The organism is Pseudoalteromonas luteoviolacea (assembly GCF_001750165.1).
GTDB classification, from domain to species: Bacteria; Pseudomonadota; Gammaproteobacteria; order Enterobacterales; family Alteromonadaceae; genus Pseudoalteromonas; species Pseudoalteromonas luteoviolacea_G.
Genome location: NZ_CP015412.1, coordinates 980,412 through 1,095,754, shown reverse-complemented (window position 1 = coordinate 1,095,754; position 115,343 = coordinate 980,412). Strand labels below are relative to the sequence as shown.

100 protein-coding genes and 1 pseudogene (2 of these 101 cut by a window edge) are annotated in these 115,343 nt (G+C 41.0%); 45 read left to right on the top strand and 56 right to left on the bottom strand.

Annotated elements, in window-relative coordinates; genetic code table 11:
• The 8 genes from S4054249_RS24925 to S4054249_RS24890 all read left to right on the top strand — a co-directional run.
• On the top strand, window positions 1-14 hold the 3' portion of the coding sequence (locus S4054249_RS24925; protein WP_046358492.1) for a hypothetical protein. Its footprint begins 748 nt before the window's first position; 14 of the gene's 762 nt are visible here — the last part of the coding sequence; its start codon lies beyond the left edge, outside the window; it ends in the stop codon at window positions 12-14.
• A 208-nt stretch (window positions 15-222) separates the two neighbouring features.
• The gene (locus tag S4054249_RS24920) at window positions 223-1,236 is read left to right on the top strand and encodes a sensor histidine kinase (RefSeq protein ID WP_046358493.1); all 1,014 of its coding nucleotides are present in this window, start codon (window positions 223-225) and stop codon (window positions 1,234-1,236) included.
• The gene (locus S4054249_RS24915) at window positions 1,237-1,941 is read left to right on the top strand and encodes a LytR/AlgR family response regulator transcription factor (RefSeq protein ID WP_046358494.1); all 705 of its coding nucleotides are present in this window, start codon (window positions 1,237-1,239) and stop codon (window positions 1,939-1,941) included.
• Window positions 1,942-1,961: 20 nt separating this feature from the next.
• Window positions 1,962-2,807, top strand: a complete 846-nt coding sequence (locus S4054249_RS24910) for an acyl-CoA thioester hydrolase/BAAT C-terminal domain-containing protein (RefSeq protein ID WP_046358495.1) — start codon at window positions 1,962-1,964, stop codon at window positions 2,805-2,807.
• 779 nt (window positions 2,808-3,586) lie between these two features.
• Window positions 3,587-4,630 carry a radical SAM/SPASM domain-containing protein gene (locus S4054249_RS24905; RefSeq protein ID WP_080928479.1) on the top strand — a complete coding sequence of 348 codons (1,044 nt, stop codon included), beginning with the start codon at window positions 3,587-3,589 and terminating at the stop codon, window positions 4,628-4,630.
• Between the two features lie 170 nt (window positions 4,631-4,800).
• Complete coding sequence (locus S4054249_RS24900; protein ID WP_046358497.1) at window positions 4,801-5,151, top strand: hypothetical protein; 351 nt, start codon at window positions 4,801-4,803, stop codon at window positions 5,149-5,151.
• A gap of 383 nt (window positions 5,152-5,534) precedes the next feature.
• Window positions 5,535-5,975 (top strand): nuclear transport factor 2 family protein, encoded by a 441-nt coding sequence (locus S4054249_RS24895; RefSeq protein WP_046358498.1) that lies wholly within the window; start codon window positions 5,535-5,537, stop codon window positions 5,973-5,975.
• A gap of 160 nt (window positions 5,976-6,135) precedes the next feature.
• Entirely contained in the window at window positions 6,136-6,609 is a 474-nt protein-coding gene (locus S4054249_RS24890; RefSeq protein ID WP_046358499.1) for a GNAT family N-acetyltransferase, read from the top strand.
• Between the two features lie 253 nt (window positions 6,610-6,862).
• On the opposite strand, the gene S4054249_RS24885 is transcribed toward S4054249_RS24890, so the two are convergent.
• Window positions 6,863-10,027 carry a hypothetical protein gene (locus tag S4054249_RS24885; protein WP_046358500.1) on the bottom strand — a complete coding sequence of 1,055 codons (3,165 nt, stop codon included), beginning with the start codon at window positions 10,025-10,027 and terminating at the stop codon, window positions 6,863-6,865.
• Window positions 10,028-10,390: 363 nt separating this feature from the next.
• Here S4054249_RS24885 and S4054249_RS24880 point away from each other — a divergent pair, with 363 nt between their 5' ends.
• A complete protein-coding gene (locus tag S4054249_RS24880; RefSeq protein WP_046358501.1) occupies window positions 10,391-12,295 on the top strand; it encodes a BNR-4 repeat-containing protein in 1,905 nt (634 codons plus the stop codon).
• A 53-nt stretch (window positions 12,296-12,348) separates the two neighbouring features.
• Here S4054249_RS24880 and S4054249_RS24875 read toward each other — a convergent pair whose 3' ends face one another.
• Complete coding sequence (locus S4054249_RS24875) at window positions 12,349-15,909, bottom strand: amino acid adenylation domain-containing protein (protein WP_046358502.1); 3,561 nt, start codon at window positions 15,907-15,909, stop codon at window positions 12,349-12,351.
• 290 nt (window positions 15,910-16,199) lie between these two features.
• Between S4054249_RS24875 and S4054249_RS24870 the strand changes: the two genes are divergently transcribed.
• On the top strand, window positions 16,200-17,321 hold the full coding sequence (locus S4054249_RS24870) for an ISAs1 family transposase (protein ID WP_063881431.1): 1,122 nt from the start codon (window positions 16,200-16,202) through the stop codon (window positions 17,319-17,321).
• A gap of 172 nt (window positions 17,322-17,493) precedes the next feature.
• Here S4054249_RS24870 and S4054249_RS24860 read toward each other — a convergent pair whose 3' ends face one another.
• From S4054249_RS24860 to S4054249_RS27080, 3 genes are all read right to left on the bottom strand, one after another.
• Window positions 17,494-18,351, bottom strand: a complete 858-nt coding sequence (locus tag S4054249_RS24860; RefSeq protein WP_069949137.1) for a Fic family protein — start codon at window positions 18,349-18,351, stop codon at window positions 17,494-17,496.
• Between the two features lie 779 nt (window positions 18,352-19,130).
• The gene (locus S4054249_RS24855; protein WP_046357630.1) at window positions 19,131-19,415 is read right to left on the bottom strand and encodes a hypothetical protein; all 285 of its coding nucleotides are present in this window, start codon (window positions 19,413-19,415) and stop codon (window positions 19,131-19,133) included.
• A gap of 4 nt (window positions 19,416-19,419) precedes the next feature.
• A complete protein-coding gene (locus S4054249_RS27080; RefSeq protein WP_046357629.1) occupies window positions 19,420-19,626 on the bottom strand; it encodes a hypothetical protein in 207 nt (68 codons plus the stop codon).
• A 39-nt stretch (window positions 19,627-19,665) separates the two neighbouring features.
• On the opposite strand from S4054249_RS27080, the gene S4054249_RS24845 reads away from it, so the two are divergent.
• On the top strand, window positions 19,666-21,402 hold the full coding sequence (locus S4054249_RS24845; protein WP_052961094.1) for a hypothetical protein: 1,737 nt from the start codon (window positions 19,666-19,668) through the stop codon (window positions 21,400-21,402).
• Window positions 21,403-21,478: 76 nt separating this feature from the next.
• On the opposite strand, the gene S4054249_RS24840 is transcribed toward S4054249_RS24845, so the two are convergent.
• A complete protein-coding gene (locus S4054249_RS24840; protein ID WP_046357628.1) occupies window positions 21,479-22,318 on the bottom strand; it encodes an SPFH domain-containing protein in 840 nt (279 codons plus the stop codon).
• A gap of 193 nt (window positions 22,319-22,511) precedes the next feature.
• Here S4054249_RS24840 and S4054249_RS24835 point away from each other — a divergent pair, with 193 nt between their 5' ends.
• Window positions 22,512-22,988 carry a GNAT family N-acetyltransferase gene (locus tag S4054249_RS24835; protein WP_230851949.1) on the top strand — a complete coding sequence of 159 codons (477 nt, stop codon included), beginning with the start codon at window positions 22,512-22,514 and terminating at the stop codon, window positions 22,986-22,988.
• Between the two features lie 45 nt (window positions 22,989-23,033).
• Here the strand turns inward: S4054249_RS24835 and S4054249_RS24830 are convergent, their stop codons facing one another.
• The 3 genes from S4054249_RS24830 to S4054249_RS24820 are packed head-to-tail and all read right to left on the bottom strand — an operon-like array spanning window position 23,034 to window position 30,319.
• A complete protein-coding gene (locus tag S4054249_RS24830) occupies window positions 23,034-23,954 on the bottom strand; it encodes a hypothetical protein (RefSeq protein ID WP_046357627.1) in 921 nt (306 codons plus the stop codon).
• Window positions 23,955-23,991: 37 nt separating this feature from the next.
• The gene (locus tag S4054249_RS24825; protein WP_046357626.1) at window positions 23,992-28,044 is read right to left on the bottom strand and encodes a DUF637 domain-containing protein; all 4,053 of its coding nucleotides are present in this window, start codon (window positions 28,042-28,044) and stop codon (window positions 23,992-23,994) included.
• A gap of 22 nt (window positions 28,045-28,066) precedes the next feature.
• Window positions 28,067-30,319: a hypothetical protein gene (locus tag S4054249_RS24820; RefSeq protein ID WP_046357625.1), complete on the bottom strand. Its 2,253-nt coding sequence runs from the start codon at window positions 30,317-30,319 to the stop codon at window positions 28,067-28,069.
• Window positions 30,320-30,772: 453 nt separating this feature from the next.
• Here S4054249_RS24820 and bufA2 point away from each other — a divergent pair, with 453 nt between their 5' ends.
• The 4 genes from bufA2 (at window position 30,773) to S4054249_RS24800 (ending at window position 33,358) form a co-directional block, all read left to right on the top strand.
• Entirely contained in the window at window positions 30,773-31,237 is a 465-nt protein-coding gene (gene bufA2 / locus S4054249_RS24815) for a BufA2 family periplasmic bufferin-type metallophore (protein ID WP_046354063.1), read from the top strand.
• Between the two features lie 62 nt (window positions 31,238-31,299).
• Window positions 31,300-32,145 (top strand): MNIO family bufferin maturase, encoded by an 846-nt coding sequence (gene bufB / locus S4054249_RS24810; protein ID WP_046354064.1) that lies wholly within the window; start codon window positions 31,300-31,302, stop codon window positions 32,143-32,145.
• Complete coding sequence (locus S4054249_RS24805) at window positions 32,132-32,917, top strand: DNA-binding domain-containing protein (RefSeq protein ID WP_046354065.1); 786 nt, start codon at window positions 32,132-32,134, stop codon at window positions 32,915-32,917. The genes bufB and S4054249_RS24805 overlap by 14 nt, the downstream gene beginning before the upstream one ends.
• Window positions 32,918-32,932: 15 nt before the next feature.
• Window positions 32,933-33,358 (top strand): hypothetical protein, encoded by a 426-nt coding sequence (locus S4054249_RS24800; RefSeq protein WP_046354066.1) that lies wholly within the window; start codon window positions 32,933-32,935, stop codon window positions 33,356-33,358.
• Window positions 33,359-33,386: 28 nt separating this feature from the next.
• Here S4054249_RS24800 and S4054249_RS24795 read toward each other — a convergent pair whose 3' ends face one another.
• A complete protein-coding gene (locus tag S4054249_RS24795) occupies window positions 33,387-33,755 on the bottom strand; it encodes a hypothetical protein (RefSeq protein WP_052960806.1) in 369 nt (122 codons plus the stop codon).
• Window positions 33,752-36,310, bottom strand: a complete 2,559-nt coding sequence (locus tag S4054249_RS24790) for a reprolysin-like metallopeptidase (protein WP_052960807.1) — start codon at window positions 36,308-36,310, stop codon at window positions 33,752-33,754. The genes S4054249_RS24795 and S4054249_RS24790 overlap by 4 nt, the downstream gene beginning before the upstream one ends.
• Window positions 36,311-36,568: 258 nt before the next feature.
• Between S4054249_RS24790 and S4054249_RS24785 the strand changes: the two genes are divergently transcribed.
• Complete coding sequence (locus S4054249_RS24785) at window positions 36,569-36,796, top strand: hypothetical protein (protein ID WP_046354067.1); 228 nt, start codon at window positions 36,569-36,571, stop codon at window positions 36,794-36,796.
• 31 nt (window positions 36,797-36,827) lie between these two features.
• Here the strand turns inward: S4054249_RS24785 and S4054249_RS24780 are convergent, their stop codons facing one another.
• The 10 genes from S4054249_RS24780 to S4054249_RS24735 all read right to left on the bottom strand — a co-directional run bounded on the left by S4054249_RS24780 (window position 36,828) and on the right by S4054249_RS24735 (window position 44,841).
• Window positions 36,828-37,562 (bottom strand): substrate-binding periplasmic protein, encoded by a 735-nt coding sequence (locus tag S4054249_RS24780; RefSeq protein ID WP_046354068.1) that lies wholly within the window; start codon window positions 37,560-37,562, stop codon window positions 36,828-36,830.
• 164 nt (window positions 37,563-37,726) lie between these two features.
• Entirely contained in the window at window positions 37,727-38,185 is a 459-nt protein-coding gene (locus tag S4054249_RS24775) for a nuclear transport factor 2 family protein (protein ID WP_046354069.1), read from the bottom strand.
• Window positions 38,186-38,257: 72 nt separating this feature from the next.
• Window positions 38,258-38,998: a ferredoxin--NADP reductase gene (locus tag S4054249_RS24770; RefSeq protein ID WP_046354070.1), complete on the bottom strand. Its 741-nt coding sequence runs from the start codon at window positions 38,996-38,998 to the stop codon at window positions 38,258-38,260.
• Window positions 38,999-39,052: 54 nt separating this feature from the next.
• Entirely contained in the window at window positions 39,053-40,072 is a 1,020-nt protein-coding gene (locus S4054249_RS24765; RefSeq protein ID WP_046354071.1) for a hypothetical protein, read from the bottom strand.
• A 95-nt stretch (window positions 40,073-40,167) separates the two neighbouring features.
• On the bottom strand, window positions 40,168-40,848 hold the full coding sequence (locus tag S4054249_RS24760; RefSeq protein ID WP_046354072.1) for a hypothetical protein: 681 nt from the start codon (window positions 40,846-40,848) through the stop codon (window positions 40,168-40,170).
• A 14-nt stretch (window positions 40,849-40,862) separates the two neighbouring features.
• Window positions 40,863-41,186: a hypothetical protein gene (locus S4054249_RS24755; RefSeq protein ID WP_145925120.1), complete on the bottom strand. Its 324-nt coding sequence runs from the start codon at window positions 41,184-41,186 to the stop codon at window positions 40,863-40,865.
• A 91-nt stretch (window positions 41,187-41,277) separates the two neighbouring features.
• Window positions 41,278-42,300 carry a hypothetical protein gene (locus tag S4054249_RS24750; RefSeq protein WP_046354074.1) on the bottom strand — a complete coding sequence of 341 codons (1,023 nt, stop codon included), beginning with the start codon at window positions 42,298-42,300 and terminating at the stop codon, window positions 41,278-41,280.
• Between the two features lie 73 nt (window positions 42,301-42,373).
• Entirely contained in the window at window positions 42,374-42,709 is a 336-nt protein-coding gene (locus tag S4054249_RS24745; RefSeq protein ID WP_046354075.1) for a hypothetical protein, read from the bottom strand.
• A gap of 198 nt (window positions 42,710-42,907) precedes the next feature.
• On the bottom strand, window positions 42,908-43,609 hold the full coding sequence (deoD, locus tag S4054249_RS24740) for a purine-nucleoside phosphorylase (RefSeq protein ID WP_039610704.1): 702 nt from the start codon (window positions 43,607-43,609) through the stop codon (window positions 42,908-42,910).
• A gap of 17 nt (window positions 43,610-43,626) precedes the next feature.
• Window positions 43,627-44,841: a phosphopentomutase gene (locus tag S4054249_RS24735; RefSeq protein WP_046354076.1), complete on the bottom strand. Its 1,215-nt coding sequence runs from the start codon at window positions 44,839-44,841 to the stop codon at window positions 43,627-43,629.
• Between the two features lie 310 nt (window positions 44,842-45,151).
• Between S4054249_RS24735 and udk the strand changes: the two genes are divergently transcribed.
• The 3 genes from udk (at window position 45,152) to S4054249_RS24720 (ending at window position 50,401) form a co-directional block, all read left to right on the top strand.
• Window positions 45,152-45,781 (top strand): uridine kinase, encoded by a 630-nt coding sequence (udk, locus tag S4054249_RS24730; protein WP_039610702.1) that lies wholly within the window; start codon window positions 45,152-45,154, stop codon window positions 45,779-45,781.
• Window positions 45,782-45,798: 17 nt separating this feature from the next.
• Window positions 45,799-47,022, top strand: coding sequence for a NupC/NupG family nucleoside CNT transporter (locus S4054249_RS24725; RefSeq protein WP_046354077.1), 1,224 nt, complete (start codon window positions 45,799-45,801; stop codon window positions 47,020-47,022).
• A gap of 370 nt (window positions 47,023-47,392) precedes the next feature.
• Entirely contained in the window at window positions 47,393-50,401 is a 3,009-nt protein-coding gene (locus S4054249_RS24720; protein ID WP_052960808.1) for a TonB-dependent receptor domain-containing protein, read from the top strand.
• A gap of 54 nt (window positions 50,402-50,455) precedes the next feature.
• Here the strand turns inward: S4054249_RS24720 and S4054249_RS24715 are convergent, their stop codons facing one another.
• Both S4054249_RS24715 and S4054249_RS24710 read right to left on the bottom strand, forming a co-directional pair.
• Window positions 50,456-50,707 carry a DUF2999 family protein gene (locus S4054249_RS24715; RefSeq protein WP_039610700.1) on the bottom strand — a complete coding sequence of 84 codons (252 nt, stop codon included), beginning with the start codon at window positions 50,705-50,707 and terminating at the stop codon, window positions 50,456-50,458.
• Window positions 50,708-50,812: 105 nt separating this feature from the next.
• Complete coding sequence (locus tag S4054249_RS24710; protein WP_046354078.1) at window positions 50,813-52,039, bottom strand: RsmB/NOP family class I SAM-dependent RNA methyltransferase; 1,227 nt, start codon at window positions 52,037-52,039, stop codon at window positions 50,813-50,815.
• 288 nt (window positions 52,040-52,327) lie between these two features.
• On the opposite strand from S4054249_RS24710, the gene S4054249_RS24705 reads away from it, so the two are divergent.
• The 3 genes from S4054249_RS24705 to S4054249_RS24695 all read left to right on the top strand — a co-directional run bounded on the left by S4054249_RS24705 (window position 52,328) and on the right by S4054249_RS24695 (window position 56,809).
• Window positions 52,328-53,710 carry an FG-GAP repeat domain-containing protein gene (locus tag S4054249_RS24705; RefSeq protein ID WP_046354079.1) on the top strand — a complete coding sequence of 461 codons (1,383 nt, stop codon included), beginning with the start codon at window positions 52,328-52,330 and terminating at the stop codon, window positions 53,708-53,710.
• Window positions 53,711-53,868: 158 nt separating this feature from the next.
• Window positions 53,869-55,230, top strand: coding sequence for a hypothetical protein (locus S4054249_RS24700; protein WP_046354080.1), 1,362 nt, complete (start codon window positions 53,869-53,871; stop codon window positions 55,228-55,230).
• A 214-nt stretch (window positions 55,231-55,444) separates the two neighbouring features.
• Complete coding sequence (locus S4054249_RS24695; RefSeq protein ID WP_046354081.1) at window positions 55,445-56,809, top strand: hypothetical protein; 1,365 nt, start codon at window positions 55,445-55,447, stop codon at window positions 56,807-56,809.
• Between the two features lie 35 nt (window positions 56,810-56,844).
• On the opposite strand, the gene S4054249_RS24690 is transcribed toward S4054249_RS24695, so the two are convergent.
• Window positions 56,845-58,314 (bottom strand): chitinase, encoded by a 1,470-nt coding sequence (locus S4054249_RS24690; protein WP_046354099.1) that lies wholly within the window; start codon window positions 58,312-58,314, stop codon window positions 56,845-56,847.
• 249 nt (window positions 58,315-58,563) lie between these two features.
• Here S4054249_RS24690 and S4054249_RS24685 point away from each other — a divergent pair, with 249 nt between their 5' ends.
• From S4054249_RS24685 to S4054249_RS24675, 3 genes are all read left to right on the top strand, one after another.
• On the top strand, window positions 58,564-59,121 hold the full coding sequence (locus S4054249_RS24685) for a GNAT family N-acetyltransferase (RefSeq protein ID WP_046354082.1): 558 nt from the start codon (window positions 58,564-58,566) through the stop codon (window positions 59,119-59,121).
• Complete coding sequence (locus S4054249_RS24680; protein ID WP_046354083.1) at window positions 59,121-60,458, top strand: NAD(P)/FAD-dependent oxidoreductase; 1,338 nt, start codon at window positions 59,121-59,123, stop codon at window positions 60,456-60,458. Before S4054249_RS24685 ends, S4054249_RS24680 begins: the two co-directional genes overlap by 1 nt.
• Window positions 60,459-60,589: 131 nt before the next feature.
• On the top strand, window positions 60,590-60,994 hold the full coding sequence (locus tag S4054249_RS24675) for a hypothetical protein (RefSeq protein ID WP_052960809.1): 405 nt from the start codon (window positions 60,590-60,592) through the stop codon (window positions 60,992-60,994).
• A gap of 108 nt (window positions 60,995-61,102) precedes the next feature.
• Here S4054249_RS24675 and S4054249_RS24670 read toward each other — a convergent pair whose 3' ends face one another.
• The 3 genes from S4054249_RS24670 to S4054249_RS24660 all read right to left on the bottom strand — a co-directional run bounded on the left by S4054249_RS24670 (window position 61,103) and on the right by S4054249_RS24660 (window position 62,666).
• Window positions 61,103-61,354, bottom strand: a complete 252-nt coding sequence (locus S4054249_RS24670) for a YdcH family protein (protein WP_046354084.1) — start codon at window positions 61,352-61,354, stop codon at window positions 61,103-61,105.
• Between the two features lie 145 nt (window positions 61,355-61,499).
• Entirely contained in the window at window positions 61,500-62,198 is a 699-nt protein-coding gene (locus tag S4054249_RS24665) for an SDR family oxidoreductase (RefSeq protein ID WP_046354085.1), read from the bottom strand.
• Window positions 62,199-62,285: 87 nt separating this feature from the next.
• Window positions 62,286-62,666, bottom strand: a complete 381-nt coding sequence (locus S4054249_RS24660) for an STAS/SEC14 domain-containing protein (RefSeq protein ID WP_046354086.1) — start codon at window positions 62,664-62,666, stop codon at window positions 62,286-62,288.
• A gap of 162 nt (window positions 62,667-62,828) precedes the next feature.
• Between S4054249_RS24660 and S4054249_RS24655 the strand changes: the two genes are divergently transcribed.
• Complete coding sequence (locus S4054249_RS24655; protein WP_145925121.1) at window positions 62,829-63,602, top strand: putative porin; 774 nt, start codon at window positions 62,829-62,831, stop codon at window positions 63,600-63,602.
• Window positions 63,603-63,609: 7 nt separating this feature from the next.
• Here S4054249_RS24655 and S4054249_RS24650 read toward each other — a convergent pair whose 3' ends face one another.
• From S4054249_RS24650 to S4054249_RS24610, 9 genes are all read right to left on the bottom strand, one after another.
• Window positions 63,610-64,905: a methyltransferase domain-containing protein gene (locus S4054249_RS24650; RefSeq protein ID WP_052960810.1), complete on the bottom strand. Its 1,296-nt coding sequence runs from the start codon at window positions 64,903-64,905 to the stop codon at window positions 63,610-63,612.
• Window positions 64,906-64,927: 22 nt separating this feature from the next.
• Window positions 64,928-65,533: a LysE family translocator gene (locus S4054249_RS24645; protein WP_046354088.1), complete on the bottom strand. Its 606-nt coding sequence runs from the start codon at window positions 65,531-65,533 to the stop codon at window positions 64,928-64,930.
• A gap of 101 nt (window positions 65,534-65,634) precedes the next feature.
• Entirely contained in the window at window positions 65,635-66,810 is a 1,176-nt protein-coding gene (gene prpF / locus S4054249_RS24640; protein ID WP_046354089.1) for a 2-methylaconitate cis-trans isomerase PrpF, read from the bottom strand.
• Window positions 66,811-66,865: 55 nt separating this feature from the next.
• The gene (gene acnD, locus S4054249_RS24635) at window positions 66,866-69,454 is read right to left on the bottom strand and encodes a Fe/S-dependent 2-methylisocitrate dehydratase AcnD (RefSeq protein ID WP_046354090.1); all 2,589 of its coding nucleotides are present in this window, start codon (window positions 69,452-69,454) and stop codon (window positions 66,866-66,868) included.
• A 103-nt stretch (window positions 69,455-69,557) separates the two neighbouring features.
• On the bottom strand, window positions 69,558-70,679 hold the full coding sequence (gene prpC / locus S4054249_RS24630; protein WP_046354091.1) for a bifunctional 2-methylcitrate synthase/citrate synthase: 1,122 nt from the start codon (window positions 70,677-70,679) through the stop codon (window positions 69,558-69,560).
• 83 nt (window positions 70,680-70,762) lie between these two features.
• Entirely contained in the window at window positions 70,763-71,641 is an 879-nt protein-coding gene (prpB, locus tag S4054249_RS24625; RefSeq protein WP_046354092.1) for a methylisocitrate lyase, read from the bottom strand.
• Between the two features lie 23 nt (window positions 71,642-71,664).
• On the bottom strand, window positions 71,665-72,330 hold the full coding sequence (locus tag S4054249_RS24620; RefSeq protein ID WP_046354093.1) for a GntR family transcriptional regulator: 666 nt from the start codon (window positions 72,328-72,330) through the stop codon (window positions 71,665-71,667).
• Between the two features lie 329 nt (window positions 72,331-72,659).
• On the bottom strand, window positions 72,660-72,869 hold the full coding sequence (locus S4054249_RS24615; RefSeq protein ID WP_023398377.1) for a cold-shock protein: 210 nt from the start codon (window positions 72,867-72,869) through the stop codon (window positions 72,660-72,662).
• 653 nt (window positions 72,870-73,522) lie between these two features.
• Window positions 73,523-75,799 (bottom strand): putative bifunctional diguanylate cyclase/phosphodiesterase, encoded by a 2,277-nt coding sequence (locus S4054249_RS24610; protein WP_063881463.1) that lies wholly within the window; start codon window positions 75,797-75,799, stop codon window positions 73,523-73,525.
• 170 nt (window positions 75,800-75,969) lie between these two features.
• On the opposite strand from S4054249_RS24610, the gene S4054249_RS24605 reads away from it, so the two are divergent.
• Both S4054249_RS24605 and S4054249_RS24600 read left to right on the top strand, forming a co-directional pair.
• Window positions 75,970-76,587 carry a hypothetical protein gene (locus S4054249_RS24605; RefSeq protein ID WP_046354094.1) on the top strand — a complete coding sequence of 206 codons (618 nt, stop codon included), beginning with the start codon at window positions 75,970-75,972 and terminating at the stop codon, window positions 76,585-76,587.
• Window positions 76,584-77,318 (top strand): MBL fold metallo-hydrolase, encoded by a 735-nt coding sequence (locus S4054249_RS24600; RefSeq protein WP_046354095.1) that lies wholly within the window; start codon window positions 76,584-76,586, stop codon window positions 77,316-77,318. Before S4054249_RS24605 ends, S4054249_RS24600 begins: the two co-directional genes overlap by 4 nt.
• Before the next feature lie 60 nt (window positions 77,319-77,378).
• Here S4054249_RS24600 and S4054249_RS24595 read toward each other — a convergent pair.
• Window positions 77,379-78,507 (bottom strand): annotated as a pseudogene (locus S4054249_RS24595) (IS3 family transposase).
• A gap of 22 nt (window positions 78,508-78,529) precedes the next feature.
• Here S4054249_RS24595 and S4054249_RS24585 point away from each other — a divergent pair.
• Complete coding sequence (locus S4054249_RS24585) at window positions 78,530-78,757, top strand: hypothetical protein (protein WP_145925125.1); 228 nt, start codon at window positions 78,530-78,532, stop codon at window positions 78,755-78,757.
• A 61-nt stretch (window positions 78,758-78,818) separates the two neighbouring features.
• Here S4054249_RS24585 and S4054249_RS24580 read toward each other — a convergent pair whose 3' ends face one another.
• The 5 genes from S4054249_RS24580 to S4054249_RS24560 form a co-directional block, all read right to left on the bottom strand.
• The gene (locus S4054249_RS24580; protein WP_046357674.1) at window positions 78,819-81,650 is read right to left on the bottom strand and encodes a TonB-dependent receptor; all 2,832 of its coding nucleotides are present in this window, start codon (window positions 81,648-81,650) and stop codon (window positions 78,819-78,821) included.
• 12 nt (window positions 81,651-81,662) lie between these two features.
• The gene (locus S4054249_RS24575; protein ID WP_046357673.1) at window positions 81,663-82,721 is read right to left on the bottom strand and encodes a FecR family protein; all 1,059 of its coding nucleotides are present in this window, start codon (window positions 82,719-82,721) and stop codon (window positions 81,663-81,665) included.
• Window positions 82,714-83,274 (bottom strand): RNA polymerase sigma factor, encoded by a 561-nt coding sequence (locus S4054249_RS24570; protein ID WP_167354870.1) that lies wholly within the window; start codon window positions 83,272-83,274, stop codon window positions 82,714-82,716. The genes S4054249_RS24575 and S4054249_RS24570 overlap by 8 nt, the downstream gene beginning before the upstream one ends.
• Before the next feature lie 137 nt (window positions 83,275-83,411).
• Window positions 83,412-84,089, bottom strand: coding sequence for a winged helix-turn-helix domain-containing protein (locus S4054249_RS24565; protein ID WP_046357671.1), 678 nt, complete (start codon window positions 84,087-84,089; stop codon window positions 83,412-83,414).
• A gap of 384 nt (window positions 84,090-84,473) precedes the next feature.
• Window positions 84,474-86,093 carry a methyl-accepting chemotaxis protein gene (locus S4054249_RS24560; protein WP_046357670.1) on the bottom strand — a complete coding sequence of 540 codons (1,620 nt, stop codon included), beginning with the start codon at window positions 86,091-86,093 and terminating at the stop codon, window positions 84,474-84,476.
• A 258-nt stretch (window positions 86,094-86,351) separates the two neighbouring features.
• Here S4054249_RS24560 and S4054249_RS24555 point away from each other — a divergent pair, with 258 nt between their 5' ends.
• Both S4054249_RS24555 and S4054249_RS24550 read left to right on the top strand, forming a co-directional pair.
• Window positions 86,352-87,551 (top strand): hypothetical protein, encoded by a 1,200-nt coding sequence (locus S4054249_RS24555; RefSeq protein WP_046357669.1) that lies wholly within the window; start codon window positions 86,352-86,354, stop codon window positions 87,549-87,551.
• 12 nt (window positions 87,552-87,563) lie between these two features.
• On the top strand, window positions 87,564-87,968 hold the full coding sequence (locus S4054249_RS24550) for a phosphate ABC transporter substrate-binding protein (RefSeq protein ID WP_046357668.1): 405 nt from the start codon (window positions 87,564-87,566) through the stop codon (window positions 87,966-87,968).
• Here the strand turns inward: S4054249_RS24550 and S4054249_RS24545 are convergent.
• The gene (locus tag S4054249_RS24545) at window positions 87,965-88,756 is read right to left on the bottom strand and encodes a substrate-binding periplasmic protein (RefSeq protein WP_145925126.1); all 792 of its coding nucleotides are present in this window, start codon (window positions 88,754-88,756) and stop codon (window positions 87,965-87,967) included. The two genes, S4054249_RS24550 and S4054249_RS24545, sit on opposite strands and share 4 nt — an antisense overlap.
• A gap of 216 nt (window positions 88,757-88,972) precedes the next feature.
• On the opposite strand from S4054249_RS24545, the gene S4054249_RS24540 reads away from it, so the two are divergent.
• The 4 genes from S4054249_RS24540 (at window position 88,973) to S4054249_RS24525 (ending at window position 92,954) form a co-directional block, all read left to right on the top strand.
• Complete coding sequence (locus S4054249_RS24540; RefSeq protein WP_046357679.1) at window positions 88,973-90,748, top strand: glycoside hydrolase family 3 protein; 1,776 nt, start codon at window positions 88,973-88,975, stop codon at window positions 90,746-90,748.
• Window positions 90,749-90,819: 71 nt separating this feature from the next.
• A complete protein-coding gene (locus S4054249_RS24535; RefSeq protein ID WP_046357666.1) occupies window positions 90,820-91,617 on the top strand; it encodes a D-glutamate cyclase family protein in 798 nt (265 codons plus the stop codon).
• Between the two features lie 17 nt (window positions 91,618-91,634).
• A complete protein-coding gene (locus S4054249_RS24530) occupies window positions 91,635-92,369 on the top strand; it encodes a 5-oxoprolinase subunit PxpA (protein WP_046357665.1) in 735 nt (244 codons plus the stop codon).
• 27 nt (window positions 92,370-92,396) lie between these two features.
• Complete coding sequence (locus S4054249_RS24525) at window positions 92,397-92,954, top strand: GNAT family N-acetyltransferase (RefSeq protein ID WP_046357664.1); 558 nt, start codon at window positions 92,397-92,399, stop codon at window positions 92,952-92,954.
• 50 nt (window positions 92,955-93,004) lie between these two features.
• Here the strand turns inward: S4054249_RS24525 and S4054249_RS24520 are convergent, their stop codons facing one another.
• Complete coding sequence (locus tag S4054249_RS24520; RefSeq protein WP_046357663.1) at window positions 93,005-95,143, bottom strand: beta-propeller domain-containing protein; 2,139 nt, start codon at window positions 95,141-95,143, stop codon at window positions 93,005-93,007.
• Between the two features lie 155 nt (window positions 95,144-95,298).
• Here S4054249_RS24520 and S4054249_RS24515 point away from each other — a divergent pair, with 155 nt between their 5' ends.
• Genes S4054249_RS24515 through S4054249_RS24500 form a run of 4 tightly spaced genes read left to right on the top strand, consistent with a single transcriptional unit; the run spans window position 95,299 to window position 98,640 of the window.
• Window positions 95,299-96,294: a MipA/OmpV family protein gene (locus tag S4054249_RS24515; protein ID WP_046357662.1), complete on the top strand. Its 996-nt coding sequence runs from the start codon at window positions 95,299-95,301 to the stop codon at window positions 96,292-96,294.
• A complete protein-coding gene (locus S4054249_RS24510) occupies window positions 96,284-96,685 on the top strand; it encodes a DUF3019 domain-containing protein (RefSeq protein ID WP_052961097.1) in 402 nt (133 codons plus the stop codon). The genes S4054249_RS24515 and S4054249_RS24510 overlap by 11 nt, the downstream gene beginning before the upstream one ends.
• Window positions 96,685-97,377: a response regulator transcription factor gene (locus S4054249_RS24505; RefSeq protein WP_046357661.1), complete on the top strand. Its 693-nt coding sequence runs from the start codon at window positions 96,685-96,687 to the stop codon at window positions 97,375-97,377. The genes S4054249_RS24510 and S4054249_RS24505 overlap by 1 nt, the downstream gene beginning before the upstream one ends.
• 6 nt (window positions 97,378-97,383) lie before the next feature.
• A complete protein-coding gene (locus S4054249_RS24500; protein ID WP_046357660.1) occupies window positions 97,384-98,640 on the top strand; it encodes an ATP-binding protein in 1,257 nt (418 codons plus the stop codon).
• Here the strand turns inward: S4054249_RS24500 and arfB are convergent.
• The 6 genes from arfB to S4054249_RS24470 all read right to left on the bottom strand — a co-directional run bounded on the left by arfB (window position 98,626) and on the right by S4054249_RS24470 (window position 104,455).
• A complete protein-coding gene (gene arfB, locus S4054249_RS24495; protein WP_046357659.1) occupies window positions 98,626-99,039 on the bottom strand; it encodes an alternative ribosome rescue aminoacyl-tRNA hydrolase ArfB in 414 nt (137 codons plus the stop codon). The genes S4054249_RS24500 and arfB overlap by 15 nt on opposite strands.
• 206 nt (window positions 99,040-99,245) lie before the next feature.
• A complete protein-coding gene (locus tag S4054249_RS24490) occupies window positions 99,246-100,451 on the bottom strand; it encodes an ABC transporter permease (RefSeq protein ID WP_167354869.1) in 1,206 nt (401 codons plus the stop codon).
• Window positions 100,452-100,465: 14 nt separating this feature from the next.
• Window positions 100,466-101,794: an ABC transporter permease gene (locus S4054249_RS24485; protein WP_046357657.1), complete on the bottom strand. Its 1,329-nt coding sequence runs from the start codon at window positions 101,792-101,794 to the stop codon at window positions 100,466-100,468.
• Window positions 101,795-101,806: 12 nt separating this feature from the next.
• The gene (locus S4054249_RS24480; protein WP_046357656.1) at window positions 101,807-102,496 is read right to left on the bottom strand and encodes an ABC transporter ATP-binding protein; all 690 of its coding nucleotides are present in this window, start codon (window positions 102,494-102,496) and stop codon (window positions 101,807-101,809) included.
• 9 nt (window positions 102,497-102,505) lie between these two features.
• Window positions 102,506-103,774: an efflux RND transporter periplasmic adaptor subunit gene (locus S4054249_RS24475; protein ID WP_046357655.1), complete on the bottom strand. Its 1,269-nt coding sequence runs from the start codon at window positions 103,772-103,774 to the stop codon at window positions 102,506-102,508.
• 387 nt (window positions 103,775-104,161) lie between these two features.
• Window positions 104,162-104,455 (bottom strand): hypothetical protein, encoded by a 294-nt coding sequence (locus tag S4054249_RS24470; protein WP_046357677.1) that lies wholly within the window; start codon window positions 104,453-104,455, stop codon window positions 104,162-104,164.
• A gap of 144 nt (window positions 104,456-104,599) precedes the next feature.
• On the opposite strand from S4054249_RS24470, the gene nhaR reads away from it, so the two are divergent.
• Window positions 104,600-105,493: a transcriptional activator NhaR gene (nhaR, locus tag S4054249_RS24465; RefSeq protein ID WP_046357654.1), complete on the top strand. Its 894-nt coding sequence runs from the start codon at window positions 104,600-104,602 to the stop codon at window positions 105,491-105,493.
• Window positions 105,494-105,544: 51 nt separating this feature from the next.
• Window positions 105,545-105,829 carry a SelT/SelW/SelH family protein gene (locus S4054249_RS24460; RefSeq protein ID WP_046357653.1) on the top strand — a complete coding sequence of 95 codons (285 nt, stop codon included), beginning with the start codon at window positions 105,545-105,547 and terminating at the stop codon, window positions 105,827-105,829.
• Window positions 105,830-105,990: 161 nt separating this feature from the next.
• Here the strand turns inward: S4054249_RS24460 and S4054249_RS26760 are convergent, their stop codons facing one another.
• The 3 genes from S4054249_RS26760 to S4054249_RS24450 form a co-directional block, all read right to left on the bottom strand.
• Complete coding sequence (locus S4054249_RS26760; protein WP_155401409.1) at window positions 105,991-106,152, bottom strand: hypothetical protein; 162 nt, start codon at window positions 106,150-106,152, stop codon at window positions 105,991-105,993.
• A gap of 175 nt (window positions 106,153-106,327) precedes the next feature.
• Window positions 106,328-107,254: a hypothetical protein gene (locus S4054249_RS24455; protein ID WP_046357652.1), complete on the bottom strand. Its 927-nt coding sequence runs from the start codon at window positions 107,252-107,254 to the stop codon at window positions 106,328-106,330.
• A 311-nt stretch (window positions 107,255-107,565) separates the two neighbouring features.
• The gene (locus tag S4054249_RS24450) at window positions 107,566-108,453 is read right to left on the bottom strand and encodes a LysR substrate-binding domain-containing protein (protein WP_046357651.1); all 888 of its coding nucleotides are present in this window, start codon (window positions 108,451-108,453) and stop codon (window positions 107,566-107,568) included.
• Between the two features lie 125 nt (window positions 108,454-108,578).
• Here S4054249_RS24450 and S4054249_RS24445 point away from each other — a divergent pair, with 125 nt between their 5' ends.
• Complete coding sequence (locus tag S4054249_RS24445; protein ID WP_046357650.1) at window positions 108,579-109,040, top strand: OsmC family protein; 462 nt, start codon at window positions 108,579-108,581, stop codon at window positions 109,038-109,040.
• 162 nt (window positions 109,041-109,202) lie between these two features.
• On the opposite strand, the gene S4054249_RS24440 is transcribed toward S4054249_RS24445, so the two are convergent.
• From S4054249_RS24440 to S4054249_RS24430, 3 genes are all read right to left on the bottom strand, one after another.
• Window positions 109,203-109,853: a substrate-binding periplasmic protein gene (locus S4054249_RS24440; protein ID WP_046357649.1), complete on the bottom strand. Its 651-nt coding sequence runs from the start codon at window positions 109,851-109,853 to the stop codon at window positions 109,203-109,205.
• A gap of 249 nt (window positions 109,854-110,102) precedes the next feature.
• The gene (locus tag S4054249_RS24435) at window positions 110,103-111,275 is read right to left on the bottom strand and encodes a sensor histidine kinase (protein ID WP_046357648.1); all 1,173 of its coding nucleotides are present in this window, start codon (window positions 111,273-111,275) and stop codon (window positions 110,103-110,105) included.
• The gene (locus S4054249_RS24430) at window positions 111,268-111,951 is read right to left on the bottom strand and encodes a response regulator transcription factor (RefSeq protein ID WP_046357647.1); all 684 of its coding nucleotides are present in this window, start codon (window positions 111,949-111,951) and stop codon (window positions 111,268-111,270) included. Before S4054249_RS24430 ends, S4054249_RS24435 begins: the two co-directional genes overlap by 8 nt.
• A 71-nt stretch (window positions 111,952-112,022) precedes the next feature.
• Here S4054249_RS24430 and S4054249_RS24425 point away from each other — a divergent pair, with 71 nt between their 5' ends.
• Both S4054249_RS24425 and S4054249_RS24420 read left to right on the top strand, forming a co-directional pair.
• A complete protein-coding gene (locus S4054249_RS24425; protein ID WP_046357646.1) occupies window positions 112,023-113,762 on the top strand; it encodes an amidohydrolase in 1,740 nt (579 codons plus the stop codon).
• 284 nt (window positions 113,763-114,046) lie between these two features.
• Window positions 114,047-115,343 carry the 5' portion of a methyl-accepting chemotaxis protein gene (locus tag S4054249_RS24420; protein WP_080928433.1) on the top strand. The gene runs 716 nt beyond the window's last position, so 1,297 of the gene's 2,013 nt are visible here — the first part of the coding sequence; its start codon is at window positions 114,047-114,049; its stop codon lies off the right edge, out of view.

Sequence of the window (115,343 nt, the reverse complement as noted above, 5' to 3'; positions counted from 1 at the left end):
ACAATCGTAATTAGTCTAAATTTTTAACCCTCAGAATTCACAATGTGGTCAATTAAGAGCGGTAATACTTTGCCGCTTTTTTATTGCCCAATTCAAAAACTTGCACAAATAACCTCTCGCTGACCATTCACAGTCAAAAAACGACTATTGAGCCTAGTTTTTACTGCACTCCCTTTATTTATCAGTAATATAGCTTTGCACTATCTACTTTTTGATCTTGTTATGACTGAAATACACTTAAACAATACAGAAAAACTGCTTGCACTGGTAATCATGGCACTGGTGAGTTTAGCTATCAGCTTTACAGACTGGATTCAGCGAGGTATGGCTTACTCAAGCTTGATTTTATATTCGTCGCTGCTGTGCGTGCTGTTTATGTATTGGCTACCTATGATTATTAGCTACCTTGGTATTAACATATTAAAAATAAAAAATTGGCTAGCACAAATAAGTGCATTTTACTTCGCTGTTGTACTAGGCAGTTACACGTGGGGAAGCTTAAGAGCGATATTACTTAATATTCCAGCACTTACAATCACTGATGCCATATTCGTGGCACTGCCTTGGAGCATAGGCATTTTTGTGCTCTGTAAGTTTTATTTAAATCAGAAGCACCTTAAAGACGAGCAACTTCTGCGAAAGCAAGCCGAAATTAAAGTATTGCATAGCCAGCTCAACCCGCACTTTCTGTTTAACAGTCTAAATACCATTTCAGCGCTTACTGTGGCAAAACCAAAAACGGCACAACAACTGGTACATAGCTTATCCACGGTGTTGCGATACTCCATAAATAATGCCAGCAATAGCAATGCGCAAAATAAAACTGTCTCACTGGCGGATGAACTGGTGGCTATTAATCAATGGTGTGAAATAGAGAAAGCACGTTTCGGTAAGGATGTGACATTCGTATTTGATATTCAGGACAACTTACTCAATGCACAGATCCCAGCCATGATCTTACAACCCCTGCTAGAAAATGCGCTTAAGCACAGTGTATTGAAGCCACTCATCGTAAAAATAAGTGCAACTGATCATGACCATAGCTTTACCATATCTGTAGAAGACAACGGCCAAGGGTTTGCGGATCATACTTTGTCTGACGAGCTAGATAATGGGCTTGGCTTAGCAATTACGCAATCAAGGTTACAACTTGAAATGGGCACACAACTTGAGCTCAGTAATGTGCCAAATGGTGGTGCAAAAGTATGCTTTGCATTGTCAAAAGGAGCGGTATAAATGCTTAAAGTTGCCATAATTGAAGACGAGCAACCGGCGTTAGATAAGCTTACCTCTCAATTAGAAGAACTAAAGCTAAGCACGCTCGTTTATACCAATTCAAGACCTATAGCTAGTTTAACTGAGCTTCAAGATCTAAAACTTGATGTGGTGTTTGTTGATATCAATTTACCCCAAATAAATGGCGTCGATTTTGCCAAGCGATTTATCCAAAGTGGGTACACAGGGCAACTGATTTTTACCACGGCATATAGTGAGTTTGCTGTCGATGCTTTTGATATGGGCGCAACAGACTATTTGCTAAAGCCCTATGATACCGAAAGGTTGGCATTGGCACTCAATCGAGTTAACCATCAGTTAGTTGGCCAACAAAAAACAACTCAGACTTTAACCTGCAAATTTGCAGGCAAAGTATGTATGGTTGAAGTGAATCACATCGAAACCATCAAACTTGAGCATGGCCAAGCCATTGCACATACGCCATCTCGATCATACCCCCTTGATTTTGCTTTAGATGATTTAACTCACATTTTGCCAAATCAATTTTTAAGAGTGCATCGAGATAGCATAGTGAACACGCACCGAATTGACACACTTGAACGTTGGGTGACAGGTGGTTATCTAATCACATTGCAAAACTCACGTATACAAGTCATCAGCAGTAGAAACGGGGCAAAGCTCCTCAAAAACATACTCAATTTATAACCATAAAAACAGGAAAAATTATGAAATCAATGATGCCATTTTGCTTGGTAGGGCTCCTTGCGGCTTGCAGTTCGAGCTCTGATCCAGACGTAAAAAAACACTTTATCAATGATGGAGAAAAACATCCGTTGGTCGTTGTATTTGGCGGCAGTGAGGGAGGCAACACCTTAGCTAAGCCCCTTTGGCAACCATTTTTAAATAGCTTTCATGATATGGGAATCTCAGTGGCCGCACTAGGCTACTACGGCACAGAATCAACGCCATCACAACAAGTGGAGTTATCACTTGAGGATATCGTTGCGCGGATCAATACCTTGGCAAAAGACCCTCTTATTAATGAAAACTGCATCGCTGTCTATGGCTTTTCCAAGGGGGCCGAGTTAGCCCTACTACTAGGCAGTCATTTTGACAATATCAATCATGTTGTTGCTGTAATGCCTACTCATGTCAGTTGGAATGCGGTTAAAACCATTTCTTCGCGATCAGGTTGGAAATTGCGCGAAAAGCCACTTAATTATGTCGATGCCCCCTTACTAACTTGGCAGATGCAAAAAGGTAATTTTACAGGTGAGTTTACACCCGCTTTTAACCAAGCACTCGCCAGCACTCATAAAGATATTATTAGCGCTGCACGCATTCCCATCGAAAAAAACAATGGCCCTATTTTACTCGTTTCGGCTAAACAAGACGAAATCTGGCCATCATATAGCATGTCTAATGAAATCATGGCGCAGTTAAACAAAGTTAACTACCCTCACTCATATAAACATATTGCGCTTAAAGGTGGGCATTACAGCTTTAGTCTAGATACACAAAACCAAATCGGAGAGTTTTTAAAAGACACATTGGTTTCAACTTGTCAGTAATACGCATTACCAGCAAGGCTCATAAGCCTTGCAATGTCGGCTAAGGCACAGACTTGAAATCTGACCCAACCTTTGGTGACAAAATTGAGGCTTCTATCATGAATCACAACATAAAGACCTAGCGAAATAAGTCAAAACCCGCAAATTAATAGAGCAATGTCCGAGTAGATGAACACAAAACCAGAAAAACCCTTAATGCTTAGGACACGGCTCTTTAGATATAAAGTTTTTATTCAGTAGACAACATGAGTAAATAACCATTATCACCCATAATAAAAGTGAAGCTTTCACTTTAAAAGGTTAAAAAAGAAAACAAAACAAAATTAAAATGTAAAAACTAAGTTTATTATTCTCAATTTAGATTTTCACACACAAGATAATCGCCACTTAAAAAGTACTTTTATTAAGCTTAACGCCTTATTTAACAAAAAATGAATGGCCACGTAGGAATTGAGTTTAGCTCATTAAATACGCAATTTTGTCTGCATGGATTTTTTAGAATACTAGCAGATTAAATAAAATCATATAAATGCTTAAAAAGCGAACTCATCAAATTGAAAACTACATATAGGCACATACTAATTACTTCATAAAACTCAATAAAACCACTTAAATCAGTGTACTTTAGGCATGAATAGTGCATAAAATAGAATTCAATTTATCTACAGCCAAAAAATCAACATGCCCAATAGCTGTTGAAAAGAAAATTAATAGATACGATAAAGACAAGAATAACGAAGCGATTTTAAAGATCTCTTTGACCTCCTGACTAGCTGTAAATGGACAGGTTATATATGAATTACTTTGAGCTAATTGGCTTTAATGGAAATGAAAATTTAAAGTTATTAATGGGCGGTGCAGGTAGTGAACGCCTAACTTATACTGAGAAAAAAATACTGTTTAAAAAACACGTCGAAATTATTAACCTTGAGCTTTCTTATCAATGTAATAGAAAGTGTGATTATTGCCCAGTTAGTTTTTCAGATCGACATGGCGCACAGAAATACTTAGACACTTCGGTGCTAGAAAAAGCTTGTCAAGAATTAGCGCAAATTCGCTACGATAATAAAATATCTCTAAACTTGTACAATGAACCACTCATGGATCCCACATTAGAGTCCAAAATACATACTGTTAGGCAGTATTTACCAGCAAGCCACATTGGCTTTAACTCTAATGGTGATTATTTAAAGCTCAGTAGATTAATCACACTCAGTGCAAGTGGCCTTGACCAGATTTGCGTAACTTTGCATCCATTACCCAATGTTACACAGACCCCCGAAACAATTTTGCGACGAGTTACCAAATTACTTAACAAGCTAGAGTACACCGCCTTTGATGATAAAATGTCATTGTCTTATATAGAAAATCATGAGCTCATTGACTTTAGGCAGCTTGGTGTCAGGGTAATTATTCAATGGCCTGATTGGCGTAAACATGGCACGAACCGCGGTGGCACGTTAGAGGATCATAGCTCATCTAACTATAAGCGCATTATGCCCTGTGCAAGGCCTTTTAGAGAGTTCACCATATTCTATGATGGTAATGTACAACCCTGTTGTGAGTCTTTTCATGACAGTGATACCAACCTAGAGCAAGTGGGTAACATTGCTACAACATCCATATTTGATTTATATACGTCAAAAAAACTAAATTTGATGCGGCGCTCCTTATATGACTTTAGTCCCAAGCAAGGTATTTGTGCCTCATGTACGGTTGCTGATTTTAGCAGTATAGAAGATGACCCGATGAGAAAAGCCTTGGTCAAAACAGTAATAAAAGAAGCAAAGAAAGAGAAAATAGACTGCTATGTTAACTATTAATTCTAAATAAATTGATAAAAACCCTATTAACAATATAATAGTCGCATCTTAGTATTAATATATAACAATATTAATACGTTAAAAACTATTGAATTAAGGGCCCTGAAATTACTCATCTCCCTAATATAAAGTAACTAAATTCTTAAGTACATATTTAATAGAAGATAGAAATGAAAAAATTACTCACTGCGTTCTCTTTATCAGTAGGCTTACTTTTAAGCAGCTTTGATGCAACTGCGGCTTTTGAAGCAACAGTACATATCAAGAAAATTGAAGTTTATACAGATAGAATTATCCTTGAATTGAGAGGTCCAACTTTCGGAGCACAGCATTGTATTGACAATAATAAAGACAGACGCTGGGGTTGGCCTACTTCATCTCCAGCATCTGATAACTGGTATGCATTAGCTCTTTCAGCACAAGCGCAAGAACTCCCTGTCAGAGTCCACAAAATAGCACAAAATTGCATTGGACTCTCAGATGGTACATCGTTAGACGGGCTATTTTTAGAAAAAAACTAATTTGTCTAACTGCTTAACATAAAATATAGGGGCAATATAGGCCCCTACATTCTATTCACCGCTGTTGTTCTATATTGTAAAAAAACACACTCACCGAAAAATAGATAAAATAAAGCGCCACCGTTAATAATTTCTTCATTAAATAACTAAATAGTTGTTAGTGATTTAGTTCTATCCAAATGCATAACGGAACCACATAAAAAGCGCAAAATGCATACTGGGAGCAACACCTTCGTTTTATGTGACAATAATTCACTGACGTCATCTCAGCACCCCGGATAACGCGCTCTGATTTTCTACCTCATGATTTTAGTCTATTTGTTGAAACGGCTAAGAAGGGTTAACATTACTTTAGACTCAAATAAAAACAAAAAGGAATGACAATGAATATCCCAACATTGTGCACGGCCAGTCTAATCGTATTGACCTGTGCGCTGTTTAAGGCAAATGCCCAAGATTTTGCTACACCACAAGCAGCCATCAACTCATATATTACCGGTGTTACACAAGGTATCGGTAAAAATGTTGAAATGGCCTTTCAAGAATCTGCAACCATTCAATTTTTTGACCAGCGCGACCATTTCAATAGTTTTAATCGCAACCAATTTATTAAACTGATAGATACAGGTAATAAGTGGCATGCCAAAGTTGAAATAACCAAACTCCTAAAAACCAACAATGTGGCTAATGCGACTGTCGAGTTTACGTGGGGCGAACATAAGCAGCATGGCTATGTAGACTATTTGAATTTGGTCTTTGACGGCAAAAAATGGCAAGTAACCAGTAAAGTCGCTCAATATGTTTCAAGAGCACAAGAGAAGTAAAGCGTGTTTGCATTGTCGCGATTCAAACTAAGTTAGCTACATCACAGTAAAAAGACATATTGATACCACTTACTGCATACTAGCTGTTGTAAATGATGATATAAAACACTCAATTTAACATGCATACGTCCTTACCCCGTAACTAATATAAAGGTGTTATATGGATATAAACTTTAAAGTTGCCACAACCCAAGACAGCGTAGCCATTGCTAAAATGGTTGTGCAACTCACTTCTGAAATTTGTCACAAAACCAACGCCAAGCACTTTAATATTGATGTGAAAAGTACCAGTGAGCGTTGCCAAGATTTGCTAGAAGGTGGGCATTACTTAGCGATCATCGGCACACTCAACCACCAGCCTGTTGCCGTCGCCACCATGACAGAAACTTACGCATTATATGCAGGAGGTAAAATAGGCGTTATTCAAGAGTTTTACGTATCAGAAGAGCTGAGATCAAAGCAGGTGGGTTCATTATTAATAGAGCAAATAAAAGACTTTGGCCGCAAGCGAGAATGGGCATGTATTGAGCTCTGTACGCCGCCACTCCCTGAATTCGAACGCACTTTAAGCTTCTATCAACGCAATGGCCTACTGCCCGTGGGGGGACGAAAGATGCGGCAGACTCTGATTTAATATTAAAGCCCCGCGTAAGAAGAGATTACCCTACTCGATTTCATGTAGGCGTAAACTAGAAAAATAGACTTGTCACAAATACGAAGTAGCTAAAAGGAGCAAAATACTTGCCTCTAAGATGTCAAATCCGTAAAAACTGCCTTTCTAGAAAATAATAAAGCCCTGTCATAAACAGGGCTATATTATCAACACAAGGCATGGATTTTATTGAGTACCATACCTTAATTTTTCAGGCTCAAATTGAGATCCGAGTTTATGCTAAGTGTACTACCAAACGTCTTCTCAGCAATGCAAAGAACACCAGTAAAAAGTTCAAATAAAACAAGTTTCCTCCCCCGCTACTTTGCGATTGAGCGCCACTTTTCGAAGTACCCGATGACCCCTCTGAACTAGACACCTCTGAGCTAGCTTCCACATTAACAATCACTGTTTTTGTCACTGTCTCGTATGAATTGCTCTTTACAACAAATTCTACGATTGCCGTTTGGCTTTTAGCGGTTGTCGTTGCTTTCAAGGTCACAGTGTTTCCTACATTACCTGAAGAAAAGTAGATCCCATTATCAGGACTCGCATATATAAAATCATCAGACCAATATGTATCGCTAACGATTGTTTCTTTATCAGTACTGATCATGGCTTCAATCGTTAATTCTTCACCCGCTTTCACAGTGTAGCTTTCTTGCTTAAATGATACCTCAGGCAAGGGGTTACGAATATTTAGCGTCAGCGGTATGGTGTAGAACTCTGTGTTGTCCCGACCATCCGATGCTTCAATTAGATATTCATGCGTGCCCGGTTTCAATACATTGTCACCTAAACCAACTGCGATATGGTCTGAAGATGCGTCTTTTAATACCCCTGACTGTTCAAGCAGCTCTGCCAACGCCACTTCATTATTTGACTGCTCTTCATCCAGCCAAAAATCATACTCTACTAATTTATCAGCATCATATTGCGGCGCTGTAGTATCAACCAGTGTAATTATTTGCGTAAGTGGAACAACGTGACCGGCATAATCCCTCACTTCCCACTCAACTTTGTATTTACCTAACATGTCATAGAAATTAGAATGTTCAAGCACATCATAAGTAGCGATTGAAATGTAGGGCGGCTTAGCGCCATTATCACTGATATCAAACGTTACCATCTTATCGATTGGTGTAAATTCACCGATTGCTTCATAGGTCACTTCATCTTTAAAGTTACTTACACTTGGCGCTTGATTTTCACCTTTACTGCTATCAAGAGGCGCTGTGTCTTCAACATCCATCACAAGGTCTCCATCCGTATCAGCAAGATGCGCAGCGGTTCCAAATTCAAATTCTTCTAGATTAGTAAAGCCATCATTATCAAAATCTGATTGTCGATTATCTTCACTAAATACAACATCAAAATTCGAATATCCATACTCATTAATTAAAGATAAATATTCCCAGTAATCTGGCAATGTATCACCGTCCATATCCGACGTTTCAAATCCATTTAACGCATTTTCATCAATGTACATTAACCCCAATAGCTTAAACTGCATTGGACTGTCTGTCTCATTTCGACAACTCACGGTATATCGCTCGTAACTGTCAGCTGGTTTAGTCTCAATTATATAACCAAATGGCCTATCAGAGCTTACAGGCGAGCTTCCGCCACTTCCTGACGATAATGCAGACACTGAAGTGCCACATTGTGCGCCTTCCACAGCTTGCAATTGAGCATGAAGATAGGCTGCACTAAACTTGCCCCTGAACTCAATCGCCGCATATTGTGAAGGTTGAATTATTGGGCTCACCAGCTCATAGAAACCGGTTTCATCATTTTTAATAAATTTGAAGTTTGCCCTTTCTGATAGCGCAACAAAATTCGGAAGTTGTGGTGTTTCAAAACGTGTTAGTACTGACTCTGCATTGACAGGTAACGATGCAGGATCTTTTGGATCGGAATTAAACCAAGACTCATCACGGTCACTCACACCATCTTTATCAGTGTCTGCCCTACCATTGTTGTATGATAGAGGATCGAATCCATTATCTAATTCCCATGAATCAATAAAGCCATCTGAGTCGGAATCAGCTAACATGATACTTGTACCAAGCTGATACTCTTCAAGATTAGATAAAAGGTCACCGTCTTGATCAAAATGGGCATCCAAATTATCGAATCTATCTAAGTAGTATTCCAATTCAATATGATCTGGTAATCCATCTTGGTCCGAATCGAGATCATTAGGAACCCAAATAACGTCATCTAAATAAAAGCTCTGAGCGACATCATGCAAAGAAGGGCTGTTGAACCAGATGTAGGCTTCTGATACACCATAGCCTGTTGAGATTTTTTTTCTTTGTCTAAACTCATTGTATTGATACCTTCTTTCTAAATATCCGAAGGGATCGTCTTTTATACTGACAACAAAACCATTCGTTGAACCAAGGTCAGGATCAATATGAGAGTAATCAAAAAATAAACTGCCTGATTTGGCAGAAGCACTGAGAATCGAGATATTTACCCTATCCCCTTTAGAAAGGCTTTTCGCGGATAGTTCAAAGCCCCCCTCAAGGCGCTCTCTAAGTGCCAATTTGCCATCATATGAAATAGAGATATTACTTGGTAAAACCTGATCGTTAAAATCTACATGCCACTCAGCGTCCTTTAAACTAGGTGTAGAGTCAGCACTATTGTGATCAGAGCCAAGTTTGACTTCTTCATAATTTTCAAAACCATCATTATCCGTATCCAGCGTACGGTCATTTTGCTTTGGAGATGTGCCTTTTTCGAGCTCTAACCCGTCTGGCAGCATGTCACTGTCTGTATCGGCTAAATTATACTCGGTTCGTTCTTGGTACTCTTGCAATAATGATAAGCCATCATTGTCTGCATCTAACATAGCATCAGACGCCTCATTTGGGTTGAAGCCATAAGCCAATTCCCAAGCATCTTGAAGACCATCGTCATCGCTGTCTAGGCGCGCACCGTAGAGCTCTAAATTATCAATATACGCAAAATTATTGAACGGAAAAGACTCCGGACTGTGAAAAAATTGCAATAGATTTTCACCAACAGCGACCTTACTCGTTTCAAAGGTCAACCACCCATTAGTTGGAGTAGACTGCGCCAAAATAGTTTCACCGTTTAGCTTAACAACAAAGCTGTTTGTACCCTCTAACTTGTAGTCAAATTTAACGAAACCATTCACCGCGACAAAACGTGTTTCAGCCATGTATGCAATTGATTTTCCAGTGGGAAAAGATTTCAAAACTTGACCACCAGACTCACTATCAGAGCTGAGGATCCATCCCCCCTCTGATTGACTTAAATCGATTTGCTCTGGTATCACATCATTAAAGTTTGTGATCACATTTGTGTGCTCTGCAAAGCTTGCATGACAATACAGTAAGGTGGCAAAAGCAGGAAACAGTCTACCCATAAATTCAGTTTTCTCGGAACAATTATTGAAAAGGCTGCAAATTGTACTGAATTACACAGCAATATCCATATCAATAAGGAAACAATTTGATTAAAAGGTAAACAAAAGTAAAAATCACAATATAGCTGCTGTTGCGCCGATAAGTTGATAGCGCATCTAGTTTAGCGTTTGCTCACAGATCAAAACAGTGCTTTCAAGCCTCACTCGGATCCAACAGAGATACAAAAGCGACTATTTAACTGTTGTCCCGCTCACTAACACCTGTAACTTTTGACACTTTAATTAACCACTTGTCTCGGGTAGCTTTATTCTCAATCGCTTTTATCACCTTCAATACAACATAAGGAAATTAAGGAGAATTAAATGTTAAAAGAAGTCTTAAAGGGATCCCTAGCAGCACTTTTATTTAGCTCAATGAGCTATGCTGATGACCCGAAGGAAATCACACACTCACCTTGGAAAGATAGTTTTAATGTGTATTCATATTTAAAGTCACCAACAGGAGAGTGCCTAACACATTGGGAGAGCTCATCTTGCGGCAGCAATGCTTATTCCGTCACGCAGTTTTCTAAAAGAGACGGATTTAATGGCTTTGGTTTTAGGCTATCTTGGACCGATGTAAAAATCGATATTGACCACAATGGTACAAAAGAAACCGTAAGTAAATATTCTGGGAACTTAGGTACTTACACAGCAAAACACTATCCGACGGCCATCGAACACAACAATAATGTTTACTTTGTCCACTCAGGCCCTGTGATTGTTGAGGGGCTGGGTCAATACGGCTCAACGAGTGGTGGTGGAAAAAGCATATCATCTTTTAAACGCTCTGATGGTAAAACGAATGCATTAGGCATATATGTTTCTAAAATAAACCCAGCCAGTAACAGAGTCACCAAACCGACGCTCGTCCATATGTTATACAAAGATGACCCGCATCAAAATGCTGTGTTAAACGTCGATGCACAGGGCTATATCTATATTGTAATTGCAGGATCAGCTGCAAATTCTGGCTCATTTATTTTTAGAAGTAAGTATCCGAATAATATCGACGACTTTGTTGATGTATCACCCGCGACTTTTGACTACAGCCGCACTTACCCCTTCCAAAGCAATAATGGTAAACCACTCTATAGAGGCATTACCTACCCCAAACTATTTTGGGTACCTGATGGGTATTTTAGAGTGATTTATACCATGCATTGCAAAAATCGAACGTATAATACGGATCCTTGCAAGGGAAAAGCAAGAAATGCACTCGTCACTGCAGAGTTACACCCTAACGGCACACACCCAATACAAGTGAAAAACGTTAAAGTATTAGCCAATTACAGAGGTAACTATGTTGTAGGTAATGCAAAGGGTAATGATATTGTCTTGGCCTTCAATATATATCTCAATGAAGATGTGCATGGCGGAAGTATCGACGACAGAACAAACTTATATTACATGCATTCATCGGATGGTGGTGTGAGCTGGCAAAACGCGAAAAATCAAAATATCACGCTTCCAATTCAATCAGAGGCGGACTATGAGCCAATTGTCGCGAGAAAATATTTTCGTGAAGGAGAGCCTGTCACACGCAAAATATTTATGAAAGACATTAATTTTACTGGCAGTGGTGCAAACAAAAAACCCATGATTTTATATGTCGGAGTGACTCATAATGGCACCAGTATAGATGCAAGCTTAACTGCCCACCATTATTTGGCAAAGTCCTTCTATGATGGCTATAGTTGGTCTCAGGAAAAAATCAGTAATGATGTTGATCACAGCTATTCATCTGGCACATTGATACTCTCAGAACCGAGTAAAAATACTTATGATGTATATTTCCCGCAAACCCCTGATGACGAAGCACATGGCCATTTAAAAAATTTACGTAAGAGCTTTAATAATGCACTTGCTGGTGGAGCCATCGCAGTTATACCGACAAAAGGTAGTGATGTATACCAAGGTGAAGAGCAGGCAAGAAGACTTACTGAAGCATTAATGCATCCTCGACCGCTACTAGAAAGCACTAATCCATATTTTAAAAATTTATGTGAATTTAACTATATTCGTTCAATTCACAATGCGTCTGCTCATTCTAAGTTCGTCGCAATCGCAGCGGGTGGGAATCCATATCAATATTCCGACCACAACCCATTGGTATTAGTAAACAGGAATAAAACAGTAACATCAGCATTACCGCTTAATATCACATCTGTCGACAGTAACAACATGACAAATTTAACCCGATACACGAGCTGTAAAACACTGAAATAAAATATTAAATTAGGCCACTTACACAATAAAACCCTACAAGTGGCCTAATTTGCTTACATATCTACAAGCGCATCCTCTAGATCGTTTTTATGCACTCGACTAACAGTGCGCTCAATCAACCTTGCAACAAACCACACAAACACCTCAGTTTGTCCTTTTAACATGCAACCTGCATGGCAAACAGTTTCGAGCAAAGCCTGAACATTGCCAGATAACAAAGCACTTAACGCTTCACTACTTGTAATATGCAATTCGCAACGAGCTAAGCCGCTCACCTCATCGCACAAACGATATGCTCGGCCATGTTTAAATACCAAAGTCACGGGGGCATTGGTCGGTTTAAGGTAAATAGATATTGCGAGATCTGGCTGTGGCTTTTCTTCACATGGCAAATTACCATTAAGGTAACGGACGAACTCTTCTCGCCAGCTTTTTAAACTTGGCAAGTCGGTTTCTAATTCAGTGCACTGGTTGGCGCATTGTTTTAATACCCCCTCATCAAATTGAGCGTTCACTTCCTTTTCAGATTCAATCAGCGCATTAACCGTATAATCAATATCTTCGTATGTATGGGATGCTGAGCAGATAAAACGTAGTCGTCCACGCCCCTTTTCAACAATTGGGTAAGTCACAGCTAAGGTTTGCACCCCGCGTTGATACAAGCTCCGAACAATCGCATATAACTTATCTTTGTCTCCAAAGTGTGGAGTTATTATTGGCCCGTCACCAGTCCCCAAATCAAAACCGGCCTGCACGAATTTCTGACGCATATAACGTGTTCGATCCCAAAGCTGTGCCCGCATTGAATCATCGTTTTGTAAAATACGTAAAGACGCCAATGCCGCAGCGATATCCGCAGGACTAATTGAAGCTTGGAAAATATAAGCTCTCGATGCGGATCTAAGTAACTTGACGTGCTTTTCACTGGCTGCAATCACCCCACCAATGCTCCCCATCGCTTTACTCAAAGTTGTCATGATAAAATCAACTTGATCACTAACACCTTGCTCTGCACATACACCCGCTCCTTTCTCGCCATAAAAGCCAAAAGAGTGTGCTTCATCTACCAATACCAAGGCACCATATTGCTTCGCGGTTTTCACGATATCAGCAACCGGTGCGGTACCCTCGCCCATACTGTATACACTCTCTAATACCACTAACGTTGTGTGATATGCAGATCGCTCTTGCGCTAACACATTTGCTAAGTCGTCTTTATCATTGTGTTTGAAAGTGCGGATAGTGGCCCCACTGAGCCTTGCACCGTCAACAATTGAGGCGTGACAAAGCTGATCAATAACCACGATGTCATTCGCACTCAATATGCCAGATATGGCACCTAGGTTTGCTGTATACCCGGTAGGGAAGAGACACGCACTGTCTTTACCAACCAACTTTGCGAACTCTTTCTCAAACTCAACATGTTGATCTGTCATACCTGTCGCAGCGGCGGAGATCCCCATCCCTGTGCCATAATTTTCCAGTGCGTCCGTTGCGTGTGCAATGACTTGTGGGTCTCGATTTAGACCAAAGTACAAATTCGTCGACCAAATTATTGATGCTCGCTGTTCATCGTTATAACTATCTCCAATCAGACCTTTTGAAGCGCTGCCCGTGCGCAAAACCTTTCCATATGGGTTTATCCCTAAACGATTGACCATATTCAGTATTGCCTCTACCAATAGACTTTTATCGTCTATGCTCCATGCCTGTGCACTGGCACAGCCAAATGTTGGATGACTGGACTGCAATAACATTTGGAACTGGCTCAGTGTCTCAGCGAGGTACGGTGTTTTGTGTTCTGGGGAATATGCTTGCTCGGCCGATAAATGACTCGCAAGCAAAGCAGGTGTTGGAAACATCAATATATTTGCAGGTGTTAAAGATGTACCAAATACGCTGTTTATCCTGCTCGCGAGCTCCATTAGGCTCAACGAGTCGATACCCAGGCTTTCCAAGCTTGTGTCACGATCAACAAGTGCAGGATTTGTAATCCCCAGAAGCACTGCAACCATTTGCTGAATACGCGCGACCACTTCTCCAGATTGAGGATGCTGAACGTGCCTACGCTCGCCTACCCGTTGAGTTTGGTTTGCTATCCTGACTTGCTCCAAATTAGGCAGTTTGCTGCGGTCTAACTTATCATTGGGTAAAAGTGGTAAATGCTCCAAAGACATAAACAGATTTGGCACCATGTATTTTGGTAATCGAGCTAATAACAATGACTTTAACGCATCATGATTTGGCGCGTCAGGTTGTTCTACAATATAGGCAACGAGCACTTTTTGCCCCGTATCATTCTCAGGCGCACTTACCGCCGCGGCTTTTATGTAGGGTAACGACTCTATGGTTGACTCAATTTCACCCAGCTCAATCCTAAACCCTCTGATCTTAATCTGTTGATCTATTCTCCCTAAAAACTCTATTTCTCCAGCATCTGTCCACCTGCACAAATCACCAGTCCTGTATAATCTTTGTTTAGGCGTCAGGTGGTTCACTTTTATTTCAACAAATCGTTCAAGCGTTTGCTCATGATCATGCAAATACCCTCTGGCTAACTTATCACCGCCTAGAAAAAGCTCCCCTGCAACGCCATTGCTCACAGGCTTTAGGGTTTCATCTAAAATATAAGCACTTGAATTGACAACAGATTGTCCTATCGTAATGGTGCTCTCACCGACTTCAATGTGTTTGAATGTAGAAAATACAGTATCTTCTGTCGGGCCATAAGCATTGATCACTCGAGGCTGGGGAGTCAGACTAAGCACTTTATTAACCAGAGAAAGCTTGAGTGCCTCACCCCCAAAAACAATACATTCAATGTTCTTTGGCAACGGTCCTGAGTTGAGTATTGCATACATCGAAGAGGGCACCATCACACAGGCTTTAACTCGATCTGCATGTGGCAAGGAGGTCAATCCAAGCGCATTTTCTGCCAGTAAAATTGTACCGCCCAATGAGAGTGTACCCAACGTTTCCATCACAGATGTATCAAAACATACTGACGCGGCAGCGAGCACTCCTTGGAGTTCTGTAGGACCAAATACATTGCTCAGAGCCTTGCTCATGGCAACCAAGTTATGCTGCTCAACAGCAACCCCTTTGGGGTTCCCTGTCGATCCTGAGGTATAAATCACATAAGCTAAATCACTCCCTTTAATATCGGCACTAGGCTCAATACGCTGCCAAGAGAAATCTAGTGCATCTAAACTTATGTGTGTTTTTACTTTTGCACACAGCGCAGAAGTGTCATGGCTATCCACTACGACAGCCTGCGCTTTAGAATGAGATAACATGTACTCAACACGACTTTGCGGGTAGTTCGGGTCAATAGGAATATACGCACAGCCAGCCTTATGTATACCAATCATCGTTGCGATCAATTGCCACTTTCTTGCCATACACACCGCAACCAGCGACCCTCTTGAGATATTCTGTGATTCAATTTTTGTCGCGATTGCACTTGCAGCACACATCAGTTTTTCATAACTGATCTCCTCAGTCCCATCTATGATTGCTGTGCGATGAGGCACTTGTTGATATTGCCAATGAATGAGCTCATACATTGTCTTGTGTTCAATCGCATGCACCGAATTATTTTTTACCTTATGCATTTACGTTTCCTTCTATTATTTTTTGTGGGCTTAATTATTCATAAACACGGTATAAAAGGTATCAGAATGCTACGTCAATTACGCAAAAGTTAATTTGGAATTTAATTTATGTAGATATGAAAAATGTAAGGCTGGCAATGCGGGGAAATTAGAACATGAAAATCAGATTAGGTTGGCTTTTTAAAAAATTACACCAGCTATAACTTCTGTTAAAGCAGGGCAAGATCATGAACTTTACCTTGACATAAATTTATGATCTTAAACTACTTTTCAAATTAAGCAGCCCAATTATGTCAGCCAATACATTGTTCGAACATTTCTCTTCCATTGATGACCCACGCCAGCAAGGCAAAGTGCAACATCCATTATCCGATATTCTGTTTCTAACTATCAGTGCCGTAATCGCAGGTTGCCAAGGTTGGGAAGAAATTGAAGATTTTGCCCATGACAAACTATCTTGGTTACGTAAATTTATACCCTTAATTAACGGCGTGCCTCGGCACGACACGATTGCTAGGGTTATAAGCCGCATCGATATGACCCAATTTCAAGCCTGTTTCTCTCAGTGGATGCAAAGCTGTAGCGAGCTTACAGACGGTAGTGTGGTTGCCATTGATGGAAAAAGGCTAAAAGGTTCGTTTAAACAACCTGATAGAAAAGATGCTATCCACATTGTTAGTGCGTTTGCCTGTGAAAATGGCGTGACGTTAGGTCAATGTAAGACCGACTCGAAGTCCAATGAAATCACAGCTATCCCAGAGTTGCTTCAGCTGCTTGAGCTAAAAGGTTGTATAGTGACCATTGATGCAATGGGCTGCCAAAAGGAAATTGCAAAGCAAATTGTAGAAAAAGAAGCAGACTATTTGCTGGCACTAAAAGCCAATCAGGGCAACTTATTTGAACAAGTAAAACAACTTTTACAGCCAGAAATATCACGCCAAATAGCATCAGATAGTCTATTAAATGAAGTCGATTATCAACGAGGTCGAGAAGAGTTTCGAGCGGCTGTTGTCTGTCATGATATGGCCCTAATTCCCGCGAGTGCGAGCTGGGCCAATTTACAAAGCGTAGGCGTGATAGTGTCTTATCGTAAACCGAATAATCAAAAGCAAGGCGAATTAACATATCGATATTACATAAGTTCAGCAAACTTGAGCGCGAAAAAACTAGCTGAGGCCACACGAGCGCATTGGCATATTGAGAACAGGCTTCATTGGTGTTTGGATGTGGCAATGAATGAAGATGGCTGCCGTATACGCCGTGACGGCGCAGCAGAAGTGTTTGCTGGTGTAAGGCATATTGCATTGAATTTATTAAAGAAAGAAACATCCTTTAGCAAAGGTGTGCGCGCTAAACAGCTAAAAGCAGCGAGAAACGAGTGCTATCTAGAAAAGGTATTGAATAGCAAGTAATTTTTCATGCTCTTGCCCTGATTTAACCCCCACCCCCACTCTGTGATTTCGTGCGTTTCTCCGAGCTCCTCGTCAATAAACGTTTCAGTAGTTAAGTTTATATTCGAGACATATAAAGCTGCACAAATCGCAGCCTTTGTTTTTGTAAGCCTCATTACTTCTCCTTCGGGTCTTACTTTTTCAAAAGGTATTTATCAATTTCTTCAAATACGTTAAAAATAGCAGGGCATTCGAATACAACTGCGCCTGCAGGGTTTCTCATAGGGCGTGCCACTAATATGTTGTGATGAGTCAACTGTTGTAATATCGCAATAATTTTAGTTAAGGGCATACTCAACTCCCGAGAGAGGTGAGGGGGATATACAATCGGCGAACTCCAAAGCTGCTCTATTACCTTGATACAATCGGCACCATTTGCAGAGAGAGCAAATTGATTGACCAAAAAGCTGTGAGTTTTATTTATTTTAGCAAAGGCTATTTGCACTACTTCAACCGCCCACTTCTCAGCAGCGCGCCAAAATTCAGAATCTATATATTCTTTAGCAGAAACACTGTATGGTTCGCTTGCTATAATATACTCAGACTTTTCGACATGAAGACGATATAACGCAGATACATATAGCCCTTCCTTTGCAGGCAGTAACGCACACATTAATGCCCGACATACGCGACCATTCGCATCTGTAAACGGATGAATTTTAATTAATCGGGAGTAATAAACTATGGCATCTTGCAGTGAAAAATGATTTATATTAGACAAATCATCAATAAACTCGTCTAAAAGTGCTATTAAATAACTTGGTGATGGAGGTTTATAATAAAAATCTCCAGATAAAGAGGTTACCTGAGACTCTCCACGTCGAATAGCATCCGTTGGGTTTCCATCTAAAAAGATACTATTTGCATGACATAAAGCGTCTACCGAGATCTCGCTTGATTGGAGTACCTCAACGGCTTTAATAAAAGATTGATTATTTTTTAATTGCACAACACTTGGAGCATGATTAAAACCTACGCCCGATGCAGTCAACGCTAGCTGCTTTCGTGTTACTCCGCGCGTTTCCCTTAGGCTGGAGTTCCCAGCGAAATACCGAGCAACTAGGTTAAAAAAAACTTTTTCTGGCTTCAACAATGTGAGGACTCACTTTTAAACTACAACATTAAAATTCTAGCATAACTGAGTATTTAGTTAACCAAAAGAAAGATATTCTGAAGATATATTTAAGCATAAAAAAATTAATGCAAGGAATAAAATATTAAAAACCCAAGTACACGTTGTGTGTGCCTCTTCACAGAGTTGTATTCACTCGCAGTGTTTTCATAACCTGTAAGTACACTTTTATAGTTTGTCAAAAGATCAAACTCATGGTAACCATGAATAGTATCAGTATTCCTTCTAAATTGATTTATGCCTATCAAGTGCAAAAATCAACCTGACCAATTATATAGAGTATAAGCTAATATATTCTTCTCCAATAAAATGACCTATTTTATCTGGTAACATCATTAAACTTTTATTTAGAAGATGAGGGTAATTTACTCGGTACTACTAGTTTATTAACGATGGCTTTTACGGATGGCTCTATTGTCAATTTAACTATCTATCCAGACTCACTCTCAGTTCATCAATTGGCGTGCATGGACACCCAATCAAAAAGAGAAGCATACAGCAAAGCGGCTTGACAAAGTTCAGGCAAAAAAAGCCAGCCATGCTGGCTTTTCATCTAAAACTTTTATTCTTAAAGCGCTATACAATCTTTATCTTTTAGTAAGAGTGCACAGTGCAATACCTACCCTCAGTTTTCTTGGCTAATTTTGAATTAATTGCATTTTACGACTATCAAAAATGACAAAGCCTTCCACATCTCGATAAGTCACACCAATCACCATAAAATCTTTCATATAATCCCTTGAATTAACCTTAAGCACTTCTCCTTTAGGAATTATAATAAGCACCTCAACTTCAAATTCACGGGCACCATCAGGGATGCTAGCAAACAATTTCACATCATTACTGATCTCTATTCTCTCATTAGAGCAGCCAACTAAAAAAGTAAACAAAAATGCTAAGCAAAAAAGTTTTAAATGATGCATGAATTTAACCCCCTCCATTCGAATTTACTGGTGAATGAAAAATAAACCCACTTACTACGCCTGCATCCATAAGCGCATGTCCAAGAGACATAGGTAAGACCACGTCACCTGTATTTCTTATATTTAGTAAATTATATGCACCCGCTATCGGAGCAGTAAAGCTAATGAGCGACAAAAATCCTACTTGTTCAAGTTGTATAGCTGATATCATTAATCTGAACTGGAAGACCCCCAAAAAAATGGAGCAATAATGAAAAAATCTCTTCTCGCACTTGTTACTGGTACTGCTATTGCGTCTGGCGGCTACTTTATTGCACAACAGGACAATAATCACGCGCAATTACCACAATTAGACTATGTGCCTGCTGATACCCTGTTTTTCTGGTCTCAACTGAAAAGCTTTCCTTATCTACAGTATTTAGAACTGTTGCCCAATAGCTATAAAAACTCCCATCAGTTAGAGGAAATTATTGCATCAATGCAAGACGAAGAAGTTGGGGCAAATGGGCGCTTTTTACGCAACGTACTCCAGCAGTACGCAAACAGCATGAAGTCGTCTGAAAGTTTTAAAAATATATGGGGTGTCAACAATGACTTCAAAATGTTGGCTTACACAGTTGGTTTACTGCCAGTATTGCGTGCGGAGCTTGGCGATCCTGAGGCATTTAAAACCACCATCAAGCAGGCTGCTGATGAAGCAAAACTGAGATACGAAGAAAGCCAAATTGATGGCGCTTCAATAACGAAATACTTTATTGAATACGAAGGTGAGCGCCTATTTGATTTGTTGGTGAACAGCAGCGGAAATTGGGTAACATTAACGATAGATACACCATTTAACCAGCCCAAAGATGTAAAAATAGCTTTAGGGTTGGCTAAACCATTGCACGCGCTCAGCGATAGTGGAAAAATAGAAGAGTATTTAGAGGATCATCAATTAGATGGGCATAGCCTCGGTTATATAGATACCAAGCTTATCGTCGACATGTTAACGGCCACAAATCCAGATAGCCAAGCCACCCAAATGCTGGATAAACTGACTAGTTTGGCTGAGCAGGATGGTGCATTTGACAGTATCAGAACCCCTGAATGTCAACAGGACTTTTCTGCCATCACCCAAAAATGGCCTGCGATAATCTCCGGTACACAAAAGATTGAAATCACCAATCAATTTGCCGATGTACATGTTTCAACGATCATTGCATCCACAGACACCAAAATACTGGGTGCGCTACAAAATATACGCGGCTTTTTGCCTCAGCACACCCAAAGTGACAGCAATGCTGTTATGACGCTTGGTTTTGGCCTCAATGCTAGCCAACTATCTCCTTCGGTGAATACATTATGGGCCGCATTTAGCGGTGCTCAGTTTAACTGTGCGCCACTCACCGCACTGCAAGGTGAAACAAAGGGTGTAAACCCTGCACCTCTCGCTATGGCCACAGGCATGTTAGGATCATTCAAAGGAGTGAGCGCCACGATATTTGATATCGACGCATCGACGTTCGATCAAACACAGACGGTTGATGCGACCTCTTTAGATGCCTTAGTGACCGTATCTGCAGACGATGCACTGGCATTATTTAACATGGCGAAGAGTTTTGCACCTAACCTTGCTTCTATCACTTTGCCAAGCGATGGCAAAGCCATCAAGATTAATGATCACCTTCCGCCTGGAGTTGCAGTAACAAACCCTCTCTATTTAGCGTTAAAAGGGCAACACCTCGCTTTATATACAGGTGAGATGGCTGAACAAACAGCAAATAAACTGAGTAATCAATCTGTTATAGCCAATGGCCTGACTCGTTTTGGCATTGATAGCGGTAAGATATTGCCATTGCTACTCAAAGCTGCTGAACAATCCGGTGAACCCATTCCAGATGATATCAAAGATATATTTGATCAAAATGGAAAAATGCATATGCACACAGACATAAATGACAAAGGCATCGTATTTGATTTCGCGATTAATATTAGTCAGCCGTAATAATGGGGGCTGAGGTACTGTTACCTTAGCCCCTAATTATCATCCTGATACTCTTTGCTTTATGCTCGGGTTATTATTACTTTAACCCTTTTACGAGCGGCATGCCGTTCGTACCAACTGGTATATAAACCGTTGTGTGGTTTGGTGATTCAGCCATTTTAAGCTGGGCATTAATTGCTTCATGCTGCAAGTAATTTTCTGTCAATGTCGAATTGATAATTTTTTGTGCTTCGGCAATCCCTTTGGCTTCCTCAATGCGAATTTCTGCATCTTTTTTGGCGATTTGCTTCTGTGTTTCTTTCTCTGAGAGTAGTTGCTGTGCTGCGAGTTTTTTCTCAACTGCTTTGGCAACGATATCTGGGTAATTAATATTACCTACAACAATATTTTTGACCTCAAAGGGCGTTGCATTTAAATAAGTTTGTAGTTTGGTGGTAACTTCATTTGCAATATCATCCCGACGCGCCTTTAACTCACCACTATCAAACTTTTGTACTGAGTTTCGTACGTATGTTCTGAATGTTTCTCTAACAAATCGCTCATACCAATGCTCGCCGCCATAATTTTCTACGACGGCTTTAACTGTTCCAGCTCTGATTGACACCACAGCATGAAAGTCAAAAACGATGTTTAGATCATCATTAGCTAAAATTCTAAACTTTTCAGTATAAGTATTCGGGCGCATGTCTATATTAATCACTTCATTGCGCAATACAGACATACCATAGTTACTAGGCCCCTGAAGCGAACCTTGGTAACCGCCAGAGCCGAACATTCTCGGTTTTTCATAAACGTACCCTTCGTGCCCAGCCGGCGTACTTGGGTTGCTGCAAGAGCCTAACCCAAAAAGGAAAAATACAATAACGGCGGCAATACTAAATATGGTTCCAATTGGAGCTGATTTTTTTGCAAACATAATGAACTTTTGTTGGTCTCAAAGCATCTATTTTACGTGTTATGTTTATAAATACAATTGAAGTAAAATATGCTTTGACATTAATTAAGGCAGCTTGATAAAAATAAGCCAACAACATAACCAATATATTAATTAGTTAATATTTGCATTAAAAACGAAGTAAAAAACCTATCTTATCAACTAGGAAATACCTATGACCTTTGAGTCAACATCAATTCAATTTAGACAAGCCACTATCAATGATAAACCAGCCTTATTATCTTTAGAGCAAGCAGTCGTCGACGCAGAGCGACCATATAACAGTCAAATTAAAGCCGATGCACACTATTATGATTTAGATAATCTACTGCAAAGTGAACAAGCTTATGTACAAGTGGCAGAATGTAATAATCAAATCATCGCCACAGGCTATGTACAAATTAGGCAATCAAAGCAATCTCTTGAGCACGAAAAGCATGGCTACTTAGGATTTATGTTTGTCAGCCCTGAATTTCGAGGCCAAGGGTTAAACCAAAAAATCACTCAACGCTTAATTGATTGGACCGAATCTAAAGGCATTTATGACTTTTATTTAGATGTGTACAACGACAATCAAGCTGCCATTAACGCATATCAAAAGCTTGGTTTTAAGCCATCGCTATTAGAGATGAAAGTCAACACGAAGAAATAACTCGAGATAATAAATTGCCCGTACAAAGTACGGGCAATTTCTCTGCTATAACGTTGGGATAGAGTCTGGCTCTGGTGGCGGTGTGATATCTGTTAAATCTTCAGTTATCAACCACTGCGGTAAGTAAGGATGATCTGGCACTAGATACCCTTTACCTGAGTAAGCGACCCGAGCAAGCCCCACTAAGTCTAATGCAAAATACGGAAAAGGCTCTCCAGCTTTATCCATTTTGTGCGCGCACTCTGCAAACTTATCTAACGCATCCAACATTTTTTGCTGATAGGTTTGCTCATCTTCATGACAAAACACACTCAATAAGCAGTCGATACGCGGTAAGTTTTCACTACGTCGCGACAATAACACATCTGCTGCAACTCGGCTTTCAAGTTCGCTCAGTGCCGTGACATCGACTTGCATAAATGCCTTTATGGCTGCAACTAAGTCCCGCTGTTGTGGATTAATGATGGCTTTAACAATGTTAAACTCCGCCATGTGTATCTGAGCAACACCCGACATATCCATTGACTGTTCGTCAAATTGATCTAACCAAGCAATGCTCTGCATATCGTTATAGGCAAGCGCCCAATATACTGTGCGGCACCAACTAATTGGGTCTATGCCAAAACTTAATCGCTCACCTGGGCGAATAATTGATACCTCATCCAAGCGCAATTCATGTTGCTCGGTAGGAAATATATGGCGCTTAAAGTGTGTTACATAGAAATGATAAAACTTATCTAAAAACCACCTGGCCTCGCTGTGCGGTCGCTTCGCAAATACCGCAAAATCAAAGCCATTTCGCCAAAACTTAGCAGATTGATATTCCCAACTATCACCGCTCATCAAATCAAACCTCACCTCACCATTTTGAAGAGCAGATTTGAGAAAATAAGCTGAGCGGCCCTTTTCTTGATAAAACTCTTGGTAAACATCGAGTTCGTAACTATCACCGTAATGATGTTTCATTTTTCCTCACAAGGCGGCTTACGCCGCCCTCAAAATTTTAATTTATAGACTTAGCAACTTGAATACGGGCATTGCCTTTGCTGTCATAATCATGCTTCACGACCAAACGCGTTGGATTACCTGAATGAAGCCTATACCGCTCAAGTTTGGTTTTAGTCTGTTTTAGACCTATTTGCTTTTCTCTATTTTCGCCTTGATACAAACTGCTTGATTTTGCACTTTGCTGCGAAAGGTGGTCATAAAGATAATCATCATAGCCTTTTGTACCCTGCCCATATACTTTGCCATCCTCTCGGTTTCTTGCAGCCCCCAAATCACTGCCTACTTTCGATGGCTGTGAGCGGCCTTTAGCTTCGATGCTAATAAGCTCAGTTCGACCATTGCTATGTACAACTTCAAATAGTCTATCATATTGCCTTGACTTACCACTATGCGGAAAGTCCGTATCTAATATTTTAATACTTCTGGCATTGGGGTAGGAATCATGTACCCAGGCTTCGGCAGATATTAAGCCCTGCGCTTCTGTGAGGTCATTTCGCTCATTTCGCCATCCCTTGAGAGTGACATCCTTCGAAGGATCAGCATCAATACTGTGCAGGTACTTCTCTCTTTTTTCAATATTGCGTAATACAGTGTCTCTATTGCGCTTCACTTGATCGTAAGTCATGTCCATACCGTTCACGCGAGCTTTAATACTGTTTAGGTCAACATTCGGGTTGTTGTGTAACAAGTCACTGGCACTGCCATAATTTTTAACCGTCTCGAATTTGGCACCAACATCGACCTTGGAAAGTTTAGGACCTCTTAACCACCTAGACTTTTCGTAATCAAATACATAACCATCTTCAAGGTGAGAACGTATGCCTTCACCATCTAAACTTGTCCTACCTGTTTTTAAGTTCCGCTCATGCAAGTCCACAAGCTCTTTGTCAGTCATGTTATTCAAGTCAAGTTTAGTCGCACATAATGGCGTTCCTTGACAGTTGAGCTCACCGACTCGTTTGGACACGTTCATTTGTATAGGCGCATCACCGGATTTATCGCGGTTGGCAAATGACAGATCACCCATTGCCATGACTTGTTTGGAAAATTCAGGTGATAACCCTTCAACTTTGTCCTTCAAATACTTATTCCAAACAGCGCCACCAGGGATCATCATCTCTATCGCTTTATCACCCAGCAAATCTGTCATGTACTTCTTAAGTGCTTTATCCCCTTCTTCACGTCCACTATCTTCGTAAACTTGTTGAATTTGATATAGCTCATACGCTGTAACGGATGCGTCAATCACCTTAAGGACAAGAGGAATAAAAGCGAAGAAAAGCGCGTTATTTTGAGCCGCATTTTCACCTGTGTCGGCCGCAATATTCACATCCATACCAGCACCAAATGCTGCCAGTGCAGATCCAAATCGTGCTAAATTCACTCCACTTTGGTTCAAGTCATCGATAAAATCTTGACTGATATCTCGTAGTTCAGAGTACTCAAAATCACTTTGTATTTTTTCTGCCAGTTCCTTGCCAGAATAATTTGCATACTTGGTACGTGATAATCGGTTCTCCAGCGTTATCAGTGCACTCTCAGCATCTGCAGCGTGCTTTGCAACGACCTTTTCGTGATACACTTCACCGATGAACTCGCCGATCACAGCACCAGATGCCCCAGAACTACAACCTTGGCCTCTCTCAGTTTTATTGAGCTGACTTTTCGCAATACCTTGAACACAACCAGCAGCTGCATGGCCTATGTATTTAAACCCATGCGCGAGATCCCCATTACTGCCTAGTTTCTTAAGTTTTTGAGCTGTGTGCTTACCAAATGCGGCAATTGCAGTTTGTGCAAGCGCACCAACAAATACTTCGTTAAATGACGCGTTCGTTAAACCTGACGAAATGCCTGCACGAACAGTTGCTTTTACGACGGCTTGATATGCTTGTTCAACAAATGAAGATTCAGCCCCTAAGTGCAAAAAGCTATCGGCCTGTCCCAACATCTCAGAAACTTGCTGTAAGGCACCAGCAGTAACCACCGCAACAGCTAAGCTACGCAGGCCGTCACTACTTGTCATTTGCTCTAGTGTTTCTGACAGGCTGTTACCATTAGCAAGACTTGTTGCAGCTGAACTCGCTAAAGTACTCACTGCTGCTTGTGTCATTGCAACTGCTAAATCCGTTGTTGCCGCACCTATCGACTCTAATAACCCTGTGCCAGCCCCTTGAGTTGCAATTGCTACCGCAATTGACAATAGCGCCATGGCTGCTGGTGATAAGGTCGTTTTGGAGGTCTTCCACTCTTCATAGAGAAGCTCTTGGTGCTGCCAATCAATTTGTAACTGTTGGTTGTTCATTAATTGATTGAGCCAACGCAGATTGTCCATCTGTGCGAGTGTGTTTAATTGCTGCTGCAGACCAAGAGATTTATCGCCTGTATACTCAACATGAACACCGTACATTGCATCAAACTGCACACCGCCCACAATTGTGTTGTACACAGCATTCTCACGTCGGTGACCTTCATCGGTCATTTTTACAGTAAAGAGCCCTTTATTAATGGTGTTATAACTGTAAAAGTCCTGCTCTTTGGTCAACAGCATGTGTATTTTCCCAGTATGGGCAGTTACACTGGTGCCTTCTTTACTTTTAATATCAACTGCTCTGAGTTTGATATCTCCCATATCAGTGTCTAGAACAATGCCTTTACCAGCATCTAGCGCAGCACGCACAGACACAGTTGTGCGTTGGGACATTTCATAACTTAAGCTGCCAAATCGACCTTTGCTCTGATAGTCATAAGTATCAATATCATCAACAATATGAACACCATGCTGTGCCATCAGCTCGATATTTCCAGCGGCGGTTAACTCAGCACCACTAATATTGATATAAGCACCAAAAATAGACACATTTTCACCTGCCGATAACGTTGAACGCATATGAGACAGAGACGTTTCGTGCCATTCAGAACTTGATGAGTCGCCTTTGGCGGTTGATAATAATGGTGCGCTTTTTATCGTTACTATATTAGCGGCATCTAACAGAATATTGCCACCGGCGGTAATTTCTGCACCTTCAATTAATATATCGCCACTACTGATCAGCTCTACATTTTTACCTGCTGATATTTTAGCTACTTTACCTAATCTATCTGAATAACCATATTTTGTCTTATATCGATAAACAACCGTTTTATGTTCGATATGATCGGCCATAACATTTAAAGAGTCTTCGACACTAATTTGACCAGAATGGTTTTTAAATACATCACTAACTATGCTTAAGTTGCCATGGGCCTCAATTTTTGATTTATTAAAAAATTCCTCAGCCACCAAAATAACAGTGTCTCGGTAAGTTGAAAGTAATCCGGCATTAATTTTAACGCTGTTAAACTCTGATACATTACCAACAATATCAATTTGATTACCTACGACTTTTCTTTTTGCGATCGTTTCATCAGTTAAGTAAAGAATAGGTACTAATGTTGTTTTCCCAGCAATTCGTCTAAACTCTGGCCAGATCATATCGTCTGCAATATCATCATTTACTGCTAAACGTTCACCGAATTTCTTACCTGATGACTTCGCAAACTTTATAGAGTTTTTATACAACTGAAGTGATTGCTCACCCTCTGTATCCCAATTAGCTTTAGTACCATCAACTAAACTGCGGCTTAATAAATCCTTAATTTGATTTCGGATGTATCGTGCCTGTACAAACTCATTACCAATTTGTTTTTCTATGGGGTATATAGGAATAATAGTGGTAACATCTCCCACCATTAAAGGAATGGCTGAACTAATAGAAGTCAATGTTGAGCTGCTCTCGTTGCGCAGCATTTGAACAAAGTCCTCCATGGTGACAAAACCCACGTGTTTAACAGCTTCTATTCGATCATTTAACTCGTAGCTGTAATCATTCACCTTCGCGGGTTGGTATTGCAACGCTGATTTAAAGTGCGCTTCTATTTTTTTGTCTTCAATTAAAACAGCAGCAAAAGCTGGAAAAGTGAGCTGCAATATAAACATGAATAAAACAAAACAAGACGTATTTATTCGCCATATTTTGTTCTTATCCATAAATTCAAAATTATCCATTTAATAAACCTAAAAAATTATACTATTTATACTTTTCTGCTAATTCGATGTAGTCTGCATTCCACTCTTCAACAAACCGTTCTATACCTTCGTTAGTCGCAGGAGCGGCACAGAAATAGCTATGAATAATCCGCACATTCCCAGTACTTAAATCCAATGTTGGGTCTAGTAGACCGCCACTACATTCTGAGTGGGTAGGAACTTCAGGTGCTACTTTTGCTATATCTTTCTTATATCTTTGCAAAATATAATTCTGGATATTTTGACTTAAATGGCGATTATCAGCTTCAAAATCAGATGTACTGAGTACACCCATTCCAGCATAAAATAAGGTGTCAATCTCCTTCACATCAACGCTCACTACTGTGGTATCGGCTTCTTCTAAAATACCGGAGCAATAGTCTTGTGCAGGAACTCTTCTTCCATTCACCCAAATATAATCATCAATGGAGGTACAACGCGCATATTGCTCAAATTGCTCTAAGCCTTCGCTCATAACTAACTCTTTGGTGACTTGTAAACCATAGTTATAAAGCTTCGGCGTATTAACTTCCATCTCACCAAAAACTTCAACAAATGAAGAGTCATTTAAAAAGAACTCACTGCTTTTAACTTTAAATTTACCTATACTGCGAATTTGACCGGGTGATGAATAATGTAAAAAGTTGGGTAAAACATGTTTTTCTCTTGTGTTATTAACTACTCTTTCCTGAACAGAAAAATCACTTTCCATTCTATATCTTTCATTAATAACTTTTTTAGACTCGATATATAAAGTACCCGAACTAGAGTATGAATTTAAAAGAACATTAGCAGATGAGTTTAAGAAATAATCTTCAGCATTAATGTGTAAATTATGTTCAGCAGCAACAACTACTTGGTTACTTTTTTCTAAATCTAAAGGTATTTTTTCAGTCCAAGTGCTGTCATTGGCACCCCTTGAAACATAATAACTATTAATGTTTTCAAAGCCCTTTGTACTGATATAAAGATTAGATGCATGAACAATTGCAGGGTTATTTATTTGACCGCTATCCCTCTCAAGAACTCGAGTATAAGTTCCATAGAATAAGTCTTCTAAAAACAGCTCATCCATTCTATGGCCAATGACTTTTGGCATTGCATTACCATTTCTAAAACGGTTTTTTCCATAAAAATGGAGGTCTTTGCCAAAAATTGAGCCACTATTTTGAATGTAATTATTAGACTCTATTCTACCGAAACGTGTATGTATTTGACCTTCATTAGAAAAGTGGGAAACAGTCGACGCACCAAAGTTATCAGTAAAGATCCCACCCATATTAGTAAAATGGCGACTCGTCATTTGTACCTTATCAGCAGATATTGTTGACTTTGCATCCAATGAAAGTGAGTACCCACTTGATATCACAGAGCCACCCGTATTTACCTGACCTGTGTATTGAATATAACAAAATAGACTCGTACATAAATTTGAAGCGACTAGCCCTTCACTCGCCAGTTGTATCTTATTACCCAAACTGCCTGTCATAAATACATCACTGGTTGTATCAATGACGCCATTGATTTTAAGGCCAGAACCTGTGTTTGAAATCAGCTTTACAGCATTAGCTGTTATTTTAAGATTATTATTGGTAGTTAGCTCATAGCCGAGGTCATTAGATACACGACTAGTCGTTGGAGAAAGTGAGTCAATATTAAGCGTCACTCTACCAGCATAAGCTGCAAATGTACCAACACCCGCTTTTTGACTTCCATTATTCAAAACAACGTATTGTCCATTATATGCACGCTCAACTTTATCATGTGTATTAATATTTCCAGCTAAAGTGACTTTCTCTCCTAATAAAGTGACTACGGGAACACCCGAAGCATCTAAGCTATTTATAGAAATATTCTCACTTGCAGTGAGGTCACTACCATTAATACCACCAGCAATAATTACTCTATCAAAGCCTTCAAACTTACAACCTGTACAACTAAAGTTTTTAGCTAAAATAATCAACTCTGCCGACTCGCCAACTAAAGAAATTTTTCTCTTAAGACTAGATGAACTGACGTTAATTATAATTCTGCTGGCCTTTCTTCCACCATTATTACTGGCATAGTTAAGCACTTTAATATTAGAAGAGCTTACGCTATAACTAGATACATCATTATTAGATACCCCTGAGCTATTTGGTTTGCTCGGAATGTAAAGATCTACATTGCTGCGGGAATCTGCACTACTTTTAAATTCCCCTGAAAAAGAAAAGGCCGAGAAAAAACTGACCAAAAAAAAGAAAATATAATTCAAACCTCACCCATTAAAATAATAAAAGACATTATAAATTATAATTTCCAAAACAAATAAAACAAATAAAAAAACAAAGGCAACACAAAGAAAAAACAAAACAAAAACAAAGAAACAACCTCGTGTTAATTTATTTTATAATAATATTATATTTAATAACTTAATCTAAAGTACTCAGGTAAGCTATCAAGCCCCTTTAACTTACAGATAGAGTCACAACTTTTTCACAATCGCTACCCTCAGAAAAATTTTCGTCTACACTGAAATTAATCTGCTGCTCATAAGGTCTGTTGTAGCAAGTCGTCCGGAGCGCAATAAGTTTGCTTTTTTTGTATCGCGCGAATTTGCAAAAAAAGTCAATAAATCGAGCGCTGGGGTGGTGCTTTTCCTAAATAAAATACAGCCCACTCTGGTTAGCTCTACATTTTGGCAAAACCAAAACACGAGGAAACGACAATGAAAGCATTAACAGGCGCCGCAATGGCAGTAATGGTAGCTGGTCTGGTTGGTTGTAACGCAACAGATTCAAGCCAATCGAGTAGCGCAGGCGCAACAGCAAGTTCAGGTGGCGCTAAGACAGATTTAGTGCATTGCTACGATGTGAATATTTGTGGTGGTCATAACGACTGTAAAACAGCAAGCAATGCTTGTGCTGGCCAAGCTTCTTGTAAGGGAAGCGGATTTGTTGGTATGCCCGCAAAAGCCTGCGCAGATGTAGGTGGCAAACAAAAAGATGATTGGGTTGGCAGCGTTGCTAAGGCGGATTTAGTCCACTGTCATGACGTGAACATCTGTGGTGGTCACAACGATTGTAAAACGGCAAACAACGCCTGTGCCGCTCAGGCATCTTGCAAAGGGACTGGTTTTGTCAACATGCCAGCTAAAGCATGCAAAGATATCGGCGGTAAAGTCGGTAGTTAATCAATCGTGTTGGAGCCCTCAAAACTGTGGGTTCCAATTTCAAATAAAACTGTGAGAATAGATTGAAATTTTCCCCCCCACCTTATATTGGTTTTGGCCTTGGACTTCGAACCTGTTATTTTGAAGAGATTTTAACCACTGAGCCCAACGTAGACTGGTTTGAAGTGATCTCTGAGAATTACTTTGTCTCAGGAGGCAAGCCATGGTATTACTTATCACAAATTAAAGAGCGCTACCCCATCGTCATGCACGGCGTTTCTATGTCAATTGGCAGTACAACAGATGTCAATTTTGATTACCTCAGCAAACTAAAACAGACCATTGAGCGTATACAACCGCTTTGGATCTCTGATCACCTTTGTTTTTCTTCACTCGGTGACTTTAATAGCCATGATTTATTACCAATGCCATACACAGAAGAATCTCTCGAACATTTATGCAAAAGGTTATCAGTTGTTCAAGACTTCCTAGAGCGGCCTCTGATCCTTGAGAATGTTTCTAGTTACTTAACATATCAAGCATCAGAAATGAGCGAATGGGAATTTCTAGCCGAACTACACAGTCGTACAGGGTGTCAATTTTTACTAGACATTAATAATATTTACGTGAGTGCACGAAATCATCAATTTGATCCGAATGAATTTTTAAATGCAATACCCGCCTCTTCAATTGCACAAATCCATTTAGCTGGGCACAGTGATTTTGGCACGCATATCATCGACACACATGATCAACCTATTTGTAATGAGGTCTGGCAGTTATTTGCGAATTTTGCGAAAACACATGCACCAGTCAACACCATGATAGAGCGTGACGATAACTTCCCTGCTTTTGCAGAGATTATAAGCGAGCTTGAGCAGGCCAGAACGCTTGCTTCTCGTGCTTGGAGTTTACATGAACACGCTTGAACAACTGCAACATGAGTTTGTGGCCATGCTTAAAGGACAAAACACAGACTTCACACAACAAATAGCTCAACAAAATGGATTATCTTGTGAACAACGCGGTGAAATTTATAAAAACGCTTACCAAATTAGACTGAAAAAAGTGCTCGAGCAGGACCATGAAATGTTGGGGCTGTATTTGGGTGACGAGCTGTTTGACTCAATGGTAGACGCCTATTTATCTGCATATCCATCCAGATCTGCGTCATTAAGAGAATTTGGTGAACGACTACCACAACTACTGCGCGAGCAATCCCCTTTTAAAGAGCACGGTATCTTATCTGAAATTGCTCAGTTCGAACGTTTGTTGTTACACGCCTTCGACGCTGCTGATGGGCAGCCCTTGCAAATGACTGATCTACAATCAATTGAACAATCACAATGGCCTAACATTATTATAAAACTACACGGTAGCGTCCACTTACTCACCTGCCAATTTGCCGCAGTTGAAAGCTGGCAAGCTCTGAAAAATGATACCTCTCCACCGAGTCCTGAACTGCCAAACCATCGTCATTGGATCATTGCCCGTGCCCCAGATAAGCGCACTGGCTTTTACCCGATTTCCGAGTGCCATTTTCAATGTTTGAGTAGCATAGAGCAAGGGCTACCATTTGGATTTGTGTGTGAAGCAGCGGCACATGTCATGGGAGATCAGCAACAAGGTACTATGGAAGTGATGCAGTTGATCCAACAAGGTATTGAACTTGGTTGGTTTTTAAAATCGTCCGTGCCATAAAACACAGGTGCTTAGATGAAAATGAAACAAAAGCTACACCTTTATCAGGTTAGTGTTATATTCAGCATGGTGTTTGCCTTAGTTGGATTCAGCTACAACACATGGCGACTTGAAGCATCTGAATATAATAACAATGTCAGGCTTGCCTGCTTTGAAATACTGAAAGAATTGGCAGCATTAGAACAACTTTTATATATCGCGCATTATGACAATGACATGCAAACCGCGAGTCCTCGCAAAGGCTGGGTCAAAGTAGGGCTTATCAAAGATTTTAGCTACTTAACTAACCAAAATGTGCAAACCAGCTCAAACTCCCTTCATCAAACTTGGTCTAAGAAATGGGAGAGTATCTCAAGTGATAGCCACTCTATTGAGGTGATAGTCAAAGACATAGACAAAGTGAGAAGCGATATAAAGCAGCTTCTCACCTCCTTAGAGTAAATAATTATATTGCCCAGCCCGTCACACGTTATTTCAACGCTTTGCACTTGGCATACATTTCTATATTGTACGCTTTGGCATATTCATACCTTTCGAGGCGCTGTTGCTTGTCTTGCTCAGACTTAAGCACATCTCCTGAACCGGATAAATACTTTACGCCACATTTTGCCTTCAACATCGAAAATGCCAATTTTTCCAAGCCTGGGAAAACGGGTCTTCTACCCGTAGTCGCAAAGAGCCTATAATCTTTATCCCTCAATGCTGATGCAACGGCTTGGGATACCTTAGTGGTGTTATCTCTCACAGGGTCAGATGAGTCCGTTTGGCGCTGAGCATAATCATTTACACACCCAACCGCTAAACAACAAAACAAAGCAATGCCTATAAAACCTTTCAAACGACTCTCCTTGTGTACACTCTTAACAGACTCAATATCAACATCATCCACATCAAATATGTCATTACACCAGATGAACCACTGTCATTACTTGCAGGCACTGACACAGTAATCGATACCTGTGCACTAGACTCCGAGCCACTTGCATCTCTTACCACATAAGTGAGTTGCTCACTGCCGGAAAAGTTTGCAGCAGGGGTGTAAGCCAGTTGGTTATTAGACACAATCACACTGCCAGTTCCCTGATAGCTCACCGTTCCAATAACCAAGCTATCGCCATCAATATCGGTATCATTTGCCAACACATCCAGCAAATTTGATTGGCTATTGGTGTTAACATTAAACGAATCATTTTGGCCAACCGGGGCATCATTCACCGCAGTCACAGTAATAGATGCGTTATATGAATCACTCGATAGTGAACCTCTGATAGCCGTAACAGGCACTGTTAGTGTGCCATTGAAATTTGCCGAAGGCGTCACTGTCAATCCATTAGCAGTATAGTTATCACCACTAGCAACCGTGAGCGACTCTGCATTAAACCCACCTTGATACTTAAAGTTAGAAATTGTCAAAGTGATACTGTCATCTTCTGCGACGACTAAGGCTTCTTGCTCAGTAATATTAGGTGCTATAGGCTCAGTGCTGCCCTGAATTTGCAAGTTACCGGCATTGACTGCAAAAAAGACATTGTTACTACACATAATTTTCAACTTACCATTTGCCGAACTGGCTAAGTTAGCGAGAGTCACATCATGCTGTCCATCATTGGGAACATCATCTGCGATTAATGTAGGGAAAGACTCTCCCCCATCTAGTGACAATAAAATATCGACAGATAAACAAGAAATTGGGGCGTTTTCAGTATCTGCGGTTTGCCAGCGAACAGTATGCGTTCCTAAGGTCCAAAGCGTCCCACTGGTAGGCTCTGTAACAGCAAATCCCTGTTGATTGCCCAAGATGGTGATCGTCACAGAGTCGTCCGCGATATTGCCATTGCCATCTCTCACTAGTAATTTAAATATCAAGTCTCTGCTCGTCGTCGGTAATGCTTCTCCATAACTGACTTGACCAGACATCACGTCTGACATCTGGGGAAACGTGCGTGTGCTATCCGATGATGGGTTAAATACTCTGAATAAGGGGCCAGAGCCACTATCCGTCGCATCTTCTTGAGGGCTGTTAGTCGCACTACCCAAATCGCTTTGCTGCCAACTATAGGTCAATGTATCCCCATCAGCATCCGTTGCACTACCAGTCAACTTGAATGGTGTTCTAGCAGGAATGGTGAAATTATTTCCAGCGTTTACAACTGGCGCTTGATTGGTCTTTGCTGTTCTCACTCCGCAAGTGCTGCCGTCAGCCTGCCTCGTGAATGCAGCCATTTGCTCTAATGAATGAACATGAAAATAGGGATCAGAATTGGCTTGAAGGTTCTGTGTTTCACAAATGCCTGTATACCCCATAATCGTTGAGCCACTGCCTGGTTCAAATGCTGCCGTTTCGACCCGGTTTCCGTCACATGCCCCTGCTAGCCCATTAAACGTATGATCAGCGCCGAGTTGATGGCCAATTTCGTGTGCAACATAATCGATAGAAAAGGCATCATTCACGGGCTGAGGGTTGCCCGTTATTCCCTCTGCTTTAGCGGTAGTACACGCCACGCCGAATCCAGCAAGCCCACCAGCCCCTGTACCAACAAGATGCCCGATATCATAACCTGAGCTACCGATCACAGGGTCAATCGCATCCGTAATTCTGTCAATGTCTGAGTCATCATTGGAAAATGGATCTGACGAAGCGTCTAAAAAGATTAAGTCATCATTATTGGCCACTAATTCGAATGTAGTAGACAAATCTCTCATATAAACTTGGTTAACTCGATTAACAAGCGTCACCAGAGCAGCCATAACACTCTCTTTAGTGCCGCCATGAAACTCTGAGTATTCGCCTGTTGTGGCTATAGCAAGGCGATACTTGACGTCATTTGTGAGTGGCGTACTAAAACTTGGAAAGTCATTGTTTCGAGCTTGATGGTCAACCAATTTATGCTTAATAGGTTGACGTAAGATGTAATCAGATTTAGCGTATGAGTCAGCAATAGCATGCTTGTAATACACTCGGTATAGTGCTTTTTTTTCTTCTGAAGAGGCAATTATCGGCTCAACAAACACTCGCTGTCCGTGTAAATCATACACCCCATAAAAACCATTCGGTGAGATATCAAATGTGCCTGAGATGGATGGGTCGCTCTCATGCTTGCCAATATACGTTTTAATTTGTGGATATTTATCCGCTAAAGATTTTGGCATGACCGAGTAAGGAGTTAGTTGAAACATCATTAACTCACCACTCGGTGTTGGCAGTAGCAAGCGTAGCTCGCCATCTCCAGCAAATACCTCTGCCATTCTTTTGGTATCTAAATATGCTTTTTTAAGCCCTTCTTGGGATTCTTCCAGCGCTTTATGTTGAAAGTCAGACCATAGATTTATTTCACTTTTCACACTAAATGAAAGCAATATTACTGAGCAAAAAGCCAAAAGATATTTCACCATAAGTCTTTCCAAGTTCTATATGTTATTAACTAAAGCATAGCCTTTGATATATTGATTGCGTGATCATCAGGCAATTTTTTATCCATTGTTTGTCACTAACACATCGAACAAACACACCTATATGTAAGAGATTGCCCATACGAATTGTAGGCGATAAGTGCCAGTGAGTGTAATTACGCTCAATTACTCATCAGACCTCTTGAAAGGATGCTCTAAAGGCTCTAGAGTGACACGTATAAATTTGCAAAAGGAAAGGCAATGATATTTTTAGTTCGCTTTATCACTTGTATAGCGATGACAACGCTATCGTTTATTTATTTAATTGAGATGGATTTTGTAAAAACCATTTTATTGGCTTTGCTCGCCATTATATCAAACCCCGGTGTAAAACGACCGCCACTAGAGTACGATAATGGTAAGCGTTTGTTTGACAAATATTTGGTAGATAAACCAAAAAAGCAGCGCAATACGCTTAAACCTTGGTGAATTGATTTATATTTTGTGGAAAATCGAGGGCTCAAGGACCGACATAACGACTATTATGCTCTGCAAGTGCCCTCCTGACCCTATCGATAAGCTCTTTATCAGTATTCAAGTTAAATGCCATACATGCGCGTCTGTCTGAGTTATTACGCACCTCTATAACAGGTACAACCACATCATAATCAACGCCTATTGATTTTAACGTGGCATGCATGGTGTATTCAGTCGTCAAAAGAAAGTCTATCCTCCCCGCCAATAGCTTTCTTTGCGAAGCGCTTGGATCCGCTGTAATATCGAGATTGACACCAGCTTCAAACCCTTGCTTTGTCAAGAACTCATGCACAACACTCCCTCGTACAATAGATATCACATATTTCTTCGCATCCTCAAGGGTAGCAACCTTTATATCTTCTCTACTTTTTAACCGAAAGAGATACTGCCTCACAGGCCGCATCAATGGGCATGCCCATTCAAATAAGGCCTCACGGTCCCCACTTCGATAAATCGAGTAAATCATGGTATTGGCTTGCGTTTGCGTGAGCTTCATAGAGCGAGCCCAAGGATAAAGCTTAATGTCATACTCTATACCTGCAAGATCAAGAACCGCTCGAACTTTTTCGGTAGCCCTACCAACAATTTCCCCTTGTTCATTGGCATAATTGTACGGAACCCACTCTTCAGTTACGACATTCAGTTTGGGCACATCTGCAATAGCTTTGCTACTGCTAACGCATAACAGCACTAACAATAGTGCCAACTTATTTACCACACCACCCCTCCAACTCTGTTTGTCAGATTAAATGATAATACTTATGGTGCATGATTGTTATTGAATCTTGTTTAAAGGATAGACGTTAAGAAGTAATGAGAAAAATAAAATAAGCAAATACTTGCTGAGCTCTGCGATTCCCAGAGCTCTGAAAAAATGGAAGGCTATCTAAAAAAAACAACTTTGCTGATCTTACCATTTTCAATTTGATAACTTGTTACAAACTCTGAACGCTTATCAACAACGCCATCTTTCTGCGTACAAATTTCAGATGTTTCATGATCAATTACAATGTTACCATTTGTTATTCTTTTGATTGAAGTTGATTTCATGCAATGCATTTTTTCAAACATCAAACCATAGCGCTTAATGAGTTGCTTTTTCCCTTTAAACATAAGCGTTTGAGGATACATATAGAATTCCACATCTTCAGCATATAAGGCCAAAAACTGACGTATACTCTGTTTGTTATATGCCAAAATTAGTTTGTCAATAACCGCTTCAGCCGCTTTTTCTTGTTCAGTTTTTTGCAGATTATATTCGCGTGCCTTGTCTTCAAATGCTGGGTTCGCTATAACACCTAACGAACTAACGCAAAGTAGCAACAGAAAAATAAACCTCATACTTCCCCCTTTTTGGTACGGGCAAGTGAAAGTATATCAAGTTTAGCTTCGGTAATACAGCGTAGGTTCAGTTTACCAATATTGCTCAACTGTAATATGTCCTGGTTCTGACCTTCTGTGCTTCTGAAAGCCCAGCTTTTGCAGTAGCAACGTTGTGTCTTTGACCATGTTAGGGTTGCCACACAACATAAAATGACTATCTTTTGGCAGCGAGCTTAATTGGCAGAAATCCAATAGTTGACCATTTTTTATTATATCCGTCACCCGACCACTTAATCCGATTTCTGGCGCTTCTCGACTCACTAAAGGAACATACTTAAATTGGTCAAATAACTTTTCTGTCGCGCGAATTTGATCTTGATAACATAGATCAGAATTCAATCTTACTCCATGCACTAACACGACATGGTTGAAATGCTTCCAAAGCTTACCGTCACTTATAATAGATAAGTAAGGGCCAATTGCGGTCCCTGTAGATAGCATCCACAAAGTGTCAGCTTTAGGAACTTCCTCTAAAGTGAAGTAACCGGAAGGCTTGCTGTATACCCACACATCATCCCCTTCTTTTAGCTGCGCAAGCGGCTGTGAAAGCGCACCATCTTGCACTTCAATTACATAAAACTCTAATAAGGGATCTGATGGCGAGTTGACGAATGAATAGGCTCGAGCAATGCGTTTCCCATCAACATCCAATGCTAACTTAGTAAATTGCCCTGCGGTAAACTTTTGTATATCTGCCGCAATTTTTAAACTAAACAAGCTTGGCGTCCACCAATTTACTTCGACGACTTTTCCCATTACCCAATTTGTCATGGCTGCACCACAATAAATGCATATACTAAAACAATGGCATAGAATAAAAACTTGTCAAAGATCTTGGCACCATGGTTTAGCCAAACCTGAATGCAAAGCCATATTCATCAAACTCTTTTTATGCATTTCTGGCATCAAGAATTCAGCATTTAAAGATTGAAGTAACTTTCTGACAGGTTCGGTGTAACCCTCTTTAAGTAAACGCACAACATGCGTTTTCGTATATTCTAAGGTTTTGTCAGCAACGACATTGGACTTAACACTATCATGCATCAAGTCTAACCACTGTAAGTATAACTGATCGCTCTTTGGCAAATATGCCTCATATGCAGAGGTTAACTTTTTCCTATACTTTTCATAAACCTCAGCACGTCTTGCGATTAAGGCGGCACCTAAAAGGTTAACGGTAACCCTCGCTGCATTGCGATGATGTAGATCTTTTAGATAGTGCTGTCGTGCTGCGATAAAGTAGCTGATAGCCTCTTTGGGCTTGTCTAAGACAATCGCTGTATTGCCTGTGACAACCAGCAAACCTGCTTTTCTTCTGCCACTGAGAATCGCTTCGTCAATGCTTTGGAGTATCTGAAAACTGATCGCTGGTTGCTTATTCATACGATAAGCAATGGAAAGATTAACTTTTGAAGTCATTTTTTCGACATTATTTCGAGCGTGCTTCAGTGCGCATTTGTATGTGATCACAGCATCATCAAACTGGCCATTAAACCGATAAGACACCCCAATGACATTGACAATGGTAAAACGAAAGTGCCTGCTGTATGGTACCAACCTCGGATCGGATAGCAACTTCGCAATATCTTCAACTAACTTAATATCACCAACACTACTGGCAGCAGCTAAAACGCTACTGTAAATAGATACCGTTTGTTCAGAGTTTTGCTCAAGCAGTTTTTTTTGGTTTTCCTTGAAGTAATTTAGAGCTTGATCTGGATAGTTTAAAGCTAGATATTTGATTCGCTCAGACTCTGACGAAAAAGTTAGATCGTGTTTCTCAGTAGCATACGTACTACCATTATTAAATAGAAGCAGTCCAATCAGGTAAATTAAATACTTCATCAAAATTGTCAAATCGCTTTATTGAGTTAACCATAGTACATCAATGCATTTATAGAAACAGTACCAACAACGCAAAAAATTTAAAATGGCATCAATTAATTTAAGCGACACCAATGCCGCTCAAGCCTTGCTCGCAATCTGGTTTTCGTACTTTTAGTTTGAACCTCTAACGGAATAAGATGTCTCGCACCTAAGGCTTCTAAAATCATCTCGACTGGCGCTTTATAACCGCCAGCAACCAACTTCGTCGCTAAATTGAGTGTATTGCTCCCGACTTCAGGTGAGATCGTTTTATTCATCAAACTCACAGATATCATATCTAACCACTGAAGATAAGCAGACTCATTATCAGTCAGATGATTCTTAGCGTTTACATCCAGTAATTCTCGAAGCTGTTTGAACATTGCAAATTGCCCATCCGCCAAGACTGCCCCGAGTAAATTCACTGTGACTCTAGCCGCATTCCGGTGATGGTTCGCATTGATATAGTACTTTCTGGCCCGTGTGTAATACTTAACTGCAGCACCCACTTTACGTAATACCATGGCGGTATTGCCCTTAACAACCAGTACGCCGGCAATTCTTTGACCACTCAAAATTGATTCATCAATACTCTGTAATATCTGATAGCTCAAAGCTGGTTGACCCGCCATGCGATACGCTATTGCAAGATTTACCTTGGCTATCATTTTTTCCAGCTTATTGTCTGTCAGCGCTAGTGCACACTTATATGCAGCAATAGCTTCAATGTATTGTAAATTTGTGCCGTATGACATACCTAATACATTCACTATTGCAAAAAGGTAGGGTTCGCGAAATGGGTCAAGCCGGCGATGATCCAACAAACTGACGATTTCTTCGACAAAGAGGTGTCATGTATGCTACTCGCTGCAACCAGTACGTGATTGTAAAAAGCTACAGTCTGCGCATTATTTTCTTTCAGTAGTCTTGCTGAGTTTTGTCTATAAAGCTCAATGGCCTTTGCTGGGTAGTTTAAGGAGAGATATTTAATACGCTCAAGCTCTGTCGCAAAGGCTCTGCCATGTTTCTCAGTGGCATAAACACCACCGTAACTGAATAAAAGCAATCCAAACAGATAAATTAAATACTTCATCAAAGCCGGCAACTCAGTTTTTAATTGATAATAGTACATCAATGTGGTTCTACAAACAGCGGTAAGTAGCCAAGTATGCATTTGAAGTTAGTTAACCCTCATCACACCAACCGTGTGCTAGTTTATCGTTTATTTTTGCTACTCCATTTGTTGTATGTGGCTCAAGGGACACTACATGCTGCGCTTTTAGCTTTTCTAGCAGGCGTTCAACGGGCGCTTGAAACCCAGCTTCGATAAACACAGTAAAGTTGTGTAATGTATACGACACTGTCAATTCAGATATTTGATTGTTTTGGATACTCAGATAAACGAGGTCTAACCATTTTAAGTAGATAAGTTCGTGCTCTGTTAAATAAGACCTCGATTGTGGGTTAAGTGTTTTCCGGCTTGCATTGAATAAGTCGAACTGTTCATCTAAAAGTGCAGCGCCCAGTAGGTGAACAATGACTCTCATCGCATTTCTACGATGGCCTCCCTTTAAGTACTGAGTACGAGCTGATTTATAAGCGCGCATCGCCAAGTCAAACTTACCTAAAACCATTGCTGTATTTCCTTTCTCTGCAAGTACTCCGGCAGCTCTCCTACTATCGAGAATTGCCTCATCCACGGTTTGTAAAATTTGGTAACTCACGGCTGGTTGATTATTCATTCTGTAAGTGATCGCCAAATTCACCTTAGATATCATTTTCTCCAGATTACTATTGGTATGATTTAAGGCACACTTATGAGTTTTTATAGCTTGTACATACTGCATATTCTTGCCGTAAGATACACCTATCACATTAATCACGGTAAAAAGATAAGGCTGCCTGTAAGGAGTAAGCCTGTCGTCAGCTATCAATCCAATTATCTCTTCAATAAGGTCTATATCTTGTACATTACTAGCGGCAATAAGTGCACTGGCATAAACCGACATCGTTTCTTCATCACTTCGTAACAAATACTTAGTCGAATTCTGTTTATAAAGCTCAATGGCCTTTACTGGGTAGTTTAAGGAGAGATATTTGATTTTTTGCGAGTCAGACTCGCTTTTAATATTTACAGAATCAATCGCCACTACTTTATGTATCATCAAACACAAAACAGTAGCGATTAATACGCTGATGTATTTCATTTTGTTTATCAGAGTTATGCTGCTAAACAAAAATATAGTACATCACTCACTGTTTAGATATGGGCTTGGCTTATCACCAGCGATCATCGATACGCGCATAAGCGATTGTGCAACCACTCGTCCCTTCTTTAACTCGCAATTGAACTCGCTCTTTCGAGGAATATGCAAGCAATAAAAGTGAATATAGCTCTTGCCTATTTGAACTACTGGTTGCTATCGAGAAATAGTTTCCTTCAACAGGACTGCAGTTCGCTAGCTTCTCATTTCCTGGAGTGCCTACATATATTTGGCCACCTTCATTGACAAATAATGTCTCTATGGTGTCTGTACACCCAATACTACTGCATGTATTGGCTTGAGAAGAAAAGGCCGCAGCGCCCATTAACGCAGCTATAACCAACTTTATCATTAATTACTCCACTAACTGGTCATTAAAAAAGGAAATTTAACCATATCAGTAGCTTAAGAAGTGTTGTAGATAAAAAAAAGCCGCACTAGGTGCGGCTTTTTGGGTGTGATTCGCTTTGTTTTAGGCGTGTCTCCAAAACTCTGCGATTACGTTACCAAGGAACTGTTCAAGTAGCGCACAGCGGTGCGCTACTTTAAATTAAATTGACTCTAGAGCAATCTTAACCATTTCGTTGAACGTGCTTTGACGCTCTTCTGGTGGCGTTGCTTCACCGGTAATAACATGGTCGCTTACTGTGAATAGCGCCATTGCTTTTGCGCCGTATTCTGCTGCAACACCATAAAGACCTGCGGTTTCCATATCAACAGCCAAAACACCCAACTTATCTAGTTCAGGATAAAAGCTGCTGTCAGCCTGATAGAAAGTATCAGTCGTATAAACGTTACCTACTTTCGCCTCAATGCCTAGACGACGTGCCGCGTTAACACCATTCTCAAGTAGACCGAAGTCAGCGATAGCAGCAAAATCAAAGCCACGTACACGCGCACGGTTCACATTCGAATCTGTGCTTGCACCCTGTGCAAAGATCACATCACGGATTTTTGTATCTTGATTAATACCGCCACAAGTACCGATACGAATTAAGTTTTTAACACCAAAGCTAACAATAAGCTCTCGTGCGTAAATTGACATCGATGGAATACCCATACCTGAGCCCATGATGCTCACTGGCTTACCATTATACGTACCAGTAAATCCAAACATGTTGCGAACGTCAGTTACTTGGCGAGCATCTTCTAAGAAGTTCTCAGCAATATACTTTGCACGTAGTGGATCACCTGGCATTAATACTGTTTCAGCAAAATCACCTGGGTTTGCATTAATATGCGGAGTACTCATAACATGTTTCCTTTAACTTAAGCTGTAACCAACTTGTCGGCAAAGCCGTCACCATATTCTAATTCTTCTAGGTTAAACCACTGGGCAAGTGTTTGACCTATATCTGCGAAGCTGTTTCTTTCACCTAATGGAGTATTGTTCATTCCATTTCGGTATGCCAATACAGGCACGTATTCTCTTGTGTGGTCGGTACCAGGTGCTGTAGGGTCACAGCCGTGATCCGCCGTAATGATTAATACATCGTCATCTTTTAGCTTGCCTAAAATTGTAGGTAAATAGGCATCGAACTCAGCCAAAGCTTCTGCATAACCAACCGCGTTACGGCGATGGCCGAATTTTTCGTCAAAATCCACTAAATTAGTAAAGATCAGGCTATTGTCAGGCGCTGAATCAATCACTTCACTGGTTTTATTCAATAAATTCAACAAACCAGGCGCTTTATGTTTTTGCGTGATCCCTTGGTGTGCATAAATGTCTGCAATTTTACCAATACTGATCACTTCACCACCACTATTAGCCAACTTGTCTAAAACCGTTGGTGCCGGTGGTAAAACAGAATAATCTCTACGATTACCTGTACGAATAAAGTCGGCACTCGAAGTGCCTATAAACGGCCGCGCAATCACTCGTCCTATGTTCATTTCATCAAGCAGTGCCCGTGCGATTTCACATACTTGATAAAGCTTTTCAAGGCCAAATGATTGCTCATGAGCGGCTATTTGAAATACGCTATCAACTGAGGTGTAACAAATAGGCATGCCAGTTTTGACGTGCTCTTCACCCAGTTGCTCTAGAATCACTGTGCCTGAGCCATAACAATTCCCTAAAATACCTGGAATATCTGCTCTTTTGCACAACTCATCTATAAATTCTTGTGGGAAACAAGGTTGTGTATTTGGAAAGTAACCCCAGTCAAATAAAACTGGCACACCTGCCATTTCCCAGTGTCCAGACGGCGTGTCTTTACCACTAGAAAGCTCTTTGGCATAACCCCATGCTGCTACTGGCTTAATACGCTCAGCAACTTCACATGTTTTCCCACCAGCGGCTTCACATGCATCTACTAAACCTAATTTCGTTAAATTAGGGATAGATAATGCTGAACCTTTTTCCTCTTTATATGCTTGCAAAAGATGAGCGAGCGTGTTGGCACCTACATCACCAAATTTTTCAGCATCTGGTGCTGCACCAACGCCAAGGCTATCTGCCATTAATATAATTGCTCTTGCCATATATCACCTCTCATCTTTTGTCTGGGCCATATTTTGTTTTTATAAAGCATCTTTGCTCCCAGAGGTCGTTACTTTATTGATAGCTAAATATATCGTACAGGACATTAGTCCGCTGTCACAAAACCATAATATATCTTCTGAGTACCTATTTTAAATAAATAAAAAATCTGGTTATACCAGCGGACATAAGTCCTGTTTTGTGTAGGGCAAAACATTTAAATTTGATCCTTAAGCGAGGCAAAAGAGATTAATCGTGTCTTTTTTGCTATTGTGATCTTCCAACGTTAACAATAGCTGGGTGTGAACTTTAGTGACACGAACAATTATAGCCATAGCTGGCGCTTCTGCGTCCGGTAAGTCTCTTTTTAGTCAAACAATATATAACGAACTAGTAAATGAACTTGAATCAGGCGCTATCGCCGTTATAGAAGAAGACGCTTACTATAAAGATCAATCGCATTTGCCATTTGAGCATAGAACTCAAACAAATTATGACCATCCGGATGCGTTTGAGCATGCGTTGATGAAAGAGCATCTTGAACAATTACGTCAAGGTAAATCTGTACAAGTCCCGACTTATGATTATGCTCAACACACGCGCAGTAGTGAGACACGCACAGTAAATCCGGCAAAAATATTAATTGTCGAAGGGATTTTACTGTTAAGCGACCCAGCATTAATAGAAGAATTTGATATAAAGGTATTTATTGATACCCCGCTTGATATTTGTTTATTACGTCGTATGCAGCGTGATATCGAGCACCGTGGCAGAAGTATTTCTTCTGTAGTGGAGCAGTATCAAGCAACGGTAAGACCGATGTTTTATCAATTTATCGAACCATCGAAGCACAATGCCGACTTGGTCGTGACCCGTGGCGGTATGAATCGCGTTGCGATTGATATTATTAAAAGTAAAATAAAATATTTGCTGCAAGAATAAAACGGGAACATTTTGGCATGACAACAATAATGAGCCTAGTGGGCATGATGATGCTACTGGGTATTGCTTTCGCGGCTTCAACGAACCGCAGCGCAATAAACAAACGAACTGTAGGTATCGCATTTTTAATGCAAGTCGTCATTGGCGGCTTTGTACTCTTTATAGAAGCTGGTAAAAACGCGTTGGCCGCGATGTCGTCAGCGGTTTCTTCAGTCATTGGCTATGCCAATGATGGAATAAGCTTCTTATTTGGCCCTTTGGCTGCGCAAGAATCAATTGGGTTTGTTTTTGCCATTCAGGTTTTGCCTGTAATTGTATTTTTCTCGGCGTTGGTAGGCGTTTTATACCACCTCGGGATTATGGAATGGATAATTAAAATTTTAGGTGGCGGATTACAAAAGCTGCTTAAAACATCACGACCAGAGTCACTTTCTGCTACCGCGAATATTTTCGTTGGACAAACAGAAGCGCCTCTTATTGTGAAACCGTTCATTCCTAAAATGACACAATCAGAATTATTTGCTGTTATGGTTGGTGGCCTTGCAACAGTCGCCGGCTCTGTCATGGCGGGCTATGTTGCCATTGGTGTCGATTTAAAATATTTGATCGCAGCAAGTTTTATGGCAGCTCCTGGTGGTTTCTTAATGGCCAAAATGATTGTGCCAGAGACAGAAAAAACCAAAGAAAACTTAGCTGAAGTAGACAGTGGCGAAGAAAAGCCAGTGAATGTTATTGATGCAGCGGCAGCTGGCGCTTCAAGCGGCATGCACTTAGCATTGAATGTTGGTGCCATGTTATTAGCATTCGTCGCACTCATCGCGCTAATGAACGGTTTACTTGGCGGAATTGGCAGCTGGTTTAATCACCCAGAGCTAACATTGCAAGAAATTTTAGGCTATGTCTTTGCACCAGTGGCGTGGATGATTGGTGTTCCTTGGGCAGAAGCTGTAACGGCAGGTAGTTTTATCGGCCAAAAATTAGTAGTTAACGAATTCGTAGCTTACTTGGACTTTATGAATTATCGCGATGGGTTATCTGAACATACCCAAGCAATTGTCACATTTGCGTTATGTGGATTTGCTAACCTATCGTCGATTGCAATTTTACTAGGCGGACTAGGTGGTATGGCCCCCAGTCGTAGAAAGGATATCGCACGCTTAGGGCTCAGGGCGGTTTTAGCAGGGTCAATGGCTAACCTAATGAGCGCAGCAATAGCAGGTTTTTTCCTCTCGCTAGCTTAGAAACTTAACGAGATATGCCGCTTTTGCAAAACAATTGGTTGGTTACCTTAAGGGGTTAGGGTAATCATACTAACTTGAACGATACTTCCCAAAGGGCCTTTATGGCCCTTTTATCGTTTCTACTAGCACATAAATATAGACACCACTTCATCTGGCTTTTCAATTAAAGTTACCTCTCTTACAAACAGCGTGAACACGAGTACTGTCTGCTCGCACTTTTAATTTACATTTAATACACATATAATTATAACTTAATAAACAATAGCGATACTACAAACCATATCCTGAAAACGAGGATAAAACGCCTAAAAAGGAAGCTTTGTACAAGGACGATTTTTTACTGCCTAATTAGTGTATTTAAGGAAGTTTAGTGTCATTAAGTAAAAAACCTAACAACGCTTTTTCTATCTTTGTATTTGGTACTGGTTTTCTATGTATGGTAAATAATGGGCATGCAGCGCCCGAAACTTTACTTGCAGATAAACAACAAGATCAAAACATCGAGCGGATAGCTGTGACGGGGTCACGCATTGTTCAAAGCAATAATACGCATATACTGACTAATATTGCAGACGATGTAATTACTCACTCTGCATTTGCTTCATTATCCGATATTTTAATCGATGAAGTGGTCCAGATTAATGAGGGGATCAGTCATTTTAATTCCCAAAATAGTACTCATAACTCAGGCCTCTCTACCATAGATTTACGCGGTTTAGGGCTCAATCGAACGCTCACTTTAATTGATGGTCGACGTGTCGTATCAAACAGTTATTCAGGCGATCTTGTCAGCCTTTCCACTATACCAAAAGGCATAATAAAAAATATCGAAATAGTAACAGGCGGTGCTTCAGCAGCATACGGATCTGGCGCTATCTCAGGTGTCGTCAATATCATTACTCGACAAAGCAAAGACAACTCGACTATTAACCTAGCATTTGGAGAAAGTACCGCTGGTGGCGCAAGGGAAATGTCAATCAATGCCGATACAGGTATCCAGTATGCCAACCAGCAAGGACAGCTATTATTAAGTGCATCTTACATCGAACACTTTGGATTAGATTACTGGGATAGACCGCGTGCTCAGCAGCAAGATGACTGGCGATATGATCCCAAAAGAATGTGCAACACTATGCTCACTGCTGTATATGACCCTGAGCAGCACAGTGCATATCAATGTATGCGTGATATTGAACAAAGTGACTGGACCTCATTAAGCGATGCGTTACCCGGTGGAGTGTTCAATGAAACGAGCAGCTTTAAGCCCAGTTCTGGCTTTTGGTATGATGGTCAAACATTAAGAAATGATTGGCAGGAAGAAGTACATGGCTTGCATTTTAATCAGTATAGTATGCTACAACTCCCTAGCCAGCAGCTAAGTGTGGCAATAAAAAATGAGTTTGATTTTGAATCTGGCGATCAAGGCTACTTGCAATTACACTACAGCAAAAATGACAGCCTCAATGTAAAGTCTCCAGAAAATGAAGATGAATGTGATCTTGTCATCACTTATAAGCCAAACATAGAGCAGTTCAGTTCAGATTGTATTGGCGCGATCCCTCATACTAACCCTTATGTGCCAGCAGAGATACGCAAAAGTGCCAGTAATCAGAACATAAAATGGGATCGTTTATTTCACGAAGTTGGCGCCGTTACCAACAAGAACACACGTACAACTTTTCGTTCATGGGCAGGTTTTAACGGGACAATTGGGGATGATTGGCAATGGGATGTCTCGGCAGGGTTTGGACAGTTCAAACAAAATCAGATTCGCTATAACGAGCTAAAAGTTGCTCATGTCAAACACGCGCTTAACGCTGAACGATTAAGCGATGGTTCTATAAGGTGCAAAGATCTCGTTGCAAGAAAGCATGGCTGTGTGCCAATCAACTTATTTGGTGAGAACGCGATCAACTCAGCTGCGGCCAATTACATACGCATTAACCCTCAATTAACGACTGAGCTATCACAAACTAACTTTACAGCTACTGTAACTGGAGAACTTGCTAATTTAGCATCAGGCCCGATATTTTCAGTATTTGGGGTTGAGTATAGAAAAGATAGACAAAACGTATCCACCAATGTGCCCGAAGGAGGCGTTACTTTTAACTATATCCCAACTTTTACAGGAGATGTTACCAGCTATGAAGTGTTTACTGAAGCCGCGTTGCCACTGCTAAAAAATATGCCACTTGCACACCAATTAAATTTATCATTGGCTGCTCGTATTGCGGATTACAGCTGGTCAAATATGGGGCTGATCCAAAGTTATAATCTCGGCGTAAATTACGCACCGACCACAGATTATACGTTTAATTTTAATTGGGCAAAGTCTATGCGAGCACCTACCATCACAGAGTTGATGTCGCCAATGAGAGGCGACTACAACGCATTTCAGGATATATGTGATGGCGTCACAGCAACATCAAAGCAACCTGGACATGAAAATTGTCGACAGGAGCCGGGCATCAATACAGTGATAACACAAGAAGGTGTCTTTGATGATCAAAACAACAGCTACTCTCCAAATTTAGGCAACCCTGAACTCACCGAAGAAACCGCCAATAGCTATGCAATTGAGCTGCAATTCTCGCCCATATCCATAACTGAATTAACGCTTAATGCAAGCTACTATAAAATAACCATCGACGATGTCATCACCTCACTGTCTCATCGAGACATCTTGGCTAGATGCTATCAAACAGGCCTATCATTTGACCCAAGCACCCCGTTTTGCCAAGCAATAAAAAGAGACCACGAAGGCCAAATCATTGAGCTACAACAGCGCTTAATCAACGCAAATCAACTCACTACGCAGGGCTATGACTTGGCGGTTAACTATGCATATACTCTCAAAAACACTGGTATTCTCGCCTTTAAGCTCAATTGGAATCATGTTATTGAGCATGCATTGATATCTGACCCCATCAATCTTCGCACTCCTGAAATACATGAGGGATATTTAAACCACCATATTTTTGAGGATACAGGGAAGGCTTCGTTTTCATGGCAACAGGATAAATGGCGAGTAACATGGCATACGCAATTTAAAAGTGCTATCAAACGCAGTAAACAGACATATGAAAACTGGATTAATTTTATCAATGCCAATAGTGAACGCTGCGCACTTAGGTCAAGTGCTTGCATTTCTAACCCTGAACCGCTTTGGGGCAATGACCTGCCCTCTTATACAACTCACTCTATTCAATTGTCTTATCACCAAAAAATACAAGGGGCGACACTTAAGGTTTCTGCCAATGTAAAAAATATATTCGACAATAAAGGGGCTTTTATAATTGGCGGAAACGGCAACTTTCATAGTGCTTATGGTGGAGGGCGAGGACGTTTTGTTTCATTAGGTACGAAGATAACGTTTTAATACGCATAAAAAAGGCTTCATATTGAAACCTTTTTTAGCTGAAGTCATCGACTATTACTTATTTAGTTGTGCTTTTGCCGCTTCCACTTTCGAGTAATCTAAACCCAGTTCAGCGACTGCTTCCTTAATTAAGCCAGGGTTTTGCATCACTAGGCCCATTAATTGCTGTAATTTTTCAGGTGGGATAGGCAATTGCTGTACAGTAGCCATTGCCATTAAAGGGTTTTCAGTCAGCGCCTGAAATACAGCCTTAATTTGTTCGTCAGAAATATTGTGCTCTTTAAGTAGCGCGATGATTGGATTCATAGTCAAACCTTAAACAATTAATGTGTTCGCTAGGCGCAGCCAAATCCGCGCCCAGTAAGATACTGTTTTTGTTGGGTCGAAAGTGTGTAACTTCAACCCCATGGCTCACGAAATATCATTTTTTACTAATACTGCACCGTAAAAGCCATCATATTCACTATTTACACCAGGGACTAAACTGAGCTCCTCTTCTAAGGCCCAATTTGAATTGTTGGCTAAAAATGCTTTTACTTGTTGCCCATTTTCAGAGGGTAAAACAGAACAAGTCGCATAGACCAGCTTGCCACCAACACGACACATTTGACTATATCGCTGCAAAATATCTTTTTGTAAAGCAATGAGTTCATCGACATTTTGCTCATTCAAGTGCCACTTTGCATCGGGGTTGCGACGAAATATGCCAGTGCCAGAACAAGGCACATCTAACAGCACTCGATCAAACTTCTCTTTTTGCCTTTTAATCGTTTTACTATTTTGAATTAAGCGCGTCTCTATCACATGCGAGCCTGCGCGCTTTGCACGTTTTTTTAATATATCCAGCTTGTGTTGATGAATATCTAAAGATAACAAACGCCCTTTATTTTCGAGTAATGCAGCAATGTGCAAACTTTTACCACCAGCTCCAGCACATGCATCAACCACTTTCATGCCGGGCTTTACGTCGAGTAAACATGCAATTTGCTGAGATCCAGCATCTTGCATCTCAAAGTGGCCCTGTTGAAATGCATCCGTTCTGAATAAGTACCCCATCTTTTCAACTTTAAGAGTGTTAGGAAGGCCATCAACCGAGGCTGCAATTATTTGCTCTTTAGCCAAGCTTTCTTTAACGCTTACCACATCACTTTTAAGTGAGTTCACTCTTATATAATGCTCAGCTGGTTTATTTAACGCACTTGCAATTTGAGCCCATTCAGTACCTAACTCTTTTCTCGCCCGCTCGCCTAACCAAGCAGGTATGCTCAACAAAACGTCTTCAGGCGCACAGGCAAGCTCTGTTTCAATATCCTCAAGGCTCAGCGATGATACTTCCGACATTTCAGGGAGAGTTTGACCACTTAACAAAGTGTATGCGCCCCACATATGCCACACATCATCAGAATTTAACCCTGTAACAGAGTCAACTAAATCTCGACGACCTAGCCCCCAACAAAGCTTTCGGCTATGACGGATCAAATCGTAGAGAGTTGTAACAAAATATGCGCGTTGTTCGATAGTCCAAGCAGCATTTGCCTGCAAGTGATGCTGTACTATTTTGTCGGCATATTGTTCTAATGTTGAAGCCTGCAATAAGGCGCTATTTAAGCTCTCTAGCAATTGACGAGGTGCTCTCACGGTGGTTTCTCATGTGTGAAGTACAAGGCGCGAATTGTAGCGCTTTTATGGGCCTTACACCACTCAATTTCCCCCTTTTCACACAGGTCGTCACAAATAATTACAACCTCTATATTGCGCGCCTAAGACTGCTCACATAGTATCAAATTCGAACTATTTGTGACCAAATAAGACGAATACCAAACTAAGGATGATTTCAGTCATTCAAAGCGGTAATAAGAAATAAAAAAACAAACAGATAAAACCTTTTTTACTCGTCAAGAGTAAACTTGCGACTTGGAGAAAGTGATGAAATATAAAGCTATTTTGGCAACTGGGATCATCTTATCAAGCCATGCATATGGTGCACAACTGCCACTCAAAATAGAGACTGATAGCCCGCTACTCTTAACAGACTCCCCCATCGTTTTCGCCGTCAATACAGAGAAAAAAGCGTTAGAACGTATCGACTTAAGTCTCAATTCTTCTCAAAAATTGCCAATCAGCGCCACATCAAAAGGTTTTCATTATGGGTATATTGCAAACTCAAAAGAGGTGCAAGCATTTGTTTTAGATAATAGCGGTGTTTATGCGGTAACACCGAACAAAACAACGCGACTCGTTGAGTCAGATAGCTTACTCACACGCTTACAAGTGGATAACTTTGAGAAGTTAGAGTTTGTATTGGATGTCAATAACGATGGTTTAAGTGATATCTACCTACCTGGGTTTACGCAAAATGAGCTCTTTATTCAGCAATCAAATGGGCAATTTGAAAAGCATAATTTTGAGTATAATTTACCCTTGAGAAGCCATACTTACAACGAGTCGCTCGAGATCAGCACTAACTTTACTTCTCTACCAACGGTTCATGACTTCAATGCTGACGGATTCTCTGATTTAGTTTTTCGCACACGCCAAGAAATCGCCGTGCTTTATGGCAACAAATCGGGTTTCGCAGACAAGGTAGATTATATTCACCTCCCCTCCACATTTGGAAAAATAGCAGGTAAACGCATCAGAACAACACAAGATTTGTTAGACATTAACCAAGATGGACATTTGGATTTAGTCACTAGAATACGGCCTGTTACCGAGGGTATATCGGGCCTGGAGGCCAAAGTAGAATATGATTTATATCTTGGGCAACCCAAAGGGTTTAACTCTGGCGCAATAAAGCTGCCTCACACGATAGGTGCTGGGGGAATGCGAATCGAATATGACTTTGATGGCGACGGTTTACTTGATTTGCAAACACTCAATGTCGACATCGGCTTAACAACCATTGCTGCGATGGCACTTGGCGGAGGCAAAGCAGATATTGACGTTGATATGCATTTCTTTAAACAACATCCACATACTCTATTCAAAACAACTCCAAGTACAGAAAAAGAAGTCGAACTTGAAATTGATATGAAACGATCAATGCAAGGCATGCCTTATTATACTGGAGATATAAACGGTGACAAAAAACATGATCTAGTTTTTAAGTCTGGCGACGAAACTTTGAGTATATATTTTGGTACGTCTCAAAGTTTATTAGGCAAAGAGCGTAAGAAAATCAATCACCCTCTCCCTAAGAACCCAAATGATATTGTGCTGGTAGATATAGATGAAAATGGCAAAAAAGATTTTGTTTTTAAATACGAAGATAAACAAGGCCAAGTCAAAATAGAAACACTATTAAATTAGAAATAATTTAGAATGAACTAAAGGTAAAAGGCCATGCCTTTAGTTCTTTTTTAACTAAAAACAATGAACATATTAATAACTATTGTGATTTTATTTCCAAAAGTTAACAACTTGAGGTATGGTTCCGTTTTGGGAAATTAATATCTAAAGGAATTATTGTGAAACTCAAATACAATGCACTTTTGCTGGCCGTTATCTCTGCGATTCAACTAACTGGATGTGGTGGGGGGGGCAGTAATAACAGTGCACCTACACCTAATGTAGAAACAAGGCCTACACCGACTATCGAATCAACAACTCTTGCGCCTTTAACCATAAAAACAATCAAAAAAAATCAATGTAACTCTGCACCCATTTCTGCAGATGTGGTATTTCACGATGGAAGTGGTGCATTTGTTTCAAGCTTTAAAACCAACTCTAGCGGACAACTAGACACTGGCATTCCTGAAAATGCGAGGCATGCCTCATTTATTCTAAAAACGACAGATAACCAAAACGTACTCCATACCCAAATACAAACTGTACTAAATATTCAAAATGGTTTTGAAGTCGATGCGCTCGTCTTTAACGACCCGAATACATGTGGTTGTAGCGACATCATTTATAATCTTGAGACGTTGAGTGCACAAATCCCTAATACACATTTACACAACGCAGTAGCACCACACGTCAACCTAGGTAATGGGCAAGTTGAGGTATATGCATGCGTGCCTGAGCAACAAAGGTTACTTTATACGCATTCAGTAGCAGGTTATAAAGGTGGTCTATTCGATACATCTGAGCCTTCCACTTTGATGCTATCTGACGAGCAGTTTACCGCAACAGGTACCCCATTAGATTTGAGTATCTTTAGTTTTGAGCCAAATTATTACATCAACCTAACATCTTATGTTAATAATGAAGCTGTATACAATGTGACTGTAAATGAAACCGAGATTGACCAACCATTTGAACAGTCACATGATAGGCTAGTTACTTTTAGTGACCTTGCAACTGTCAATTATCTATCTACTTCAAAATCTGACGAGCGATACACTGGGAATGGGTACATAAAAACACACTCGTATGCATTAAGTCGTCTAGATAACCAAGGTAATAGTGTTCAGGTACAACACTTTGATAGTACTCAGTCGTTTGACAATGTATTGGACTTCTTCATTCAAACAGTAACAGATGAATCAGATAACATTGTATTGGATTTAAAATCGGCGCATGATCGCCTCGATGCGCTTATATTTAGTTCAACTTGGTCAGATGTTAACCATGGAAATAGTAGCTGGCATGTCTTTAGCGATGGCCAAGATATCATTCCTGATTTGTCATTTGGGCATATTATTCCTCGAGAATCCCTGTCGCTTAATGATGTTTCTGTAGAGATTCTTTTACTCGATTTAAATACAGATCAAAACTTCGATGATATGCGAGAACTCTATTTTGAGAGCGCTGAAAGTTTTCAAAAGAGTCTAGACTCTAAACTATTTGATGGTATGGCCAGTTACTCATTTGCAACTTACGAGTGATAATTAATATACCATGGAAAGAGGCTTAGCCTCTTTCCAAACTTTCAAATCAGAGTATGTAATATACCAACCAAAATCTAGCTGATAAAAAAGTTATAAATAAAATATTCAATTATGTATTTATTTATAATAGCGGTCAGGCTGTTAAAAAATAAACCACAACATTATATTATTATCTTTCAGAGATAATTTATTAATAATAAAAGGAAATATAATGAATCTTAAAAAAAATGGAATTTTGATTGCTATATTAAGCGCAATACATCTCACAGGATGTGGTGGTGGAAGCGATAGTAATTCATCACAGCAGCCAGCTCAAGTTGCTGATAGGCCAAGCACAGATACTCCCCCAGTCTCTGTAGAGCCTAACTTTTCATTAACTACCTATAAAAGCAGTGCATGTGGCAGTGAGCCAGTTGTCGCTGATATCGTTTATCACAGTATTGATGGACGCTTTATTTCTACTGAGAAAACATCTCCTTCTGGTGAAATAGCATCGACACTGCCTGAAAATACTCAGCATGTTTCACTCGTATATAACACCATGTCTGAAAATGGCGAAAAGCAGCTCCAGATTCAAACCTTATTAAATGTATCTGAAGGTTTTAAAATCGATACTTTCAGTTTTAATGATAAAGAGCCTTGTGGATGCAGTGCAATCAAGTACGACTTAACAACACTTAAAGCCCAGACGCCAAACTCAACTGTATTTAATGTAGCACCAACGCCAATTACGCTTTCCGAAGCACAAACGCAGTTAAGTACTTGCAGCACACAAGCGCAAACACTTGTATTTACGCAATCTGAAACTGACTACCAAGGTGGGGTGCTTGATACATCAAAAGCAGCAACAATCACATTATCAGATCAACAACTAACCGCTTCAGGGATTCTGGTTGATTTAAATGATAGACAGTTTGATGACCAAGAAACGATTCACTTCTCTTCATATTTAGGTAATGACGAAGTGCATTCTGTTATAGTTAATCAAGCTGCATACACCCACCCATCTTATAAAGACAAAAACCAACTTGTGATTTTCAATGACTTAGAAACGGTCAATTATTTATCTTTGAACCGTCCACATCATACGCAGCTCACCGATGATCTGTCATTTACTTCATATTTTACTGCGATGAGTCGTGTCAGCGACCAAGGGAAGGTTTCAGAGCTTGCTCATATTCAACTAAATGATGTACTCACCTCTGCCTATGAGTCATTTATTAATTCATTAAATGATGAGACTCAGACAACTGTTTTAGATTTTAGCGCGGTGGATCACAGAGTAAACCTAGTCACCGTCAATTACGCATGGGATAACGACCTACAAGGTAAAGTAAATTGGCAGATAATTACAGATGGAGAAGAAACCATTCCACATTTACTGTTTGGCGATGTAGTCACAGACGTTGAGCCTAACAATTTATCAGTTACCTTGAGCCTTAGCGCACTCAATACAGAGCATACGTTTGATGACTTGAGGGCGACCTATCTCAATAGCATGATAAGCTTTGAAAAACGCGTTGAGTCTAAGCTATTTGACAACATGGCCAACTACAGTCTCACCCACAAGCTATAACTTTTGGGGGAAACTCTCGGTTTCCCCGTCTCTTTTTACTTAACTACCTTCCAAGGTCCACTGGTATTTGTGGAGCTTGGGGTATCACCTCGAGTCCACCATTTTGCTTCATAGATTGTATTTTGGTAGCTCGCTTTATCTCCCTTAAGATACACTTTATTGCTCTCCCAAGCTTTAACCCCACCTACAGGTGGTTTATCATCCACTGGTGGCAAAGTATCAACTACAGATACACTCGGCCAGCCTGTATGAGATTGGTAAAAGTTAGTCACACACTTTTCATAATCGCCCGGAACAAGCGCTGAATATGCAGTTTGATATCCAACTAGCTTACATTCAAATGAATGGCCTCCAGGTCTATCTGAATAATGGGCCCAATTAGCCTCCCAGTTTGTGTACAATACACCACTAGCGCCATCTAAATTCAGGCTACCAAAGGGCGTTTGCTGCCAACAGGTGTTCTCTTCATCTGTTTCGATTGGAATATTGTAATAATGAGATAACCCTTCCCAGTAACGAATACGATTGACCGGTTGGCCTTTATAACGATTATGTTCACCGCATTCAATACCACCATTGATTACATTAATCGTTGTACCAAAACCATAGCCAATTCCTGCATTGAGTTCGACTTGAGAAGGTACCCAAGTTCTGTCGATGACGTGTAGCATAGCTGGCTTAGGGGCTTGCGGCGTTAAGAAAAACCAAATAGCAGATGCCAAATTCAACCATGAATCAGCCACCCTGCCTGGATCATTCAACAGCACAGTTGCATCGCCATCAAACATCACTTCAGAAAACATACCGTAGTTGAAGTGATAAGATAATTGCTTTGCGCCTCGCCCAAAATACCCTTGTCCAGCACCACATGGCCAACGTCGATTTTGCCAATCATTTTGTCCACACCCTGTGCGATAGCCGCCTTGCCCTTCTGACCATCCCATCTCGCGAACATGCACCAGTGCCTGCTGCCACTCTTCTAATCTATTGGGGTTGTCAGAGATATTATCTTTAGAAATATGGCCACCAGTTTCTTGGGCAAAGTGAGCAAATGCCGTCACGATTGATTTTTTACAAATAGCATCCGCATTACGGCCATCTGTGTACTCACCACAAAATGCTGGAAACTTACCAATCGCACGTAAGAAACGTGTGTAAGTGTATTCTGGTGCAGCCATTTGCGTTAAAAAATTCCACTCCGCTTGGCCAAAAACACGCTCAACACGTTTTACATTGCTTGGGTTGCTCGCTGCTCCCGGCACTATGGCTTCAACAATTGCATTGCTGCGTGTTTCAAGTGCTTTAGACCAAATTGCATACATTGGATCTGCAGTTAATGCTTGCTCAGCGGCGTTTAAATCTGCTCTAGAAACAACATAGCTACCGGGGTTGTTAGGATCAGGCTGTACATTCATACCGTGAGTAAATGCGCTCGCGCATAAAATTGGCAAACACACAGCGGCGACTTTGGTAAGCTTACTTACCCCAATTTTGCAGTTATTCATAATTTACCTTTACATGTTGTTGAATTAAATAAAATTAGAATTTAATTTGTCTTTATATGTTGTATCTAAAAAGCAGTAACCAGCTGCCTTCGACTTGATGAATATCAATGTTCATCAATTTAACAAATATTACACATTGACATCGCTGTCAACGTGAATTACCCAATTTTTGAACAATTGCAAACTTGATTATCACTCTATGTTCTGCAAAATAGGGAAATATTATTAGAAAAAAGAATAAGTAACACGATGAAGCTGACACAACTTAGCCATAATTATTTTTCTCAAGTTATTTCGCTTGGAAACTTAGTGCATGGAGAAAACTATCTAGACGACAAAAAACTTGAGCAAATTTATCAAATGGGCCTCAAGAATGGTCTCAATGCCTCCTTTGTTGCAATTAATGAGCTGGATCAGGTTGTCGGATTTAGACTGACTTATTGCGCTGAGCAATGGACTGTTGATAGGTGGTGTACACCCTCAAAATGGCCTGTCGACATCGAATCTATGGCGTACTTTAAATGCATTGCCATTCATCCTCTTTCACAAGGCCAAGGGATTGGGCCAAAATTATTAGCTGCCTCAGTAAATGTATTAAAACAGCAAGGGGCCAAAGCAGGTGTTGCCCATCTTTGGAAGCAAAGCCCTGGCAATGGTGCTGTAAAATACTTTACCAAGTCCGGTGGAAAACTCGTAAAGCTGCACGATGACAGGTGGCTGGAAAACTGCATAAATGATGGGTATGAGTGTCCTATTTGCGGTAACGAATGCCACTGTCAAGCAGCTGAAATGGTGTTAGAGTTTTGATGAATACCTACGATCCACTGTATTACGCTAACTGCCAAGGTCAGCCTTTGCCTTCCACCTATTGGGCGACTCAACTAACACAAAACGAGACAATACGAAAACCAGAAGCATCGAAACAATATGATTCCATCGTGATTGGAGGGGGCTTTACTGGTTTACTCACCGCTTACTACTTAGCTACGCTATACAGTCAGCGTGTTTGCGTAGTAGAAGCGAATCAAGTTGGCTTTGGGGCCAGTGCCAGAAATGCAGGGTTTGCATTGCCGACATCAGGCCGATTGAGCCCGCTAAATATGGTAAAGCAGTGGGGAGAAAATATTGCTTTACAGGTATATCAAGAATACCAAAGCGGTGTATCGGGAATAAAGGAGTTAATACGCACGCATAATATTGACTGTGACCAACAAGAGTCTGGCTACCTGAAAATTGCACACTCTCACAAGGCAATGACATCTTTGTATGACAGTTTTTTGTTTGCTAAAAAAATATTCTCTGATGAACACCTGTCTTTTATTGATGTCGAAGAGCTTCGTGCTAATTATATCAATATGCCCAATATATATGGGGCAATTAGAAACCAACACGGATTTGGCTTAAACCCTCTTAAGCTGCTTTTTGCATACAAACGTATGGCCGAACAAGCTGGAGTTGACGTATTTGAACAGAGCTTAGCTGAGCGAGTCTCTAAAATAGGCGATAATCATATTGTTGATGTAAATAACATACAATTAAGGTCTAAAAACCTGTTAATCACTGCAAATGCCTACAATAATAAGTATTTTCACCCCACACTCGATAAAAAATACCTACCGATTTTAAGCAGTATCCTAGTCACTCGACCCTTAAGCAATGATGAGTTACTCGCGAGCGGATTGCATACTAATCAAGTCATGATGGATACACGAACTTTAAAGTACTATTACCGCCTTTTACCGGACAACCGATTATTATTTGGAGGAAGAGGTGCCGTTTATGGCAAAGATCAAGACAAAGTTAAATATCAATCCCACCTCACCAGGGCCATGCACAATGGCTTTCCCGCCCTTAAATCATTAAATGCTGACTATTATTGGCACGGTTACATTGCAGCTGCATTAGATGATCACCCACATATTTGTTTTGAAGACAACGTCGGCTACGCCATTGGTTATTGCGGTGCAGGTGTAGCATTTAGTTCGCAGGCAGCACTGCGCTTAGCGCAAATGACAGTTTCAGATGACACGCCAGCATTACCAATCTTTAGAAAGCCCGCCCCTGCAATGCCATTTGCAAGGTTTAGTCGACTTGGACAACACGCTTATTATCACTATGCGCAACTAAAAGACCGCTTACTGTAGCAACAAAGATGAGTTTATCCGTCGTTTTGAATACACAAAAATAGATTAAAAATTAAACAAAAAACACATCTTATTTCAATATTTGAACCGTTAAATGAGGAAGGTAATTAAACTCACATAAGGAAAATAAAATGAAAAATTTCGTTATCGCCACTGTCTTTGCTGGCCTTTCTGGTGCTGCTGCCGCGAATACTATTGAACTAGAAGCGACTGAAAACAGCAATGTTGCATTCGAAAAAGCAGAAGTGACAATCGCACCAAACCAAGGTGTATTTGCATCCAGCGTTGTAACATATTATGGCCCACGTGTATGGGTCAATGGTCGCCTTCAACAATTCTTCGTAGGCCCTACAAACGGCAATCAGTTCTGTGAAGAGCGTGGTCATAACCAAGAAGTCAGTGGTAGCACCATCACATGTGGTGAAGATGAGTCTTCATATGCAAATTACGACTGGTATGGAAAGTCTTGGGTATACAAGAGCACAGGCAGTAAAAACCAGTGTTATCAGCTTTATGCAACAATTAAATGCCAATAATCAGCCCTTTTGCATTATAAGCTAGGTAGCTTTATATATTTGTAAAAAAGCATGTATAAATAGGAGGCTGTGAGCCTCCTATTTAAAGTTAAGTCAAGAGCAAACGAGTTAAATTGTCGCCTCTGTTTTTTTAATCAAACCATATAATTCATCTTTAAGCTGAACACGCTCCAATTTTTTCGTATCCAAATAATCATCAGTGGTGTTTTCAACGCCCTCTTCAATTCGACGTACCTCTTTGTCTAGCTCATTATATTTATTGAACAATTTGGCAAAGTGGTTGTCGTTCATTTTTAAATGGCGGATAGTGTGGTGATGATCAGGAAACTCATGCAGTAAGTCGTGTTTTTCTATGCTCATAAATTGATCCTTCTGAGATATTTATTGGCTTCACTTCATTGTTACTGATACACATAAATAGTTATTGATCTGTATCAGCAATGCAGTGATTATCAGCTTTATCAAGTAACCTCATAAACACAAGTCACGCTCTAGATATGTCAAATTACCAAGGAATCTTACTACCGTCATAGCTCAAAAAGCTGCCACTTTGCTCGTCTTGCAATTCATCTAACACACGCTTTAGCCCCAATGCCGACTCCTGTGGCGTGATCAAAGCATTTGGGCCACCCATCTCTGTCTTTACCCAACCAGGGTGTAAAGCAACCGTTTTTATACCGTGTGGCAATAAGTCATTCGACAAGCTCTTTACCACAGAATTAAGCGCAGCTTTAGAGCTTCGGTAAATGTATCCACCGCCTTTAGTATTTTCAGTATGGCTACCGACACGAGAAGATAAGGCTGCAAATATTTTACTCTGTCCCAACAAGAGGTGAGGATAAAATGCCTCTGCCAACTTAGCAGGCGCAATCGCATTAACTTCCATTACCCTGCGCCAAGCTTCTACATCACAATGCCCAAAACCATAACCCTTCGGCCCATATAAGCCTGCATTGTTAATCACGACATCAATCGCCTGCTCACACAGCTGCTTAGCAAGATCATCAAGTTGGGCATAATCAGTGACATCTAATTGGTGTATATCAAGCAAGCCTGATGATCCCTCTCCAGCCAAATCATGCAAAGCCTTGCTTGAGTTTATGTCTCTTACAGTTGCAAGGACATGCCAACCACAATCTAAATACAGTTTAGCAAGGGCAAGTCCAATGCCTCTATTTGCCCCTGTGATAAATACACACGCCATAGATATTCCAAACTTAATTCATAACCAAAAGGGGTTTTAGCGAATAAGAGAGAGTAAATCAACAAGTAACAACATTATCCTAAGCAATCACATATGATGTAACCAGTGCTTCGCAGTATGTGCTTCGGAAAAGTATCGAGTTTGGCCACCTAATATCCACCCTCCGATGATAGACATAATTCGCTGCCATCTATTACATCCAATGACTGCTGTTCGTGTAAATTGATCACTGTATTGGAAGGCCAGTCTGATATCCGTCCAAGCTTCGCTGACTTCCCACCCTTTTAGCTCAGTGAGATCAATTAAGACATAAATATCTTCTTCAAAACTTTGCGATACCACTTTATCAACAATTGGCAGCACGACTACGTAGTCTTTATGAGTTAGTCTGCCAACGGCTTTAAAACTCAGTAATAAACCAAACTCCCGACGCTCTGTGCCGACTGAAATACCATGGAATTCGCTCATTTTCATGTTCCACTGATAAAAGTAAAAAAAAAGTAAATAATGCCTGTTTTTACAATAGTCCAAATTTATCCATCACGCACATTTTAATAAATCGACTATCCTTAAAGTTACGCGCTCATAAAAGCCTTGACCTCAGGTAATGCAAATAAAATAGGAAAAACATTGAAAATATTAATAATTTTTCTAATGAGCTTGATCACTACATACAGTTATGCACAAACTGAAAAGACTTGGTTCAATCAAGCAACTTATACCAAACTAGAAGATGCGGACACGCATACATTGCAGCTGAGTACTCACTATTACTTTGCGCCTCAAGCCAATTTTTGGGTTTGGGATGACTTTGGTTATTTGGATACAGATACCAATGTATTAATGACATTCACCAATGATGATCAATCTGTTTTTACCGGTGTCGAAGGAGAGCTTTTTATCTCAAATTGGTTTGCAACAGCAAACATTGAAGATTTGGGAGATGCAGATGATAACTACACCATTGGAATTGGCTACCTATTTTTTGAAAACTTGAAAGTAAGTGCGAGGCGTCAACACCAATCTGGCAGTGACAACGTTATTTGGCTGCAAGGACAACTTAATTTCGATATTGATGAAAATGCCTATGTTGGAACTACCTTGATCAGTGATGATGAGCTCGATAACTGGCAAGTAGAGGTGCGTTACTTTCGTCGTCTAGGCGAGCAAAAATACTTTACGCTTGATTTAACGCACGAAAATTCAAGCAGTAAAAACCACAATAACTTCATTGCGAATTATTATTTTAACCAACACTTTGCCTTTGGGCTGGGCAGCAATGAGTCGCATTTGCTTGTCGAAGGCAAGTATTTCGTTAATCACAGCTTTTTTGTCAAAGCTCGCTATCAAGAGCAAAGCGATGATGAGCAGTCTCTAGAGATGTCTATGCAAGCTCAGTTTTAATCATCGATTATTGCATACGTCGACGAAAAGCATCATTAATGTCTGCTATTTTCGTGTGTGATAAAGCGCCCGAATTGTCTTCTATCCACAACTCAAAGTCGGTAAAGCTCTCTAGCTCAAACATTTTAGCAGTTACTTCGGCACAACTTATTTTGAGCATGTCATAGATAACTAGCTCAGCTTGCCACTCTGCATCAGGCACCTCAAACCGCTCGCCTCGCTTTATCATATACGCCCTTTGAAAGCTGCGCTTCAATTGCACTAATCCAAGCTCGCCAACATCGTTACTGGTCGGTAAGATATAATCACTGTACTGCCATTTGGCTTTTGGGAAAACAATAGAAAAGTCTGGATTACTTGGTGCTACATAATCAAACTGGATAGCCTCATTTGCTGTCAATACCACATCATAAGGGCTAAAGTTAAACGCAATATTTAAACTGCAATCCCCTTCTGTCAACACCAAATCACCATATACTTGGATATCCGTGGTGAGCTTAACCGTATACCCTGACCAATCTTTATCAGGAATAGTGAGACAAGATGAGAAGCAGCTAAAATCTCCCTGACTCAAAGACATAGATGTCAACTTATCAAGACAGAAAAATTCGCCAAGTGGTTCTGCTTGCTCGGATTCATTTTCACCTTGAATCAACCACGCTTTTAAGCTCACTTGCTGCGGTATAAGTACGCCGTTAGGCGCTAAAAACTGAACCAAATGCTTGAATATATACACTTGTGGCTCGCGTTTTAACAAAGCTGTCATAGTTTCCGAGATAATGATGTCAAAACGTTCTTGAGGTGATCCGGGCTGCCATAGTGTCGCGTCCGCATGATGCGTACGAATATTGTAATGATTTAGATTAAAGTGGTTAATTAATTTATGCACCGCATCAATATTCTCTTGATGAATATCAATTAAGGTAACTTCAACAGGTAAGTTATCACTTACTGCTAACAAAGGTATTAAAAGAGTAGCATAAGGACCAGTTCCCGCATAAAGTACTCTAGTAGGCGTATTGTTTGCTTCCGTATGCTTGCTTATCGCCTGTGCGACCCCTTGAGCAAATAATTGCGTTCGCACTGTTTCTTCAAAACACTTCGCCGCTTGTACGGGAGAAATCGCAATACCTGACGCGGTTTCTGTTTTATCAGACTGATTCATATCAGTGCTGGTAAATATGCCTGTGACAGCGCCCAAATAGTCCACCATGGCTTTAATATCAACTTTATCAATAGCCCCTTTTTGAGCACTCAGCAAAACCTGAGCTACAGCGGCAAACTGTGATTTAGATAATCCCATAACTTCCCTATTTTTTATAAACTTAGAATAAACTTGAGGATAGAGCGACATATCCCAAAAGTAAAACTAAAAGGCTTGCAAAAAACAGTCTTAAATATCTGAGCTGTTGCGAAGTTTTTACAACTTGATGTAAAACTCCACCAAAATATAGCCATAGCGCATCTGCCACTATAGCAACCGCGAACAGTATACTGGCCGCAACCACACTCGCCTGCACTTGAGATTCAAACGGCAAGGCGACATTGGCAAATATAGCGATACAGGCAGCATACGCTTTGGGATTAAACAAATTTAAAATGAACCCATCCATAAAACCAACAGACGTATTTTCAGGTGAAGATAAAGCACTTTTATTGGTGGCAATTTTATATGCAACGTAAAGTAAGTAGAGTAAAGCTGTGACTTGCAATAGGTGCGTTAATTGCGGGAAGCTTAACAGTAATGCGCCTAGCCCTGTTGCCGACGCGACAATAGCCACCAGCAAACCGCTCAAGATACCGAGTAAGAATGGCATCCCTTTTTTGACCCCAGAGCTTGCACCAACCGCAGCAAGTGCCAAAGGGGCAGGACCGGGTGAGCCAAGCAATAAAAATGTTGTGAATGCGAGCGACATAATGGCATCTAGCATAGGTCCTCCAAACTTTCCTTTTGTTTTGTGTTTTTCTTGTGTTGAGTTCGTCGATAAAATGACGGGGGAAGGTTGAGGTGAGCACCTCAACCTATTGCGCTTTATTCAGGTGAAGGTATGCGAACAACGCCTTCCATCAATACACGTGCACTCCTGCTCATAATGGCTTTTTTCGCCAACCACCGTTGTGCATTTTGCTCAGCTTCAGCGCCGACTTTTAAGGTGCCTGACGGGTGCCCAAACGTAACTTGGTTTCGTTGTCCACCGCCAGCGGCTTCATTGACCAAAGTACCCGGAATTGCCGCCGCTGTTGCGATAGCCACCGCGGCAGTGCCCATCATCGCATGGTGCAACTTACCCATAGACAGCGCTCGTACATTTAGGTCGATGTCTTGCTCACTGATGGCTTTACCACTGGATGCTGAATATGCACAAGGGCCACTAACAAAAGCTATTTTGGGCGTATGCTGACGAACCTTAGCTTCTTCCAAATCGTTGATCAGGCCCATTTTTAGCGCTCCATATGCGCGGATTTTCTCTAGCCTTTGCAACGTATTTGCATCACCATTAATTGCCTCTTGCAATTCAGTGCCGTTAAAGCCCAAATCATCAGCTCTAAAGAATAAAGTCGGGATCCCCGCATTTATCATGGTCACATCAAAAGCCCCTTCATCAGGCACTTCAAGTACGTCCACTAAATTGCCGCTCGGGAACATATCTGCATTGGCATCGGCTGGGTCTAAGAACTCAACAACCACTTCAGCGGCCGGAAACGTCACCCCATCTAACTCAAAGTCGCCAGTTTCTTGCACTTCACCATGAGTGATTGGAATATGTGCAATGATGGTTTTGCCAATATTGGCTTGCCAAATACGGACAACCGCTATGCCATTTTCTGGTATTCGAGTGCTGTCAACTAAGCCATTGCTGATAGCAAAAGCACCAACCGCCGCCGTTAAATTACCGCAATTACCACTCCAATCGATAAATGGCTTATCGATCGCCACTTGCCCAAACAAGTAATCTACATCATGATCAGCTTGTGAGCTCTTTGACAAAATAACCGTTTTACTGGTGCTGGAAGTCGCTCCCCCCATGCCATCAGTTTGCTTAGCATACGGATCTGGGCTGCCGATCACGCGAAGTAAAATATCATCTCGCAATTTACCGGCAACTTGTGCGCCTTTAGGTAAGTCTTCTAGATTGAAAAATACACCTTTTGAAGTCCCACCACGCATATATGTGGCGGGAATTTTTATTTGTGGTTTAAAACTCATGATCCTTCCTAACAATAAACCCAAGCATTGCTTGGGTTTATTTTGATAATATTGATTAAGCGTTGGCTTCTAAAAAGTCTTTTGCAAAACGTTGCAACACGCCGCCCGCTTCATAAATAGACACCTCTTCTGCGGTATCCAGTCGGCACGTTACATCCACTTCGATACGTTCACCATTTCGGCGATTAATCACCAGCGTCAACGTTGTACCCGGTGTACGCTCACCCACAACGTCATAGGTCTCTGTGCCATCTAACTCAAGTGTCAGCCTCGTCGTGCCAGCTTTAAACTCGAGCGGTAACACACCCATACCAATCAAGTTGGTTCTGTGAATACGTTCGAACCCTTCAGCAACAATCACTTCAACACCCGCAAGACGCACTCCTTTTGCCGCCCAATCTCGTGACGAGCCCTGACCATAGTCCGCACCAGCGACAATAATAAGCGGCTGCTTTCTGTCCATATAAGTTTCGATTGCTTCCCACATACGCGTCACCTGACCTTCAGGCTCAACACGCGCAAGTGAACCTTGCTTCACTTCACCATTTTCCTTCACCATTTCATTCAGCAGCTTCGGATTCGCAAACGTTGCACGCTGAGCTGTTAGGTGATCACCTCGATGTGTCGCATAAGAGTTAAAGTCCTCTTCAGGCAGTCCCATTTTGGCAAGGTATTCACCGGCTGCACTGCTTGCCATAATTGCGTTAGAAGGTGAAAGATGATCGGTAGTGATATTGTCACCTAATATTGCCAGCGGCCTCATACCTTTCATGGTACGCTCGCCCGCAAGCGCGCCTTCCCAATATGGTGGGCGACGGATATAAGTGCTCATCTCGCGCCATTCATACAATGGGTCGTTATCCTCACCATAATCAACCGTGAGGTTGAACATCGGGTCATATACTTCTCTAAATTGCTGTGGTTTTACACTTTTTGCAATGACCGCATCAATCTCTTCATCACTTGGCCAAATGTCTTTCAATGTTACCGGATTGCCCGCTTGGTCATGACCAAGGACATCTTGCTCAATATCAAAGCGCACACTACCTGCAATTGCATAAGCCACCACCAATGGCGGTGACGCTAAGAACGCTTGCTTTGCATATGGGTGAATACGACCATCAAAGTTGCGGTTACCTGACAATACGGCAGTTGCATATAGGTCTCTGTCGATAACTTCTTGTTGGATTTTAGGGTCAAGTGCCCCGCTCATCCCGTTACACGTAGTACATGCGAACGCCACAATACCAAAGCCAAGTGTTTCAAGCTCAGGTAGTAAGTCTGCTTCTGTCATATAGGAGCGCACCGCTTTAGAGCCTGGTGCGAATGATGTTTTGACCCAAGGTTTGCGCTTCAGGCCAAGTTTATTGGCATTTCTTGCCAGCAAGCCAGCAGCAACCACATTACGTGGATTACTTGTATTCGTACAGCTGGTGATTGCAGCAATGATCACCGCGCCATCAGGCATTTGGTCTTCTGTTTTTTCGTAGTCAGCGACGATCCCTTGTTTGGCTAAATCTTGCGTTGCCACACGGCGGTGCGGATTAGATGGACCCGCTAAGTTGCGTCCTACACTGGATAAATCGAACTTTAATACACGCTCATACTTTGCTTCAGTCATGGCATCCGCCCACAGACCAGTCAGCTTGGCATATTTCTCCACTAACTCGACTTGCTCATCATCACGACCTGTTAGCTTTAAGTAATCGATTGTTTTCTGATCTATGTAGAACATAGCAGCCGTTGCGCCATATTCTGGTGTCATATTTGAAATAGTCGCACGGTCACCAAGGGTGAGGTCATTTGCGCCTTCACCGAAAAACTCTAAGTAGGTTGAGACCACTTTTTCATTACGTAAAAACTCAGTAATGGCTAATACAATATCCGTTGCAGTGATACCCGGCTGGCGTTTACCTACCAGCTCAACACCCACGATATCAGGTAGTCGCATATAGGATGCACGGCCAAGCATAACACTTTCTGCTTCCAAGCCACCCACACCAATGGCAATCACACCCAGTGCATCAACATGTGGTGTATGACTGTCTGTGCCGACTAGCGTATCAGGAAATGCAACACCATCTCGCGCCTGAACCACTGGTGACATTTTTTCTAGATTGATCTGGTGAAGAATACCGTTACCCGGCGGGATCACATCGACATTTTTAAACGCTGTTTTTGTCCAGTTTATAAAGTGGAATCGATCATCATTGCGGCGATCTTCTATCGCACGATTTTTTTCAAACGCATTTTCTTCATAACCGGCGTGCTCTACTGCAAGACTGTGATCAACAATTAACTGAGTCGGAACCACTGGATTAACTTTGGCAGGATCGCCCCCTTTTTCAGCGATGGCATCACGAAGACCAGCTAAATCAACCAGTGCTGTTTGACCAAGAATATCGTGACACACTACACGCGCTGGAAACCACGGGAAGTCCAGGTCTCTTCGTCTTTCAATTATTTGTGTCAAAAAATCATTAAGCTTTTCAGGCTCAGCTCTTCGCACTAGGTTTTCTGCTAGGACTTTTGAGGTATAAGGTAATCCATCATATGCGCCAGGCTTTATCGCTTCGATAGCCTCGCGCGTATCATAGTAACATAAGGTAGAATCAGGTAATCGTTTACGGTATTGGGTGTTCATAACTGCTTTTTCCAACTGAAGATGTGACGGTGTGCTTAGCATGCAGCGACTATAAAACACTGCATGCTCACGACTTACGAGCTAAGTAAGTCGTCGGCTAAAACTAGCGTGCTGCAATCGCAGGCACTGGGCGAAGATCTTCACCTGTATATTCAGCCGAAGGGCGAATAATACGATTATCCGCACGCTGCTCCATCACGTGTGCAGCCCAGCCCGTTAGGCGAGACATTACAAAAATTGGGGTAAATAGCTTCGTTGGGATCCCCATGAAGTTATACGCAGATGCATGGAAAAAATCTGCGTTACAGAATAACTTCTTCTCGCGCCACATCACTTCTTCACAGCGAACAGACACAGGGTAAAGCACTGTATCGCCAACATCTGCAGCCAGTTTTTCAGACCACGTTTTAATAATTTCATTGCGTGGATCTGACTCAGAATAAATCGCATGGCCAAAGCCCATGATTTTTTCTTTGCGCTCTAACATACCCATCATTTCTTGTTCAGCATGTTCGGCAGATTCAAAACGCTCAATCATCTCCATGGCAGCTTCATTAGCACCACCGTGAAGTGGACCACGCAGTGAACCAATTGCACCAGTCACACAAGAATGCATGTCTGATAGTGTCGACGCACATACACGCGCAGTGAAAGTCGATGCGTTAAACTCATGCTCAGCATAGAGAATAAGTGATACATGCATCACGCGCTCGTGAAGTTCTGATGGCTTTTCACCGCGCAGTAGATGTAAGAAATGCGCACCGATAGAATCATCATCTGTTTCAACATCAACGCGAACGCCATCATGACTAAAGCGATACCAATAACAAATGATACTTGGGAAACACGCCAGCATTCGATCTGTCACTTTACCTTGCTCATCAAAGCTAGCTTCGCCTTCCAAGTTACCCAACATAGAGCAACCTGTACGCAGCACATCCATTGGGTGTGCATCTGCTGGAATTCGTTCTAACACGTCTTTCAGTGCCACAGGTAAACCACGCATTGACTTCAATAAGGCTTTATATTCGTCAAGCTCGCTTTGATTTGGCAGTTTGCCTTTAAGAATAAGGTATGCAACTTCTTCAAACTGACAGTTCTCAGCCAAATCTTTCACATCATAACCACGATAAGTTAGCCCTGAACCTGATTTTCCTACTGTTGATAATGCAGTTTTCCCTGCTACTTGACCACGTAGACCTGCACCACTTAGTACTTTAGCCATCACTTTCTCCTGAAAATTTTTTACCTGCTGAATTTTAGAATCTTTTTTCGAGCGTGCTGAAACACGCCCTCTTTTATTATTTATTACTTGTTTTTACCTTGGGCAAACAGAGCATCAAGTTTTTGCTCGTATTCGTGATAACCAAGATAATCATATAAATCCATACGTGTTTGCATGGTATCCACAACTGCTTTTTGGTCACCGTCGTCAAGCAATGTACGATATACCAGCTCAGCAGCTTTGTTCATTGCACGGAATGCACTTAATGGATATAACACCATGCCTACCCCCCACTCACCAAGCTGTTGCTTGCTCCAAAGTTCAGTCTTACCAAACTCTGTCATGTTCGCTAAGATTGGTACACCCAGCGCTTCTGAAAAGGCTCTGTAGTGTTCTTCGGTTTGAATCGCTTCTGCAAAAATGCCGTCAGCACCCGCCTCAACATAGGCTTTCGCACGTGCAATCGCAGCGTCTAGGCCTTCTTGAGCAAAGGCATCTGTACGGGCCATAATAAAAAAGTCTTTATCAGTACGCGCATCCACTGCGGCTTTAATTCGGTCGACCATTTCTTCTGTTGATACAATTTCTTTGTTTGGTCTATGACCACAGCGCTTTTGCGCCACTTGGTCTTCAATATGTACCGCCGCAGCGCCTGCTTTTTCCATATCACGAATAGTTTTGGCGATGTTAAATGCACCACCCCACCCAGTATCAATATCTACCATCAGAGGTAAATCACAAGCAGATGTAATACGCTGCACGTCTGCAATCACATCATTTAAAGAGGTCATACCTAAATCAGGTAATCCGTATGATGCATTGGCCACACCACCACCAGATAAATAAATTGCTTGGTGACCTATTTGCTTTGCCATAATCGCACTGTAAGCGTTAATCGTACCTACAATCTGTAATGGTTGATTTGCATTTAACGCGTCACGAAATTTTTTTCCTGCACTCATGATGGTGTACTCTCCTGTGATGTTTACTTCATGTTTGATAGCTTGACGGCGATATTATTTTTTGAGTATTGAATATGGCGTCGCATTAATATTTCAGCCAATTCGCCATCTCGATTTGCGATGGCTCTTACGATATGTATGTGCTCATCATAAGCTGTTGTCACTCTTGGTCCAGTCATACCTAGCTGAACTCGATACATTCTTGCTAAATGGTAAATTCCATTGCTCAACATAGTAATCAGTTGCTGATTTTGACTGCCAACAATAATTCGATAATGAAAATCCAGATCACCCGCCTCTTGGTAGTAGACGTTGCGCTGCTTCACCTCATCCTGTTGACCTTCTAACAGGCTGCTCAATTGATTGATCTCAGCATCCGGCATATTTTGGGCTGCAAGTCTTGCTGCCATGCCTTCTAACGCTTCACGGATCTGATACAGCTCCAATAAACCTTCGGATGTTAAAGTGACTACTCGTGCACCAACATTGGCTTTACGTTCAACAATATTACATGCTTCTAAGCGATTAATTGCTTCACGAACTACTGCACGGCTGACCTCATACTTTGTCGACAATTCAACTTCACTCAGCTTTGAACCTGCTGATATATGACCTTCAACGATCTCTTCTCTTAAATGAAAAAACGTTTTATCTGAAGAAGTTACAGCTTTTTCTTGAAAGAAGCTCATTAAATGATCACACAATAGTTTTTATCGATTGCCAACAATATAGATACACTTTACGTTAACGTCAACCTACAAACAGATAAATTGTCGACAATTTAATTATTCATACTATTCACCTTATTTATTATGGCTGAGTAAGCACCTACCGATTTAATAATACGGGTAAAGTAATAAAATAACGTGACACGCTTTAAATAAGCGCGCAAAGAAGCATGAGCAAGTATTAATAAGGTAATGAATTGTGTAGGAGAAGTAAGTATAGAACAGCGTGTGATAGGCAATAAAAAAGGCAAGCGAAGCTTGCCTTTTAAAATTCGTATAAACTGTGACAGTTACAGCTTAACGATTTCCTCAGCTTGAGGACCTTTTTGGCCTGTAGTAAGTTTAAACTCTACACGCTCGCCTTCAGCTAGAGTACGGAAACCGTCGCCTTTGATTGCACTGAAGTGTGCAAAAACGTCTGGGCCATTTTCCTGAGCGATAAAACCAAAGCCTTTTGACTCGTTAAACCACTTTACTGTACCTGTTAAAGTATTAGACATAATAATAAATCCTGATAAAAAATATAAATGCCAATCCTTAAAAGCAAATTCTACACTGCTTAAAGAGAATCCATCTTTATAAACTGGCAAACCTATGCCCTTGTGGGCGCATAGACCTAAATTTTGCCGGTGATAAAACTTCAGGACGGTACTACTACAAGCTAACACTTATACAACAACGTAATGGAGATTTATAAACACTGACCGAAATTCTGTCTATGTTCATCTTATAGGGATGCCCCTCTAAGTCAACTAATTTTTAAACATATTTATGAATGCTTAATGACATAATCACATAAGCATTATGAACAATTAAAGACTCCGCTATAATCCCAGTAAAAACAGGGCCTCGAACCGTATCTGGGCAAATTAAATTTTATTGATTTTTATGCATAAAAATGGCGTTTTGGTCTCATGACTTAATACGCTGATACCACTTTATAAATACTTTATTTAGTGCAATTACAAGGCAAGATCCGGAAAATATACAGCTTCGTTTAATGAGCTTAAAAATTGCATTAATAGCAATTAAAAACAGCAGTGTCTGCCAATCAAAAGTACATTTTTCAAATATAGACAGTTCTAACGTCACACCATAAAGTTTGACAACAGCTTTGGGAGTTAAAGTACTACAGCGAAGTAATATGAAGATTTTACGCCTTACTTATTTTGCCCAACAAAGCATCAACGTCTTCACTTGATATAGGTTTAGAAAATAGGTGACCCTGTAATTGATCACATCCATAAGATGCTAAGGTTTTTGCCTGTACCTCACATTCTACCCCTTCTGCAATACAATTAACCCCGAGACTTTTTGCAATATTAATCATCACCAAAGCAAGATCATCTTGGTGCTCACCTCCACCCATTTCATTGATGAAACTTGGATCAATCTTAATTGAGTCAAAATGTAGCTCCCTTAGCAGAGAAGGGTTGGTATGACCAAGACCAAAATCATCAATCGCTAAGTTGAAGCCTAAACAGCTCAACGAATCTAGAGTAGATTTAAGTTCATCGGCACGCTCTAACAAAGGCCGCTCCGCAATTTCCAATTCAAACTGCTCAGGCTGCAGCTTGAATTTATCTAACAAAGTCATTAACTGCTCAGAAAACATACCATTAAGTAAATGTTTTATCGATAAATTTAAGCACAGCTTCAACTTCGGGTATTGAGTGCTCCACTTAACAAAGTGTGGCATAGCAAGCTCAAAAACATACATGCTAAGGTGACCATTGATCCCCGCACTTTCGGCGATATCTACAAATTGTTCAGCAACAATGAGTTCTGATCCATACTGCCAACGTGCCAATACTTCCAACTTCTCAATCTCTAAAGTCTGTGCGTTATATATTGGTTGAAAGTGAGGCAAAAAGGCTTTTTGATGCAGGGCTGCTATCATCGCTGTTTCTTTTTCTAAATAAAGTTCTGCTTCTTTATCTAGCTCCGCGCAATAAAATTGATAATTCGAATGACCCACCTTTTTGGCTCTATACATGGCCGTGTCTGCACTTTTCATTAAACTATCTGCGTTTTCTCCATCTTCTGGATATAGTGCAACCCCAGCGCTGAATGAGACTTTGACTTGCCTCGACCTTAATTCGTAATCTCCACTTGAAGCTTGAAATATCTTCTCAACAACATGACGCACATGTCTTCTGTCATCCATACTATCGATTAGCAGTACAAATTCATCTCCCCCTATGCGTGAAACGGTATCACATGCTCTGATACTTGCAGTTAAGCGCTTGGCCACCTGTTTCAACAGCTCGTCGCCACTGTCATGACCTAGGGAGTCATTAATCGCTTTGAATTTATTTAAATCTAAAAAAATCAGCGCAAATTGGTGCTTATGGCGTTTGGCTCTTTTGCACGACTGAACCAGCCGATCTTGAAGAAGTAATCGATTAGGCAAGCCCGTTAGCGCATCATGATGCGCTAAATGATTCATCCTCTTGCGCATCATCCGGGACTCTGTAACATCTTGGAACACTAACACAGCACCGGCAATTTTCTCGCCGCGAATGAAAATAGGTGAGCAACATACTTCAATGGCGAAATCTAACCCAAGATGGTTCCTAAAACAAATAAGCTCATTCAAACTAATTGTTTGCAACTCCGTCATTGCTTGTTGCATAGGGTCACTAATAGCCTCTTTGCTATCTTCATGAAATAAGGGCATGACTTCTTTAAAATCTTTCCCTTTAACCTCATCGGTTAACAGTGCCAAAACAGCCTCTGCCACGGGATTCATAAAGGTGATTTGGTTGTTATTATCAGTACAGACAACCCCATCTCCAACAGAGCTGAGCGTAATAGCTAACAGCTCATGCTGCTTTTGAAGCTCTCTTTGCTTCGCTACATCAACTAATTGACCTAAAAACACACCTTGTAAGTGTGTATGATTGAGCGAAACGGTTATGTGAACTTGCTCAGTTTTAGCCTCAGATAAAGTCAAAACAAGCTGTTCAAAATCACCGCCCTGCGCTTGCCATTGTGTAAATAACTCATGACTGGCTTCGTCAACTAACCCCTTAAGCCCTTTGGCAATCAGCGCATCCTCTGATTCACCAATTTGTTTGCAAAAGCCTTGACTAACAGCATATAAAGTCCCGTTTTCACAAACTAAAAACTGCGCTGTGAGGCACTCTCTAAACACCTCATAATACAACTCACCATGTTCCCCAAAGCCGATTTCTTGCTGTTTTTTTCGCGCAAAGTAAATAACGCCACCACCGAGTACAATAGCCATCACAAAACCGATGATGCCCAATGAAAAGTAATTAAATAGCTCTATTAGCGATTCGTTGCCGTATTGCCCGACTTCAGTGAAAATCCAATTTTCGACAAACTGGCTAATCTGAACACCAAAAGAAAGGCCAACGAGCAGAAAAAACAAACTAAGTAAGAGTTTTTGAGTTAATCGATTCATATGCATTGACGCAAGATATTGGTGTTATAAACAGTTCCTTAAGTATCTATTAAGCTTAGACACTGATGCTAAACTTTAACAGTCGGTTTAAAAATTGATTGTTTAGATTTCTGGAATTTAAGCGATTTTTGTCCTAAATCTAATAGGGGTTAAATTATCGGGATCAGGTTATGATGACTTTAGGCGATGATGCAAAAGTGGTTGAGAATTTCGTACGCGTAGCGCAAATAATCGCTAATTTAGAGTCCATATTAACACAAGCAAAAAACCTATCCTTGACGGCAAAAAATGCAAGGGTTGTAGCACTTAGAGCGGGTGATGCTGCGCTTGGTTTTAAACCCATTACTAATTTTATCGACGAATTTTCAGAGCAGACCATTGCCTCCACCACAAAAATAGCTGAGCTATCAAATCAGTTATTTAGAGTTGCGCACAAACTTGTAAGAAGTAGCCAGTACTTCCATCAAATGAACGAACTTAGAACATTGATAAAATCAAACCAAGTAGATGCGATGTACCAGCAAGCACTGAAGTCACAGCGCCGTGCAGCTTCACAGCTTTCTCTTGCCTTGAGTGAACTGGAAAATCATTTTGAAGACATCCAAAAACAAATGCAAAGCGCTGAATATATCGCAGTGACAAGCCGAGTAGAAGCAACCAATGCTGGAGACTTTAGCGATAGCTTACAGTCAGTTTCAGATTTCATAGCCAGTGCAGCTAAAACAATAAAAACTGCAGTTGTATATAACTTAAGCGAAATTCATACCTTACGGGGAGTGTTAAAGTGAAACTAGCGGAATTATACAAAACCAAAACTCACAGTTGGATGATGTTAGAGTGCAATGGCACAACACAAGATACACAGGGCTGTATAAATCAGTACTTCATTCATACAGAATATGAATCCATGCTCATGGACCCTGGCGGTATTGAGCTTTTCTCGCCTATGCTAGCAGCCGTATTGCAGCATACAGAACTTGAGAAATTAACCACCTTATTTGCGTCCCATCAAGACCCTGATTTGATTGCAACACTCAGCTTATGGGATAAAGCTATTTCAAATGCCACATTATACGCGCCGTCTCTTTGGGACAGATTTATCGGTCATTTCGATCTCGATAATTTACATTTTGAGGGAATTAATGATGAAGGTGGTGAGATCCAGCTCGGAGGAGTACGCCTGCGTTTACTGCCAGCACACTACCTACATTCTGCTGGGAATTTCCAGCTTTTTGACCCAGCAGCCAAAATTCTTATGAGCGCCAATGTTGGCTCAGCCATAAAAGCCCCCAATGACAGTAAGTTCGTAGAGGACTTTGCCCAACATGTAAAACATATTGAGTCATTTCATAAACGCTGGATGCCTTCAAACCAAGCAAAAGCTAATTGGATTTCTCGGGTAAGAGAGCTTGACTTACATATACTCGCGCCGAACCATGGAAAACTGTATAAGGGCGACAAAGTTCACGAGTTTTTAGAATGGTTTGATAAATTAGACGTCGGCAGCGCTGCAAAGTAACACGCTAACACGCACACGAGTTCAACTGCCCATTTTTAAATCCACTTATTAGTGTTCTGGTCAATTCCAACCGGACACTTTTCTTAAAGAATTATCATACTCTATTGGTGACTGATCGTTATTAGCTGAGTGCAGTCTTTCCAGGTTGTAATACTTCATATATCCAGCAACATCATTTTTCATGTGTTCACGAGTTGGTTGAGCCACTTTTAGTAACCAATCATGTTTCAAGCTACCAAAGAACCTTTCAACAACAGCATATCCCAACACGCTCCCACATCGCCCATGCTTGCTCGCATACCAAACTGCTTTAACAGGTGACGGTGTCGCTTACTCGTATACTGAGACCCTCTGTCAGAATGAAACACCAAACCTTTGGCTGGTTTTCTCACGTTATAAGCTTTAATCATGGCTTTCATCACTAAATCCGTCGTCATGCGCTTATCAATATTCCAGCCAACAATCCGACGGGAATACAAATCCATTACAACAGCAAGGTACATCCAGCCCTCACCTGTTTTCAGGTACGTAATGTCGCCAGCCCAAACTTGATTCGGTGCCACCGGGTTAAAGTTCTGGTTAAGCAAATTATCTGCAACGGCATCAGAGTGCTTACGCTTGGTTGTCACTTTATAAGCTACACGTTGTTTAACAACTAAGTTGAGCTTCGTCATTAATTTTCTAGTTTTATAGCGCGTTATTTTAAAACCTTCTTTGCGTAAGCTCTCTCTGCTGCGTTTAAACAGTGCTTTGGCTCTGCGATAAAGATGTAACTCTTCTGCCGTTATAAGCTTCGCTGGACGCGCCAGCCATGCATAATAGCTTGAGCGACTCACCTTCATAGCTGAGCATAATTTAATGACTCGATCAGCTTGGCTATTTTCTTTGATGAACTGGTATTTTACTTCATTTCTCTCGCAAAGAAGGCGCTGGCCTTTTTTAAGATCTCTTTCTCCATTTTGAGATCTTTGTTTTCTTTTCCTAAACGCTTTAACTCTGCGCGCTCATCTTCGCTTAGCGAATTGCCAGCCTGTTGCTCTTCGAGTTTAGCTTTCCAATTATAAATAAGCTTGGTGGTGATCCCTAAAGAGGCTGACGCCTCTAAAACTGAATAGCCTTGCTCGGTTACCAAAGCAACGGATTCTTGCTTAAACTCGGTTGTATAAGATTTATTTTTACGTTTTGTCATTTAACACCTCAATATTTGGACATTGTCCTTTATTAAAGTGTCCGGCTCAATTAAACCAGTTCATGAGCAAGGGGACAAAGTTACTGAGACATTGTCATTTACAGATTATGGTTGGGGAGGCCTAGATGACTTGGCCTATATTGGCGATGGCAAAGTAGCCTGGACATACATCAACAACCCAACACTCAGTAATCATATTGGCGCACAGCACCAGCAATGGGAAGTCATGGTGTACCAATCACCACATTAAATAATCAACTTAGAAATTAAAAAAGCCCGAACTATCGGGCTTTCATCACTCATAAGCTCTATTATCCTCGGTAAGAAAACCCAAACCAAACAGAGCGGCCAAATTCAATTTCACTGGCCAACATGTGCTGGTGTTCACCTGTCATACTGCGACGCTTTTCGTTGGTGAGATTACGCACTTTGGCTTTCATCACCCAGTTTTTGTTAACGTCATAGCGAAGCTGCATGTCCCATTGTGAAAAGGCTTGCCACACCTCTCGGGTTTGAGCAGTAAGCGGCAACGGCTGATAAGGTGAGTACTCACCTGCGTAGTGATAGCCCAAACGGATCTCTGTTTTGCTGCCACCAAATCGATAATGTGCAATCACATTCGCCGTTTTATCAGCTTGGCCAAATTGATAGTCTAAGCAAGACACTGCTTGATTGGGTATTTCATAGCACACCTCATGAGATAAAATCGTCGCATTTGCCACCAGCCCGAAACCTCTAAGGTGTTTTGACCACGCAGACCAATCCTGCAGTGTTAAACTCAATTCAACGCCATTGACTTCAGATTGACCATAGTTAGACTTTTGCTCAAGTATCACTCGGTTATCTTGCTCACCCAGTACAGTACGCGTATCCACTGCGGTGTCATCAATATACTTTTTAAATAGCGCCATTGAGGCCAGATTGCCATCTCGCCAATAATACTCAGTTGATAAATCCCAACTCTCTGCAAGGCTGGTTTTTAAGTTTGGATCGCTTCGTTTGATAACAGTATAGTCGCGTCTTTCATTCACAGAATTTAGGTTATTGCTGGCAAAATAATCAGGTCTCGCAACGCTTTGCCCAACACTGGCAAATATGCGCCAATTGTCAGTTATATCATAACGACCGCGCAATACGCCCAACCACTGTGAATCCTTCAGAGCAAGATCATTTGGCGTGACGCTTCGGGTGTTCATATTAATATCTTGCCCTTGCGTTTCTTGCTGCCATGATTCGTAACGAGCACCGATAGACCAGCGCCACCCATCAGATTGGTTAATTAACTCAAGATGTGCAGCACTGACTTTATCGACGCTATTAAAGTCATGCCTCAAACTTGCAAACTCACTGGCATTGTTGTTTAACTCAAAATCGTTGAGATTTTTATGAAAGTAATTACTTACATACTCATTAGGCAACCAAGGTAAATTAAGTCCAAAAGCATCTAGTGAATACCTACTATCACCGACAAGCTTACCAATTGAGATATCTTTTTTGACATCATATCGGTATACATCTCTATTAGATCGCACCTTGCTGTGTGTATAACGCAGTCCAGATTTTACGCTCCAACCAAGCTTACTGCCGTTGGCATGCCAGCTATATAATACTCGTGAGTCCAATATGGTGTTGTTATTTTCTCTGCGTTGTAGCTCAAATTCGTCAAGCTTGATGGCACGAGGGCTCTGTGAAAAACGAGGGTCGTTTACTGACCAGTGCCTATTACTGTCGAACCCAGTATATTGATACCCCAACAAGTGATATTCTTCTGGGTTGCTTGCGCTTTGCCACACGCTTTCTTCATCTTGCCTATCTGAACTCGCTTCACTATAAGCAACATCAAAGCTGAGGTACTGACGTGAATTAAGCTCATTTTTAAAGTGTATGTGACTGCCAAGCTGTCTACGTGCAGTGTCTCTGTAGATGGTATCCAGAACCAAATCAGCCTGTTCGATCTCAGCCTGATTTCGGCTTACTTTTACTGGCGTTCTTGGCACTTGCTCAAATGCAAAGCTATTACGCGGCTCATTCTCTGTTTGTTGGTAGTAATAGCTATGCCAAAACCCATAGCTTTGTTCTGTTGGAACCGCTTCAAGCTTGATTGAACCGCCCTGACGTACCCAAACATTTGAATATGCCGATTGGCGGGAGCGACTAATAAACGCTTCCCCTTCTTTATTAGCATGATATTGATTACTGAGGTTGCTTTGATCTCGTGATTTTTCTGAGTACATACCAAATGCAACCAAACCGAACTGTGAGTCTTGCCCAAAAACACGGCTGTACTGGCTACGAATATTTAAGCCCACTTTGTCGTCATCATCGGGCACATCTTGATAACTATACTGAGATAGTTCAGCATCAAACCTGAAGTGTGGAGACCGTTTATCAAAAGCGCTGTAACTCTTAAGATCCATTACCGCCCCAACAGAGTTGCCGTTAAAGCTCACATCAGGGGTTTTATACAACCACAACTGACCCACAGAAGATGCCGGAATAGTTTCTAAATTGACACCTCGAGTGTGCTGCCTGTCACTGGCGAGCGACATGCCATCTAGCGTGACGGAGTTCATGCCTGATTGCACCCCCCGAACAGTCACTAGCTGGCCCTCATCCGAATCATTAATGGTGTGCACACCCACGATGCGGCGATATGAATCAGCGACATTAATATCCGGCAGCTCGCCAATATCATCCGCAGCGATTAAATCAACTAGGCCTACCTGGTAGTTATGCTTTAGCCACACCGCCTCAGTGCTTGCCCCCTTTTGACCTAATACGCTTACTCTTTCGATCTCACTGTTATTCTTAGACCCAGATTTGCGCTTTTTCCTTTTCGCACCATGTGCCTGTTTTGGCCGGTACACAATGTAGCCAGAACTTGCTTGCTTAACTTTAAGGTCAGTGTCTTTAAGCAATATTTGAAGTAGTTCATCAAGTGTAAATTGGCCTTTCACTTGTGCCGTTTGGTAGCCTTTAAGTAAAGCTGGCTGAGTTAAAATAGATTGCTCACTTTGCTTAGCCACATAAAATAACGCTTGGACTAGGGGCTGAGGCTCAATATCAACACGAAGACCTTGCTCACTTGCAGTTGCTAATGTGCTTAACTGCAGACCACTCAACAATAAAAATAGATTTCGCATTACACTCTTACATTAATTCGTTTTAACCATGGCAGGCTTAGTAAGCAACCATGTGTCCCCTGACTGCGTGTATTGTAGTGACAACATCGCAGCCAGATCTTGTATCACAGACGGAATATCTTGGGTTGAAAATGAGGCTGTGACTCTCAGCTGTTCAACAGTGTCACCAACCACAATGATCTGACCAACGTAATATCGGTTTAGCTGAGCGACAATATGGTTAAGGGGTGCATCATGATAAATCAACTGGCCTTGCTGCCAATCATCAATCAACCTCGGGTCAATAGAAGTTAATTGACTCAACCCCCTGTTGTGGTCTGCAATAATGACCTCTCCTGCTTGAAGTTTGGCATGCTTGTCTTGCAGCTCCACTTCAACTTGCCCCTCAGCAACCGCCACTTGAATCGAGCTTGGGTTGAAACGCACATTAAACTCTGTGCCTATAACAGTAATATTCACTTGCTCAGAAGAGACAACAAAGGGTCGAGCTTTATCGCTAACAACATCAAAATACCCCTCACCGGAAAGTAACTTCAATGACCGTGCTTGATTTGAGATAGACACCAACAACTTACTATCTGGGCCAAGCGTCACCACACTGCCATCGACTAACTGGTAGGTTTCCACTTGCGCTGTTTCAGTTTGATATATCTGCTGTGCTATTACAGGGCTCACCTCTTGTTGCTCTAGCCCAAACCAACCCAGCATACATATCAACATGACACTCGCCGCTACAGCAAACCAGCGATACACGTGGTGATTCACTGCTGATTTATCAGTACTCATTGTTACTTTTGACGAATTGTTTAATTGCTCAACAAGTACTTCAGGATCTGAGCTTTGTGCCACCGGTACTTGCTCTACCAATGAAAGCGCTTCCTCTAGGCTTCTATAAATACGCTCATGTTCAGGGTCTATGATCAGCCACTGTTCAAATTGCGCTTTTTGGTCTAGATCCAGTTCATCTTGAATCAGCAACCAGTGGGCAGCCTGTTGTTCGATAAGTTGCTTCGAAGATGTTGTATTTAAATCTGTGTCAATACGACTGAAAACATCATTAGGTTTAGTCATTAGCACTTACCTTTGTCTGGTGATTTAACGCATTACTGCAAATAAGCACTGCTTTAGCGACCTGGCGCTTTACTTCTGTTTGCGACATGTCGCACCGTCTGGCAATTTCGGCATAAGACATTTGATGAACCCTGTTGAGCAGGAATAATTGTCGCTGCTGCGCGGGAAGCTGCATCAACGCTTTATCTATCAATGCCAATTTTTGCTTATTGTTTAAAACAAATGAGGGCTCTCTGTCATCCAAACTGACATCCGGATCCGAGATTTGTTCGTCAATATAACGCTGTCTTGTTTTTTCTGAGCGCTTAAAGTCTAACACCAAGTTTTGCGCCATTTTATACAAAAATGCACGGTGATTTTCGATTTTGTCTTGATGCTCAAGCCGGGAAAAGCGCTCAAATGTTGCTTGTACTATATCTTCCGAATCCGGTGGCTCGCCAAACTTACTTTTTAAAAAAGCACAAATTTCCTGGCGGTATTTGTGGTACAAACTAGTGAGCAGATGACTTTTTAAATGGCTTATTTTTGATGTTGTCTTTACTGTCTCAGACAAGTGCGTGCTCTCTAGCTCAAAAAAGTAAAACGATGGCAATGAAATGGCCAAATGATGTGCGATTTTATCACTGCGCCCTTAAGTATGACAAGTCAGCCAAATTTCCTAAAACGCAATACTGAGTGTCCAAATTAAGCTCATTTCTGATCTAAGCATGGTTGATATTTGTAGCCCGCCGAATAAACACTGGCGATCAACATGTGATGGGGAGAAATCGCCTTCAGCTTTCGGCGCAAATTACGGACATGACTATTCACAGTATTTTCCGATACCACCCGATGATCATTGTAGATCTGTCGACTTATATCTTCTCTGGTCAAAACTTTATAAGGCTGCTCATGTAACAAACGAAATAAATAAAACTCAACTTGGGTCAGCTGCACTTCTTTATCAGCAAACTTCACTTTAAAACCATGTTCAATAAGTTGCAAACGGTGCGTTACCAAAGCGAGTTTTTGTAACCTTAGTATCATAGCGTTAATGCGTGAAACCAATTCCTCTGGGCAATAAGGCTTTTTGATATAGTCATCTGCCCCTGACTCAAGTGCAATGAGTTGATCTATAACTTGATCACTGCGGCTTGTCATGATTAACAAAGTATCTGATAAGTGGTGAATTTCACAGCATAAACTAAGGGCTCTGTCTTGTAGCGATCCCTTATCCAGGACAACCAAATCGGGCCGATTTAATAATACCCAATCAACAATGCATTTTTCATTCGTTAACCGATAACATTGATGCCCCTCATTGTGGATGGCAGACACTAATTTATCTACTAAAATGTTGTCGCGTTCGACCAATAATACTTTTGCCATTTTCTTACTTAGACTCAGTTACTTATTGATGTGACGGATAACTAAAGTGGATCGTCCAAACTTATCAAAAGAGTACGGCTTAATTAGCTTCTACCTAAGTTCATACTGGTGATTCAAATACCGACAAACGAACCAAAAAGGTCTTTGACTCAATGTATAGCGCATAACAATGGGTTGAACTGCAAGGGGTTGATTATATTGAAATAGCGACTGTTTCAGTGTCATTTTACGCGCTTTAGTCAACCGCGTTTTTACAAAAACATTGTAAGAAGGTGCTTTGACATCAAAGACTCCTCGCAAGACAGCGTCAAATGATACCAAATTAGAACTCACCAACAATGAACCACTAGATGTCACAAAACGAAGAGTGTCATCATTGACTCATTACATTTTAAACTTACCGGTTGCTTCCATTAAGTGATCTGATGCGTCATGTAACTGATGAGAGACTTCATCTAAATCAGAGAATGAGGCATGAACCTGTTGCTGGGACTGATTCATCCGTTCAATGGTTTCTGCCACAATGTTAGCCACTGAGCTTTGCTGCTCTGCCGCTGATGCAATCTGATTATTCATCATTGTTATATTTGCAATTTTACTTTGAATTTCCTCCAGAGCCTGACCCGCATTCAAGGAGCGCGCTTCATTACTGCTGGCCTGATCATTGGCTTGAGTCATCATTTTCACACTGCGATCTGCAGCACTTTGCAGCGAATCCAGTAACGTACGAATTTCTGTCGTCGCATCACCTGTTCTTGATGCCAATGTCCGCACTTCATCAGCCACAACCGCAAAGCCACGCCCTTGCTCACCGGCTCTAGCCGCTTCAATAGCCGCATTGAGTGCCAATAAGTTAGTTTGCTCAGCAATAGAGCTTATGACATCCAATATAGATGACACGCTATCAGTGCCCTTGGCCAAATCATTAACCGCATCAGCGGCTTCTCCGATTTGCAAATTCAAATCTTTTGAGTTCGCAATATTATCAGATACCGCTGTAAGCCCATTTTGTGCCTCAACTTCCGTTTCTTGCGCCGCGGTATTGGCTGCAGATGCCGCCTCACTGATACTCGAAATAGATTGAATAAGCTCACTAATAGATTGTTGCGTTTGAGACGCCTGAGATGCCTGTTCATCTGTTAAATTGCGAACACTTTCGGTGCTTTGCACCAACTTTTTAGATGTATTCAATAGTGGTTGAGAAACCGCCATCACGCCTTTTATCGACTCTGTCAGCGTATCCATAAATTTATTAAAGTTGTATGCAGTGCGTCCTAACTCATCTTTACCGATGACCGTTAAGCGTTGATTTAAATTACCCTCGCCATCTGCAAGCTCCCTCAAGGACCCTCTTAACGCATTTGCCGTACTACTAATATTTCTAGCCACCGAGAGTGCGACCACAAGCAATAAAATGCACAACACTAAGCCAGCTTGCACTGATAACCAAAGCCCGTCGTTTCCGCTTTTGTTCGCTTTCTCGATGGTTTCTTTAAAATTTTGACCTACTAACTCTCTATAACTGGTTAAGTCGCTGTCAGTTTGCTCAAACAAACTGGCTTTTTGTTTAGCAAGTGTTGGCAGCTGACTAAAATCTATCGTATTTGTGATCATGCCATCCGCAAGTTTTTCTGACAGTTTTCGATATTGATCAATCACTACTAACTGCTCGTTCAGCATCGCTCTATTGTTATCATCTAGATCAGCCAGCTGCGCGATGTTGTCAGTCAGCTCTGCCACAGTCTGCGATGCTTGTGCAAGCACATCCTTATCAGCAAACGACACAGATTGACTAAACAATTCGTCAGCCCGTTTAATCAATACGCTATTAATTGTTGATAACTGTACTGTTTTATATATTTTTTGTTCCAGCAAGAGTAACTCTTGCTGTGTACTTTTAAAGGCAGCAAAGTTAATTAATAAATTGATGATAAATACAGAAATGGACAAGGCCACAATGAAACAGACTTTATAAAAAAGCGGTAGGTTTTTGAACCACAGCATGTTCAGTATCCTGCATGAGCGTCAGAAGAAAAGCAGTAGGGATAATCCGCACGGCTTCATTTGGTACATTTGTAAATATAATCTTGGACAAAATTACGTAAATTGCCAATTATTAGACAATTTTCGATAAATCTAAGCAATTCGTCTTCGTAATAGGAAATTTTTTTTACAAACTAGTAAATAAGTAATCTTGTTCTACGGTTAGAGTGGTGCATGTAGTCGGTTGCACCTAATACAACCACAGGACAGGGTGAAACTATGAAATCTAATAATGCTGTAAAATTGTTAATTGGAGGAGTGTTAGCATCATGCAGCTTCTGCAGTTATGCAGAAGTCGTGTTTAATGGCTTCGCGTCACTTCGCGCAACCTCTGCGGACAGTGATGGCGGAACATCTGCATTTCCCACACATAAAGCCGATGGCGATATATCATTTTCAGATGAGTCTCTATTTGCGCTACAAGCTAGAACAGACCTAGGCGAAGGACTAAGTGCCACAATTCAGATTATGGCAGAAGGCACCGACGACTTTGATGCGGAGGCACGCTGGGCATATATCAGCTATGAGCTCTCCCCTCAACACACCATCAGTATGGGACGCTTTGCTAACCCAAGCTTTTATCAATCCGAATATCAAAACGTTGGCTTTACCAATAATTTTGGTCGCTTGCCACGAGCAGTTTATGCCGGTTTTGATTTCTCGACCATTGAAGGCATTGCACTTGATAGTAACTTCACATTTGGGGATTACTCGCTTGTTACTAAATTGCTTTATGGTAATTGGGATGGCACCACCTTTCTCGCAGCGACACAAAATGACGAGACTTTTGGCTTTAAAGACGAAATCTCAGTACGTATCGAATTGAGTAAAGATTGGTGGACCGTATTTGCAGGTTTCTTCATGGTTGAAATCGAAGGAGGCAGTGTCGACAGCAACGCCATATTGGGGGCGACACAAGGCGCCGTTGATCTTGCTGTTAGCCAAGGCGCAACCGCTCAACAAGTTAAAGAATATGAGGATGCTGTCATATGGGGTGGTAAAGATGGCTTATACGGCTACTCAGGCTTCCATATAGATTATGAGAAGTTTATCGTCGACTTTGAATTTGCTAACTATGGCGTTGAAGATTCATCTGATGGCTTTAACCGCGCTTGGTATACTGCCTTTGGTTATCGACTCATGGACAAAACCATCGTCACAGTCCACCATGAAAAATCCATTCAAGATGAAGGCGATTTAGAATTTCTCAAAGGCATTTCTCATCCAACGCTGTTTGCTACGGCAAAAGCACTGAGAAACACACTATCGCTCAGGGAGTTTGATGCCATTGGTGTCTCGGTACGTTATGACTTTCACTCCAATGCAGCATTCAAGTTCCAGTATTTATCTGGTGAAGACACGCGCCCCAACGTTCAGGACTTTACTGTCTTGAGTGCTGGTGTAGATATCGTTTTTTAGTGAGGTGAAAACATGAAATCAATCATACTTGCGACTATGTTAATGTTATCAACCTCCACCTTGGCCGTTGATGTCGTTGTTCATCCATCTAATAATGCCGCACTCGATAAAGGTAAAATCGAACAAATATTTCTTGGTAAATTAAAAACGTTTGATGGTTCGGCAAAAGTTATTCCAATTAGCCAAGTAGACAGCAACCCAGTAACCGAAGAGTTTAATACCAAAGTGGTTGGCCGCAGTGCCAGTCAACTCAAGGCATACTGGTCTAAGTTGCTCTTTACAGGCAAAGGACAACCACCAAAAAGCATGGCTAATGATCAGGAGGTCATGAAATTAGTGGCTGATAATCCTAATGTGATTGGTTATGTCAGCAGTGGCAGCGCGAATAGCAGTGTAAAAGTGCTAATGTCCTTTTAAGGGGATTCGATCAAGTTATAAAACTGATCAATCGCTTTAGTATATAAGAAGCTCTGCTCGAGCAGAGCTTCCATCACACCACTTTGTTTTGCCTTGACAATTTCCGATTCAATTGCCGCTTTTTGCTCTATGCAAGGGCTGAAGTTAGACAACGCTAAATACACGTGATTGATTTGGATTGGTTCAGGCAACATGGCTAAAGGCACCGCCCGTCCTGACTCAAACCAAGTATTAATTGTCTGCCACTGTGGCGCGATAAAGTAATCGATCCTTTTCAATTTAATGAGTTGAATTGCCTGAGAAATGCTATCTGTCCTAAGTAATTGTAAATGCTCAATTTCAAGATTAATCGCAGGTGATGGTTTAAGCTCCATATCACGCAAAATTGCGCCCCTTAAGCCATATAACTTGTCAAGGTTCATGACTCGCTTGCCTCGACGATAAAATACCGCATACGCTGAGTCTGTAATGGCAGGATGCAACACAGTAAACCACTCTTTAGGATAATCATCACTTTGCAAACCAACAAACATATCAATATGGCCATCACGTGCCCATTGCATGACACGTTGCAATGGTGCTGGTCTTGCAACTTCGACACGGATCTCTTTTTGGACAATCGTACGAACAAACTCGAAGCCAATACCCACCAGTTTTTCTTCGTTAATAGCATAACTAATTGGTGGCATATCAGCATTACCAGACAGGCGCATTTGTGTGCATTGCGCTTCACTTGCAACCCCTTTAAAAAGACAAAAAAATAGACATATGCAGCAATGCTTGTTCATGCGGCTCTCGTGCCAACAGATCCCTAGTCTTAGTTATAGACTATTCTCAAGCGAATATATGACCAACTTGTGCAAACACTCTCTTTCAAAAACATCATTGAATTATCGTGAAAGTCTCTCAACTCGTAAGATCACATGATAAAGTAAACAAAAAATTGATCATTCAGCACCGTGCGTATTTTAAATTACATCAAACAATTAGGTTTACTCAGTATTATGACATTAAGTACATTCGTCAGCGCCGACAACGCCGATACCAACATTCGCCACTTAATTGGACAAAAGCTTATGCTGGACTTTCGCTACTTTTGTCAACAAGATACACATTGCCGCCAACCCATGACTAAGCTGCCTGAGGAGTTGGCTCAACTGATAAAGCAATATCAGATTGGCGGTGTGATACTCTTTGCCGAAAATGTACAAAAAACGAATCAAATTATTGAATTGACCAAAGCACTACAACAGGCGAGCGACACGCCTCTGTTTATCTCGATCGACCAAGAAGGTGGGCGAGTAGCGCGCATCAATCGAGCTGAAGCCACCTCATTTACTGGCAATATGAGCATAGGAGCAACTTATCAGAAACATGGTGAAAAGTATGCAGCGAGCGTGGCAAGTGCAATCGCAAAAGAGCTCAATAGCCTTGGTATTAATGTCAATTTTGCGCCGACTGTCGATGTTAACGCAAACCCTCTTAACCCCGTTATTAACGTACGTGCCTTTGGCGAAGACCCAAAGATAGTTGCACAGTTGGGCGCTGCACAGGTCAAAGCATTTGAACAGAATGGCGTCATTTCAGCATTAAAGCACTTTCCAGGGCACGGTGATACCCATGTTGACAGCCATACTGGACTGCCTAGAGTAGACCATGCGCTGACCCAAATAAAACAGCAAGATCTCTATCCTTTTAGTCATATTATCAAACAGCAGCAGCCCGGCATGATCATGACTGCACACATACAGTACCCCGCTTTGGATAGCAGTACCGTCACCAATAAACAAGGTGAAAACATGATCCGCCCAGCCACGATGTCACGGGCAATTATGCATGATTTGCTCAGAGGCAAAATGCACTATCAAGGTGTCACTATCACCGATGCACTCGATATGGCTGGGATCAGTGATTTCTTCACTCCTCTTGACGCCGTATTAGAAACCTTTAGCGCAGGCGTTGATATTGCGTTGATGCCAATTCAAGTCAGAACCCCAGCCGATCTCAAACAATTTAAAACGTTTTTTGAAGCACTGGAAAACGCAGTAAAATCTGAGCAACTGAGCAGGCAAGAACTCATTCAATCAAACCAGCGCATCGCAAAACTCAAAGCCGATATGCTTAGCAAGCAAGTAACACCGAGTCTGGCAATTGCCAAAAGCACGCTTGGTAACCCTCAACATAGACAAATTGAGGCCGATTTAGCACTGGATGCGATCACCGAGGTGAAAAACGCAGGTTTACTACCCATTCAAATACAGGATGGCGATCATATCCACTTAATTATGCCAGATAGACAAAAAGCTTCAGCTTTAAAACAAGCTTTACTACGTGAAGTTAACAAAGATCTCACTATTTCAATTACAAGCTTGCAAGCCTTTAAACCACAGCGTGCCAAACAAGCAATTCTAAAAGCAAATTGGGTAATAAGCGCACATGCCTCTCCTTTGCAAAGTGCCGCAGAAATTGGTGGAATGGATGATTTGGCTGAACTTAAGTCTTACGAAGTCGCTAAGCAACGACAGCCCAAAGCACTCTATGAACTTATGCAATTTGCAAATACGCATAAAAAAGCGAGTTTATTTATCAGCTTGCGTGCGCCATACGAAATTGCAAAATATGCACCTTTCAATCAAGCGGTTTTGGCAAGCTATGCCTATAATGTGGATGTAGAAACTGAAAATGATGTGCGAGGGCCAGCATATACTGCACTTGCTAAAGTGATTGTCGGTCATGCAAAGGCAAATGGGCAGCTGCCTGTGAGTATTGTTCTTGAGTGATTAATTTAGGATTTTCACCAAGTACCAGTCCCGCATTAATGCAATAACTTCTGTATTTTAGTGGGGGTAATATGGATCCAAAGGCGTCCTTAACGGCACCTAACGCGATTCGTGAAATGATTCGAGCCGGTGACTATTCAGGTCCCACTAATGGGTTTGTTCCCGGCTTCACACAATGTAACATTGTGATTTTACCTAAAGCATATGCTTTTGACTTTCAGAAATATTGTCAAAATAACCATGACTGCTGTCCATTATTAGCAACCAGTGTCAACGATGGTGAATACCATTTAGACGCGCTTGGCAGCAACATAGATATCCGTCATGACGTGCCTAAATACCGCGTACTGAGAGATGGGCAATTGGTTGACGAAGTCACTGACATCAAACAAATTTGGCGAGATGACTTTGTCACCTTCGCCCTGGCAAGCTACGTGGCATTTGACTATGTCCTTAATACTTATGGTTTCGATACGATGACCTCTAGTCCTGCACACACACTGCCTATGTACATCAGTAATATTCCAAGTCTGCAAGTCGGTCCATTTAAAAGCAATAAAGTCGTCTGTCTAAGGCCGATGGATACACAAGAAATCATTCGGGCGATACAAGCAGGCAGCATCAGCAGAGTACCCCATGGTATTCCCGTACACTTTGGAAACCCGGCTGATATAGGTATTAATAATCTGCAAAAACCCAATTTTGGCGATCCTATTTTCATACCCGAAAACAAACAACCTGTTTTTTGGACGACTAGCCTTACTGCTCATCTCGCAATTACCCGCGCTGCCCCAGAATTGTGTATTATCAACAGTCCTCAACATATGCTGGTCACTGATAGGCCAGATATGGATCTGTTAATACAATAATTAAAAAGTAGGTTGGCATGCTATTAAACTGTGATTTGGGAGAAAGCTTTGGCGCATGGGAAATGGGGCTTGATAAAGAAGCGATGCCATTTATAGATATGGCAAACGTTGCATGCGGATTTCATGCGGGTGATCCAACTGTAATGCAAAAAACGATTGCGCTTGCGAAGCAGCATAACGTAATCCTGGGCGCCCACCCAAGTTACCCTGATCTTCAAGGTTTTGGTCGTCGCTCCCTAACTATGGCTAAACACGAGCTCATAAACTGTATCCACTATCAAATAGCAGCGCTGGAAGGGATGGCTAAAATCGCAGGTATGACGATCAGTTATGTAAAACCCCATGGTGCACTGTACAACGATATGATGCGTGATGAGTCTATTTTAGAGACCCTTATTGAAGCGATCCATCAATACCCTAGTGATTTAAAGTTAATGATTTTAGCCACATCACGGGCTAAACAACACCGCGCACTTGCCCAACAATATAAAGTGACTTTACTCATGGAAGCATTTGCAGATAGGTTATATACCGATGAGGGAATGCTAACACCTCGCTCTGAGCCTAACGCTGTTCATAATGAAGAGAAATTATTGGCGCAGGTAAAACTTCTCGCTGGCAATCAGTCCGTGATCACGACAAGCGGACAAAAACTAGAACTGGCAGCAGACACTCTGTGCGTGCATGGCGATAACCTTCACGCCATAAAGAAAATTGAGAAAATCAGAGCAATACTCAGCAGCCCACAATAACTATTTTCGTTATAAAGAGGCATTACGATGGAGCTTATTACACCACGCTTAAGGCTCAGGCTGATGGATAAAAACGACTGGCAACTGTTTAAAACATTAAACCAAAACCCAAATGTCATGGCCTATGTCGCAGATATACAAGAGCAGCAAGCCCTGAAATCAATTTTTGATGAACGCTGTGCTAGTTGGCAAAAACAAACTGATGTGTGGCTCACGCTAGTCATTGAACGGCTAGATACAAATGAATGCATTGGCTTACATGGATTTAAAGGCTTCTCTGACAAGCCAAACATTGCAGAATTGGGATTTATGTTATGTCCCACACAACAAGGCCACGGTTTTGCGTTTGAAGCATCTAAAGCCGTTATAAACTATGCATTTACTGATCAAGGGTATGACACATTATTCGCCACTGTCACTGCAGGCAACAATGCATCTGAGAAGTTACTCAACAAACTAGGGTTTACTGTTTTCCAAGTTATTAAACAGAATTATCAAATAGGTGAACAACTATTTGATGATCTTCAACTTATTTTGCATAATCCGAACCGATACAACATAAAAGCGCCACCCTGCGTAAGTTAGGTGGCGCTTGGTCTGTCCAAGATTTCGCTTGGAACATGAATGTGCGCGATTTAGAAAGGACCTGCGTTTACTTCAGGCGACTGCCATAAACTAGACCAGACGAAATTTCCATGGACATAAAAGATCGTATCTCCATGAATAACGCCTCTATCATCTGCTGCGCGCACATAAGGAACGCTTTGAGAGGGCTCATCGTACGTTGCAACACTACTACCGATGTAAGTTAAAGAGCCTGAACCTTCGGTATTAACCTCAAATGCTGCTAGCTCATTTTTGTTACCCCAAGTACTCGTATTATCATTTTGAATAGTGACCTCCCATGACTCCACAGGTAATGTCATACGGAACGTTTGGTCGCTGACTTTTAAGTAACTAAAAGCGTGGTGGTCAAATTCTACGGGGGTATATCCACCAGCAAAAACATGTTCTTTGATTAAGCTTGGTGATGTCATATCGCTCACATCAAATAAACTCACTTTGGCACCAAAAGTGGGCTCTATATCAGTAGATGAATCATCTGAAGCATTAAATGGGAAGTCGTCGACATTTTGCCCAACACCGATAAGCAGATCATCAGATACAGGATGAAGATATGCAGAATAACCTGGGATTTCGAGCGCACCAGCCATGATAGGTTCGTCCGCTTTTGATAAATCCAATACATAAAGTGGATCTATTTGTCTAAAAGTAACCACATAAGCTCGCTCACCCATAAAGCGCACAGCGTAGATATTTTCCTCTACCATGCCATTTGGCTCAACCTTACCTATCGGCGTCGGATGAGTTTCGTTTGGCAAACGTGCTATCTCTTCAAGCTCAGTCCCTTGCTGCTGCAATACAAATAGCTGATGAACCATTCCCTTAGCTTCACTAAACCGAGTAGTGACAACTCGTAACTGGTTGCCATACTCACTCAATCTAAAGGCGGCATTGCTGACATTTGCCACGAAAATCGGTTCAATCATACCTATCAAATTACCGCCAAAACCGAGCGCCCCCTCTACTGCACCGGATGCACTGTAAGCAACCTCCCCACCATTGAGTGAAAACTTATGTAAAGCGGTTTGCGATAAGTCATCGAAGCTTGATACGTCACTGGGCCAAAAACGCTTATGTAAATAAATGCTCTCTTGAGAAGCATAAACGCCGTCAGAAGGCGCGTTAATACATGTAGACTCAATGCTTGTAGGATTTTGCATAGAGATTTTAGTAATGGTCGTGATTGTATTTGCACTGTCTAATTCAGTTGCATCTGCTGGTATATAACAAGCGCTTGCATCAAACAATGGAGACGTTTCTCCAGAGTTTAAGTCCTTAATTTTAGGGATAAGATCGGACACATTGGTTTGATAAAGTGCTTGATAAATTGCCAGCTCATCCGTCTCATTAGTATCAAACGCAGCATGGTATTGGCTGATCACATACAGCTCGTTACCTATCACTCGGCTATCAAGGATCTTTCCATCAATGCGATACTGGTTTATCACCTGTGGTTGCTCTGGTGAACTTACATCAGCAAAACTCACTTCAAACGTGTTAGAAAACATATTAACTGAAGGAGAAGTAGAGGCAATATCATTGGAATCAGTGGGCGCCTCTAGCGTGAGCACTGGGTATTTGAATACTGATGCAAGACGACCCTCATGCAAATATAAATCCTGATGCCTATACAGCGAGTCAGAGGCCTCTATTTGTGTAATTTCTTCTATACCTTGGTCAGTTCGCTTCATGACACGTACATACTGCCTAAATACGGCACTTTGCGAGAGTTCTTGTTCAGAGTGAGCGGCAATATAAAGATAGTTCCCATCATATTCAATGCGATCACCTTCATCAACGCCAGCCTCAACCACATTAGTAGAAGAGAACCCTGCGCTCGACTCACCGTCAGAAACAGGTGAGGCATTGACGGGCACTGACGAATCAGTTTCATTAACAGGCACCCGACTGAGAAAAGCACCATTTTTTAGTAATGCACTGAACTCACTGGACGATGCTTTTTTTAATTTAGCAGATGACTCGCCCAGCCAATTTAATTCAGGTACGCTCGTTGGTAATTTGGTCTGTCCTTGATCTACCTTGTTATCACTATTGCTATCACTGCCTCCTCCACACGCGACCAAAGCTGGTAATGCGATTAAAGCAAGCCCTGCTCGTACAAACGAAAGAGTAACTCTTGAATAAAACATAGTTGTGCTCCTTGATTAAAAGTAACTTTACTTTAATACAGTGACGCCATTGTTCTGTTATTTCGCTCGATCTATTTGTTATTTTATGTAACCGCTTCTGGTAATTACAGAAATTACTGGTAAATTTAGCCCTAGGTTTTACAGGAGTAAATTGATTGAAACAATTTTTCATTTTGCTATCTCTTTGCTGCGGCTTATTCGCTCAGGATAGCTACGCAAACTGCAGTGAGAATAATGAGCAATGTGCAGAAATAGGTAAATGGGATTTTTCTATTGCCATTGGTGCTGGTGTTGCGACCAACCCGATCAGGGGCGGGGCTCATGTGCCTTTAGTGATATTACCTTACATTAATTATTACGGTGATAAGTTCTTCTTTGACAATACAACTGCAGGCTACACTTTTATAGAGCAAAAAAAATTCGATATCAGTCTCATTACCCAGCTCAACACTGAACAAGCATATTTTGAACGCTTCCACCCGAGCAATATCTTGGTCAAGAATTCATTCACTGGGGAGTCCAGTAACCCAGTAATAACGCCAGAACCAGATGGTTCGAATCCACCCACAAGTCAACCAGGCTCAGATGGCGTAGACTCTGATGATGACAATGGAGTTACGGGTGATGGAAATGATTCAAATAATGATAAAGAAGAGCCGGAACCAAGTGAATCGGCAGAATCTATTTCACTTGACACAATTTCTAAACGAGATTGGGCGCTGGATGGTGGCATACTGGCGAGTTGGTATTTTGAAAATTCTGCCAAATTAACCCTCGTGTTGCTGCATGATATTACAAATACTTATCAAGGCTATCACGGTCGCCTCGATTACAGTTTTGTCATTCCAACACAAACAGATAACCCTTCTCGCTTAAAGGTCAAACTTGGTGCTGAGTACAAGGACAAGCGTTTAGTGGATTACTATTATGGGATCAGCCTCAAAGACTCACAATCACAACACCACCTATATCAAGGTAAAGCGACTTTAAATCCTTATGTGGGCATTGCTTTTAACTATAAATTAAACTCGAACTGGCAGTTAAAGTTCAGTGCAAGACATACTTGGCTCGGTGCCGGCATTAAAGAGAGTCCGCTTGTAGATCAAAGCTCTACATCCAATATCTTTATTGGGGGATTGTATGAGTTTTAAGCGTTCCTCTGTCGTTATTTTATGTTTGTTATTATCAAAAGTCGTTAACGCAGAAGTTAATACGTTACCAGCAAAAAAAACAAAGCTTGAAATCAAACCCATGGTTTGCATGGTTAAATCAATGGGCCAAATTTGTGAAATGACTGTTTCAGTCGATTGGGCTATTCAAGCACCAGAAAATGTATGCTTATTCAAAAACAATACGTCTTTGCAGTGTTGGAAAGACAAACGAAAAGCAAAAGCTAATATCAATATCTCTATTTCTGAAGACATGATTTTTTCACTAAAAAACGAAAAAATGCATGTACTAGCAACACAGAAAGTGAAGATAAATGCAGCAGCAAACCGCAAGTACAGACGAAAACTAAAATCTGATTGGAGCTTTTTTTAATGGCCAATATACTTCTTGTTGAAGACGATGAAAGACTCGCAGCCCTGACGGGGCAATTTCTTGAAAGTAACGGTTTTTCAGTTACGCTGGTGAATGATGGTGCTAAAGCAGTCAACGCCATTACGGAGCAGCAACCGGATATCGTCATACTAGATATAATGCTTCCTAATATGGATGGTTTTTCCATTTGTCGTGAGGCACGTCATGCCTACTCTGGTCCGGTATTATTTTTAACGGCCAAAGACAGTGACTTTGACCATGTAAGGGGATTAGAGATCGGCGCAGATGATTATGTCATTAAACCTGTTGAACCCTATGTACTTTTAGCTAGAGTAAACGCCTTACTCCGACGCGGAGGCAAGCAGCAAAAAGAAAGCGCTGACAATCTCAAGCTTGGTCAATTAGAAGTAGACAAAGCAGCTAGAAAAGCCTACTTGTCTGGACAGGAAGTTGAATTAACGAGTTACGAATTCGATTTACTATGGGAACTTGCAAATAATGCAGGGCAAACCTTAAGCCGAGAACATATTTATAATCAAGTAGTTGGACGTGAGTATGACGGGTTAGACCGCAGTGTAGATGTGCGTATTTCACGTTTGCGTAAAAAGCTCGGTGATAACCCAGATCAACCTTTCAGATTAGTCACTGTGTGGGGTAAAGGTTATTTGTGTTCTAAGTCAGCTTGGGATTAATATTAAATGCTCCGACTGCTAGCAAGCCTATATTTCTTTGTTTTTTTTAGTATCATTGCCATTAATCAAAGCAGTGAATATATTTGGAAAAACTGGGGTAATCAAGCCCCAAGTGAATTGGGCTATGCCAAACAAGTCGCGGTTAATTTAAGAGATGTTCTAAACACCGTGGGCATCGACAATTACCCTGAAAAAAACAACCTTAATATTATTCATATAAACGATGTCGCGTGGTTTCCTGAACAGCGCGCAGCATTGAATAATGATGATGTTGTAATTTCATTTGATAGTAATGACAATTATCAGTTTTTCATGCTTTTAAATGACAAAAGCACCATCGTCAAACTGGGACCATTTGCGCCTAAGCCAAACTCAATTTTGACGAAATATACTTTCAAACTGGTTTCTTTTTCTATTTTGGCGCTTTTATTAATTTTATGGTTACGCCCCCTTTGGCGTGATTTAGAGCAGCTCAAAATAGTCACTGAGCAATTAGCTACAGGAAAATTAGACATTGAAACAAAACCCTCTCGGTTTTCTGCTATATCAACGTTAACGCAACATATTCAAAGACTAGCTCTGCAAACTGCGAGCCTGATGCAAAATCAAAAGCAACTCGTTAATGCCGTTTCACATGAGCTCAGAACGCCGTTAGCTAGGCTCAAATTTGCTTTGGCTATGCTCGCGCCAAAAGATCCACAGCAGGTTCAAGCAATGAACCAAGATGTCGTCGAAATGGAACTGTTAATCGACGAAATGCTCAGCTATGCGCGCTTGGAGTTTTCTGAACGTGAAATGACTAGAAAAGAGGTAAACTTTAGCGAACTTGTTCAAGCACAGATAGCCAAAACAAACACGTCTTCTAACAAACAAATCAGCCATCATCTCGAACCCAATGTATTTGTCGATGGCAATGATCATTATCTAGCGCGCGTAATACAAAACTTGTTGCAAAATGCAGAAAAGTACGGTGAACAACAGATAATGATCGAGCTAAAAAAAGATAATAACGACAAGATAATTCTCATTGTCAGTGATGATGGACCAGGTATACCAGAAGAGAAACGGGACTGTGTTTTCAGCCCTTTTACCCGACTTGATAGCAGTCGCAGTAAAGAAACCGGAGGATTTGGACTTGGCCTCGCCATTGTTACCAAAATACTTGGCTGGCACAACGGTAAATGTTGGATCACTGACTCTCACATAAAAGGGGCTTCGTTTCATGTATCCTTACCAATCAGCGAGAGGTTAAAACTTAACTGACTTTCGTAAAACCTTTGTTTGGGCTCTTTTATTTTTAGTATCAAGTCGCCGTCTCTGCGAGCTTTTAGTTGGTTTTGTTTGACGGCGCGTTTTTTCCACCTTGATAGCATCTAAGATCAGCTGTTTGAGCCTATTTAGTGCATCTTCTTTATTTTGCTCTTGAGTTCTAAAGTTCTGTGCTTTAAGAACAATCACACCTTCTTTGCTTATCCTGTTATCTTTTAAAGCCAATAACCTTTCTTTATAAAAAGCAGGAAGCGTCGAGCGATTAATATCGAATCGTAAATGGATAGCAGACGATACTTTATTAACATTTTGTCCGCCGGCACCTTGCGCTCGGATTGCTGTAAGCTCAATTTCCCAAGCTGACAGCTCAACATTGTTTGATAGTCGTAACATATTAACCAAACCCACCGTTTCAAATTAACCCAGTTAGCAATGTTGTAGGCCAAGCAAGGTAAAAGTACAGTATCAGTCGCTGAGTCTATCAGCGACAATGAAGTGTATAAACTGCATTATAACAAAAACGGGAAGCAAAAAGGTGGATTTTAGGTACTCAACTTTTAGTTTCAATCACTAAAAACTAAGTACCATTACGTATTCATTTACACTGTACGTGTTGCAATTGCTGGAGATAGCTGAGAGGCCTTAAATGCGGGGTATAATACGGCAATTTGACCCAGTAATATTGTGCAAATACTCCCAAAGAACATATAGCTTGGCGGCAATGTACCGAGTTCGAAAGCACTGCTGAAGGCATTACTTAAAATAATTGCGGCAATGATCCCAATAACAATACCAATTGCACATAGTACAGCATTTTCCAAAACAAAATATCTTATTATCTGTCCTTTGCTCGCCCCCATCGCACGTCTAATACCAATAAGTTTAGTACGCTTAATGATGCTATAGCGAGACTGTCCAAATATTCCCAAGGCAGTCACGATTAAAAGCCCGCCGATCACACCAAACAAGGTGTTGCTTGCAGCATTTTCGGCACTGTAAGCATTCATTTTTACCTGTTCAAATGTCTCATATTTATCAATTTTGCGCCCATAAAGAGAAGTTAAATAAGTCAACGCACTGTCTAAAACAGCATCCTGCTGGCCAAATCGAGTTCTTATGACGTAATACACCATAGAATCGGCTTCCTTTACAGGCGCGAGTACAACATGTTCAACAACGACCCATGTTGGCCAAGCAGCTTGCAGCGTGTCAATCACTCCCACTACACGCTGAGGTTTATTATTAATATATATCGTTTTGCCAACAACTTGTTCCCATTGATCTGAATACAAAGACTCGGCGAGGGATTGGGTGATCATAATATCTATCGCATCTTTATGCCCATCAGTGCGTACTGTCAATTCAGCACTAGGTGTAAACTCAGTCCCCGCAACAAGTTTGGCACCAAATGCCTTTAATAAATTCAAGTCACCGCCATAGTACCCAGAAAAAGTATCGTATTTAGAATCTGGTTTTGTTGCTATCTCGATAAATCGCCCCCAGCCGCTGAGTGGCACTCCTGAGGAGACGGATGCATATTCAACGCCTGGCAATGCGCTTAGGTTATTGAGGTCTTGCTCCAACTGGCCCGCTTGCGCAGCCTCTTCAACTGGCAAATTAGTCGCAATGTACAGTACATTTTGCTCATCGAGCCCTGACGGGCGCGCGATTGACTGACGTTTATCTATGGCTAAATAAATGGCGTTAACTAATATTGTAAATGTAATAGCAACTTGAAAAATAAAAAGAAGCGATGCGCCATAGTTACTTTTTAGTGATTTTAGGATTGGTAAAAGGTCTCTCATCTGCGTATTTCCCATCACAAGCTTTTCAATTGAGTCGCTGGCTGCACTCGAATCGCATTAGCAATCGGAAGCAATCCAAACACCAAACTTGATAACACCGACAACACCACAGTGATCAACATCAACTCGCTACTCATAGCCATAATACTTTTACTTAAGTGTGTATAAAGTTGGCTCGAAAAAAATAAACAGATTTGGGTCAGCAATAACCCTAATACCCCACCCAATAAGCCGATTATCCCTGTTTCAATCATGTACTGTTGAAACAAATCTACGCTACTTGCACCGACAGCCCGTCGCAGCGCAACTTCACCCGCCTTCCCTTGGAACTTAGTCATAATTATGCTCATCGCATTTAGTAAACAAAGCGCCAAAAAACATATTGCAAGCCACACCGCGATTTCACTATCTGATGAATATGCTTCACGTTCTTTTAAATATGCTGATGGAGACTGCAACTCATTCAATATCGGCCGTTGAAAGCGCCCTAGTGCTTTCTGCTGTTCAACATACGACTGTAAGAAATCCATGTAGGCACTCTTTTGTGACTCACCTTTTAACTCGACCCAAAAAAACACCCAAACACATTCTGATGCCCACAGAGCAGCAACAGATGAATCTGCCGCTTCTTTCCAACACTCAAATGCCTGTAAATTAGGTGACCAAAGCGCTAAATTCAATTGTGTCTGAAAAGGCACAAATACATCTCTTGGCGCTTTAAATGCGCGCGTTGATTCACCGTAAAAGCGGGGCAAGATAAACCAGTCATCTAGGACTCCAGCCACTGTAAATTGGTGCTCCCCAAGCTCTATTGTTTGTCCAACTGAATCTTGACCATCAAACAGTTTATCATTCAGCTTTTTAGAAATAACAGTAACTTGCTCTCCACTATCATCACTGCTTTTTGACCAGCTAGACCCATATAAGAATGGCACTTCAAACGAAGAAAAAAAGTCGCCGGTTGTACTGCGAACAAACGTCATTTTAGCATCCACAGCATCTTGAGTTGGCAGCTTTAGCATATCTTTAAAACCGGCAATCGGTATCTGAGCTTGCGCTTTATCATGACGTATTAGGTTTACAGCATCTTGCACTGATAAATAAATAGGCGAGGTTTCTACATCACGATTTTTGTATGCGCTCTCTGGACTCCAGTTATTGAGTCTTACTAAGAAAAGTGAATCAGATTTTGACGGCAAAGGATCCTTTGTCATCATATAGTTGATCGTATATGTCGTCATGGTTGCGGCAATGCCAACTGCAATCACGATAATTGCCAGCAGGCTCATGTAGCGAGTTTTCCATAAACTCAAAATGGCTAATTTGATATAGTAACTGATCATATATTTACCACCTTAAGCGATTTTTTGAGCAAAGTTTTTTAATTCACTTATCACCCCATCTTTTACTTCTATAACTCTGCTAGCTTGTGTCGCTTGCTCTAGATCATGGGTCACCATAATTATAGTCGTACCAGTACTATTAATTTCTTTTAGTAATGACATGATCCCCGAGGCCATTTTCGAATCTAAATTACCAGTTGGCTCATCCGCTAATAGAAAAACTGGGGAGCCTGCCAATGCTCTAGCTATCGCCACGCGTTGCTGCTGCCCACCAGATAATTGAGAAGGGAAGTGCTTTTGACGATTAGAGAGCCCCACTTTTTCGAGAGCTTGCTCTACCCGTTCTTTGCGTTGCACGCTCGATAACTTTCTGTAGCGCAGCGGCATTTCTACATTATCATAAATATTCAATTCAGGAATGAGATTAAAACTCTGAAAGATAAAGCCTATTTTTTCATTTCTTAAGCGAGATTTATCTTTGTCTCCTAGTGTTGATACCTCAACACCGTCAAGCCAATACTGGCCCTCACTGGGTATTTCAAGCAGACCTGTTATGTTAAGAAAGGTTGTTTTCCCTGATCCAGACGGACCTACTACAGCGATAAATTCACCTTGTTTCACTTCCAAATCAAATGAACTAAGCGCTTTAGTTTCGATTGTGTCTGTGCGATAAGTTTTCGCTAAATTAGCCATTCTTAACATAACTTTCCCCTATTGAACGATTCTTACACTTCCTGCTTCTTTGAATACGTCTAGGTCTGAAATTACTACTTTTTCGCCCATTGCTAGGCCGGAAATAACTTCAACTTGCCCTAAACTCTTGGAACCTAATTTGATAGATTTCTTAACTGCAATATCTTCTTCCACAACATACACAAAACGGCCTCCGCCAGACTCTGTAAATTGCCCACGAGGAAGATAAAAAACGTCACTTTTCTCTTCGAGCACGACTCGACTGGTCAATCTCTGGTTTTGTCTCAGCCCTTTAATATTCTTTTCCTTGAAGCGGATTTTGCCTTCGACTTGACCACCGACGATTTCAGGCGAAATAGCGGTTAGTTCACCTTTATACACATTTCCATTCAGCATTAGATCAGCCCCCATACCCAATGCCAGATCGTCCGCATAATTCTCGGGGATATTGACCTCAACCTCATACTGAGATAAATCTACAACACTGAGTAACGGCTGATTTTTAGTCACTGAATTTTTCTGCTCTGCGGCCAAATTTCCAACTATGCCAGCCACAGGTGACACAATAGAAAGTGAAGCAACCTGTCTTTGCAATTCAGTCACGATCACTTGTTGTGCTTCTAACTCCAGTGCACGTGTTTTAATTTCAAACTTTTGACTTTCTTTCAATAATGCAACTTCTTTAACGGCTAAGCGATATTCCCTTTGTGCATTCTCTAAATCATCTTTGGCTTTTTGGAAATCAATATCACTGACCACTTGATTCTTATGACCTTCATCATTTCGTCGCATTTCGCGTTTTGCTGCGTTCAATGCAACCAATGCTTTTCCTAAATAATTCTCTTGCTCCAAATCTTGTTTTTTAACTTGAATTTTTTCTCTATCTAATTGTGTTTGTAACCGAGTTAGTTCAGATTTTTCTTGTGCTAATAAACTCGTCAATTCAGGGCTGTCAATTGATGCTAGAGACTCGCCTACAGTGACCGTATCCCCTGGCGTAACTAGATAAGTCACTGTACCTTGAGCCGGGCTGTAAAGTGTAGGGCGTTTAGATGCGACAACCCGACCTTGGACTGAAATATCGCGAATAAATTGTCCTTTTTTAACTTCTGCGATACGAATATTTTCTAAGCGGACTGCACTTTTCCCGCTAACCCATAAAGACAATTGGGGAACTATTAAAGTAAAAAAAATAACGATACCGATAGCAACAGCGACGTAGAGCTTATAATTCCTTTTTTTTTCTATTTGCGTGTCTTGAGCACTGGTATCAGATATATATGTCATGTTACTTCCTTGAGCATTATGTAACTGCTTTTTTCATTAATTAAAATACACAACAAGCCACAAATTGTCACTTAAAATAAACATTTTATTAAAATAAATATAAATTTGTGGCTTCCCTCGTGACCGATAAGTTTTCTATATAGCCAGGTAATTAGAATATTTATACGGAGAACTTTGTCGAAAAGGATTTTAACATGATCGTCAATAGAGTTTAATCAACATTAATTTTTTTATGTATTAACGTAAACTTTAATCAACTTTTATCGAAAACAGCGGAAAGATGCAGCTTCCATGCTGCAGCAAGTGCTCAAGAACTACTCTTATTCCAAAAGAGTCAAAGGGATAATTGAGGTGTTACTGAAGAGTACTAATCTCTTCGTAAAATAATTAACATAATTTTTGTGTTAAAACAGTTTCACTATTACTAACCGCTCGGCTAATAGCTTGCACCAAGTTTTTTCCTTTGGCTTTGACAGAAATACTTGGCAAGCCCGGTAAAAGAACTTCAATACTACATTGCGTCAACGTACCGTGCAGCTTTGATGGGACTTCGTCGATGTGGACTTTAACTTTACGAATATTTGCAACATATTTAAATAATTGATCACTGACTATTTTAGATACTTTTGCCTTTGCAGCACTACCAATTGCTTTGCCCGTCATTCTTAAGTTAAGTTTCATATCTTTGACCTCGCTCATAAATACGCGCATATCACTATACAATGGTGAAATAAATGATTGCGCCCTTCACTTAAATCTACTAAGGTGGAATCAAAGATAAAAGCTGATTAAATCTTATTTAGACATCGAAATTTACGAAGTATGATGAATATAAACTACAATCACCTCTATTACTTTTGGCAAGTAAGTAAGCTAGGTAGCATTGCTGCAGCAAGTAAAGTGCTGCATCTCACCCCACAAACAATTAGTGCGCAAATCACGAGCTTAGAACAAAGACTAGGAAAACCACTTTTTGTACGTGAAGGCAGAGGGTTAAGATTAACCGAATATGGGCAACTCACCCAGCAATATGCCAATGATATGTTTAGTGTGGCGGAAGAATGGTTAGAAACAACCCGCGGTGATCTCGACAATATAAATCGTACTTTAAAAGTGGGTATTTCTGACGCTTTACCCAAGTCACTTGTTTCAAAATGGCTATCGCCACTCATTAAACATGAACGCATAACCAATTTGCATTGTATTGATGGGCAACAATCCGAGCTATTGGCTCAGATGGCAACGCACAAAATTGATTTGGTACTTGCTGATAAGCCATTGGATAGCTCTACCCCATTCAAAGCCTTTTGCCATGAAATAGGTAAAAGTCAACTCGGCCTTTACGGCAATTCCACATACTATTCCAAACTCAGCAAAAACTACCCAAATACACTCAAAGATATGCCTATCATTTTACCTGCAAAGGCAAGTCCAGTCACAAATGCAATCCAATACTGGCTCGAAGACTTAAACATAGAAATGTCTGTAGCAGGTCATGTTGACGATAGCGCGCTGATGAAAGCTTTAGGGCAACAAGGGTTTGGCATATTTCCTGCGCCTCTGTCAATCAGAGAGGAAATCGAGCGCCACTATGATGTGACATTTATAGGCAGTATCGAAAATGTTTATCAACATTATTATGCATTTACACCAGACCGACTGATAAAAGATACAATCTATTCTGAATTTGTTCAAAATGCACAGCGTGAAGGCGAGTAACCCATTTAAGTAAGCAGCGTAACTTAATCCAAATTCAATAACGAACTAAATATGAATAAACCTAAAATTACCATACATTATTGCGTACTATGCCAGTGGCTCCTAAGAAGTGGTTGGCTTGCACAGGAGCTGCTGTCGACTTTTGGGTCAGATCTCGCCGAAGTCTCTCTTGCACCGGCCAGTAAAGGCATTTTTCAAATATTTTTTAATGACAAATTAATTTGGTGTCGAGTCCAAGATAGCGGATTTCCAGAAGCTAAGGAGCTTAAAAGACGTGTAAGAGACCAATTGGACCCTAGCCGAGACTTAGGCCATATTGATAAACACCAAAGTTAAATCGATCTAAGATTTAATTTAGCGATATTCAGCTTATCGGTCTGAGCCAAGAAAAGTATCGGCTTCATTCCGCAGTAAATTACTTAGGCAGTCAAAATAAAGGCTGCCTTTTAATAAAGGCATGTACCCAAGTTTAATCAATGATAATAACAGACAATTTGTCACAGCAATTTTGATATAAACAAATAAAGTAAAAAAGAAGCAATAATGTGGCAGACAAGCGGCAGCAACATCACATAAAACTTCGCAATAAAGAAATTACCTTGTGCGCCATTGGTAAAACTATCTTCCTTTTTTATTCCAGTAGAAAACTCTTTATCCATATCTTTCACCACGGAATACATCTTCTTATAAAACGGCAACAACAAAAGAAAACCCAAAACAGCACACAAACAGAGCACTACGTAATTCAAAAACAACCTCTAAATAAAAAAGAACAAAAAAGTGATCGCTCACTCACTTCAATAAAGCAGTGAATAAACCAGTGTAAAATGAGACCTATCTACCTGCATCTCTGCGAATTTGCTGCAATAGCTCTTCATCTTTAATCAATCTTTGCATCACAGCTTGGACTTCTGCACTACTTGTATTGTCGTACATTGCTAAAATATCATTTGCTAACTGCTGCTTCACTTCTGGATTACTCTCATCAGCTTGGTAGTACTGTCCCATAAGACCCTCAGCAGCCATCGTTTTCATATATTTATTTGGCTCTTTCTCAATAATATCTTGTAAAGATTTAGCAATGCGCCTATCAACGACAGGAGAGTGCGCGACAACTTCCAGCGCCTGTACTTTTAACTTGTCATCCGAACTATTTCTACTGATTTCAAGGACCGCATCAACAGTCTCATAATCAAACATTTCATCTTGAGTACGATTGAGGATATACATATTCATTTGCAGCTGCCCCATAGCAGACAAACGCTCCTGCGGTGTAAGGCTCTGATCCAACACTTTCCCCCTCAGATCCTGACTCACTCGGGTTGCATATTCTGGATCAGTTTTTAACTTTAGATCGTAATCTTTCGGTAAGTCTTCATAGAAACCATAAACGGGGTTGTCTTCATTGCGCTTCTGCCTGTCTTGTCGCTCTTTCTCTGCTATAACAGCTAGGATAGTCTCTTCTATCGCACCATTCGAAGCCCCAGCTCCAAACGATTGATTTTCGATATCTAACAGGCGTTCTTCTAAATATTCAATGCGCGCGATTAACGCACTATTATCCATGTCAGTATATTTTTGATCATCTTGAAAATCAGCTACTTGGGCATTATTCACCACGGCTTGCGTTTTATCCGTTTGAGATTGAAAATCTGCAACTGATGCTGGAACACTGCTTGTTTGCATTGAAAAGTTATACAACGTCAACGCCAGTGCCGACGAAGCTATCCCTAATGCAATATTATTTTTCGTTTGAGACATCTTTTACCTACACCTCTATATCAGGCCTTAAATAAACACACTTCCTTGAGCCAACATTTGACACCGCCATCGAGCTTTCTAAGACTGCATATACTATAAAAAGTTTTACACTAAATTTAGCCACATATTAAGGGCCAATTACAATCCTTGAGCGCTACGAAAGCAGCATAAAGTCATTACACACTGACCGATAGAGCATCTAAGATATTGAAATAAAATTATATAATCAATATGAGACGATTAATTAACTCCTTAATTATGAAAAAATATAAACAAAATAATTCCAATAAACGACTAAATAAGCACGTGTATTAGTTTAAATGAGTAAATTGCTGCGCCAGCCATTCACGTACATATCTAACTCCACGGCTTTGTTTCGACTGATTTGGCATAACAAAAAAATATGAAAAAGGCATACTCAATGGCTTGTAAGGCAGTTTAACTAGCGTACCTTGCTTGATCATTTCGCTCGCAATATGGTGCCACCCAAGCGCAAACCCCTGACCATACTTTGCAGCTGTTAATATATGACCCACATGACTAAACGCTCTAAGCCGGTCTTGAAAAGTGCTATTAATAGACTGTTTCTCAAACCATTCTGTCCAACCAATGCAGCCTGGCGCATCTTCTTTTCCACCCTGATAACTCAATAAGTGCGCTTCACCATCAAGTCTTTTTGAATAACTCGGTGCACATACGGGGTAAACCCACTCTGTAGCAAGCTGCGTGCAGGAGAGGCCTTGATATTGTCCATGACCAAAGTGTAAATGTGCATCAACATGTTCACGATTAAAATCGACCAGTTGGTCTTGTGCTATTAGTTGTAACTCTATGTGTGGATAACGTTGATAAAAATCTCCCAATTTAGGAATTAACCAATGCTCTAACAAGGAGGGGATCACTGCAAGTACAACCCGTTCGGTCTGACTCGAGCGCCGCGCATTATCAATACCAAACTCCAAAATATTGAACCCTTTGTTGATATGCTCCGCAAGTAAAATAGCATCTCTAGTTAATGTCACCCCTTTAGATTTGCGATGAAATAAGCTCATACCTAACTGACTTTCTAATAGCTTCATTTGATGACTAACTGCACTGGGAGAAATATGTAATATTCCAGATGCAGACGTGAAATTCAGTTCTTTTGCAACTACAGAAAATGTATGCAAAGCAGTTAGCGAGAGATTTAAGTTACTCATGATGTGAAATCTCCTCAAGTCACTTTGAGTTATTATCGCTTCTACTATCGCGCTGTCAATTTCATAATATCTATAAATTTACGACAGCGCTTTAGTCAACACATCAACTCAAAAAAGGAAAGTCTATGTCTATTTATCAAGCTGCCATTTCTTGGCAGAGACAAGCCAATGAAGCATTTATCGATGCTAAATATAGCCGAGCACATATCTGGTCTTTTGATGGCGGTGCTATCGTCGAAGCCTCGTCATCTCCTTCAGTTGTTCCCCTACCCTATTCTGTAGAACACCATGTTGACCCGGAAGAGGCTTATGTTGCATCAATATCTAGCTGTCATATGCTGTTTTTCCTTCATTTTGCAGCAAAAGCAAAGTTAGTTGTTGAGTCTTATATCGATAATGCCTCGGGTATCATGGCCCGAAATGCTCAGGGAAACATGGCAATGGTTGAAGTAACACTTAAACCTCAAGTAACCTGGTATCAACCAGAGCTTATTAATGATAAAGCCATAGCAGAATTACACCATCAAGCTCATCAATCTTGCTTTATTGCAAACTCAGTTAACACGCTGATTAAAATAGAACATTGAGTAGAAAAAAGTTAGTCAAAACACGATTTTGTGTCCAGATAAACGACCGTCCGATATCAGGTTGTACACATTAAAATACTCGGTGAAATACATCATAATTTACGACCACACGCGTATTCAAAGTCGTTTACAGAGTGCAGACAAGAGCACAACCATGAGAAGTCATGGGATATAAGGCAAGGTTTCGCAATTAAAAGTACTGTGCACTTTTTTGTATAGTGCTTTTATCTCGCCCTGTGCTTCCATTTGCCTTAATGTCGGCTCTAAGCGAGCCATTAAATTCTTATGGTTTTTATGAAGATAATGATATACAACCAACTCTGTCATCGCGGGCTCTAATTTTTTGACCTCACTTAACCCCAGCTTTTTTAAGCTGCAATACCCACTTTCTAAATCAATAACAAAGTCAACTTTATGCTGCGACAACATTTTAAAAGCCTGGTCAATACTCGATACTTCCACTAAAGTTCCTCGTGGAAAGCTTTGTGCCGCAAGCTCAAATCCTCTAACAACAGCGACACGATACTTAGTTAATTCACGCCAATCGATGGGATCCAAATACGGCAGGTGAGTGAATAGATACACTTTTTCAAATGCAACTGGCACACTCAGCATTCTCAAGTTTGGATAGTCCTGCTCTAACCCGGGCGTACGGGCAAGCAATCCATCTGCCAGGCCTTTATCAGCGATGCGCAAGGCTCTTTTCGCAGGGTACAGCTCAAAAGCGACACTTGTATCAATTTGAGCATACGCACTGAGTAACACTTCTTTAGCGACTGTAGAATAAATAGTGGGTTGAGTAATAGGTTGCACGAGCTTGAACCTTTCCTCTTCACCATAAACATGGATAGAAGATACAAAAAGAGAAATGCCTAGAATTAGTTGCAATACATAGACATTGTTTTATTTCCAAAGTCGAGTTTATCAACCTGATAGTCGCATTAGGGAAATAATAATACAAAATTGTCATATTGGCTCAAATAACTGCGGCAATGGCGACATCCATTAATTGAACTATCAGTATTTCAATTCCTTTAAATTCGAGCAGTATCAATCAAGTACTTAATAACACCAGACAATACGAACCCTATATTTATCAGTTACAGTTACATTCACATTATATTGCCATCCAAAGCAGTCACAAACTTGCGAGACTATTTTGCTACCAAGGCCATACCCAGGTCGCACTGCCCTGACACTCACCCTATTTTCGAACACGATGCCCTTTGCATCCAGCTCAACATGCAGTCCACCTTCGCCATGCTGTAGCGCATTTTTTGCGACCTGCGTCAAAAGTAGCTGCAGTAACTTAGGCTGAATTGCTTGCTCACCGAGCACAGGCTCCTTGTCAATATGAATGAGTAAACCAAGATCAGCCCACTTTTTCTGCCACTTAACTAAGGTGGGTAACAAAGCATGACACTCCAGTTTCGCTTTACTAGGCTGACTCAGTAATAAAACAGCATCAGCTATCTCAGTTAGCTCTGTCTGCCCTGACTCTAACTCTTCAATCATATCTAATGCAGCCAAAGGAATATCATCTATTTGTTGAAGCCGATTGATACTGTGATTTATCTTAGTTAACGGGGTTCGTACTTCATGACTCAAAAATGCCGAAAACAACCTTTCTTGCTGTTGCGCATGCTGCTGTGCAAAGCGTGCTGTTGATACCAAAAACTGAAGCTCAGAAAATTCAACGAACCTTGCTGGAGGTGTGTCCTCTTCGTGTTCATCCAAGCTTTGCTTTAATACATCAATGTCCTGCTTAATAGCCCGCCAAATCCGCCAAATTAATAGCCCAATAGGCACAAGCATAAAGCCACTTAAAATCAAAAAAACGGGTAATAAACTAGGGGATGTTTGCTGCGAAAAAAAATGAACGGCAAACAAATCTTGGCCTAATTTATCTTCACTTTTAAGCACATACAAATCTCCCTTATCGAAAGATATAAGCAATGTATGCTCATATTCTATATCGTGAGACCCCAGTATTTTTTGATATTCAATTGGCATTGTATGCAATGCACCAATGTACTTTTCTGCTGATTTGAACGGCAATTGAAGCTGATCACTGTGTGCTAGCACTAAGTCCTGATAGAGGTAATGCTCAGTGGTATCATCCCAAGCATAGTGATAAACCCAGGTCGCAACTTGCATCCAAATAGCCATAAATACAACAAAAAAAATGCCAAATCTTAGCGTAAAGTAACGCCCAAGATTTTGAGGGTTAACCATCTGTACACCTCAATACCACCCCTTGGCTTTTTATTGTATGTATCAATTCCGGCTCATCATGCTTTGAGACATTGCGCCTTAAACGCGTTAATAAAGATTTATACATATTATTGTTCACATCCTGATCTGGCCATATATGTATCAAGATCTGATCTTTCTTAACTGGCTTTGGACTATGCTCTGCGAGTAATGAGAGCAGTTGCCACTGCTGGGGTGATAACACCAAAACGCGTTCACCTCGCTTTGCTATTTTCATAGAAAAGTCAATATGTAAGTCATCAATATCGAACATGGCCTCGGTTTGTGTTGGTTGTTTTTGTGCCAATATTTTAAGCCTGACCGCCAGCTCTGGCAGAGCAAAAGGCTTAGTAATGTAATCCAATGCCCCCGCAGAGAAAGCCGCGAGTTTGTCTTCAAGAGATGTGGCTGCCGTACAAAATAATACAGGAACACCTTGCCCCAAAATATCTTCTGACAATAAATTTAAACCACTGCCGTCGGGCAGATCCATATCAAGAATCACCGCATCATACTGACTATACAAATTTGTTTGCACTGCAATTTCTTTTGCACTCGCAACAGACATGGCATAATCCACTTCAATACCTTCACATTGCAAAAAGTCAATTAATTGAGCTGCTAAAGAAGTATCGTCTTCAACCAGTAATACAAGCATAAAACCTCTATACTGTTACCTTATGGTTACCATGCCACTGATATTGTAACGCCAACTAACAGGAGTCAACCATGAGAGTCACAAATATGTCTTTACTTCCTATAATTGTAGCTGGCCTTTGTATATCAGGCTGTAACTCAGATTCTAGCTCTACGGCTAATAATTCCGTAAATAGCAATACACCAACTACTACACCCAATCAAACTGCGCAAGTTCAATCGACCATGGTGTTTGTCAATGGCGATATTTACACAGTCAATGAAGCCAAACCTTGGGCACAGGCTATTGCGATCAAAGACAATAAGATTATTTTTGTTGGCTCTACAGAACAAGCCCAACAACATATTGGTGAAAATACGCAAGTTATTGACCTAAAAGGCAAGATGATGATGCCTGGATTTCATGATGTGCATATGCACCCATTGGAGTCAGGTTCAGACGCAACGCAATTTACGATTCCTGAAGAAGAGTCTACAGAAACTTATATTGACCTCATTGCTGATGCGGCATTCCAAAACCCTGATGCTGAATGGCTAATAGGCTATGGCCATTCAATTGGCACACTATTAGAAATGCAAGACAGCCCAATTGAAGTCCTAGACGAGGCTGTACCAAACCGCCCCGTTATCATTATGGAGCAAACTTCGCACTCTATGTGGGTTAACAGTAAAGCACTGGAATTAGCAAGGATCAACGCAAATAGTCTAGACCCAATTGGCGGCGTTATAGGGAGAGATGAGCAAGGGAACGTCGATGGGATCCTATATGATAATGCAGGTAATCAGGTGATGGAGCTGGCAATGCGTTCGCTGACCAACACGCAACAAAACGATTACTTGGGGCTGATTGACTATACGATGCCAGCACTGAATAAAGCTGGGATCACGTCTATCAGTGATGCAAGAACCTATTGGCAACGCGGCCACTTAGACACTTGGTTAAAGATCGCGAAAGAAGATAAGTTAACGCTCAGAGCTCACCTAGGCCTTTGGGCATACCCGCAAATGAATGATGCAACACAACTGAGTAAACTAAAATCACTCTACCAAGCAGATCCGAATAGTTTGCTAAAAGTTAACCAAGTGAAATTTTATGTCGACGGTATACTGGTTAACACCACAGCTGCCATGCACGAACCATATCACCAAAATTGGTTGGAGCTAGACGGTAATAACGGCCTGAATTACTTCACCCAAGCACGCCTTGAAAAGTACATAAAAGCGCTGGAGCCAACGGGTTTCGATTTTAATATTCATGCCATTGGTGATAGAGGGATCCATGAAGCGTTGAATGCCATTGAAAATGCATCTTCTGGTAAAGCGCGTCACAGGTTAACTCACCTTGAGGTCGTTGACCCAGCTGACTACGGGCGCTTCGCTAAATTAGGAGTCATTGCAGATGCGCAAGTTGCTGGAGATTTTACTGATCCAAACCACTGGCCTGAAAACATTCCGTTACTTGGTGCTGAACGTTCACAAGACCTTGTACCTATTAAAAACTTAGTCGACAGTAATGCCACACTAACACTTTCTAGTGATTGGAATGTGAGCCCATTTAATCCATTCATTGGGATCAGTAACGCGATATCAAGAGCACCACAGGCAATCACCCTAGCTCAAGCACTTGAAGCTTATACATTAAACAGCGCCTATGCCATGCGACAGGATCACCTTGTTGGCAGTATAGAAGTGGGCAAACTCGCTGATTTAGTTGTACTAGATAAAAACCTATTTGAAAGCACAGTCAAAGAAATAGCCAATACGCAAGTCACTATGACCCTATTAGATGGTGAGATAGTATATCAGCGATAGATCATACCTTAATGGGGCTGCTGTGTAGCCCCATTTCAAAGCAACGAAAATGCAACAATACACCCACTAACATCCATTTTCATGATTTTCTATTATCAGTAGCTTACTAATAAAGTTACATTTTTACTCACCACATACAGACTAAACACTTACTCAACAAGTTTAATACTTCCCATTACAATTAATTGTTTAAATATACTGAATAAATACTAGGTCATTTTGAAAAGGACAATGCTACCATTGCGCAAAATTTAAACCTGTTTCACCAATAAGTTACCCATACCATGTTCAAAGCATCCGTAATATCAAGAATATCAGTCGGATACACGGTAGTTCTCCTGGCAATGGTTGCCATAAGCGTCTTCTCTCTCTTTAGAATGTCAGAGATCAATAGCAACTTAAAAAAAGTTACTCAAGTCGCTCAACCAATTGATATAAAAGTAAACTCTGTCGAAAGTAAGCTCGATCAGCTTAACCTATCTGTATACCAGCATTACTATGCTGAAGACATTTCTGAGCAATTAAGATTGGAAGGTTCCATCAATGCGTATCAGAAAAAAATACAACAACAGCTCGATGCTATGATAGCGCTGTTCGCTAATTTGCCAAACAACAGTGATAAGATTCAGGTTGTTGAGCAATTTGAAGCAAGCAAAACACAGGTATTCAGCGCACAAAAAAAATCAATGAGTGTCGCCAGTGCGGCGCTAAAAAACAAAGCCACTTTAAAGCAATACCAATCACAGATCAGCAATCTCGATAAACAACTCGCTGATATTACAGAGCGCTACACACGATATAGAGCAAACCAAGCGGTTACTTCTTCTTTAAGCCAGCTGAGATATGGTATATCTATCGCTAAACAGTTTCTATTGATCAACAACTTACAAGAGCTACAAGCCCTCTCACAAGAGTATAAATTATGGTTAAGTGACTACGTAAAAAGTGGGTATCAATTGCAAGCGCTCACACCCAGTGCCGCTTTAGAGCGCAATATTATAAAACCTCTGGGTTCCGTAGCAACTGAGCTAGCCTGGGTTATAGGCAAACAAGATGGTATAAAATCCCTTCAGAGCAGCTACTTATCAAGTAAAAACGTACTTATTAGTAATCTGGCTCAGGTGGAGTCAGGGTTACAACAGCTCAAATCTGATATGGCCAAAATCAGCAAATTGAGTCAGGATTTTAGCGCTGCAGTAGAATTACAAACAACCGCATCAGTTGAATCAAGCTTTACTTGGATTTCATTGGCAACCCTTGCCACTCTGATTTTCGGTATTTTGACAGCGCTGTATATTACACGCAGTATCAGTCGCCCACTAAAGCAAACCGTTGCAGATATAGAAAAACTTGCAACCGGTAATCTGCAAGATCATATAGATGTATCGGGCAAAGATGAATTTGCGCAGTTGCGTCAAGCTCTGCAAAGCTTAAGAATTGCTTTTGTGACTATTATCACCGATATCAAAACACAATCAGAGCAAATCAATCACTCTGTAGATACCTTGTCAATTAGTGCGCAGCACACAACCACAATAGCCAATCAGCAAAAAGACCAAACCACGCAAGTGGCCAGTGCCG

What these genes read in the sequence shown, in the direction of transcription:
- S4054249_RS24840 (WP_046357628.1), bottom strand. Translation starts at nt 22,318, where the DNA reads ATGTTTGCAAAAAAATCAGCTCCAATTGGAACCATATTTAGTATTGCC.
- S4054249_RS24800 (WP_046354066.1), top strand. Translation starts at nt 32,933, where the DNA reads ATGAAAATGAAACAAAAGCTACACCTTTATCAGGTTAGTGTTATATTC.
- S4054249_RS24770 (WP_046354070.1), bottom strand. Translation starts at nt 38,998, where the DNA reads ATGACAAATTGGGTAATGGGAAAAGTCGTCGAAGTAAATTGGTGGACG.
- S4054249_RS24545 (WP_145925126.1), bottom strand. Translation starts at nt 88,756, where the DNA reads ATGAACAAGCATTGCTGCATATGTCTATTTTTTTGTCTTTTTAAAGGG.
- S4054249_RS24605 (WP_046354094.1), top strand. Translation starts at nt 75,970, where the DNA reads ATGATGACTTTAGGCGATGATGCAAAAGTGGTTGAGAATTTCGTACGC.
- S4054249_RS24490 (WP_167354869.1), bottom strand. Translation starts at nt 100,451, where the DNA reads ATGAGAGACCTTTTACCAATCCTAAAATCACTAAAAAGTAACTATGGC.
- S4054249_RS24760 (WP_046354072.1), bottom strand. Translation starts at nt 40,848, where the DNA reads ATGTCATACGGCACAAATTTACAATACATTGAAGCTATTGCTGCATAT.
- S4054249_RS24790 (WP_052960807.1), bottom strand. Translation starts at nt 36,310, where the DNA reads ATGGTGAAATATCTTTTGGCTTTTTGCTCAGTAATATTGCTTTCATTT.
- S4054249_RS24580 (WP_046357674.1), bottom strand. Translation starts at nt 81,650, where the DNA reads ATGCGAAATCTATTTTTATTGTTGAGTGGTCTGCAGTTAAGCACATTA.
- S4054249_RS24785 (WP_046354067.1), top strand. Translation starts at nt 36,569, where the DNA reads ATGATATTTTTAGTTCGCTTTATCACTTGTATAGCGATGACAACGCTA.
- prpB (WP_046354092.1), bottom strand. Translation starts at nt 71,641, where the DNA reads ATGAGTGCAGGAAAAAAATTTCGTGACGCGTTAAATGCAAATCAACCA.
- S4054249_RS27080 (WP_046357629.1), bottom strand. Translation starts at nt 19,626, where the DNA reads ATGATATCAGCTATACAACTTGAACAAGTAGGATTTTTGTCGCTCATT.
- S4054249_RS24555 (WP_046357669.1), top strand. Translation starts at nt 86,352, where the DNA reads ATGAAATCTAATAATGCTGTAAAATTGTTAATTGGAGGAGTGTTAGCA.
- S4054249_RS24855 (WP_046357630.1), bottom strand. Translation starts at nt 19,415, where the DNA reads ATGCATCATTTAAAACTTTTTTGCTTAGCATTTTTGTTTACTTTTTTA.
- S4054249_RS24695 (WP_046354081.1), top strand. Translation starts at nt 55,445, where the DNA reads ATGAATCTTAAAAAAAATGGAATTTTGATTGCTATATTAAGCGCAATA.
- S4054249_RS24750 (WP_046354074.1), bottom strand. Translation starts at nt 42,300, where the DNA reads ATGAAATACATCAGCGTATTAATCGCTACTGTTTTGTGTTTGATGATA.
- S4054249_RS24445 (WP_046357650.1), top strand. Translation starts at nt 108,579, where the DNA reads ATGTCTATTTATCAAGCTGCCATTTCTTGGCAGAGACAAGCCAATGAA.
- S4054249_RS24675 (WP_052960809.1), top strand. Translation starts at nt 60,590, where the DNA reads ATGAAAAATTTCGTTATCGCCACTGTCTTTGCTGGCCTTTCTGGTGCT.
- S4054249_RS24550 (WP_046357668.1), top strand. Translation starts at nt 87,564, where the DNA reads ATGAAATCAATCATACTTGCGACTATGTTAATGTTATCAACCTCCACC.
- S4054249_RS24880 (WP_046358501.1), top strand. Translation starts at nt 10,391, where the DNA reads ATGTTAAAAGAAGTCTTAAAGGGATCCCTAGCAGCACTTTTATTTAGC.
- S4054249_RS24920 (WP_046358493.1), top strand. Translation starts at nt 223, where the DNA reads ATGACTGAAATACACTTAAACAATACAGAAAAACTGCTTGCACTGGTA.
- S4054249_RS24535 (WP_046357666.1), top strand. Translation starts at nt 90,820, where the DNA reads ATGGATCCAAAGGCGTCCTTAACGGCACCTAACGCGATTCGTGAAATG.
- S4054249_RS24435 (WP_046357648.1), bottom strand. Translation starts at nt 111,275, where the DNA reads ATGGTTAACCCTCAAAATCTTGGGCGTTACTTTACGCTAAGATTTGGC.
- S4054249_RS24620 (WP_046354093.1), bottom strand. Translation starts at nt 72,330, where the DNA reads ATGAGCTTCTTTCAAGAAAAAGCTGTAACTTCTTCAGATAAAACGTTT.
- S4054249_RS24565 (WP_046357671.1), bottom strand. Translation starts at nt 84,089, where the DNA reads ATGGCAAAAGTATTATTGGTCGAACGCGACAACATTTTAGTAGATAAA.
- S4054249_RS24425 (WP_046357646.1), top strand. Translation starts at nt 112,023, where the DNA reads ATGAGAGTCACAAATATGTCTTTACTTCCTATAATTGTAGCTGGCCTT.
- bufA2 (WP_046354063.1), top strand. Translation starts at nt 30,773, where the DNA reads ATGAAAGCATTAACAGGCGCCGCAATGGCAGTAATGGTAGCTGGTCTG.
- S4054249_RS24530 (WP_046357665.1), top strand. Translation starts at nt 91,635, where the DNA reads ATGCTATTAAACTGTGATTTGGGAGAAAGCTTTGGCGCATGGGAAATG.
- S4054249_RS24525 (WP_046357664.1), top strand. Translation starts at nt 92,397, where the DNA reads ATGGAGCTTATTACACCACGCTTAAGGCTCAGGCTGATGGATAAAAAC.
- S4054249_RS24685 (WP_046354082.1), top strand. Translation starts at nt 58,564, where the DNA reads ATGAAGCTGACACAACTTAGCCATAATTATTTTTCTCAAGTTATTTCG.
- S4054249_RS24705 (WP_046354079.1), top strand. Translation starts at nt 52,328, where the DNA reads ATGAAATATAAAGCTATTTTGGCAACTGGGATCATCTTATCAAGCCAT.
- S4054249_RS24645 (WP_046354088.1), bottom strand. Translation starts at nt 65,533, where the DNA reads ATGCTAGATGCCATTATGTCGCTCGCATTCACAACATTTTTATTGCTT.
- S4054249_RS24460 (WP_046357653.1), top strand. Translation starts at nt 105,545, where the DNA reads ATGAATAAACCTAAAATTACCATACATTATTGCGTACTATGCCAGTGG.
- prpF (WP_046354089.1), bottom strand. Translation starts at nt 66,810, where the DNA reads ATGAGTTTTAAACCACAAATAAAAATTCCCGCCACATATATGCGTGGT.
- deoD (WP_039610704.1), bottom strand. Translation starts at nt 43,609, where the DNA reads ATGAGTACTCCGCATATTAATGCAAACCCAGGTGATTTTGCTGAAACA.
- S4054249_RS24475 (WP_046357655.1), bottom strand. Translation starts at nt 103,774, where the DNA reads ATGACATATATATCTGATACCAGTGCTCAAGACACGCAAATAGAAAAA.
- S4054249_RS24470 (WP_046357677.1), bottom strand. Translation starts at nt 104,455, where the DNA reads ATGAAACTTAACTTAAGAATGACGGGCAAAGCAATTGGTAGTGCTGCA.
- S4054249_RS24690 (WP_046354099.1), bottom strand. Translation starts at nt 58,314, where the DNA reads ATGAATAACTGCAAAATTGGGGTAAGTAAGCTTACCAAAGTCGCCGCT.
- S4054249_RS24915 (WP_046358494.1), top strand. Translation starts at nt 1,237, where the DNA reads ATGCTTAAAGTTGCCATAATTGAAGACGAGCAACCGGCGTTAGATAAG.
- S4054249_RS24905 (WP_080928479.1), top strand. Translation starts at nt 3,587, where the DNA reads ATGGACAGGTTATATATGAATTACTTTGAGCTAATTGGCTTTAATGGA.
- S4054249_RS24830 (WP_046357627.1), bottom strand. Translation starts at nt 23,954, where the DNA reads ATGAAACATCATTACGGTGATAGTTACGAACTCGATGTTTACCAAGAG.
- S4054249_RS24715 (WP_039610700.1), bottom strand. Translation starts at nt 50,707, where the DNA reads ATGAATCCAATCATCGCGCTACTTAAAGAGCACAATATTTCTGACGAA.
- S4054249_RS24775 (WP_046354069.1), bottom strand. Translation starts at nt 38,185, where the DNA reads ATGAGGTTTATTTTTCTGTTGCTACTTTGCGTTAGTTCGTTAGGTGTT.
- S4054249_RS24805 (WP_046354065.1), top strand. Translation starts at nt 32,132, where the DNA reads ATGAACACGCTTGAACAACTGCAACATGAGTTTGTGGCCATGCTTAAA.
- S4054249_RS24540 (WP_046357679.1), top strand. Translation starts at nt 88,973, where the DNA reads ATGACATTAAGTACATTCGTCAGCGCCGACAACGCCGATACCAACATT.
- S4054249_RS24485 (WP_046357657.1), bottom strand. Translation starts at nt 101,794, where the DNA reads ATGATCAGTTACTATATCAAATTAGCCATTTTGAGTTTATGGAAAACT.
- S4054249_RS24615 (WP_023398377.1), bottom strand. Translation starts at nt 72,869, where the DNA reads ATGTCTAATACTTTAACAGGTACAGTAAAGTGGTTTAACGAGTCAAAA.
- S4054249_RS24745 (WP_046354075.1), bottom strand. Translation starts at nt 42,709, where the DNA reads ATGATAAAGTTGGTTATAGCTGCGTTAATGGGCGCTGCGGCCTTTTCT.
- S4054249_RS24835 (WP_230851949.1), top strand. Translation starts at nt 22,512, where the DNA reads ATGACCTTTGAGTCAACATCAATTCAATTTAGACAAGCCACTATCAAT.
- S4054249_RS24870 (WP_063881431.1), top strand. Translation starts at nt 16,200, where the DNA reads ATGTCAGCCAATACATTGTTCGAACATTTCTCTTCCATTGATGACCCA.
- S4054249_RS24735 (WP_046354076.1), bottom strand. Translation starts at nt 44,841, where the DNA reads ATGGCAAGAGCAATTATATTAATGGCAGATAGCCTTGGCGTTGGTGCA.
- S4054249_RS24910 (WP_046358495.1), top strand. Translation starts at nt 1,962, where the DNA reads ATGAAATCAATGATGCCATTTTGCTTGGTAGGGCTCCTTGCGGCTTGC.
- S4054249_RS24455 (WP_046357652.1), bottom strand. Translation starts at nt 107,254, where the DNA reads ATGTCTCAAACGAAAAATAATATTGCATTAGGGATAGCTTCGTCGGCA.
- S4054249_RS24665 (WP_046354085.1), bottom strand. Translation starts at nt 62,198, where the DNA reads ATGGCGTGTGTATTTATCACAGGGGCAAATAGAGGCATTGGACTTGCC.
- nhaR (WP_046357654.1), top strand. Translation starts at nt 104,600, where the DNA reads ATGAATATAAACTACAATCACCTCTATTACTTTTGGCAAGTAAGTAAG.
- S4054249_RS24505 (WP_046357661.1), top strand. Translation starts at nt 96,685, where the DNA reads ATGGCCAATATACTTCTTGTTGAAGACGATGAAAGACTCGCAGCCCTG.
- S4054249_RS24825 (WP_046357626.1), bottom strand. Translation starts at nt 28,044, where the DNA reads ATGGATAATTTTGAATTTATGGATAAGAACAAAATATGGCGAATAAAT.
- S4054249_RS24430 (WP_046357647.1), bottom strand. Translation starts at nt 111,951, where the DNA reads ATGCTTGTATTACTGGTTGAAGACGATACTTCTTTAGCAGCTCAATTA.
- S4054249_RS24670 (WP_046354084.1), bottom strand. Translation starts at nt 61,354, where the DNA reads ATGAGCATAGAAAAACACGACTTACTGCATGAGTTTCCTGATCATCAC.
- S4054249_RS24845 (WP_052961094.1), top strand. Translation starts at nt 19,666, where the DNA reads ATGAAAAAATCTCTTCTCGCACTTGTTACTGGTACTGCTATTGCGTCT.
- S4054249_RS24650 (WP_052960810.1), bottom strand. Translation starts at nt 64,905, where the DNA reads ATGGGATTATCTAAATCACAGTTTGCCGCTGTAGCTCAGGTTTTGCTG.
- S4054249_RS24725 (WP_046354077.1), top strand. Translation starts at nt 45,799, where the DNA reads ATGACAACAATAATGAGCCTAGTGGGCATGATGATGCTACTGGGTATT.
- S4054249_RS24575 (WP_046357673.1), bottom strand. Translation starts at nt 82,721, where the DNA reads ATGACTAAACCTAATGATGTTTTCAGTCGTATTGACACAGATTTAAAT.
- arfB (WP_046357659.1), bottom strand. Translation starts at nt 99,039, where the DNA reads ATGTTACGACTATCAAACAATGTTGAGCTGTCAGCTTGGGAAATTGAG.
- S4054249_RS24755 (WP_145925120.1), bottom strand. Translation starts at nt 41,186, where the DNA reads ATGAAGTATTTAATTTATCTGTTTGGATTGCTTTTATTCAGTTACGGT.
- acnD (WP_046354090.1), bottom strand. Translation starts at nt 69,454, where the DNA reads ATGAACACCCAATACCGTAAACGATTACCTGATTCTACCTTATGTTAC.
- prpC (WP_046354091.1), bottom strand. Translation starts at nt 70,679, where the DNA reads ATGGCTAAAGTACTAAGTGGTGCAGGTCTACGTGGTCAAGTAGCAGGG.
- S4054249_RS24520 (WP_046357663.1), bottom strand. Translation starts at nt 95,143, where the DNA reads ATGTTTTATTCAAGAGTTACTCTTTCGTTTGTACGAGCAGGGCTTGCT.
- S4054249_RS24450 (WP_046357651.1), bottom strand. Translation starts at nt 108,453, where the DNA reads ATGAGTAACTTAAATCTCTCGCTAACTGCTTTGCATACATTTTCTGTA.
- S4054249_RS24765 (WP_046354071.1), bottom strand. Translation starts at nt 40,072, where the DNA reads ATGAAGTATTTAATTTACCTGATTGGACTGCTTCTATTTAATAATGGT.
- S4054249_RS24510 (WP_052961097.1), top strand. Translation starts at nt 96,284, where the DNA reads ATGAGTTTTAAGCGTTCCTCTGTCGTTATTTTATGTTTGTTATTATCA.
- S4054249_RS24680 (WP_046354083.1), top strand. Translation starts at nt 59,121, where the DNA reads ATGAATACCTACGATCCACTGTATTACGCTAACTGCCAAGGTCAGCCT.
- S4054249_RS24885 (WP_046358500.1), bottom strand. Translation starts at nt 10,027, where the DNA reads ATGGGTAGACTGTTTCCTGCTTTTGCCACCTTACTGTATTGTCATGCA.
- S4054249_RS26760 (WP_155401409.1), bottom strand. Translation starts at nt 106,152, where the DNA reads ATGGATAAAGAGTTTTCTACTGGAATAAAAAAGGAAGATAGTTTTACC.
- S4054249_RS24875 (WP_046358502.1), bottom strand. Translation starts at nt 15,909, where the DNA reads ATGCATAAGGTAAAAAATAATTCGGTGCATGCGATTGAACACAAGACA.
- S4054249_RS24500 (WP_046357660.1), top strand. Translation starts at nt 97,384, where the DNA reads ATGCTCCGACTGCTAGCAAGCCTATATTTCTTTGTTTTTTTTAGTATC.
- S4054249_RS24560 (WP_046357670.1), bottom strand. Translation starts at nt 86,093, where the DNA reads ATGCTGTGGTTCAAAAACCTACCGCTTTTTTATAAAGTCTGTTTCATT.
- S4054249_RS24900 (WP_046358497.1), top strand. Translation starts at nt 4,801, where the DNA reads ATGAAAAAATTACTCACTGCGTTCTCTTTATCAGTAGGCTTACTTTTA.
- S4054249_RS24480 (WP_046357656.1), bottom strand. Translation starts at nt 102,496, where the DNA reads ATGTTAAGAATGGCTAATTTAGCGAAAACTTATCGCACAGACACAATC.
- S4054249_RS24890 (WP_046358499.1), top strand. Translation starts at nt 6,136, where the DNA reads ATGGATATAAACTTTAAAGTTGCCACAACCCAAGACAGCGTAGCCATT.
- S4054249_RS24610 (WP_063881463.1), bottom strand. Translation starts at nt 75,799, where the DNA reads ATGAATCGATTAACTCAAAAACTCTTACTTAGTTTGTTTTTTCTGCTC.
- S4054249_RS24895 (WP_046358498.1), top strand. Translation starts at nt 5,535, where the DNA reads ATGAATATCCCAACATTGTGCACGGCCAGTCTAATCGTATTGACCTGT.
- S4054249_RS24660 (WP_046354086.1), bottom strand. Translation starts at nt 62,666, where the DNA reads ATGAGCGAATTCCATGGTATTTCAGTCGGCACAGAGCGTCGGGAGTTT.